This window comes from Saccharopolyspora sp. NPDC045941, assembly GCF_056431445.1.
Map to the genome: position 1 here is coordinate 41,100 of NZ_JBWKKU010000023.1, position 90,261 is coordinate 131,360.

Annotated in this window: 83 protein-coding genes, 2 pseudogenes and 1 riboswitch; of the genes and pseudogenes, 61 read left to right on the forward strand and 24 right to left on the reverse strand. The window is 71.2% G+C overall.

The window, feature by feature from the left end; genetic code table 11:
- Positions 1–137 precede the first annotated feature (137 nt).
- From murD to AC07FN_RS20090, 5 genes are all read left to right on the forward strand, one after another.
- Positions 138–1,535, forward strand: a complete 1,398-nt coding sequence (gene murD / locus AC07FN_RS20070; RefSeq protein WP_478396964.1) for a UDP-N-acetylmuramoyl-L-alanine--D-glutamate ligase — start codon at positions 138–140, stop codon at positions 1,533–1,535.
- A 15-nt stretch (positions 1,536–1,550) separates the two neighbouring features.
- Positions 1,551–2,957, forward strand: coding sequence for a putative lipid II flippase FtsW (gene ftsW / locus AC07FN_RS20075; protein WP_478397032.1), 1,407 nt, complete (start codon positions 1,551–1,553; stop codon positions 2,955–2,957).
- 59 nt (positions 2,958–3,016) lie between these two features.
- Positions 3,017–4,108 (forward strand): undecaprenyldiphospho-muramoylpentapeptide beta-N-acetylglucosaminyltransferase, encoded by a 1,092-nt coding sequence (gene murG, locus AC07FN_RS20080; RefSeq protein ID WP_478397033.1) that lies wholly within the window; start codon positions 3,017–3,019, stop codon positions 4,106–4,108.
- Positions 4,109–4,203: 95 nt separating this feature from the next.
- Positions 4,204–5,568, forward strand: a complete 1,365-nt coding sequence (gene murC / locus AC07FN_RS20085) for a UDP-N-acetylmuramate--L-alanine ligase (protein ID WP_478397034.1) — start codon at positions 4,204–4,206, stop codon at positions 5,566–5,568.
- A gap of 35 nt (positions 5,569–5,603) precedes the next feature.
- Positions 5,604–6,311 carry a cell division protein FtsQ/DivIB gene (locus AC07FN_RS20090; protein WP_478396965.1) on the forward strand — a complete coding sequence of 236 codons (708 nt, stop codon included), beginning with the start codon at positions 5,604–5,606 and terminating at the stop codon, positions 6,309–6,311.
- Positions 6,312–6,401: 90 nt separating this feature from the next.
- Here AC07FN_RS20090 and AC07FN_RS20095 read toward each other — a convergent pair whose 3' ends face one another.
- Entirely contained in the window at positions 6,402–6,845 is a 444-nt protein-coding gene (locus tag AC07FN_RS20095; RefSeq protein WP_478396966.1) for a MarR family winged helix-turn-helix transcriptional regulator, read from the reverse strand.
- Positions 6,846–6,898: 53 nt separating this feature from the next.
- Between AC07FN_RS20095 and AC07FN_RS20100 the strand changes: the two genes are divergently transcribed.
- The gene (locus AC07FN_RS20100) at positions 6,899–7,993 is read left to right on the forward strand and encodes an FAD-dependent oxidoreductase (RefSeq protein ID WP_478396967.1); all 1,095 of its coding nucleotides are present in this window, start codon (positions 6,899–6,901) and stop codon (positions 7,991–7,993) included.
- A 59-nt stretch (positions 7,994–8,052) separates the two neighbouring features.
- The gene (locus tag AC07FN_RS20105; protein ID WP_478396968.1) at positions 8,053–9,288 is read left to right on the forward strand and encodes a nitric oxide synthase oxygenase; all 1,236 of its coding nucleotides are present in this window, start codon (positions 8,053–8,055) and stop codon (positions 9,286–9,288) included.
- Between the two features lie 10 nt (positions 9,289–9,298).
- Here AC07FN_RS20105 and AC07FN_RS20110 read toward each other — a convergent pair whose 3' ends face one another.
- Complete coding sequence (locus tag AC07FN_RS20110; RefSeq protein ID WP_478396969.1) at positions 9,299–9,841, reverse strand: carboxymuconolactone decarboxylase family protein; 543 nt, start codon at positions 9,839–9,841, stop codon at positions 9,299–9,301.
- Between the two features lie 54 nt (positions 9,842–9,895).
- On the opposite strand from AC07FN_RS20110, the gene AC07FN_RS20115 reads away from it, so the two are divergent.
- The 5 genes from AC07FN_RS20115 to AC07FN_RS20135 all read left to right on the forward strand — a co-directional run bounded on the left by AC07FN_RS20115 (position 9,896) and on the right by AC07FN_RS20135 (position 14,681).
- The gene (locus AC07FN_RS20115; RefSeq protein WP_478396970.1) at positions 9,896–10,234 is read left to right on the forward strand and encodes a winged helix-turn-helix transcriptional regulator; all 339 of its coding nucleotides are present in this window, start codon (positions 9,896–9,898) and stop codon (positions 10,232–10,234) included.
- A 318-nt stretch (positions 10,235–10,552) separates the two neighbouring features.
- Positions 10,553–11,890 carry an ABC transporter substrate-binding protein gene (locus AC07FN_RS20120; RefSeq protein WP_478396971.1) on the forward strand — a complete coding sequence of 446 codons (1,338 nt, stop codon included), beginning with the start codon at positions 10,553–10,555 and terminating at the stop codon, positions 11,888–11,890.
- Positions 11,887–12,777 carry a carbohydrate ABC transporter permease gene (locus AC07FN_RS20125; protein WP_478396972.1) on the forward strand — a complete coding sequence of 297 codons (891 nt, stop codon included), beginning with the start codon at positions 11,887–11,889 and terminating at the stop codon, positions 12,775–12,777. The genes AC07FN_RS20120 and AC07FN_RS20125 overlap by 4 nt, the downstream gene beginning before the upstream one ends.
- Entirely contained in the window at positions 12,770–13,570 is an 801-nt protein-coding gene (locus AC07FN_RS20130; RefSeq protein WP_132485494.1) for a carbohydrate ABC transporter permease, read from the forward strand. The genes AC07FN_RS20125 and AC07FN_RS20130 overlap by 8 nt, the downstream gene beginning before the upstream one ends.
- Positions 13,571–13,709: 139 nt before the next feature.
- Entirely contained in the window at positions 13,710–14,681 is a 972-nt protein-coding gene (locus AC07FN_RS20135; RefSeq protein ID WP_478396973.1) for a helix-turn-helix transcriptional regulator, read from the forward strand.
- Positions 14,682–14,691: 10 nt separating this feature from the next.
- Here the strand turns inward: AC07FN_RS20135 and AC07FN_RS20140 are convergent, their stop codons facing one another.
- The gene (locus AC07FN_RS20140; RefSeq protein WP_478396974.1) at positions 14,692–15,609 is read right to left on the reverse strand and encodes an SDR family oxidoreductase; all 918 of its coding nucleotides are present in this window, start codon (positions 15,607–15,609) and stop codon (positions 14,692–14,694) included.
- Between the two features lie 513 nt (positions 15,610–16,122).
- On the opposite strand from AC07FN_RS20140, the gene ftsZ reads away from it, so the two are divergent.
- The 12 genes from ftsZ (at position 16,123) to AC07FN_RS20200 (ending at position 28,923) form a co-directional block, all read left to right on the forward strand.
- On the forward strand, positions 16,123–17,568 hold the full coding sequence (gene ftsZ, locus AC07FN_RS20145; RefSeq protein ID WP_478396975.1) for a cell division protein FtsZ: 1,446 nt from the start codon (positions 16,123–16,125) through the stop codon (positions 17,566–17,568).
- A 110-nt stretch (positions 17,569–17,678) separates the two neighbouring features.
- Positions 17,679–18,383, forward strand: a complete 705-nt coding sequence (gene pgeF / locus AC07FN_RS20150) for a peptidoglycan editing factor PgeF (RefSeq protein WP_478396976.1) — start codon at positions 17,679–17,681, stop codon at positions 18,381–18,383.
- Positions 18,380–19,114 (forward strand): YggS family pyridoxal phosphate-dependent enzyme, encoded by a 735-nt coding sequence (locus AC07FN_RS20155; RefSeq protein WP_478396977.1) that lies wholly within the window; start codon positions 18,380–18,382, stop codon positions 19,112–19,114. Before pgeF ends, AC07FN_RS20155 begins: the two co-directional genes overlap by 4 nt.
- 72 nt (positions 19,115–19,186) lie before the next feature.
- Positions 19,187–19,819: a cell division protein SepF gene (locus AC07FN_RS20160; RefSeq protein ID WP_478396978.1), complete on the forward strand. Its 633-nt coding sequence runs from the start codon at positions 19,187–19,189 to the stop codon at positions 19,817–19,819.
- 19 nt (positions 19,820–19,838) lie between these two features.
- A complete protein-coding gene (locus AC07FN_RS20165) occupies positions 19,839–20,123 on the forward strand; it encodes a YggT family protein (protein WP_093160639.1) in 285 nt (94 codons plus the stop codon).
- A gap of 47 nt (positions 20,124–20,170) precedes the next feature.
- A complete protein-coding gene (gene wag31, locus AC07FN_RS20170; RefSeq protein WP_478396979.1) occupies positions 20,171–21,004 on the forward strand; it encodes a DivIVA-like cell division protein Wag31 in 834 nt (277 codons plus the stop codon).
- Between the two features lie 89 nt (positions 21,005–21,093).
- Positions 21,094–21,516, forward strand: a complete 423-nt coding sequence (locus AC07FN_RS20175) for a hypothetical protein (RefSeq protein WP_478396980.1) — start codon at positions 21,094–21,096, stop codon at positions 21,514–21,516.
- A gap of 355 nt (positions 21,517–21,871) precedes the next feature.
- The gene (gene ileS / locus AC07FN_RS20180) at positions 21,872–25,021 is read left to right on the forward strand and encodes an isoleucine--tRNA ligase (protein ID WP_478396981.1); all 3,150 of its coding nucleotides are present in this window, start codon (positions 21,872–21,874) and stop codon (positions 25,019–25,021) included.
- A 147-nt stretch (positions 25,022–25,168) separates the two neighbouring features.
- A riboswitch (SAM riboswitch) is annotated at positions 25,169–25,284 on the forward strand.
- A 40-nt stretch (positions 25,285–25,324) separates the two neighbouring features.
- Entirely contained in the window at positions 25,325–26,662 is a 1,338-nt protein-coding gene (locus tag AC07FN_RS20185; RefSeq protein ID WP_478396982.1) for an aminotransferase class V-fold PLP-dependent enzyme, read from the forward strand.
- 341 nt (positions 26,663–27,003) lie between these two features.
- Positions 27,004–27,651, forward strand: a complete 648-nt coding sequence (gene lspA, locus AC07FN_RS20190; protein WP_478396983.1) for a signal peptidase II — start codon at positions 27,004–27,006, stop codon at positions 27,649–27,651.
- A 41-nt stretch (positions 27,652–27,692) separates the two neighbouring features.
- Positions 27,693–28,577, forward strand: coding sequence for an RluA family pseudouridine synthase (locus AC07FN_RS20195; RefSeq protein ID WP_478397035.1), 885 nt, complete (start codon positions 27,693–27,695; stop codon positions 28,575–28,577).
- Positions 28,578–28,623: 46 nt separating this feature from the next.
- A complete protein-coding gene (locus tag AC07FN_RS20200) occupies positions 28,624–28,923 on the forward strand; it encodes a hypothetical protein (RefSeq protein WP_452615543.1) in 300 nt (99 codons plus the stop codon).
- A gap of 286 nt (positions 28,924–29,209) precedes the next feature.
- On the opposite strand, the gene AC07FN_RS20205 is transcribed toward AC07FN_RS20200, so the two are convergent.
- The 4 genes from AC07FN_RS20205 to AC07FN_RS20220 all read right to left on the reverse strand — a co-directional run bounded on the left by AC07FN_RS20205 (position 29,210) and on the right by AC07FN_RS20220 (position 33,311).
- The gene (locus AC07FN_RS20205; RefSeq protein WP_478396984.1) at positions 29,210–30,589 is read right to left on the reverse strand and encodes an NAD(P)(+) transhydrogenase (Re/Si-specific) subunit beta; all 1,380 of its coding nucleotides are present in this window, start codon (positions 30,587–30,589) and stop codon (positions 29,210–29,212) included.
- The gene (locus tag AC07FN_RS20210; RefSeq protein WP_093261552.1) at positions 30,586–30,891 is read right to left on the reverse strand and encodes an NAD(P) transhydrogenase subunit alpha part 2; all 306 of its coding nucleotides are present in this window, start codon (positions 30,889–30,891) and stop codon (positions 30,586–30,588) included. Before AC07FN_RS20210 ends, AC07FN_RS20205 begins: the two co-directional genes overlap by 4 nt.
- A gap of 39 nt (positions 30,892–30,930) precedes the next feature.
- Positions 30,931–32,031 (reverse strand): Re/Si-specific NAD(P)(+) transhydrogenase subunit alpha, encoded by a 1,101-nt coding sequence (locus AC07FN_RS20215; RefSeq protein ID WP_452615546.1) that lies wholly within the window; start codon positions 32,029–32,031, stop codon positions 30,931–30,933.
- Between the two features lie 302 nt (positions 32,032–32,333).
- Positions 32,334–33,311 (reverse strand): AsnC family protein, encoded by a 978-nt coding sequence (locus tag AC07FN_RS20220; protein ID WP_478396985.1) that lies wholly within the window; start codon positions 33,309–33,311, stop codon positions 32,334–32,336.
- Between the two features lie 209 nt (positions 33,312–33,520).
- On the opposite strand from AC07FN_RS20220, the gene dnaE reads away from it, so the two are divergent.
- Positions 33,521–37,105, forward strand: coding sequence for a DNA polymerase III subunit alpha (gene dnaE, locus AC07FN_RS20225; protein WP_478396986.1), 3,585 nt, complete (start codon positions 33,521–33,523; stop codon positions 37,103–37,105).
- 263 nt (positions 37,106–37,368) lie between these two features.
- On the opposite strand, the gene AC07FN_RS20230 is transcribed toward dnaE, so the two are convergent.
- Together AC07FN_RS20230 and AC07FN_RS20235 are read right to left on the reverse strand one after the other, a co-directional pair.
- Entirely contained in the window at positions 37,369–38,520 is a 1,152-nt protein-coding gene (locus AC07FN_RS20230; protein ID WP_478396987.1) for a M20 family metallopeptidase, read from the reverse strand.
- Between the two features lie 32 nt (positions 38,521–38,552).
- Positions 38,553–40,064: an AbgT family transporter gene (locus tag AC07FN_RS20235; RefSeq protein ID WP_478397036.1), complete on the reverse strand. Its 1,512-nt coding sequence runs from the start codon at positions 40,062–40,064 to the stop codon at positions 38,553–38,555.
- Positions 40,065–40,248: 184 nt separating this feature from the next.
- On the opposite strand from AC07FN_RS20235, the gene AC07FN_RS20240 reads away from it, so the two are divergent.
- Positions 40,249–41,262, forward strand: coding sequence for an Lrp/AsnC family transcriptional regulator (locus AC07FN_RS20240; protein WP_478396988.1), 1,014 nt, complete (start codon positions 40,249–40,251; stop codon positions 41,260–41,262).
- Between the two features lie 46 nt (positions 41,263–41,308).
- Here AC07FN_RS20240 and AC07FN_RS20245 read toward each other — a convergent pair whose 3' ends face one another.
- The gene (locus AC07FN_RS20245; RefSeq protein WP_478396989.1) at positions 41,309–42,871 is read right to left on the reverse strand and encodes a multicopper oxidase family protein; all 1,563 of its coding nucleotides are present in this window, start codon (positions 42,869–42,871) and stop codon (positions 41,309–41,311) included.
- Positions 42,868–43,299, reverse strand: coding sequence for a hypothetical protein (locus AC07FN_RS20250; protein ID WP_478396990.1), 432 nt, complete (start codon positions 43,297–43,299; stop codon positions 42,868–42,870). Before AC07FN_RS20250 ends, AC07FN_RS20245 begins: the two co-directional genes overlap by 4 nt.
- Before the next feature lie 118 nt (positions 43,300–43,417).
- Here AC07FN_RS20250 and AC07FN_RS20255 point away from each other — a divergent pair, with 118 nt between their 5' ends.
- The 5 genes from AC07FN_RS20255 (at position 43,418) to AC07FN_RS20275 (ending at position 49,124) form a co-directional block, all read left to right on the forward strand.
- Positions 43,418–44,302: a LysR family transcriptional regulator gene (locus AC07FN_RS20255; protein ID WP_478396991.1), complete on the forward strand. Its 885-nt coding sequence runs from the start codon at positions 43,418–43,420 to the stop codon at positions 44,300–44,302.
- Between the two features lie 169 nt (positions 44,303–44,471).
- Entirely contained in the window at positions 44,472–45,698 is a 1,227-nt protein-coding gene (locus tag AC07FN_RS20260) for a cytochrome P450 family protein (protein ID WP_478396992.1), read from the forward strand.
- A gap of 586 nt (positions 45,699–46,284) precedes the next feature.
- The gene (locus AC07FN_RS20265; protein ID WP_478396993.1) at positions 46,285–47,466 is read left to right on the forward strand and encodes a sensor histidine kinase; all 1,182 of its coding nucleotides are present in this window, start codon (positions 46,285–46,287) and stop codon (positions 47,464–47,466) included.
- Positions 47,463–48,101: a response regulator transcription factor gene (locus AC07FN_RS20270; protein ID WP_478396994.1), complete on the forward strand. Its 639-nt coding sequence runs from the start codon at positions 47,463–47,465 to the stop codon at positions 48,099–48,101. The genes AC07FN_RS20265 and AC07FN_RS20270 overlap by 4 nt, the downstream gene beginning before the upstream one ends.
- Positions 48,102–48,182: 81 nt before the next feature.
- Positions 48,183–49,124: a hypothetical protein gene (locus AC07FN_RS20275; protein ID WP_478396995.1), complete on the forward strand. Its 942-nt coding sequence runs from the start codon at positions 48,183–48,185 to the stop codon at positions 49,122–49,124.
- On the opposite strand, the gene AC07FN_RS20280 is transcribed toward AC07FN_RS20275, so the two are convergent.
- Positions 49,100–51,091 carry an arabinofuranosyltransferase gene (locus AC07FN_RS20280; protein WP_478396996.1) on the reverse strand — a complete coding sequence of 664 codons (1,992 nt, stop codon included), beginning with the start codon at positions 51,089–51,091 and terminating at the stop codon, positions 49,100–49,102. The genes AC07FN_RS20275 and AC07FN_RS20280 overlap by 25 nt on opposite strands.
- A 155-nt stretch (positions 51,092–51,246) precedes the next feature.
- Here AC07FN_RS20280 and AC07FN_RS20285 point away from each other — a divergent pair, with 155 nt between their 5' ends.
- The gene (locus tag AC07FN_RS20285) at positions 51,247–51,867 is read left to right on the forward strand and encodes a DUF2567 domain-containing protein (RefSeq protein WP_478396997.1); all 621 of its coding nucleotides are present in this window, start codon (positions 51,247–51,249) and stop codon (positions 51,865–51,867) included.
- A gap of 4 nt (positions 51,868–51,871) precedes the next feature.
- Here the strand turns inward: AC07FN_RS20285 and AC07FN_RS20290 are convergent, their stop codons facing one another.
- The 3 genes from AC07FN_RS20290 to AC07FN_RS20300 all read right to left on the reverse strand — a co-directional run bounded on the left by AC07FN_RS20290 (position 51,872) and on the right by AC07FN_RS20300 (position 54,573).
- Positions 51,872–52,876 (reverse strand): DUF8017 domain-containing protein, encoded by a 1,005-nt coding sequence (locus AC07FN_RS20290; RefSeq protein ID WP_478396998.1) that lies wholly within the window; start codon positions 52,874–52,876, stop codon positions 51,872–51,874.
- A 30-nt stretch (positions 52,877–52,906) separates the two neighbouring features.
- The gene (locus tag AC07FN_RS20295) at positions 52,907–53,584 is read right to left on the reverse strand and encodes an LON peptidase substrate-binding domain-containing protein (protein ID WP_478397037.1); all 678 of its coding nucleotides are present in this window, start codon (positions 53,582–53,584) and stop codon (positions 52,907–52,909) included.
- A gap of 338 nt (positions 53,585–53,922) precedes the next feature.
- Positions 53,923–54,573 (reverse strand): NUDIX hydrolase, encoded by a 651-nt coding sequence (locus tag AC07FN_RS20300; protein ID WP_452615598.1) that lies wholly within the window; start codon positions 54,571–54,573, stop codon positions 53,923–53,925.
- 152 nt (positions 54,574–54,725) lie between these two features.
- Here AC07FN_RS20300 and nadA point away from each other — a divergent pair, with 152 nt between their 5' ends.
- Genes nadA through nadC form a run of 3 tightly spaced genes read left to right on the forward strand, consistent with a single transcriptional unit; the run spans position 54,726 to position 58,185 of the window.
- Positions 54,726–55,742 (forward strand): quinolinate synthase NadA, encoded by a 1,017-nt coding sequence (nadA, locus tag AC07FN_RS20305; protein ID WP_478396999.1) that lies wholly within the window; start codon positions 54,726–54,728, stop codon positions 55,740–55,742.
- Complete coding sequence (locus AC07FN_RS20310; protein WP_478397000.1) at positions 55,739–57,340, forward strand: L-aspartate oxidase; 1,602 nt, start codon at positions 55,739–55,741, stop codon at positions 57,338–57,340. Before nadA ends, AC07FN_RS20310 begins: the two co-directional genes overlap by 4 nt.
- A complete protein-coding gene (gene nadC / locus AC07FN_RS20315) occupies positions 57,337–58,185 on the forward strand; it encodes a carboxylating nicotinate-nucleotide diphosphorylase (protein ID WP_478397001.1) in 849 nt (282 codons plus the stop codon). Before AC07FN_RS20310 ends, nadC begins: the two co-directional genes overlap by 4 nt.
- Here nadC and AC07FN_RS20320 read toward each other — a convergent pair whose 3' ends face one another.
- Together AC07FN_RS20320 and AC07FN_RS20325 are read right to left on the reverse strand one after the other, a co-directional pair.
- The gene (locus AC07FN_RS20320) at positions 58,186–58,335 is read right to left on the reverse strand and encodes a hypothetical protein (RefSeq protein WP_478397002.1); all 150 of its coding nucleotides are present in this window, start codon (positions 58,333–58,335) and stop codon (positions 58,186–58,188) included.
- Complete coding sequence (locus tag AC07FN_RS20325) at positions 58,332–58,886, reverse strand: Uma2 family endonuclease (RefSeq protein WP_478397003.1); 555 nt, start codon at positions 58,884–58,886, stop codon at positions 58,332–58,334. The genes AC07FN_RS20320 and AC07FN_RS20325 overlap by 4 nt, the downstream gene beginning before the upstream one ends.
- A gap of 195 nt (positions 58,887–59,081) precedes the next feature.
- On the opposite strand from AC07FN_RS20325, the gene AC07FN_RS20330 reads away from it, so the two are divergent.
- Positions 59,082–60,008, forward strand: coding sequence for a lysostaphin resistance A-like protein (locus AC07FN_RS20330; RefSeq protein ID WP_478397004.1), 927 nt, complete (start codon positions 59,082–59,084; stop codon positions 60,006–60,008).
- Between the two features lie 42 nt (positions 60,009–60,050).
- On the opposite strand, the gene AC07FN_RS20335 is transcribed toward AC07FN_RS20330, so the two are convergent.
- The gene (locus AC07FN_RS20335; protein ID WP_452615566.1) at positions 60,051–60,842 is read right to left on the reverse strand and encodes a carbon-nitrogen hydrolase family protein; all 792 of its coding nucleotides are present in this window, start codon (positions 60,840–60,842) and stop codon (positions 60,051–60,053) included.
- A 304-nt stretch (positions 60,843–61,146) separates the two neighbouring features.
- Here AC07FN_RS20335 and AC07FN_RS20340 point away from each other — a divergent pair, with 304 nt between their 5' ends.
- A complete protein-coding gene (locus tag AC07FN_RS20340; protein WP_397529338.1) occupies positions 61,147–61,773 on the forward strand; it encodes a GntR family transcriptional regulator in 627 nt (208 codons plus the stop codon).
- Between the two features lie 155 nt (positions 61,774–61,928).
- On the opposite strand, the gene AC07FN_RS20345 is transcribed toward AC07FN_RS20340, so the two are convergent.
- Entirely contained in the window at positions 61,929–63,218 is a 1,290-nt protein-coding gene (locus AC07FN_RS20345) for an MFS transporter (protein WP_478397005.1), read from the reverse strand.
- Positions 63,219–63,334: 116 nt separating this feature from the next.
- Between AC07FN_RS20345 and AC07FN_RS20350 the strand changes: the two genes are divergently transcribed.
- The 7 genes from AC07FN_RS20350 to AC07FN_RS20380 all read left to right on the forward strand — a co-directional run bounded on the left by AC07FN_RS20350 (position 63,335) and on the right by AC07FN_RS20380 (position 69,438).
- Positions 63,335–64,012, forward strand: coding sequence for a DUF2848 domain-containing protein (locus AC07FN_RS20350; RefSeq protein ID WP_478397006.1), 678 nt, complete (start codon positions 63,335–63,337; stop codon positions 64,010–64,012).
- A gap of 154 nt (positions 64,013–64,166) precedes the next feature.
- Positions 64,167–65,756 (forward strand): ABC transporter substrate-binding protein, encoded by a 1,590-nt coding sequence (locus AC07FN_RS20355; protein WP_478397007.1) that lies wholly within the window; start codon positions 64,167–64,169, stop codon positions 65,754–65,756.
- Positions 65,753–66,727 carry an ABC transporter permease gene (locus tag AC07FN_RS20360; protein ID WP_478397008.1) on the forward strand — a complete coding sequence of 325 codons (975 nt, stop codon included), beginning with the start codon at positions 65,753–65,755 and terminating at the stop codon, positions 66,725–66,727. Before AC07FN_RS20355 ends, AC07FN_RS20360 begins: the two co-directional genes overlap by 4 nt.
- Complete coding sequence (locus AC07FN_RS20365; protein WP_478397009.1) at positions 66,720–67,634, forward strand: ABC transporter permease; 915 nt, start codon at positions 66,720–66,722, stop codon at positions 67,632–67,634. The genes AC07FN_RS20360 and AC07FN_RS20365 overlap by 8 nt, the downstream gene beginning before the upstream one ends.
- Positions 67,631–68,575, forward strand: a complete 945-nt coding sequence (locus tag AC07FN_RS20370) for an ABC transporter ATP-binding protein (RefSeq protein WP_478397010.1) — start codon at positions 67,631–67,633, stop codon at positions 68,573–68,575. The genes AC07FN_RS20365 and AC07FN_RS20370 overlap by 4 nt, the downstream gene beginning before the upstream one ends.
- Positions 68,548–69,213 (forward strand): ABC transporter ATP-binding protein, encoded by a 666-nt coding sequence (locus tag AC07FN_RS20375; protein WP_478397011.1) that lies wholly within the window; start codon positions 68,548–68,550, stop codon positions 69,211–69,213. Before AC07FN_RS20370 ends, AC07FN_RS20375 begins: the two co-directional genes overlap by 28 nt.
- Before the next feature lie 66 nt (positions 69,214–69,279).
- Positions 69,280–69,438 (forward strand): hypothetical protein, encoded by a 159-nt coding sequence (locus AC07FN_RS20380; RefSeq protein WP_165968129.1) that lies wholly within the window; start codon positions 69,280–69,282, stop codon positions 69,436–69,438.
- 141 nt (positions 69,439–69,579) lie between these two features.
- Here AC07FN_RS20380 and AC07FN_RS20385 read toward each other — a convergent pair whose 3' ends face one another.
- Entirely contained in the window at positions 69,580–70,869 is a 1,290-nt protein-coding gene (locus AC07FN_RS20385) for a hemolysin family protein (protein WP_478397012.1), read from the reverse strand.
- Between the two features lie 122 nt (positions 70,870–70,991).
- On the opposite strand from AC07FN_RS20385, the gene AC07FN_RS20390 reads away from it, so the two are divergent.
- Entirely contained in the window at positions 70,992–71,384 is a 393-nt protein-coding gene (locus tag AC07FN_RS20390) for a glyoxalase superfamily protein (RefSeq protein WP_478397013.1), read from the forward strand.
- Between the two features lie 36 nt (positions 71,385–71,420).
- On the opposite strand, the gene AC07FN_RS20395 is transcribed toward AC07FN_RS20390, so the two are convergent.
- Both AC07FN_RS20395 and AC07FN_RS20400 read right to left on the reverse strand, forming a co-directional pair.
- Positions 71,421–72,101, reverse strand: coding sequence for a YqeB family protein (locus tag AC07FN_RS20395; protein WP_478397014.1), 681 nt, complete (start codon positions 72,099–72,101; stop codon positions 71,421–71,423).
- 322 nt (positions 72,102–72,423) lie between these two features.
- Positions 72,424–73,695, reverse strand: a complete 1,272-nt coding sequence (locus tag AC07FN_RS20400; RefSeq protein ID WP_478397015.1) for a M14 family metallopeptidase — start codon at positions 73,693–73,695, stop codon at positions 72,424–72,426.
- Between the two features lie 205 nt (positions 73,696–73,900).
- Here AC07FN_RS20400 and hisD point away from each other — a divergent pair, with 205 nt between their 5' ends.
- The 5 genes from hisD (at position 73,901) to AC07FN_RS20425 (ending at position 79,577) form a co-directional block, all read left to right on the forward strand.
- Positions 73,901–75,217, forward strand: a complete 1,317-nt coding sequence (gene hisD / locus AC07FN_RS20405; RefSeq protein WP_478397016.1) for a histidinol dehydrogenase — start codon at positions 73,901–73,903, stop codon at positions 75,215–75,217.
- A gap of 28 nt (positions 75,218–75,245) precedes the next feature.
- Positions 75,246–76,364, forward strand: coding sequence for a histidinol-phosphate transaminase (locus AC07FN_RS20410; RefSeq protein WP_478397017.1), 1,119 nt, complete (start codon positions 75,246–75,248; stop codon positions 76,362–76,364).
- Positions 76,361–76,978, forward strand: coding sequence for an imidazoleglycerol-phosphate dehydratase HisB (gene hisB, locus AC07FN_RS20415; protein WP_132485576.1), 618 nt, complete (start codon positions 76,361–76,363; stop codon positions 76,976–76,978). Before AC07FN_RS20410 ends, hisB begins: the two co-directional genes overlap by 4 nt.
- 306 nt (positions 76,979–77,284) lie before the next feature.
- Positions 77,285–79,375, forward strand: coding sequence for a phosphocholine-specific phospholipase C (locus AC07FN_RS20420; RefSeq protein WP_478397018.1), 2,091 nt, complete (start codon positions 77,285–77,287; stop codon positions 79,373–79,375).
- 28 nt (positions 79,376–79,403) lie between these two features.
- On the forward strand, positions 79,404–79,577 hold the full coding sequence (locus tag AC07FN_RS20425; protein WP_452637016.1) for a hypothetical protein: 174 nt from the start codon (positions 79,404–79,406) through the stop codon (positions 79,575–79,577).
- A gap of 59 nt (positions 79,578–79,636) precedes the next feature.
- Here the strand turns inward: AC07FN_RS20425 and AC07FN_RS20430 are convergent, their stop codons facing one another.
- Entirely contained in the window at positions 79,637–81,007 is a 1,371-nt protein-coding gene (locus AC07FN_RS20430; RefSeq protein WP_478397019.1) for a cation:dicarboxylate symporter family transporter, read from the reverse strand.
- Positions 81,008–81,151: 144 nt separating this feature from the next.
- Here AC07FN_RS20430 and AC07FN_RS20435 point away from each other — a divergent pair, with 144 nt between their 5' ends.
- Together AC07FN_RS20435 and AC07FN_RS20440 are read left to right on the forward strand one after the other, a co-directional pair.
- Positions 81,152–82,777 (forward strand): sensor histidine kinase, encoded by a 1,626-nt coding sequence (locus AC07FN_RS20435; RefSeq protein WP_478397020.1) that lies wholly within the window; start codon positions 81,152–81,154, stop codon positions 82,775–82,777.
- Positions 82,774–83,454 carry a response regulator gene (locus AC07FN_RS20440; protein WP_478397021.1) on the forward strand — a complete coding sequence of 227 codons (681 nt, stop codon included), beginning with the start codon at positions 82,774–82,776 and terminating at the stop codon, positions 83,452–83,454. The genes AC07FN_RS20435 and AC07FN_RS20440 overlap by 4 nt, the downstream gene beginning before the upstream one ends.
- A gap of 254 nt (positions 83,455–83,708) precedes the next feature.
- Here the strand turns inward: AC07FN_RS20440 and soxR are convergent, their stop codons facing one another.
- Positions 83,709–84,167, reverse strand: a complete 459-nt coding sequence (gene soxR, locus AC07FN_RS20445) for a redox-sensitive transcriptional activator SoxR (RefSeq protein WP_478397022.1) — start codon at positions 84,165–84,167, stop codon at positions 83,709–83,711.
- An 84-nt stretch (positions 84,168–84,251) separates the two neighbouring features.
- Between soxR and AC07FN_RS20450 the strand changes: the two genes are divergently transcribed.
- The 9 genes and pseudogenes from AC07FN_RS20450 to AC07FN_RS20490 all read left to right on the forward strand — a co-directional run.
- On the forward strand, positions 84,252–84,956 hold the full coding sequence (locus tag AC07FN_RS20450) for a thiamine pyrophosphate-dependent enzyme (protein ID WP_478397023.1): 705 nt from the start codon (positions 84,252–84,254) through the stop codon (positions 84,954–84,956).
- Positions 84,956–85,879 (forward strand): transketolase family protein, encoded by a 924-nt coding sequence (locus AC07FN_RS20455; RefSeq protein WP_478397024.1) that lies wholly within the window; start codon positions 84,956–84,958, stop codon positions 85,877–85,879. The genes AC07FN_RS20450 and AC07FN_RS20455 overlap by 1 nt, the downstream gene beginning before the upstream one ends.
- 57 nt (positions 85,880–85,936) lie before the next feature.
- Positions 85,937–86,566 carry an imidazole glycerol phosphate synthase subunit HisH gene (gene hisH / locus AC07FN_RS20460; RefSeq protein ID WP_358576508.1) on the forward strand — a complete coding sequence of 210 codons (630 nt, stop codon included), beginning with the start codon at positions 85,937–85,939 and terminating at the stop codon, positions 86,564–86,566.
- On the forward strand, positions 86,563–86,763 hold the full coding sequence (locus AC07FN_RS20465; RefSeq protein ID WP_452618529.1) for a hypothetical protein: 201 nt from the start codon (positions 86,563–86,565) through the stop codon (positions 86,761–86,763). The genes hisH and AC07FN_RS20465 overlap by 4 nt, the downstream gene beginning before the upstream one ends.
- A gap of 32 nt (positions 86,764–86,795) precedes the next feature.
- Entirely contained in the window at positions 86,796–87,527 is a 732-nt protein-coding gene (gene priA / locus AC07FN_RS20470) for a bifunctional 1-(5-phosphoribosyl)-5-((5-phosphoribosylamino)methylideneamino)imidazole-4-carboxamide isomerase/phosphoribosylanthranilate isomerase PriA (RefSeq protein WP_478397025.1), read from the forward strand.
- A gap of 79 nt (positions 87,528–87,606) precedes the next feature.
- Positions 87,607–88,380, forward strand: coding sequence for an imidazole glycerol phosphate synthase subunit HisF (gene hisF, locus AC07FN_RS20475; protein ID WP_478397026.1), 774 nt, complete (start codon positions 87,607–87,609; stop codon positions 88,378–88,380).
- Positions 88,377–88,718: a phosphoribosyl-AMP cyclohydrolase gene (gene hisI / locus AC07FN_RS20480; RefSeq protein WP_452618532.1), complete on the forward strand. Its 342-nt coding sequence runs from the start codon at positions 88,377–88,379 to the stop codon at positions 88,716–88,718. The genes hisF and hisI overlap by 4 nt, the downstream gene beginning before the upstream one ends.
- A gap of 343 nt (positions 88,719–89,061) precedes the next feature.
- Positions 89,062–89,361 (forward strand): annotated as a pseudogene (locus tag AC07FN_RS20485) (helix-turn-helix domain-containing protein); the annotation flags it as partial.
- An 83-nt stretch (positions 89,362–89,444) separates the two neighbouring features.
- Positions 89,445–90,261 (forward strand): annotated as a pseudogene (locus tag AC07FN_RS20490) (IS30 family transposase); the annotation flags it as partial.

Below are 90,261 nucleotides of genomic sequence, written 5' to 3' on the forward strand. Positions count from 1 at the left end.
TACCCCCCCCCCCCCCCACCCCCCCCCCCCCCCCCCCCCCCCCCCCCCCCCCCCCCCACCCCCCCCCCCCCTCCCCCCCCCCCCCCCCCCCCCCCCCCCCACGACCACGCTGCGAGAGGCGTTAGGGAGGCGAACCGGTGGCAGGGCGGTTCGAGGGGCGGAACGTGCTGGTGGCCGGTGCCGGGGTGTCCGGCCGCTCGGCCGCCGAGGCGCTGCTGGCGGCGGGGGCGGCGGTCACCGTCACCGACGCCTCCGCCGACCGGCTGGTCGCGCTGGCGTCGCTGCAGGCGCTGGGCGCGGAGCTGGTCGCCGGGCTGGTCGAGCCGCCCGCGGGCACCGACCTGGTCGTGACCAGTCCCGGCTGGCGGCCGGACGCGCCGCTGCTGGCCGCGGCCGTGGCGGCCGGCGTCGAGGTGATCGGCGAGGTCGAGCTGGCCTGGCGGCTGGACCAGGAGAAGGACGTGCCGGCCAGGTGGCTGGCGGTCACCGGCACCAACGGCAAGACGACGACGGTCAGCATGCTGGAGTCGATCCTGCGGGCGGCCGGTGTCGACGTGGTGGCCTGCGGGAACGTCGGGCTGCCGGTGGTCGACGCGGTCCGCGCCGGGCACGAGGTGCTCGCCGTGGAGCTGTCCAGCTTCCAGCTGCACTGGTCGGACTCCGTCGCGGCGTTCGCCGCCGTCGTCCTCAACCTCGCCGCCGACCACCTGGACTGGCACGGTTCCCTCGCCGCCTACGGCGACGCCAAGGCGAAGGTGTACGCAGGCAACTCCGTCGCCGTCGCCAACGCCGACGACGAGTGGTCGACCCGGCTGTCCGCCGCTGCCGCGGAGGATGCCCGGCGGGTCTCCTTCACCCTGGGCGCCCCGGCGGAGGGGCAGCTGGGTGTCGAGGGCGGTTCGCTGGTGGACCGGGCCTTCGGCGATGGCGTGGTGCTCGCGGAGCTCGCGGACGTGCATCCGGCGGGCCCGCACAACGTGGCGAACGCGCTGGCCGCGGCGGCGCTGGCGCGGGCCTGCGGCGTCGACCCGGCGGCGGTGGCCGACGGGCTGCGGGCGTTCCAGCCGGGCGCGCACCGGTCGGTGGTCGTCGCGACGGCCGCCGGTGTGTCCTATGTGGATGATTCCAAGGCGACGAACCCGCACGCGGCGGACGCGGCGCTGCGCGCGCACCCCCAGGTGGTGTGGATCGCGGGCGGGCTGCTGAAGGGCGCCGAGGTCGACGAACTGGTCGCGGCCAACGCCGACCGGCTGACCGCCGCGGTGCTCATCGGCCGCGATCGGGGCCGGTTCGCCGCCGCGCTGGCCCGACACGCGCCGGATGTGCCGGTCCGCGAGGTCGCCGCAGGGGACGATGCGGGCATGCTGGAAGCTGTTCGCGCGGCCGACGAGTTCGCGCGTCCGGGCTCGGTGGTCCTGCTCGCCCCGGCCGCCGCGTCGATGGACATGTTCACCGACTACGCCCACCGGGGCCGGGCTTTCGCCGACGCGGTGCGCGCGGTGCTGGCCGACGCCCCGGCGGCGCACGGCGGGTGATCCGCCGTGACCACGATGACCAAGCCCGCGGCCGCGCGCAGCCCGAAGAAGCGCGCCACCCGGAGCGTGCTGTCCCCGCTGACCGCTTGGCTGACCCGGCCGCTGGCGTCGTTCCACCTGCTGCTGGCCGTCTTCGGCCTGCTGACGATCTTCGGCCTGGTGATGGTGCTCTCGGCCTCCAGCGTCGACTCGTTCGACAAGGACGGCTCGTCCTACAGCGTGTTCAGCAAGCAGGTGTTGTACTGCCTCGCCGGGCTGCTGGTGTTCTACGCCGCGCTGCGGGTGCCGGTGCGTCTGATGCGCCGGTACAGCCTGATCCTGCTGACGGTCTGCCTCGGGCTGCTGGTGGCCGTGCTGACGCCGCTGGGCTCCAAGCTGAACGGGGCGCAGAGCTGGTTCGTGATCGCCGGCGTGTCCTTCCAGCCGGTCGAGTTCGCCAAGATCGCCTTCGCGCTGTGGGGCGCGCACGTGCTCGTCACCAAGCGCGGCCTGATGACGCAGTACCGGCACCTGCTGGTGCCGGTGGTGCCGGCGGCGCTGCTGATGTTCGCGCTGGTCATGATGCAGCCCGACCTCGGTTCCACGATCACGCTGTTCGTCGTGCTGCTGGCCCTGCTGTGGTTCGCCGGTGCGCCGCTGCGGCTGTTCCTGGTGATGCTGCTGGGCGCGGTGACGGCGGGCGTGGTGCTGGCGATGGTCGCCGACTACCGGATGGCGCGGCTGACCAGCTTCCTGGATCCGCTCGCCGACCCGGCCGGCAACGGCTACCAGGCCTCGCAGGCGCTTTTCGCGCTGGCCGACGGCGGGCTGTTCGGCCGCGGGCTGGGGCAGGGCTGGTCGAAGTGGCAGTACCTGCCCAACGTGCACAACGACTTCATCTTCGCGGTGATCGGTGAGGAGCTCGGGTTCGTCGGCTGCGCGATGGTGCTGGTGCTCTTCGGCACCACCGCTTACGTGGGCATGCGCATCGCGTTCCGCAACACCGACCCGTTCATCCGGCTGGTTTCGGCGACGTTGACGATGTGGCTGGTGGGGCAGGCGATCATCAACGTCGGTTATGTGGTGGGCCTGCTGCCCACCACCGGGCTGCCGCTGCCGCTGATCTCCTCGGGCGGATCGTCTGTGGTCACGACGATGCTGGTGTTCGGCCTGCTGGCGAACTTCGCCCGGCACGAACCCGAGGCCATCGCCGCGCTACGGTCTTTGGGACCGGGTCGGGTAGGCAAGCTGCTGCGGCTGCCCACCCCGGCGCCGTACCGGCCCCCGGCGAAGCGGCGGCAGGCACGACCGACCCCACGAAGCCGGCCCGGCGCGAAGAGCTCCGGGGCGGCGGCAACTCGCCGGGGAAGCGGGGACACGCGCGCGCGTGGTGCGCGCAGCGGACCCGGATCCCGGGCGCAGACACGAGGAGGACACCGTTGAGCGGGGAGCAGACGGTCCGCATCGACCAGGGTGCTGTGGCCGACCCGCGGGGCGCCGCCATGGGCAGGCGGCCGCTGTCGGTGGTGGTCGCCGGCGGCGGCACCGCCGGGCACATCGAGCCCGCGCTGGCGCTGGCCGACGCGGTGCGCCGGCTGCGGCCGGACGCCCGGGTGACCGCGCTGGGCACCGAGCGGGGCCTGGAGAACCGGCTGGTGCCGGCCCGCGGCTACCCGCTGGAGCTCATCCCGCCGGTGCCGATGCCGCGCAAGCCCAACGCCGACCTGCTGAAGCTGCCGCTGAAGGTGCGGGAATCGGTGAAGCAGACCCGCGAGGTGCTGGAGCGCGTCGGCGCGGACGTGGTGATCGGCTTCGGCGGCTACGTGTCGCTGCCCGCTTACCTGGCCGCGCGCGGCCGGGTGCCGATCGTGGTGCACGAGGCGAACGCGCGCGCGGGACTGGCGAACAAGGTCGGCGCGAAGTTCGCGGCACGCGTGCTGTCGGCGACCCCGGACAGCGGCCTGGCCGGGGCGCAGACCATCGGCATCCCGCTGCGCGAGTCGATCACGCAGCTGGACCGGTGGGCGTTGCGGATGCAGGCCCGCCAGCACTTCGGGCTGCACCCGCACGCCCCGACGATCCTGGTGTTCGGCGGCTCGCAGGGCGCCCGCACCCTGAACACCGCGTTCTCCGGTGCGGCGGAAGCGCTGGGGCGCGCCGGGATCGGCGTGCTGCACGCGCACGGCCCGAAGAACACCATTGCGGTGCAGCAGGTTCCGGGCGCGCCCGCGTACGCGGCGGTGCCCTACCTGGAGCGGATGGACCTGGCGTACGCGGCGGCGGACCTGGTGGTGTGCCGGTCCGGGGCGATGACCGTCGCCGAGGTCTCGGCCGTCGGGCTGCCCGCGGTGTTCGTACCGCTGCCGCACGGCAACGGTGAGCAGGCGCTCAACGCGCAGCCGGTGGTCGCCGCGGGCGGCGCGCGGCTGGTGGCGGACGCGGACCTGACCACGCAGCGCGTCATCGACGAGGTGCTGCCGCTGGCGCTCGACGCCCAGCGGCTGCAGGAGATGAGCCGGGCGACGCTGAGCAGCGGCCACAGAGAGGCGGATCGGGTGCTCGCGCAGATCGTGCTGGAGGTGGCCGGACAGTGACCGGACCATCCCCCTCGAACTTCAACACCGTGGACCTGTCGGATCTGGATGCGGTGCTGGCCCGGGTGCACCTGGTCGGCATCGGCGGCGCCGGGATGAGCGGCATCGCCCGCATCCTGCTGGCCCGCGGGCAGGAGGTGTCCGGCTCGGACGCCCGCGACTCGCGCACGGTGCTGGCGCTGCGCGCCCAGGGCGCGCACATCGGCATCGGCCACCGGGCCGAGAACCTGGACCAGTTCGACGCGGACCCGACGGCGGTCGTGGTGTCCACGGCGATCAAGCCGGACAACGCGGAGCTGGTCGAGGCGCAGCGCCGGGGAGTCACGGTGCTGCGCCGCGCCGAGGCGCTGGCCGCGCTGATGGCCGGGGACCGGGTGGCGTGCGTGGCGGGCACCCACGGCAAGACTTCGACGACGTCGATGCTGACCGTGGCCCTGCAGCACTGCCGCTTCGACCCGTCCTTCGCCATCGGCGGTGACCTCAACGAGTCGGGCGCGAACGCGCATCACGGCGACGGCAGCATCTTCGTCGCCGAGGCGGACGAGAGCGACGGCTCGTTCCTGGTGTTCGCGCCGTCGGTCGCGGTGGTGACCAACGTCGAACCGGACCACCTGGACCACCACGGCACTGCCGAGGCCTACATCTCGGTCTTCGACGAGTTCGTGCGGCGGATCGAGCCGGGCGGCGTGCTGATCGCCTGCGCCGACGACGCGGGCTCGGCCGCGCTGGCCGACAAGGCTGCGGCGCTCGGGATCCGCGTGCGGCGCTACGGGAAGTCGGCGACCGGCGAGGGCGACGCCCGGCTGGTCGAGTACCGGGCCGAACACGGCTCCGGGGTGGCGACCGTGGAGCTCGGCGGCGAGCGCGTGGACGTGCAGGTGGCGGTGCCGGGTGAGCACATGGCGGGCAACGCGGTCGCCGCGCTGCTGGCCGGGCTGGAGCTCGGCGCGCCGCTCGGCGGCCTGCTCGACGGGCTCGCCGCGTTCGGCGGCGTCCGGCGGCGCTTCGAGTTCAAGGGCCGCGCCGACGGCGTCCGCGTCTACGACGACTACGCACACCACCCCACCGAGGTCGACGCGCAGCTGCGCGCGGCGCGGCCGGTGGTCGGCGACGGCCGGCTGATCGTGGTGTTCCAGCCGCACCTGTTCTCCCGCACGGCGGCGTTCGCCGGCGAGTTCGCGACGGCTCTGGGCCTGGCCGACGAGGTCGTCGTGCTGGACGTCTACGGCGCGCGGGAAGACCCGCAGCCCGGCGTCACCGGCAAGCTGATCGCCGACGAAGTGCCGCTGCCGCAGGGGAACGTGCACTACGAGCCGTCGTTCACGGCGGCGGCGCCGCTGGTCGCGGGCCGGGCCCGGCCGGGCGATCTGGTGCTGACGATGGGGGCCGGCGATGTGACGATGCTCGGCCCGGAGATCCTCCGCGAGATCGACCGCGGCACCGCGGAGGACCAGGGGTGACCCCGACGCGCCGCCGTGCAACGGAACGTCCCGGGATGCGCAGCACCCGGGGTCGTCCGGTGCGGGGCGGCGCGACGGCGCCGCCGAAGTGGCGGCGCTGGGCGCTCCCCGCAGTGCTGGCCGCGGTGACCGCGATAGCGCTCGTGCTGTACTTCACGCCGCTGCTGGGCGTCCGGTCGGTGCAGGTCGCCGGGAACGCGACGCTGGGCCAGGACCAGGTGGTGCAGGCGGCGGGCATCGAGCTGGGCACGCCGATGCTGCAGGTCGACGTCGACCAGATCCACGAGCGGCTGCAGGTGGTGCCGAAGATCGCCGCGGTCCAGGTGTCGCTGAGCTGGCCGTCGACGGTGCAGGTCCAGGTGACGGAGCGGGTGCCGGTGGCGTTCCTGGTGGCCCGCAACGGGATTCAGCTCGTCGACGCCGGCGGTGTGCCCTTCGAGGCGGTCCCGGACCGCCCGGCCGGCCTGCCGGAGCTCCGGGTGCGCGAGGCGTCCCAGAACGACGCGGCGACCCGCGCGGCGATGACGGTGCTGATGGCCCTCTCGCAGCCGGTGCGCGCGGACGTGACGGCGGTGATCGCGGAGAACCCGAACGACATCCGCCTGACGCTCAAGGGCGACCGCGAGGTCCACTGGGGAACGCTGGAGGAAACCCCGAGGAAGGCGGCGATCCTCCCGCCGCTGCTGACCCGCCCGGGCAACGTCTACGACGTGACGACCCCGGCCCTGCCGACGGTGGCCTGACGCGCTGCTGAGGCGGAGATCCTCCTGCCGCTGCTGGCCCGCCCGGGCTGCGTCTGCGGCGTGACGACCCGACGGTGGCCTGAGCGGAGTTCAGGTTTCGTTGGCTGCGTGGTCGATGAAGCGGGTCAGCAGGGTGTGCAGGCGGTGCTGGTCGGATTCGGACAGGGGCGCCAGCAGTTCGCTCATCGTCTGCGCCGCTATCCGGGTGACTTCGGCGAGGCGGGCGCGGCCTTCGACGGTGAGGTGGACGGCGTACCGGCGGCGGTCGTGCTCGTCCTTGCGGCGGTTGACCAGGTCCTGCCGCTCCAGCTCGTCGAGCACGTAGACCATCGAGGACTTGTCCATCTGCAGGTGGCCCACCAGTGCGCTCTGCGGGGTCGGGCCCGCCTCGGCGAGGTGGCCGAGCACGGCGAAGTGGCGCAGGTCGAGCCGGTGCGCGCGCAGCGCGCGGTTGGTCGCGGCGCGGGCGTAGCGGTGGGCCAGGTACAGGTCGCCGCCGATCAGCAGCTCGAGATGTTCGCCGGGCTTGTCCACGTGCACGATTATGCCCGATGACAGATCATCTGAATTCAGATAATCTCTGTTCGGTGGACATCACCGTTGTAGGAGCGGGCCTCGCGGGGCCCCTGCTCGCCCAGGGTCTGGTCCGAGCCGGCTTGCGCGTCGCGGTCTACGAGCGGGAAGCCGCCGTCGACCAGCGCAGTCAGGGCTACCGCATCCACGTCGGGCAGGAGGGCGATCTCGCCTTGCGCGCCTGCCTGCCGCCCGAGCTCTACGAGCGGGCGGTGGCGACTTCGGGCGTGCTCGGGTCGGGGGTGTCCTTCCTCGATCCGCAGCTGCAGGTCGTCCACCACCTGGAGGTTCCGCCGGACTCCGACGACTCCGCGGGGCAGCACCTGGTGGTCGACCGGGTCACCCTCCGCCGGATCCTCCTGACCGGCCTGGACGTGCGCCACGGCTCGCCGTTCGAGCGCTACGAGCTGCTCGACGACGGGCGGGTGCGGGTGTTCTTCGCCGGCGGCGAGGTCGCCGACGCGGACCTGCTGGTGGCCGCGGACGGAACGCACTCGCGGATCCGGGCCCAGCTGCTGCCCGATGCCGAGGTCGTCGAGACCGGCCAGTTCCTGATCTACGGGAAGACGCCGTTGACCCCGCGGGTGCGGGAGCTGGCGCCTGCCGCCGCGCTGGACGGGTTCTCCATCGTGAACGGGCCGGACGGCCGGTACATGCCGTTGGCCGCCTTCGAATCCCGCACCGGTACGGGCGTCGAGGACTACCTGATGTGGGTCGTCGGTGTCCCCGGCTCGCTCCGGTCGGTCGCGGAGTCCGCCGCGGGCGGGCGCGGGCTGCAGGAGGCGGCGGCCGAGCTGATCGCGGACTGGCCCGCCGCGCTCGGCGAGCTCGTCCGGCTCGGCGATCCGCAGAGCGTGCACTCGACGACGGTCCGGACCGCGGAACCGGTGCCACCCTGGCGGACCCTCCCGGTCACGGTGATGGGCGACGCCATCCACACCATGGTCCCGACCGGGAACAGCGCGGCCGTCGCGATGCGCGATGCGGCCCTGCTCTGCCGCCGCATCGTCGAGCGGCGCGGATCCCTGCTCGACGCGGTCCGCGAGTACGAGGCTGAGATGCTCGACTACGGATTCGCCGCCGTGGCGCAGTCGCTGCGCGGGGCCTGATCGCGCAGGGTGTGCGGGACGCTGCTCAAGATCGTCTTCGTCACGCTAACGTGTGATCCGTGTTCAGGGTTAGTGGCGACGCACCGGAGTCGGTCTTCTCGGGACAGGCTCAGCGGACCAGGCGGCTGCACTCGGTTCGTGCGGCACCGTCCCGCCCCGCGCCGCCGGTGGACATCGCCGAGGCCGAGGAGTTCCTGCGGCTCTTCCACGCCGAGAACCGGGATTGCGGGTCGCTGCAGCAGCGGCTGGACCGGATGCGGTACGAGGTCGAGACCGTCGGCAGCTACCGGCACACCCCGCAGGAGCTGACCTTCGGCGCGCAAGTGGCGTGGCGCAACAACGCCCGCTGCATCGGCCGGCTGTACTGGCGGAGCCTGAAGGTGCGGGACCTGCGCGACGTGCACGACGTGTCCGCCGTCGCGGCGCACTGCGTGCAACACCTGCGGATGGCCACCAACAACGGCAAGATCCGCCCGGTGATCAGCGTGTTCCCGCCGGAGATCCCGCAGCGCCCGGCGCCGCGGATCTGGAACGAGCAGCTGATCCGCTACGCCGGTTACCGGCGCCAGGACGGCTCGGTGCTGGGCGATCCTCGGTACGCGCGCTTCACCGATGCACTGATCGGCTTCGGCTGGCGCCCGCCGGCCCAGCGCTCCGCGTTCGACGTGCTGCCGCTGGTGGCGGAGACCGCCGAGGAGGGGCCGCACATGTTCGCCCTGCCCGCGGAGCTCGTCAAGGAGGTCCCGCTGAGCCACCCCGAGCTGCCCTGGTTCGCCGAGCTCGGGCTGCGCTGGCACGCCGTCCCGGTGATCAGCAACATGCGGCTGCGCATCGGCGGGGTGTCGTACCCGGCGGCGCCGTTCAACGGCTGGTACATGGGGACCGAGATCGGCGCCCGGAACTTCGGCGACACCGACCGCTACGACCTCGTCCCGGTGGTGGCCGAGAAGCTCGGGCTGGACACCTCGCGCGAGGACACGCTGTGGCGGGATCGCGCGCTGGTGGAGCTCAACCGCGCGGTGCTGCATTCCTACCAGCAGGCCGGGGTGACCATCACCGACCACCACACCGAGTCGAAGCGCTTCCTGACGCACCTGGCCAAGGAGGAGGCGGCGGGCCGCAAGTGCCCGGTGGACTGGTCCTGGATCGTGCCGCCGATGTCGGGCTCGCAGACCCCGGTCTTCCACCGCTACTACGACGAAGACCCGCAGCGCCCGGACTTCCTGCTCGACGACGACGCGACCCGCCGGGCCCTCGAAGGCGGCCCGCCCCGCTTCGTCCCGCGACCGCGGTAGGGCCTGCGGATCAGCCGGCGGGCCAAGGCGCCGCCCAGGATTCGGGTTCCAGGTCGAGGGCGTTGCACAGGTAGCCGATCGTCCGGTACCAGCCGGTCAGGACGATCAGCTCCACCAGCTGCGGGTCGCTGTACCGGTCGCGCAGCCGCGCCCACATCGCGTCGTCCAGGCTCGCGGTCGCGTCGAGTTGGTCGATGGCCGCGAGCAGCGCGAGATCCGCTTCGCTCCAGGCCTCGGCGCTCGGTCGCGGCTCGGTGGTGTCCGCGAGCTGCTCGGCGCTCAGCCCCACCTGCGGGCCGTAGTGCGCGGCGTGCACGCCCCATTCGTAGCGGGCGCCGTTCCGCGCGGTGATCCGGTCGATGACGATCTCCCGGTCGCGCTCCGGGAGCCGCCCGTGGGCGAGCAGCCCGCTTCCCAGGACCCGCATCCGGGAGGCGAGCTCCGGGTTGACCTGGAGCACCCGGAACAGCAGCAGGGGCTCGTGCGGGAAGTCCGGCGGGTGCCATTTGGCCAGTTCCGCAGGGTTTTCGGCGGGCGCGGGGATGCGGCTCACGGCGGCCTCCGGTGGTAGCCTCGTGCTTCGGAAAACGAAGCGTAGGTGGTTCGATTGTCGAAGCGCAAGGATTCGGGAGCGGACCCGCTGCCCGGCCGGCCGGTCCGAGGTTCGGAGTCGGGGCGCCCGGTCATGGCGGCGCTGGACCTGCTTGGCCGGCGGTGGACGCTGCGGATCCTGTGGGAACTCCACCAGCGGCCGGACGGTTTCCGCGGCCTGCAAGCCCGGTGCGACGGGATGTCCAGCAGCGTCCTCGCCACCAGGCTGAACGAGCTCACCCAGGCCAGGCTGGTCGAAGGCGGCTACCGCCTCACCGGGCTCGGCGAAGAACTGGTCGAAGCGATGGGACCGATGGTCGAGTGGTCCCGGAGATGGGCCGACGAACTGACCTGACCGCGACCGCTCCGGGCCGCCGCAGGGGCCGTCCGGTCGCTCCGCACGCCGTTTTCGCGAGAAAACGGCGTTCGCCACGCCTCCGTACGCCGTTTTCGCGCGAGAACGTCACCCGTCGTGCTGGGGTTCCCGCAATTTCAATGGAAATCAGAGGTTCGATTTCCATGGAAATTGCGGTCCACCGGAGCCTTGGTCGCTCGGGTGGTGGGGGAGCCGACCGGGGGCCCGCCACGAATGGCGCATTGACTCACCCGGTGAGTGATCAATAGCGTCAGCAATCGTTTTCCTGGACACCGATGCTTACCGGGGGTGATCGGCGTGGCGCGTCCGGAGGGGAACGTGAGCCGCCGCGGATTCCTGCGCGGCGTCGGCGCCGCCGCTCTCGCCGCTCCCGCGCTGGTCGGCTGCGCCCCGGCGCGGAATCCCCGCGAGATCACCTTCTGGAACTTCCTGGGGCCCGGCGGCGAACCGAAGGCGCGCAGCGACTGGGTCGTGCGGCTGGCCGCCGAGTGGAACGCCACCCACGACGTCAAGGTCCGGCTGCGCTACGTGCCGACCAAGGACTACACCTCCGGGCCGACGCTGCAGACCTCGTTCAGCGCGGGCGCCGGGCCGGACGTCTTCATGCTCAGCCCCGGCGATTTCCTGCGCTACTACAACGGCGGCGTGCTCGCCGACCTCACCCCGCACCTGGATCCCGCGGTGCGGGCCGACTTCCTGCCGCAGGTCCTGCAGACCCGGCTGGTCGACGACCGCGTCTACGGCCTGCCGATGGAGATCGAGCCGCTCGCGCTCTACTACGGCGAGGAGGCCTTCGAGCAGGCCGGGCTTTCCGAGGGCGACCTGCCGCGCACCTGGGACGACCTGATCGCGGTGGCGGAGCGGCTGACCACGCCCGACCGCTTCGGGATGCTGTTCGAGACGAATCCCGGCTACTACCAGAACTTCACCTGGTACCAGACGATGTGGATGGCCGGCGGCGAGGTGTTCGCGCCAGACCAGAGCCGTTCCGCCTTCGACGGGCCGGGCGTGCACGCCGCCCTGCGGTTCTGGCAGGACACCGTGCGGGCCGGGGTCGCGCCGCGCCGGGTGCGGGGCGCGGGCGCCAACGACACGATCTCCAACATCGCCGACGGGTACTGCGCGATGCAGCAGCTCGGGATCTGGGGCATCGCCGAAATCGCCGAGCAGGCACCAGATTTCCGCTACGGCGTCGCGCCCATGCCCGCCCCGCCCGGCGGCACCTACACCACGTCGCTGGGCAGCTGGGCGCTGGTCGCCAACGCCAAGGGCGCCAACCCGGAGGCCGCCGCCGAGTTCGTGGTGTGGGCGCTGGGTTCCGCCGATCCGGCGTGCATCGAGCGGATGCGGCTGTGGAACACCGTCGCCAAGACGAACCTGCCGCCCCGCTACTCGGTGCAGCGCGCCGCCGAGGAGCACGGCGCGTTCGAGCACGGCCCGATGAAGGTGTTCGCCGAGCAGGTGATGGCCGAGGCCCGTCCCGAGCCGAGGTATCCGCCGGAGGTCTACCGGGCGGCCTCCGACGCCTTGCAGGCCTGCCACCTCGACGGCGCCGATCCGGTCGAGGCCGCCGGCGCCGCCGCCGAGCAGATCGACACGTTCCTGTCCACCTACGACGGAGCGCCGATCCATTGAGCACCCGACGAAGCGGAGACCGCAGATCCGACGCCGCCGCGGCGTTCGCCTTCCTCGCCCCGGACGGGATCGGGCTGCTGCTGTTCGTCGCGATCCCCACGGTGCTGGCGCTGGTGGTGGGCCTGTTCGACGTCGACGGCTTCGGCAACGTCGCCTGGGCCGGGCTGGACAACTTCCGGCTGATGGCCGGTGACGGCCTGCTGTGGCGCAGCTTCGGCATCACCGCCACCTACGCGGTGCTGTTCGTGCCGCTGGCGTTCGCCGCCGCGCTCGGGCTCGCGCTGCTGGTCAAGGACCACTTCCCGGGCGTCGGGATGGTGCGCGCCGCGCTGTTCCTGCCGAACGCGGTGAGCCTCGTGGTCATCGGCCTGCTGTGGCAGTTCCTGCTCGCCGACAAGACCGGCGCGGTCAGCAGGCTGACCGGCCTGGACGGCGTTTCCTGGCTCGGCGACCCGGACCTGGCGCTGATCACCCTGGTGCTGATCAGCGTGTGGTTCCTGATGGGCTACCAGATGCTCATCTTCCTCGGCGGCCTGCAGGACATCCCGCGCGAGCTGTACGACGCGGCCGTCATCGACGGCAGCGGCCCGTGGCAGCGGTTCCGCCACGTGACCTGGCCGATGCTGCGCCCGACGAGCTTCTTCGTGCTGGTCACCTCGACGATCAACGCGGTCACCGGCATGCAGGTGTTCGACCTGGTCTTCGTCACCACCTCCGGCGGCCCGGCCAACGCCACCACGACCGTCGTCTACTACGCCTACCAGCAGGCCTTCCAGTTCGGCCGGTTCGGCTACGCGGCGGCGATCTGCGCGCTGCTCGTGCTCGCCCTCGGCGCGGTCACCGGCGCCATGTTCGCCCTGACGAGGGGAGGGCGTTTCGATGCGTAGGACATCCGGCAGGGCGGTGCTCGCCTACCTGGTCGCGCTGGTGACCGTCGCACCGCTGCTCTGGTTGCTGCTCAGCGCCTTCCGCCCGGAATCGCAGCTGTACGACCTCGGCTGGCCCCGCGAGCTGACACTGTCCAATGTGGCCTACGTGCTGACCGAGGTGCCGTTCCTGCGCTACCTCGCGAACAGCGCGCTCGTGGCCGTCTCGGTCACCGTGATCGCGCTGTTCCTGCACTCGATGGCGGCCTACGCACTGGCCCGGTTGTCCTTCCGGGGCAGGGGATTCGCGTTCGCCTCGGTGGTGGCGACGCTGCTGATCTCGTTGCCGGTGATCCTGGTGCCGCTGTTCATCGTGGTCCGCGGGCTGGGCATGGTCGACACCTACGCGGGCCTTATCGTGCCGGGACTGTTCAACGCGTTCGGCATCTTCCTGCTCCGCCAGTTCTACCTCGGGGTGCCGCGGGAGCTGGAGGAGGCGGCGCACCTCGACGGCTGCGGCCACTGGCGGATCTACTGGCACGTCGTCCTGCCGCTGAGCCGCCCGATGCTGGCGGCGCTGGCGGTGCTGTTCTTCCTGGCCAACTGGAACTCGTTCCTGTGGCCGCTGGCGGTGGCGCAGGACGAGTCGCTGCGGGTGGTCCAGGTCGGGATCGCGTCCCTGCAAGGCCAGTACGCCTCGAAGCAGCACTACGTGCTGGCGGCGGCGATGCTCGCGGCACTGCCGACGATCCTGGTCTTCCTCCTCGGCCAGCGGTGGCTGGTCGCCTCCCTCAAGACCTCCGGCCTCCGCTGACCGGACGCCGTTCTCGCGCGAAACCGCCATCCGGCACGCCTGGCGGCGCCGTTTTCGCGCGAAACCGGCGATCAGCCAATCTGGAGTCGCGCGGATCGCACCCGGCGGGCTGTCGGTGCGGTGGCGTAGTTTCCCCGGAGTGCGGGCGTCGCGGTTGGTTTCGTTGCTGTGCTTGTTGCAGGTGCGGGAGGTCATGACCGGGCCGGAGCTCGCCCGCGAGCTGGAGGTCTCCGAGCGGACGGTGGCCCGCGACGTGCTCGCGCTCGCGGCGGCCGGGGTGCCGGTGTACGCGGAGCGCGGTCGGGCCGGCGGATACCGGCTGCTCGGCGGCTACCGGGCGAAGCTCAACGGGCTCCACCAGGCCGAAGCGGAGGCGCTGTTCCTCGCCGGCGTGCCGGGCCCGGCGAGCGACATGGGTCTCGGCGAAGCCGTCGCCGCCGCGAGGCTGAAGGCGTCGGCCGCGCTGGCGCCGCCGTTCCGCGATGCGCCGCAGCGGGTGGGGCAGCGGTTCCACCTCGACGCGCCCCGCTGGTTCCGCGAGGCCGAAACCCCGGCGGTGCTGCCGGAACTGAGCCGGGCGGTGTGGCGCGACCGCAAGGTCGTCGCCCGCTACCGGCGCGGCGACGAGGAGGTGCGGCGCGAGCTGGAGCCGTACGGGCTCGTGCTCAAGGCGGGTGTCTGGTACCTGGCGGCCCGCAGCGGCCGGCGGTTCCTGACCTACCGGGTCGACCGCTTCCGCGAGGTGGAGGTCGGCGACGACGAGTTCGCCCGCGACGGGGCCTTCGACCTCCCGGCCTTCTGGGAGGAGAAGTCCGACGAGTTCTCCCGCTCCCTGCTGACCGAACGCGTCGAGATCCGGATCAGCCCGGCGGGCCTGCGGAAACTGCACGCGACGACCGACGGCGCCGCGGCCCGCGAAGCCGAGACGGCCGCGGGCGAACCCGACGCGCGGGGCTGGGTGACCACCACGTTCCCGGTGGAATCCCTGGAAGTGGCCTACGACCAGATCCTTGCGCTGGGCCCGGAGGCGGAGGTCCTGACCCCACCGGACCTCCGCACCCGTCTGGCCGAAGCGGCCACCCGCTTCGCCACCCTCTACGACCTCGGCTGACGCCCGGCGGTCAGCGGTAGTCGGCCGGGCTGCCCGGGTTGCCGGGCCATTCGACTTCGAGGACGTAGCGCCAGGCGTCCGGCTGGGAGCCGTCCGCGTCCGTGAAGCCGTAGACCTTCGCGAGATGCCCGCTGGACAGCGACTCCTTGTTCCAGCGGGCCACCTCCGGGTCCGTCGCCAGCGCGACCACCGCGCGGCCGACGAACTGCGGCGATTCGGAGATGCCGAAACCCTCCGGCGCCGTCGTGGACTCCCGCCAGTTCTCCTCGGTCACGCCGAAGAGTTCGAGCATCATCTCCGACCGCAGCCAGCCCGGCGTCAGCGAAACCGCCGTGCCGCCGTGCTTCTCCAGCTCCTCGCCCTGCGCCCGGGCGAGGCGGTGCGCGGCGACCTTGACGATGTCGAAGAACGCGCCGCCCTCGCTGCGGTAGTACTGCTCGTGGACCTCCGCGGTGCCGTCGGTGAGCTCCACGACCAGCCCGCCCGGGCGCTTGCTCAGCAGCGCCAGCGCGAAGTGGCTGGTGATCATGTGCGCCTCGATGCCGACCCGCAGCCGCTGCAGGCCCTTCGCCAGGTCCTGCTCCCAGATCGGCTTGTGCCAGTGCATCAGGTTCTCGCCGCCGAGGTCGTTGATCAGGATGTCCAGCCGGCCCTGCTCCGCCTCGATCCGCCCGACCAGCTCGCGGACCTGGTCCGGGTCGGTGTGGTCGACCTGGACCGCGATGCCGGTGCCGCCGGCCCGAGTCACCAGCTCGGCAGTGTCCTCAATGGTCTCCGGCCGGTCGTAGTCCGAGCGCTGCGCCCGGGTGCTGCGTCCGGTTCCGTAGACCGTCGCGCCGGCCGCCCCCAGCTCCACCGCGATGCCGCGGCCCGCACCGCGGGTCGCCCCGGCCACCAGCGCGACCTTGCCGTGCAGTTGTCCACTCATGTCTGCGATTCCTCCTCTTCCCGAACGGTTCGGAAGCGAACCTGCCAGCGAATCCGGACACCTGCGGTCAGGATTCCCCGGCGGGTTCCGGGCCACTCGTCGCAGCTCCGCACGCGAAAGGAGTTCATGCACCGGCTCTTCTGCCTGCCTCGACCGGGTGAGCGGTACTCGGGGTACGGTATTGGTGGTGATCACGTCCGCGACGTGATCGCCACCAAGGGGAGGAACAAGACTGGGCTCGCTGCGGCGGACGGACCCGCCGGGCGGCGGTGAAAGCGGTCGGGACGGAAGCGACGAGGTGCGCGGCACAACACACCTGCTGAAACTCCCGGCGTGGCTGCTGGACGCGGGGGCGGTTGCATGCCTACCGTCCGGACCGGGCACGGGAACGGCCGAAGCTCGCATCACGCACCGACAGCGACCGGGGGAACCCGCGTCGGCGACGACCGGTACCGCGGCCGCCCCGGCGGTCGACGCAAAGAGCACAGAGCCACGATCAGGAAGGCGGATCCGATGACGCCCCCGCACAACTATCTCGCGGTGATCAAGGTCGTCGGCATCGGCGGCGGCGGCGTCAACGCCGTGAACCGCATGATCGAGGTCGGGCTCAAAGGTGTCGAGTTCATCGCGGTGAACACCGACGCGCAGGCCCTGCTGATGTCGGATGCCGACGTGAAGCTCGACATCGGCCGCGAGCTGACCCGCGGCCTCGGAGCCGGTGCGGCTCCGGAGGTCGGCCACAAGGCCGCCGAAGATCACAAGGAAGAGATCGAAGAGGTCCTCAAGGGCGCCGACATGGTGTTCGTGACCGCCGGCGAGGGCGGCGGCACCGGCACCGGCGGCGCGCCCGTCGTGGCGTCGATCGCGCGCAAGCTCGGCGCGCTGACCATCGGCGTGGTCACCCGGCCGTTCTCCTTCGAGGGCAAGCGCCGCGCGGCCCAGGCCGAACAGGGCATCAAGGAGCTGCGCGACTGCTGCGACACGCTCATCGTCATCCCGAACGACCGGCTGCTGCAGCTCGGCGACATCGGGGTGAGCCTGATGGACGCCTTCCGGTCCGCGGACGAGGTGCTGCTCTCCGGTGTCCAGGGCATCACCGACCTGATCACCACCCCGGGTCTGATCAACCTCGACTTCGCCGACGTCAAGAGCGTCATGTCCGGCGCGGGCAGCGCGCTGATGGGCATCGGCTCGGCGCGCGGCGAGGGACGGGCGGTGCAGGCCGCGCAGAAGGCGATCAACTCGCCGCTGCTGGAGGCGTCCATGGAGGGCGCGCACGGAGTGCTGCTGGCGATAGCGGGCGGTTCCGACCTCGGGCTGTTCGAGATCAACGAGTCGGCGTCGTTGGTGCAGGAATCCGCGCACCCCGAGGCCAACATCATCTTCGGTACGGTCATCGACGACTCGCTCGGCGACGAGGTGCGGGTGACCGTGATCGCGGCCGGGTTCGACTCCGGCACGCCCACCCACAAGAAGCTCGAACCGACGAAGGTCGGCGCGCGCACCGAGGAGCCCGAGCCCGCTCCGGTCCCGGAGAAGCCCGCACCGCAGCCGGTGGCGAGCGAGCCCGCGCCGCCGCAGCAGCCTGCGCCGCAGCCGCCGCAGCCGCCGCAGCAGTCGACCCCGGCGCCGCAGCCCGCGCCGCCGGTGCAGCCCACCCCGCCGCAGCCCGCTCCACAGGCGGAACAGCCGGCGGCCCAGCCGGTTCCGGCGCAGCCGGAGCCCGCGCCGGAACCGCCGCAGCGGCCGAACCTCGGCCAGCGGTCCGGGCTGTTCGGCAGCGACGGCTCCTCGACCGGGCAGCAGAACGTCTCGGTGCCCCCCCGCGCCACCGGCGGCTACCCGACGCACAGCGGTACCTCCGCCACGGGCCGCCCCGGTGCGCTGTCCAACCGCGGCATCCCGGTTAACGACGACACCGACGACGACGTCGACATACCGCCCTTCATGCGTCGCTGAAGCGCGGTGCCCGCACCGCGCGGCGCATGAGCGAGAATCGACACCGGAAACACCGCGTTTCCGGTGTCGACTTGTGTTCGGGAGGCTGAGCAGCAGTGCGGATTCGGCGCGTGATCACCACGCGGGAGGGCGGGAGTTCCCGGCCGCCCTTCGACTCCTTCAACCTGGGCGGCCGGGTCGGTGACGATCCCGCGGCCCTGGCGGCGAACCAGCGCAAGCTGGCCGACGGCATCGGCCTGCCCGAAGAGCGTCTGGTGTGGATGGAGCAGATCCACGGGCGCACCGCGACCATCGTCGACGGGCCGCAGCCGGCGCCGGTGGAGGCGACCGATGCGCTGGTGACCGCCGAGCCGAAGCTGGCGCTGATCGCCCTCACCGCGGACTGCGTGCCGGTGCTGCTCGGCGACCCGGAGACCGGCGTGGTCTCGGCGGTGCACGCCGGCCGGGTCGGCGCGCGCGTGGGAGTGCTCGTCGCGGCTCTGAAGGCGATGCAGGAGGCGGGCGCGCGACTGGACCGGATCGAGGCGCTGCTCGGCCCGGCGGCCTGCGGTGAGTGCTACGAGGTGCCCTCCGAGATGCAGGCCGACGTCGAGAAGCACCTGCCGGGGAGCGCGTGCAAGACCCGCAAGGGCACCGCCGGGCTCGACCTGCGCGCGGGGCTCTGGGAGCAGCTGGCCGCGGCCGGGATCGCCAAGATCGGCGTCGATCCACGCTGCACCATGGAATCCCCGGAGCTCTACAGCCATCGCCGCGACAACGGCCGCACCGGCCGGTTCGCCGCGGTGATCTGGGCCGAGCCGGAGGAGACCGAGTGAGCGAGGAGCTGCGGCGGGCCGAGCTGGCGGAGTCGCTTCGGGAGGTCCGCGACCGGGTCGACCGCGCCTGCCGGGCCGCGGGGCGCGAGCCCGACGAGGTCGAGCTGCTCGCGGTGACGAAGACCTTCCCGGCATCGGACGTGGCACTGCTGGCCGATCTCGGGCTGACCGATTTCGCCGAGAACCGGGAGCAGGAGGCGCGCGGCAAGGTCGCCGAGTTCGCCGAGCTGCGGCCGGCGGCGGAGGCGCGCTGGCACATGGTCGGGCAGCTGCAGCGGAACAAGGCCCGGGCCGTGGTCCGCTGGGCCGACGTGGTCGAGTCGGTGGACAGCGAGCGGCTCGTCGAGGCGCTGGGCCGGGCCGCCGCGAACGCCCTGGACGCGGGGGAGCGGGAGCGTCCGCTGGACGTCCTCGTGCAGGTGGGTCTGGACGAGGCGACCGGGCGCGGCGGCTGCCGTCCGGATGACGTGTCGGCGCTGGCCGATATGATCACGCGTACGAGTGGTCTTAGGCTGCGCGGCGTGATGGCCGTCGCCCCGTTGGGTGGCCAACCCGATGTGGCTTTTGCCACACTTTCCAAGATCTCCGAGCGCTTGCGCCGTGATCACCCCGAAGCTGGCGAAGTGTCGGCGGGGATGTCCGGCGACCTGGAAAGTGCCGTTGCCCACGGCTCGACCCGGGTGCGTGTCGGAACCGCGCTGCTCGGTGGGCGGCGGTTAACCTCGCCATAGCCGTGAACAGGGGGGTCGAAGGCCGGCCGCCTCGTGCTCGGTGCTAAGGAGTCGCAGAGGAAGGGCATGCCGATGAGCGCTTTGCACAAGTTGAAGGCCTACTTCGGCATGGTCCCGGCCGACGAGGTGGACGACTACGACGACGAGCCCGGCTATCGCGATCGGTACTCCGACGCCGATCGCGATGCCTATGACGGCCCGTCGGACCGGGTCGGCGCGCGTCGCCGGGTCGGCACCCGCGGCGGCTACCAGGCAGAGGCCGAGGCGGAAGCGGACAGCTTCGTCGAGGAGTACCGCGAGCCTGCGGCGCGACCCCGGCGGCAGTGGACACCGGACGCGCCGGTGCGCAGCGTGACACCGGTCGACCCGCCGCGGGAGTCCGTCTCCCGGCTGCGGGCGGTCACCGACACGGGCACCCAGTTCAACTTGAGCAAGATCACAACGCTGCACCCGCGCAGCTACAGCGAGGCCCGCACGATCGGCGAGCAGTACCGCGACGGCACGCCGGTGATCATGAACCTGACCGAGATGGAGGAGGCCGACGCCAAGCGCCTGGTCGACTTCGCCGCAGGTCTGGCGTTCGCGCTGCGGGGCTCGATCGAGAAGGTCACGAACCGCGTGTTCTTGCTCTCACCGCCCAACGTGGACGTCGCGGCGGAGGACAAGCGGCGGCTGGCCGAGGGTGCCTTTTTCAACTACGGGTGAGTGGTGGCACAGTTGAAGCGTGAACCCGGTGCAGATCGTCCTGTTTTACGTTCTGTTCTTCTTCTGGCTGCTGCTCACGGCCCGTATCGTGATCGAACTCGTTCGAGTGTTCGCTCGCGATTGGCGGCCCGTCGGAGGGGTTGCAATCGCGTTGGAGAGCATCTACACAGTGACCGACCCACCCGTAAAGTTGGTGCGTCGGGTGATTCCGACGGTCCGGATCGGCGGCGTCGGACTGGACCTATCGATTATGGTGCTGCTGCTGGTCGTGTTCATACTGATGCGACTGGTGCAGCCCGGGTGACGGGGAACCCGGGCTACCCGCAGCCGAGGAGTGCGTGAGGTGATCTTGTGGGCTTGACCCCCGCCGACGTGCATAACGTCGCGTTCAGCAAACCTCCGATCGGTAAGCGGGGCTACAACGAGGACGAGGTAGACGCATTCCTCGACCTGGTTGAAGCCGAGCTTGCCCGGCTGGTGGAGGAGAACAACGACCTGCGCAGCCAGGTGGAGCAGCTGGAGTCCCAGCTGCAGACCGCGCAGGTCGACTTGGACGACGCGCGCAGCCAGGCCGCGTCGGTTCCCTCGACCCCGGCCGCCCCACCGGAGGAACCGCGCCGGCTTACCCCGGTCCCGGCGCCGACCGCCACCGAGCAGACGTCCCCGGGAGGTGACCACCACGTGCAGGCCGCCAAGGTGCTGGGCCTCGCACAGGAGATGGCCGACCGGCTGACCGGTGAGGCCAAGGCCGAGGCCGACGGCATGTTGTCCGAGGCGCGGACGAAGTCCGAGCAGCTGCTGTCCGAAGCGCGCTCGAAGTCCGACAGCATGGTCAACGAGTCCCGGACCCGTGCCGAGACGATGCTCAACGACGCCCGCACGCGGGCCGAGACGCTGGAGCGGCAAGCCCGCGACAAGGCGGCGAGCCTGGAGCGCGACGCGCAGCGCAAGCACGCCGAGGTGATGGGCAACATCACGTCGGAGAAGAACGCCCTCGAGAAGAAGATCGAGACCCTGCGCACGTTCGAGCGCGAGTACCGCACTCGACTGCAGACCTACCTGGAGTCGCAGCTGCGCGAACTGCAGGACCGGGGCTCGGCCGCGCCCGCCGACAGCAGCGGCAGCCGGTCGTCCGGTCAGCAGGCCAGCTACAGCTTCGGGGCGCGCGCAGCCGAAGCAGGCTGAGCGAGTTCGTCCGCATCGGCGGCGACGGGCTGAACCGCCCGTCGCCGCTGACGTGCATCGGGGGCGTTCGGCGAGGGGCGTGAGGTCGCGTGCTGTTGGTCGTGCTGCTGCTGGTCCTGGTGGCCGGCGGTGTTCTGGCCGGGGCGGTCGCCGCGGGCGAACCGGATCTGGCGTGGCTGTCGGTGCTGATCAGCGTCGTCGGCGTGGCGCTGCTGGTCGCCGATCGGCGGCGGCGCCGGGCCGGGCCGCGCGAGCGGCCGGCGGCGGAGCCCGAGCCGGTAGACGGCAAGGAGCCGGGCGAGGAGCGCAGCAACGCCGCGGAAGCGGCGGATCCGGGCGCCGAGGTGCTGGTGCTCGATGAACGGCCGCGCTACCACGTGCGCACCTGCGAGTGGATCGGTGATCGGAAGACGATCGCGCTGCCGCTGCGCGAGGCCAGGGAGCTCGGCTTCACGCCGTGCGGCCGCTGCGCGCCGAACGCGACGCTGGCCGCCGAGGTCCGCCGCGCGTAGCAGTTTCAATTGAAACCTCGGTCCTTCCCGAGCCCCCGGGGACGGTTTCGAGTGAAACCGCGCACCGGTGAAAACCGCTGGCGGGCGCCCGGTACCCTGGACTGACCAGGCAATGATCCGGCCATCACCGGGGAGCCTCCGGAAGAACGGGTGCCCGGCCTGGGCGCCTCAGTAGAACCGGACGGGTCCAGCCCGTCACAGCTGGCAACGAGTGGTCGTCGGCGTCGTCCGGCGGCAAGCGGGGTGGTACCGCGGATCTCGTGCGGGCATGCGCGCGAGGTGTCGTCCCCGCGTGGGCACCGGAGTTTCGGTGACCGTGCGGCGGAAACGACACACCGCGAGGAGCACAACCGCGATGGCTTATCCCAAGGTTCAGTTCGGCGACGCCGGTGAGCGCGGCGTGGCAGCCCAGCCCGTGTTCCCCGAGATCGAGCGCCAGGTGCTGGATTTCTGGGCCGACGACAAGACCTTCCAGGCCTCGGTGCAGGCCCGCGAGGCCGGCGCCAACGGCGCCAACGAGTTCGTCTTCTACGACGGGCCGCCGTTCGCCAACGGGCTGCCGCACTACGGGCACCTGCTGACCGGCTACGTCAAGGACGTGGTGCCGCGCTACCAGACCATGCGCGGCCGCCGGGTGGAGCGCCGGTTCGGCTGGGACTGCCACGGGCTGCCCGCCGAGGTGGAAGCGGAGAAGCAGCTCGGCATCACGTCGAAGTCCGAGATCGAGCAGATGGGCGTCGCCGCGTTCAACGACGCGTGCCGGGCCTCGGTGCTGCGCTACACCGCCGAGTGGGAGGACTACGTCACCCGGCAGGCCCGGTGGGTGGACTTCGACAACGACTACAAGACGCTCGACCTGGACTACATGGAAAGCGTCATGTGGGCCTTCAAGACCCTGTGGGACAAGGGTCTGGTCTACGAGGGCTTCCGGGTGCTCTGGTACTGCTGGCGGTGCGAGACGCCGCTGTCCAACACCGAGACCAAGATGGACGACGTCTACCGCCAGCGGCAGGACCCGGCGGTGACCGTGGGCCTGCGGCTCAACGCGCCGGGCAAGGCCTTCGACGGCGCGCTGGCCCTGGTCTGGACGACGACCCCGTGGACCATGCCGTCGAACTTCGCGGCGGCCGTGCACCCGGACGTGGACTACGTGCTGGTCGCGCCGCCCAACGCCACCGAGCGCTACGTGCTGGCCGAGGCGCGGCTCGGCGCGTACGCGCGGGAGCTCGGCGAGGACGTGGCCGAGCACGTGGTGGAGCGGGTCAAGGGGGCCGACCTGCTCGGTGTCCGCTACACACCGCCGTTCGACTTCTTCGTCGGCAACCGCAATGCCCACCAGGTGCTGCCCGGGGAGTTCGTCACCACCGAGGACGGCACCGGAATCGTGCACATCGCGCCGTTCGGTGAGGACGACAAGGCCGTCACCGATGCGGCGGATGTCGAGCTGGCGGTCCCGGTCGACGCCCACGGCAAGTTCACCGCCGAGGCTCCGCCGTACGAGGGCCAGCACATCTTCGACGCCAACAAGCAGATCATCCGCGATCTCAAGGACGCCGGGCTCCTGCTGCGGCACGAGACCTACGACCACCCGTACCCGCACTGCTGGCGCTGCGACAACCCGCTCATCCAGCGTCCGGTGTCGTCCTGGTTCGTGGCGGTCAGCCAGTTCAAGGACCGGATGGTCGAGCTGAACCGGCAGATCAACTGGGTGCCGGGGCACATCCGGGACGGCCAGTTCGGCAAGTGGCTGGAGAACGCCCGCGACTGGAACATCTCCCGGAACCGGTACTGGGGTTCGCCGATCCCGGTGTGGGTCTCCGACGACCCGGCCTACCCGCGCACCGACGTCTACGGCTCGCTGGACGAGCTGGAGCGCGACTTCGGGGTGCGGCCGGCGAACCTGCACCGCCCGGAGATCGACGACCTGACCCGGCCGAACCCGGACGACCCGACCGGGAAGTCGACGATGCGCCGGGTGCCGGAGGTGCTGGACTGCTGGTTCGAATCCGGCTCGATGCCGTTCGCCCAGGTGCACTACCCGTTCGAGAACTCGGAGTGGTTCGAGCACCACTACCCGGGCGACTTCATCGTCGAGTACAACGGCCAGACCCGCGGCTGGTTCTACCTGCTGCACGTGCTGGCGACGGCGCTGTTCGACCGGCCGGCGTTCACCAACGTGCTGGCGCACGGCATCGTGCTGGGCGACGACGGCCTGAAGATGTCGAAGTCCAAGCGCAACTACCCGGACGTCAACGAGGTCTTCGACCGCGACGGCTCCGACGCGATGCGCTGGTTCCTGATGGCCAGCCCGATCCTGCGCGGCGGCGACCTGGTGGTCACCGAGCGCGGCATCCGGGACGCGGTGCGCCAGGCGGTGCTGCCGCTGTGGAACTCCTGGTACTTCCTGGCGCTGTACGCCAACGCCGAGGGCGTCTCCGGTGAGTCCAAGGTGGACAGCGAGCACGTGCTGGACCGGTACATCCTGGCCAAGACGCACGAGCTGGTCGGCGACGTGCAGTCCGCAATGGACTCGTTCGACCTCGCGGGCGCCTGCTCGGACGTGCGGGACTTCCTGGAGGTGCTGACCAACTGGTACGTGCGCCGGTCCCGCGACCGCTTCTGGGCAGGTGACCTGGACGCGATCAACACGCTGCACACCGTGCTGGAGGTGACCAGCCGGGTGGTCGCGCCGATGCTGCCGCTGACCGCGGAGGCGGTCTGGCGCGGGCTGACCGGCGGCCGCTCGGTGCACCTGGCGGACTGGCCGCTGGTCGACGAGCTGCCCGCGGACGCCGCGCTGGTGACCGCGATGGACGAGGTGCGCCAGGTGTGCTCGTCGGTGTCGAGGCTGCGCAAGTCCAACAACCTCCGGGTGCGGTTGCCGCTGGCCAAGCTCGTGGTCGCCACCCCGGACGCGGAGGCGCTGCGGCCCTTCGCGGACCTGATCCGCGACGAGGTCAACGTCAAGGACCTGGAGCTGAGCACCGACGTCGCCGCGCACGGTCACTTCGAGATCGCGGTGAACGCGCGGGCCGCCGGTCCGCGGCTGGGCCGCGACGTGCAGAAGGTGATCAAGGCGGTGAAGTCGGGCGAGTGGCAGCGCACCGGCGGCACCGTGGTCGCGGCGGGCATCGAACTGCAGGAGAACGAGTTCGACGAGCGGCTGGTCTCCACCGACCCCGGCGCGGCCTCGGCGCTGCCCGGCGGCAAGGGCCTGGTGGTGCTGGACACCGAGGTGACCCCGGGGCTGGCGGCGGAGGGCCTGGCCCGCGACGTGGTCCGCGTCGTCCAGCAGGCCCGCAAGGAGGCGGACTTCCAGGTCTCCGACCGGATCGCGGTGGCGATCTCGGCCCCGGCCGAGGTCCTGTCGGCCGTCGCCGAGCACCGCGAGTTCATCGCCGCCGAAACGCTGGCGAACGCGGTCGAGTCCAGCGACGTGGCGGACGGCTTCACCGGCACCGTCGGTGACGGCACCGAGATCAAGATCGGCGTCGCCAAGGCCTGATCCCGCGAGGTCGAGGGCGCTTCCCGCCGGATTTCCCGACGGGAAGCGCCCTTCGCGCTTCCGGGGTCGGTGTGACCAAGGCCGCTCCCACGATCCGGGATTGCTGTTGTCCGGTGCCGCGGCGGTTTTCTAAGGTCCGTAGTCGAAGGTCATGAGTGCCAGCGTCAAGCCCCGGCTTGCTGGCCGGCAACCCTCCAACCGCGGTGGGGTGCCCCGGGTGAGGACCTGGCCGGTCGTGCAGGGCGATCCGGCAAGCGCGGACCCCTCCTGGGCGGGTCCGATGAGGCCCCCGAGGAGGCCGTCATGTCTTCTGCCGTCATCGACATCCCGAAGCAGTCCGATGTGGACTACCGGATCCCCGCTGTCGTCGGCCGCTCGCTGCAGGTCCCGCTGGTCACCGGCGAGCACATCGGATACGCGAACCTCGACCACGGGGCGAGCGCGCCTTGTCTGGAGCCGGTGCAGTCGGCGGTGGACGAGCTGCTGCCCTGGTACGCGAGCGTGCACCGCGGCGCCGGGTTCGCCTCCCAGGTGTGCACCCGGGTCTACGAGGGTGCCCGGGACAAGCTCCGGACCTTCGTCGGCGCCCGGCGAACCGACTCGGTGATCTTCACGCGCAACACCACCGACGCCCTCAACCTGCTGGGGCGGGCGCTGCCGCGCGGCACCTCCGTCGTCGTCTTCGACACCGAGCACCACGCCGCGCTGCTGCCCTGGTCGGGTCCGCGGGTGCGCCGCCTGCCCGCGCCGGAAACCCCGGCGGACGCGGTCGCCGCGCTCGACGCCGCGCTGGCCGAATGCCCGGAGGGGCCGCGGCTGGCGGTGATCACGGGCGCCTCCAACGTCACCGGCGAGGTGTGGCCGGTCGCCGAGCTGGCGAAGGCAGCGCGGCGGCGCGGGGCGCGCACCGTGCTGGACGCCGCGCAGCTCGCGCCGCACCGGCCGGTGCGGATCGGCGAGCTCGACGTCGACTACGTCGCGATCTCCGGGCACAAGCTCTACGCGCCGTTCGGCGCGGGCGCGCTGATCGGCCGCGCGGACTGGCTCAACGCCGCCGAGCCGTACCTGGCGGGCGGCGGCGCGACCCGGCTGGTGCAGGAACGGTCGGTCAGCTGGACGACCGGGCCGGAGCGGCACGAGGCCGGTTCGCCGAACACCGTCGGCGTGCACGCGCTGGCCAAGGCCTGCGAGACCCTCGCGGCCAACTGGCCGGACGTCGTCGAGCACGAGGAGACGCTGCTGCGCCGGCTGCGGGCCGGGCTGCGCGGCGTGCCCGGGCTGCGCGAGCTGCGGTTGTTCGACGCCGATCACGACCGTGTGGGCGTGGTGAGCTTCACCATCGACGGTCAGGACCCCGGCCTGCTGGCCGCGGCGCTTTCCGCGGAGCACGGGATCGGCGTCCGCGACGGCTTGTTCTGCGCGCACGTGGCCACGCGGCGGCTGCTCTCGCGGGCGGGCTCGGACGCCGACCGCGCGGTGCGCGTCAGCGTCGGGCTGGGCACGACGGCGGAGCACATCGACCGCCTGGTGAACGCGCTGCGGCGGCTGGTGGCAGTGGGTCCGGTCTGGCGCTACGAGCAGGTCGACGGCCGCTGGGCACCGGTCAACGACCCCCGCCCGCTGCCGGACTTCCTCGGCTGACACCAGGCTCCGTTTCTCCTGGTCAAGACCTGTGAGTACGTCGTGCTGCTATAGCAACACGATGTACTCACGGGTCTTGTTCTTGGTCTTTGAAGCGCCGAAGGCGCTTAGCCCACCTCCGCAACTTGCACCGCCGCGGGTTCTCAGACGTCGCCTGGCGAGGACAGCCCCAGCGCCGCGTATTGGACATACGTAAGTCGGGGATCCCGGAGTCCAGGCGGCGTCTGAGGTTCCGCTACCTGCACTGCTACGCAAAACGAGTCTGGAAACAGCCCAACGTGTTCAAGGGCGCATCGCGGGGAGTGGTCCTGCCGGACCGCGTGCGGGCGGGTTCAGGGACAATGGCTGGCGTGAGCACCGAGCAGTCCTCCCCGAGGGAGTCCTCAGCAGAGCAGGCGGGCACCGAGCCGACCCCCGCGGAACAGGCACCCGAGACGCAGGCCGAGGCGGCGGAGCCGCCCAAGCGCGCCTCCGGGAAGCTGCTCGGGTTGCTGGGCGGGGTCGCCGTGGTGGCCCTGGCCATCGACATCCTCACCAAGGTCGCCGTGGTCGCCAACCTGGAGGGCAAGCAGCCGGTCGAGTTGTTCGGCGGCCTGCTCTACCTCGACGTGCTGCGCAACCCCGGTGCCGCGTTCTCGCTGGCCACCGGCATGACCTGGCTGCTCGCGCTGCTCGCCATCGCGGTCGTCGGCGTGATCATCTGGCTGGCGCCGAAGCTGCGCTCGCCGGGCTGGGCGGTGGGGCTCGGCCTGGTGCTCGGCGGCGCCTGCGGCAACCTGGTCGACCGGATCTTCCGCGCCCCCGGACCGCTGCAGGGGCACGTGGTGGACTTCCTGTCGGTGTTCGCGCCGGGCGGCGCGGTGTGGCCGGTGTTCAACATCGCCGACTCCTGCATCGTCTGCGGCGGCATCCTGGTCGTGCTGATGTCGCTGCTGGGCCGCGACTACGACGGCACGGTGCACCGCCAGAAGAAGGCAGCGCAGTCGTGAGCGATCTTCGAACGCTGCCGGTTCCCGACGGGCTGGACGGCATGAGGGTCGACGCGGGCCTGTCGAAGCTGCTCGGCCTGTCCCGCAGTGCCGTCGCCTCGCTGGCCGAGTCCGGTGACGTGATGGTCGACGGCAACCCGGCGGGCAAGTCGGACCGGCTGGTCGCCGGGGCCTGGCTGGAGGTGACGCTGCCGCCGGCGCAGCAGCCGCTGCAGGTCGTCGCGGTGCCGGTGGACGGGCTCAGGATCCTGCACCAGGACGACGACATCGTCGTGGTCGACAAGCCGATCGGCGTCGCCGTGCACCCGAGCCCGGGCTGGGAGGGGCCGACCGTGGTCGGCGGGCTCGCCGCCGCGGGCGTGCGCATCGCGACCTCCGGAGCCTCGGAGCGGCAGGGCGTCGTGCACCGCCTGGACGCGGGCACCACGGGTGTGATGGTCGTCGCCAAGAGCGAGCACGCGTACTCGGTGCTCAAGCGCGCGTTCAAGGAACGCACCGTGGACAAGCGGTACCACGCGGTGGTGCAGGGGCATCCGGACCCGAGCCGCGGCACCATCGACGCGCCGATCGACCGGCACCCGCGCCACGACTACAAGTTCGCGGTCGTCACCGGCGGCAAGCCCAGCGTCACCCACTACGAGACGGTGGAGGCGTTCCGCGCGGCGTCGCTGGTGGACGTGAAGCTGGAAACCGGGCGCACGCACCAGATCCGGGTGCACTTCGCGGCGATCAAGCACCCCTGCGTCGGCGACCTGACCTACGGCGCGGACCCCGTGCTGGCCCGACGACTCGCTATTACCAGGCAGTGGCTGCACGCGCGCAGCCTCTCCTTCGAGCACCCGTCCGGCGGCTGGGTCACGTTCGAAAGCGACTACCCCGCCGACCTGCAGCACGCGCTGGACGAGCTCCGCGGTCAGGACGGCTGAGCCGGGTACGGTGGCGGACAAGCCTGTGAACGAGCAAGGGGGCTTGATGGCACAGTCGAGGTCGTTCGATGGGTCGGATGCACCGACGCCGCCCAGCGGCATGCCGGTATTCGACGCCGGAGCCGACGCGGACACGCCGCCGGCCGGTTTCACCAGCCTCGGCGACGTGATCAGCGCGGAGGACGTGGGGAAGGCGGCGCCGTCGGTGCTCGGCGCGCCGGAACCGAACCAGGCGGGGGGCGAAGCGGGGGACTGGCCGACGCTGGAGTACCGCAGCCGCACCAAGCCGGAACGCCCCAAGCGCAACAACCCGCTGAACATCTTCCGCCGCGGCAAGGAGTCGTGAGCCCTTCGGGCAGCCGTGGCAGGAAGAGACTCACGGCCCCTGGGTTGGCTCACGTCCTACAGCGGCTGTTTCGACTTGGGTGACGCGTGGGCTTTTGTTCTTGAAGCGGCGTAGCCGCTTAGCCCACCTACGCAACCGGCACCGCCGCGGGTTCTCAGACGTCGTCTGGCGAGGACAGCCTCGACGCGTCGTATTGGGCATACGTGTGTCGGGGATCCCGGAGTCCAGGCGGCGTCTGAGGTTCCGCCACCTGCACCGCCAGGCAAAAGGAGTTCGGAGAAAAGCTCTACAGCGCCTTGAGCTCTTCGACCACTTCTCGCACCGAGGTCTTGGCGTCGCCGAAGAGCATCGTCGTCTTCGGGTCCGTGTAGAGCGGGTTGTCCACGCCCGCGAAGCCCGCCCGCATCGAGCGCTTCAGGACGACGATCGCCTTCGCCTGGTCGACGTTGAGGATCGGCATGCCGTAGATCGGCGAGTTCGGGTCGGTGCGGGCCGCCGGGTTGGTGACGTCGTTGGCGCCGATCACCAGCGCGACGTCCGCGCGGGCGAACTCGTCGTTGATCTCGTCCATCTCCTTGAGCTGCTCGTAGGGCACGTCGGCCTCGGCGAGCAGCACGTTCATGTGGCCGGGCATCCGGCCCGCCACCGGGTGGATCGCGTAGTCGACGGCAACCCCCTTGTCCGCCAGCAACTTCGCCATGTCCTGCACCGCGTGCTGGGCCTGCGCGACCGCCATGCCGTAGCCGGGCACCACGATCACCTGCCCGGCGTAGGCCAGCTGGATCGCCACGTCGGCCGCGCTGACCGAGCGGACCGTGCCGTCGGTGGCCGCCGGGGCCACGGCCGCGCCGCCGCCGAAACCGCCGGCCACGATCGACGGGATCGACCGGTTCATGGCCTTGGCCATCTGGTCGGTGAGGATCGAGCCGGACGCGCCGACCAGCATGCCCGCCACGATCATCGCGGTGTTGCCCAGCGCCAGCCCGGCCGCGGCCGCCGACAGCCCGGTGAACGCGTTGAGCAGCGATACCACCACCGGCATGTCGGCCCCGCCGATCGGCAGCACCACCGCGATCCCGGCCAGCCCGGCCAGCACCAGCACCGCCACGATCAGCAGTTCCGCGGTGCCGCCGAGGCCGATCGCCACGGCGCAGCCGATCGCCCCGGCCAGCAGCAGCACGTTCAGCGGCATCTGCAGCCGGCCGACGGTGATCGGACGCCCCGGCACGATCTCCTGCAGCTTGCCGAAGGCGACGAGCGAACCCCAGAACGAGATCGAGCCGACGATCGCCGCGAACAGCGTCGAGATCGGCACGAACGCCGGTTCGCCCTGGAACCCGGTGGTCTCCCGGAACTCCACCCACGCGGTGAGCGCCACCGCGCCGCCGCCGACGCCGTTGAACAGCGCGACCATCTGCGGCATCGCGGTCATCTTCACCCGCCGCGCGGCGGGCACGCCGATGACCGTGCCGAGCGCCAGGCCCAGCACGATCAGCCACCAGTTGCCCAGGCCCGGGGTGAGCAGCGTGGCGACGACGGCGACCACCATGCCCGCCGCCGCGATCGCGTTGCCGCGGACCGCGGTGCGCGGGCCGGTCAGCCCCATCAGGCCGTAGATGAACAGCGCGAACGCCAGGATGTAGAGCACCGAGCGCAGGGTGATCACTTGTCGGCACCCTTCCGCGTCGCCTCCGGCTTCCGCTTGAACATGCCCAGCATCCGGTCGGTGACCAGGAATCCGCCGACGACGTTGATGGTGCCGAACACGATGGCCACCAGCGCCAGCAGCTGCGAGCCGAGGTCCTCCACCCCGGATCCGAGCACGAGCACGCCGCCGAGCAGCACGATGCCGTGGATGGCGTTGGTGCCGGACATCAGCGGTGTGTGCAGCGTGTTCGGCACCTTCGAGATCACCGCGAAGCCGACGAACCCCGCCAGCACCAGGACCGCGAGATCGGCCAGGAACATCGCCCCTCCTCCCGTTCGCCTATGGACGCTCGTTGACGCTCATGCCGGGTCCGGACAGGTGATGCAGGCGGCGGCGAGGACCTCGTCGGTGAGGTCGGGGGCGAGGCGGCCGTCGACGAGCATCAGCTCCAGGAGAGCCTGGACGTTGCGGGCGTAGAGCTCGCTGGCGTGCTCCGGCATGCTCGCCGGGAGGTTCAGCGGCGCCGCGATGGTGATCTCGTGGCCGACCACGGTTCGCCCCGGCTCGCTGAGCTCGCAGTTGCCGCCCGTCGCGCCCGCCAGGTCGACGATCACGCTGCCCGGCCGCATCCGGCGCACCGCCTCCGCCGGGACCAGCTTCGGGGCCGGCCGGCCCGGCACCAGGGCGGTGGTGATCACCACGTCGAAACCGGCGATGGCCGAGTTGAGCCGGTGGGTTTGCTCGGCGCGCTCGTCGTCGGTCAGCTCCCGGGCGTAGCCGCCCTCGCCGACCGCCGAAACGCCCAGGTCCAGCCACTTGGCGCCCACCGAGCGCACCTGGTCGGCGACCTCCGGTCGCACGTCGTAGCCGGTGGTGCGGGCGCCGAGCCGCTTCGCGGTCGCCAGCGCCTGCAGACCGGCCACCCCGACGCCGAGCACCAGCACCGACGCGGGCTTCACGGTGCCCGCCGCGGTGGTCAGCATGGGGAAGAACCGGGTGCATTCGCTCGCCGCCAGCAGCACCGCCCGGTAGCCCGCGACGTTGGCCTGCGAGGACAGCGCGTCCATCGACTGGGCCCGGGAGATGCGCGGCACCGACTCCAGCGCGAAGCCCCGCACCCCGGCGGCCCGCAGCCGGTCGGCGATGTCCGGATCGGTCAGCGGCGCCAGGAACCCGATCAGCGCCGACCCGGGCGACAGCCGGGCGATCTCCGCCTCGGTCGGCGCGTTCACCTTGACCACGACGTCGGCGGACCACGGGTCGCCGATGGTCGCGCCCGCCTTGGCGAACGCCTCGTCCGGGATCAGCGCGGCCTGCCCGGCGCCGGCCTCGACCACGACGCCGAGGCCTTGCGCGCACAACCGCTCCACCACGCCCGGGACGAGCGCGACCCGGCGTTCACCGGGCACCGTCTCGCGCGGCACACCGACGCTCGTGCGACCGCTGTCCGGAGAGGTCATGACTCCAGCTCGTCACACCGCGGCGCAAACCGCAAGACCACCCGCCCGTTCGCCCCGCGAGATCACCAGGACAGACGTACTGGAAGTGGGGAGTTCTGGCATTCCACCGGAGTTGCGGCCCCGCCGACCGGGAACAAGCGTGCAGCTGAATCAGGCCGAAGCAGCTTCTGCTGTGACAGTGAGCGCGAGACCCGACTGGTTCATACACAAGTCGGGGATCCCGGACCGAGGGGGCGACAGTAATTCCCGCAGGGGGACCGCTACCCGCACCGCCGAGCAGAACGAGCCTGGAACTCAAAAAATCAGAGGTCGGTGATGTCCCACGTGAGGGTGCGCTGTTCGTCGCCGGGGCGGGGCGTCCAGCGGACCTTGGTGAGCTCCGTGTTCTCCGGCAGCACGTACACCGTGTGGCCGCCCGCGGTTTCGCCCGGCTGCACGCCGATGCGGTGCGGTGGGCGGGAGGACAGCGACACCGGCGCCTTCGACACCGCCCCGCCGTCCTCGGTGATCAGCTCCAGGTACAGGTCGGGCAGCGAGGCGAACGGCGTCGCCCCGCGGTTGGTCAGCTCGGTGTGCACGACGACCGCGCGCTCGCCGTCCTGCAGCTCGTAGCCCGCCGCGGTGAACAGGAAGTCGGCCGGGTCCACGACCTCCACGAGCAGGATCGTGATCCGCTCGCCCTCCAGGCCCTCGACGTCGAGCTTGCTGCCGACCTTGCCGGTGCGCACCGGCTGCTGCTGCGGCGCGGCCTGGGCGCCCGGCCACTGCTGGTCGCCGCGGGCCCAGGCGGCCGATCCCGGCGGCCCCCACACGTTCATCGGGTTCGGCGGCGCGGGCTGCTGCTGGAAGGACGTCGCCGGCGGGCCGGCCGGGACGAACGGCTGCGGGCCGCTCGCGCCGCTGTACGGCGCCGGGTAGCCGCCGGTGGGCATCGGGTAGCCGCCGCTGGGCTGCGGATAGGAGCCGCTGGGCTGCGGGTAGGAGCCGGACGGCTGCACCTGGTGTCCGCCGCTGGCCTGCCCCTGCACCTGGTACGGCCCGCTGGCCATGTTCTGCTGCGCGGCCCAGTGCTGGGCGGCCGCGACCGCGTTGCGGATGGCCTGGGGGTCGCACTCGACGCCGACGATCAGCGGCAGGCCGGTGGTGGAGAGGGCAGCAAGGCGTGCGGCGACGTCGCGCACGTCCATGCCGAGCCGACCGGCGATCTCGGGAACCGCCGCACGGCCCATCTCGGCGACGACGCTCAGCAGACGCACGTCCACGGGATCAGGGCCAGCCACGTCGTGCCACGCTACCCGCTCGCCCCGACCCAAGCGTAAACGGCATGTGCTTTTGATCCGGACTTCGCGGCCGGGAGGCCGGGCAGCGGGGTGGCGCACACCCCGCCCGCGTGGAAACACCGCGCAACGCCGGGGGAATCTCCGGCCGAGTCGGGGCCGGGAGTTAGGCTGGCACCTCTCCCCGAAGCCCGCCGAAGGAGGACTTTCCCGTGCCTGTCGACCCCTTCGTTCACCTCCATGTGCACACCGAGTACTCGATGCTCGACGGTGCGGCGAAGGTGGGGGCGTTGTTCGCCGAAGCCGAGCGGTTGGGCATGCCCGCGGTGGGGATGACCGACCACGGCAACATGTTCGGCGCGGACGAGTTCTACCAGCAGGCGCGCAAGACCGGCATCAAGCCGATCATCGGGATCGAGGCCTACCTCGCGCCCGGCAGCCGGTTCCACAAGAAGCCGGTGTTCTGGGGCGAGGCCAAGCAGCGCGGCACCGACGAGTTCGGTGAGGGCGGTGACGTCTCGGGTGCGGGTGCCTACACGCACATGACGATGGTGGCGCGCAACGCGACCGGCCTGCGCAACCTGTTCACGCTGTCCAGCCGCGCGAGCTTCGAGGGCATGTACCGCAAGCCGCGGATGGACAAGGAGCTGATCTCGGAGTTCTCCGAGGGCATCATCGCCACGACGGGTTGCCCGTCCGGCGAGGTGCAGACGCGGCTGCGGCTGCGGCAGTTCGACGAGGCGCTGCGGGCGGCGGCGGAGTACCAGGAGATCTTCGGCAAGGACCACTTCTTCCTGGAGCTGATGGACCACGGGCTGCCGATCGAGCGGTCGGTGCGCCAGGGCCTGCTGGAGATCTCCAAGAAGCTGGGCATCCCGCCGCTGGCGACCAACGACAGCCACTACGTCACGGTCGACCAGGCCGAGTCGCACGGCGCGTTGCTGTGCGTGCAGTCGGGCAAGACGCTCAGTGATGAGTCGCGGTTCAAGTTCGACGGCGATGGTTATTACCTGAAGTCCGCGGCCGAGATGCGGGAGTACTGGGACAAGGAGGTCCCGGGCGCGGCGGACAGCACGCTGCTGATCGCGGAGATGGTCGAGTCCTACGAGGACGTCTGGTCCTTCCAGGACCGGATGCCGCGCGTCACCGACGGCACCGGCCGGAGCGAGCGCGAGCTGCTGGAGGCCGAGGTCGAGCAGTACCTGCCGACGCGGTACCCGGACGGGCCGACGCAGGAGTGCCTGGACCGGATCAAGGTCGAGCTGGACGTGCTCGACACCAAGGGCTACTGCGCGTACTTCCTGGTGGTCGGCGACCTGACCCGGTGGGCGAAGTCGCAGGGCATCCACGTGGGACCGGGCCGTGGTTCGGCCGCGGGTTCGCTGCTGGCCTACATCCTGCACATCACGAACCTGGACCCGCTGGAGCACGGGCTGATCTTCGAGCGGTTCCTGAACCCGGAGCGCGACTCCCCGCCGGACATCGACCTCGACTTCGACGACCGCCGCCGCGACGAGGTGCTGCAGTACGCGATCAACAAGTACGGCCGCGACAAGGTGGCGCAGGTCATCACCTTCGGCAAGATCAAGACGAAGGCGGCGATCAAGGACTCCGCGCGGGTGCACCACGGTCAGCCCGGGTTCGCCATCGCGGACAAGATCTCCAAGGCGCTGCCGCCGCCGATCGCGGCCAAGGACATCCCGCTGTCGGGCATCGTCGACCCGCAGCACGAGCGCTACGCCGAGGCCGCCGAGGTCCGCAGCCTGATCGAGACCGATCCGGCGGTGTCGCAGATCTTCGACACCGCGCGCGGCCTGGAGGGCCTGATCCGCAACGCCGGCGTGCACGCCTGCGCGGTGATCCTTTCCTCGCAGCCGCTGCTGGGCACGGTGCCGCTGTGGGCGCGCGACGACGGCTCGATCATCACCGGCTGGGACTACCCGTCGTGCGAGGCCATCGGCCTGCTGAAGATGGACTTCCTGGGCCTGTCGAACCTCACGATCCTCGGTGACTCGCTGCGGATGGTGAAGGAGAACCACGACCGCGACATCGACCTGTCCAACCTGGGGCTGGACGACAAGACCACCTACGAGATGCTCGCCCGCGGGGAAAGCCTGGGAGTGTTCCAGTTCGAAGGTGGCGGCATGCGGGAGCTGCTCAAACGCCTGCAGCCGACCGAGTTCGGCGACCTGGTGGCCGCCAACGCGCTGTACCGGCCAGGCCCGATGGACGTCAACGCGCACCTCGACTACGCAGACCGCAAGAACGGCCGCAAGGAGATCGAGCCGATCCACCCCGATCTCGAAGAGGATCTGCGCGACATCCTCGACGAGACCTACGGCCTGATCGTCTACCAAGAGCAGATCATGGCGATCGCGCAGAAGGTGGCGGGCTACAGCCTCGGCCGAGCGGACATCCTGCGCCGCGCGATGGGCAAGAAGAAGAAGTCGGTCCTGGACCAGGAATTCGAGGGTTTCCAGGCCGGCATGCAGGCGAACGGCTACCGCGACGAGGCCATCACCAAGCTCTGGGAGACGGTGCTCCCGTTCGCCGGCTACGCGTTCAACAAGTCGCACGCGGCCGGTTACGCCCTGGTGGCGTACTGGACGGCGTACCTGAAGGCCAACTACCCGGCCGAGTACATGGCCGGGCTGCTGACCTCCAACGGCGACAACAAGGACAAGATGGCGATCTACCTCGCCGAATGCCGCCGGATGGGCGTCAAGGTCCTGTCGCCGGACGTCAACGACTCGAAGGACACCTTCGCCGCCGTCGGCTCCGACATCCGGTTCGGGATGAGCGCGATCCGCAACGTCGGGTCCAACGTGGTCGCCTCGATCGTCAAGTCCCGCGAGGAGAAGGGCCGCTACACGTCGTTCACCGACTTCCTGGACAAGTCGGAGATCCTGGCCTGCAACAAGCGGGTCATCGAGTCGCTGATCAAGGCGGGCGCGTTCGACTCGCTGGGGCACAGCCGGATGTCGCTGGTGCAGCACCACGAGGCCGCGGTGGACGCGGTGATCGGGCTGAAGCGGCAGCAGGCGATGGGCCAGTTCGACCTGTTCGGCGCGGACTCCTCGGAGGACAGCGCGGACGCCTCGCCGCTGGCGCACCTGGTGTTCACCGCGGAGGAGTGGCCGCGCAAGCAGCTGCTGTCCTACGAGCGGGAGATGCTGGGCCTGTACGTCTCGGCGCACCCGCTGGACGGGGCGGAGCGGCTGCTCGCGCCCTACCAGGACACCGGGATCGCCGACCTGGTCGGCGGCGAGCGGGAGTTCGGCGGCGGCAAGGAGCAGCTGAAGATCGCCGGCATGATCTCGGGCATCCAGCGCCGCATCAACAAGAACGGGCACCCGTGGGCGATCGTCACGCTGGAGGACCTGGACGCCAGCGTGGAGGTGCTGTTCTTCCCGAAGTCCTACGAGATGTACTCCGACTGCCTGGTGGAGGACACCGCGCTGGCGGTCAAGGGCCGCATCAACGAGCGGGAGGGCACGATCAGCGTGTTCGCCTCGGATGCGGTGCCGGTGGACATCTCGGCGGCGGAGACCGACCCGGGCACCGACCCGGCGTTCGTGATCAAGGTGCCGGTGGGCCGGGTCGACCAGTCGCTGGTGGCGGAGCTGAAGCGGACGCTGCAGGCGCACTCGGGCACCACGCCGGTGCAGCTGAAGCTGCAGAGCCAGCGCGGCACGACCCGCCTGGCGTTGTCCAGCGACTACTTCGTGTCCACCGAGAACGGTCTGCAGGGCGAGCTGAAGGGCCTGCTCGGCGCGGGCTGCTTCGAGGCGTACTGATGCGTAGAACTTGTTTCCAGGCTCGTTTTGCGTGGCGGTGCGGGTAGCGGAACCTCAGGTGCCTTCTCGCTGTGGGATCCCCGACATCATGAATGCCAATTCACCACGTCGGGGCTGTCCTCGCGAGAAGACACCTGAGAACCCGCGGCGGTGCCGGTTGCGGGGGTGGGCTAAGCGGCTGCGCCGCTTCAATGACAACAACCCGCCCTACCGCACCCCGAATAGCCTGCTCTAGCAGCGCAAAGCGCTCACGGGCCTGGTGCTCAGCTGTCGCGGAGGCGGCCGATCAGGCCCGCGAGCATGGCGATCTGGCCGGGCGACTCGCCCGGGATCACGTGCTCGTCGCGGGAGTGCGGCCCGGCGCCGACCGCGCCGAGCCCGTCGAGGACCGGCTTTCCCAGCGCCGACACGAAGTTCGCGTCGCTCACCCCGCCCACGGCGGTGCCCTCCAGGTCCCGGCCGATGTCCTGCGCGGCGGCGCGGGCGGCGTCGAACAGCCGCTCCGACGGCGGGTTCGGGTTCATCGGCGGCCGGTTCCAGTCGCCGGTGATGTCGAACTTGATCCGGTCGTCGGTGACCGCCAGCGCGGCGAAACCCGCGTCGATCCGGGCCGTCTCGGCCGGGTCCTGGATGCGGATGTCGATCTCGCAGGTCGCCCGGCCGGCCACCACGTTGCGGCCGGTGCCGCCGGTGATCAGGCCGATGTTGATGGTGGTGCCGCGCTCCGGCGCCGCCAGGGCGGTGATCTGCGGGACGAGCTCGGTGATGGCGTGGATGGCGCTCGCGCCGGCCGTCGGATCGAGCCCTGCGTGCGCTTCGACGCCGGAGACCGTCAGGTCGAACATGCCCAGGCCCTTGCGGCGGACCTTGGCCATGCCCTCCCGGCTGGGCTCCAGCACCAGGGTCGCGGTGGCCTCGGTGCAGGCCCGCTCGATGTGCGGGCGGGACGCGATGCTGCCGATCTCCTCGTCGCCGGTGAGCAGGAACCGCACCGCCGGGTGCGGGATCTCCAGCTCGCGCAGCAGGCGCAGCGCCCACACGCCGTGGACGATGCCGAGCTTCATGTCCAGGCAGCCCGGCGCGGTGATCCGGTTGCCCTCGACGGTGAACGGCCATTCCGCCAGGGTCCCGATCGGCCACACTGTGTCGTAGTGGCACAGCAGCAGGACGGTTCCGGCCGCGGTGCCGGGGAAGGTGATGTCGAGGACGTCACCGCGGTCGCCGCAGTCGTGCCGGGTCCGCGCGGTCGGCTCGCCCAGCCGCTCGGCGAGCCAGTCCGCGATGTCGGCGAGCCCGGCGTCCAGCGCGGCCTTGTCGTTGCTGGGGGTCTCGTGCTCGACCAGCCGACGCAGGTCGGCGATCACCTCGGGAAGGTCGCGCTCCGCCGCACCGGTCAATGCCGTCGCACTGCTCACTCGTCGTCACCTCTCTGCTCGTGCTTGCGTGTTCATCGCACCGGGGCACCCGGGCCCAGCGGCACGCCGAGCGCCCACCACGCGATGAAGAACAGGGTCCAGCTGACCAGCACCGCGAAGGAGATCGGGATGGTCAGCGACATGAGCGTGCCGATCCCGGCCTCCTTGCGGTACCGCTGCAGGAGACCGAGCGCCATCGCGAAGTACGGGCTCATCGGGCTGATCAGGTTCGTCGCCGAGTCCGCGATCCGGAACACCGCCTGGGTCGTCTCCGGCGACACGTTGAGCAGCATGAACATCGGCACCAGGATCGGGCCGACCAGCGCCCACTGCGCCGAGCCGCTGGTGATCACGAGGTTGATGCAGGTGACGAGCGCGATCACGCCGAGGAACAGCACGAGCGGATGCACGTTGGCCGCCTGCAGCAGCGCCGCGCCGTGGATGGCGATGATCTCGCCGATGTGCGTCCACTTGAAGTAGGCCAGGAACTGGGAGGCGGCGAAGAACAGCACCACCACGGGCGCCAGGTCGACCACGCCCTTGGCCATCGCGCCGGGGATCTCCGCGGCGCGGCCGATCGATCCGGTGCTGCGGCCGTAGACCGCTCCGGTGATCAGGAAGGCGAAGCCCAGGACGTAGGCGACGCCGGTGATGATCGGCGAGCCGAGGACGTCGCCGTCCTCGCCGCGGAACGGTGAGCCGCTGGGCACCAGCACCGCCACCAGCACCGCGACGAGGGCCAGCAGGGTCAGCCCGGCGTTGCGCAGGCCCCGGCGCTCGGCGGCGGTCAGCCGCATCTCGCCGAGCTGCTGGTCCGGGGCGCCGTCGCCGTCGGTGGCCATCCCGGCGGTCCGCTTGGTGAGCACGAGCTCCGTGATCAGGGTGATCACGAACGCGAGGAAGATCGCCGAGCCGATCGAGAAGTAGTAGTTGGCCAGCGGCGTGACGGTGTAGTTCGGGTCGATGAGGTGGGCGGCGGTGGTGGTCAGCCCGGCCAGGATCGCGTCGGTGGGCGTCAGCAGCAGCGAGGCGTTGTAGCCGGCCGAGATCGAACCGAACGCCACCACCAGGCCGAGGACCGGGCTCCGGCCGACGGCCTTGAACACCATCGCGCCCAGCGGGATCAGCACCACGTAGGCGGCGTCGGAGGCCACGCTGCCGCTGATCCCGACCAGTGCGACGACGAAGGTCAGGTACTTGGCCGGGACGCGGGTGACGCTGCCGCGCAGCATCGCGCTGAGCAGGCCGCTGTGCTCGGCGACGGAAACGCCCAGCATCACCACGATGATCAGCGCCAGCGGCGGGAAGGCCGCGAAGTTGTCGATCGCGTCGCCGATGATCGCCTGCACGCCTTCGGCCGACAGCAGGCTCTTCACCTGGATCGTCTTGCCGTCCACGGGGGACACCGCGGAGACGCCGACGGCGCTGAGCACCGCGCTGAGCGCGATGACGAGGCCCGCCATCATGGTGAACAGCCAGAACGGGTGCGGCAGCTTGTTCCCCAGGCGTTCCACGCCCTGCAGGAAGCGCAGCAGCAAGGACATCGAGCGCGTGCTCCGCGCGTTCCCGGTGGTGGTCACCTTGCAGCTCCTAACCCGGTGCGGCCGATCACGTCGTTGCTCCGATAGGGCGACATTCAAATCGGACATGACGTGAACTGTCAATAGTCGCGATCTAGATGGTGCATCTATTCATCCAACGGGAACATGTGGGCTTAGTATCGAGGATGTGGGCGGAGATGCCGTGCTGGACGAGCTCGATCTGAACCTGGTCGCCGCGTTGCAGGAGGCGCCGCGGGCGCCCATCAACGCGCTGGCCGAGGCGCTGGGCAGTTCCGCCAGCACCGTCGGTCGGCGGTTGCAGCGCCTGCACGGCGACCGCTTGTTGCGCGTGATAGGGCAGCTCGACTGGCGGCTGTTCTCCGACACCCACCCCCGGCACGTCTGGATCACCACCGAGGCCGGGCAGCTGCAGAACGTCGCCCACCGCGTCGCCGAACTGCCCGAAGCGCAGTACGTCGCCATGACGACGGGGCGCGCGGACGTGTACTGCACGGTCCACCCGGCGCGCCGGGACGCGGTGAAGGACCTGCTGACGCGGCGCATCCCGGGCCTGGCCGGGGTGGTCGCCACGCAGTCGGACCTGGTGCTGCGGCCCTTCGGCCGGGCCGACGCGTGGCGGGTGCGCCAGCTCGACGACGACCAGCGAGCCGTGCTCGCCCCGCACCGCATCGAGCAGCCCGAAGTGCCTGCGGCCCAAGGGTTTTCCGAACACGAGCGCCGGGCGGCCCGGTTGCTGCACGCCGACGCGCGGCTGATGTCCAGCGAGCTGGCGCGCGACCTGGGCGTCAGCCAGTCCACCGCACACCGGCTGATCACCGGTTTGCTGGAGCGGCAGGTCGTCCGGCCGCGCGTCGAGGTGGAGCCCGCCCTGCTGGGCTTCCACCTGGAGGTAGCGCTCTCGCTGACCACCGAACCGGGCTCCACCGACGAGGTCGGGCGGGCCCTGGGCGGCCATCCCTCCGCCCGCTACGTGTCGATGGTCGCGGGCAACGCGACGGTGATCCACCAGGGCGTCTTCCGGGACGAGGAGCACCTGGCGGACTTCCTCTCCGGCGACCTGGCGCAACTGCGGGGCATCCGCTCCGTCGAGGTCTCGGTCGTCCTGGACGTCCTGCGCCGCTACTGGATCGGCCGGGACCGCAACCGCCTCGGCGAGGCCCGCCTGCCCACCGACGGCTGACCTCCCGGGCGGCTCCGCTCTGATCGCGTCGTGGCGGGGCCGTCGGTCACACGGTTTCAAAGGTCGCCATCATGCCCATGTCCTCGTGCTCCGCGTTGTGGCAGTGGAAGACGTAGCGGCCCCGGTAGCCGTCGAAGCGGGCGATGACCTCCACCGCCTCGCCCGGGCCCAGGTCGACGGTGTCCTTCCAGCCGCCGTCCAGCGGGCCGGGCGCGCGGCCGCCGCGGGAGAGGACCTGGAAGTTCACCAGGTGCAGGTGGATCGGGTGGTGCAGGTCGGTGACGAAGCGCCAGATCTCCACGTCGCCGAGCCGCGGCCGGGCCGCCACGTAGCCGGTGTCGAACGGGCGGCCGCCGATCAACCAGCCGTGCCGGTCGCCGTGCCGCCCGCTGCGGAAGGAGAAATCCCTCGTCACCACGGCCTGTTCGCGGCGCAGCGGCTCCACTTCGGACAGTCTCGCCGGGATGGCGGTATCGTCGCGTTCCCGCCGCGCCACGCGGAACCGCATCACCTGCGCCGTCGAGCCGGCGCCCAGCCGGTTGACGAGGGTGACCTCGGTGCCGACCGGGTAGCGCCCGAAGTCGACGATCGCGTCGACGCGTTCGGCGGACGCGAGCGTGATGCTGCCGTGCTCGCGCGGGGATTCGAGCAGGCCGCCGTCGGATCCGATCTGCACGAACGCCGGGCCGTCCGGGGGCGGCGGGTCCAGCGCGAGCTCGTAGCGGCGGGCGTTGGAGGCGTTGAGAAGGCGAAGCCGGTGCCGCGTCGCCGACACCTCGTGGACCGGCCACGGCACGCCGTTGACCAGGATGACGTCGCCGAGCACGCCGGCCAGGTAGGGGTCGGTCACGCCGGGCACCCGGGTCAGCGACGGGTCGAGCGACGGGTAGTCGAAGGAGCCGTCCGCGGCGAACGCCCGGTCGGTGATCAGCAGCGGGATCTCGCGCTCGCCGCGCGGCAGCGGGAGGGCGTCCTCCTCGTCGTCGCGCACGATGTGCAACCCGGCCAGCCCGCGGTACACCGCCGGGCCGGTGAAGTCCATCCGGTGGTCGTGGTACCAGAGCAGCGCCGCGCGCTGGTCGAGCGGGAAGGTGTAGTCGCGCGTGCCTTCGGTGATCACGGCCGCATGGTCGTGCATCGAGTGGTGGCCGCCGGACCAGCCCCGCGCGGGCAGGACCAGGTCGGTGGGGTAGCCGTCGGACTCCGGTGGGGTGTGCCCGCCGTGCAGGTGCACGACGGTCGGCACCGGAAGGTCGTTGCGGTGCCGGACGATCGCGGGGCGGCCGCGCCGGGATTCGATGGTCGGGCCGGGAAAGATGCCTTCGTAGCCCCAGATCGGCGTGCGCACGCCGGGCAGGATCTCCGCCGCCGACTCCCGGGCGGTGATCTCGTAGTGATCGGCTTTCCCGTCCCGCGCAACGGGTTCGAGCACCGGCGGCAGGCGCAGCGGCAGCTGGAACGGGGCGGGCGGCCGGATGGCGCTGCGCAGGATCGCGCCGGTCGAGGTGCGCTGCGCCAACAGCTGGGGACCGCCCAGCCCGGCGGCCAGCACCAGCCCGGCGCCGCCGGTGAGGCCGAGGAACCGGCGGCGTCCCAGCCGGCCGCTCATCGGGTCACCTCCGGGAGGCCCAGGGTGCTCGGCCGCAGGAGCGCGATCAGCGAGATGAAGGTCAGGACGATCAGCGCGACGCCCAGCGGGAAGTGCAGGTCGAGCGCGCCGTTCAGGCCGGCGAAGTACTGGGCCGTTTCGCCGAGGACGATCAGCAGGGTCACCGCGCTCGGCCAGCGCGCGCCGCGCAGCGCCCACAGCACGATCGCGGCGACGATCTGCACCAGGGCGAGGTAGAAGACGACGTCGGCGCCGACGGCGTGGTTGTGCAGCATGTCGTAGTCGCCGCTGAGGAAAACGCCCGCGAACACCGGTTGCCCGAAGATGGCCACCGCGTGGGCCGCCGCGACGAGGCGGAGCGCGAACAACGCCGGACGGGTCCGGTTTCGGGCAGGTGCGGCCGGTTCGGCCGAAGTGGACGGTCCCATCGCAGTTCTTCCTGAATGGTCGGGATTCTCGGATCGATTGCGACGTTAATGGCGTTCTTCGATGCCTTCCAAGGCCAATTTCGCTATGTACTCATGTCTCATGAGGCATGATGATCTGATGGATCTGCTGCCGCTGCGCTACTTCCAGGCCGTCGCGCGCCACGAACACATCAGCCGGGCCGCGGCGGGGCTGCGGGTCTCCCAGCCGTCGCTGAGCCGCACCATCGCGCGGCTGGAGACCGAGCTCGGCGTCCCGCTGTTCGACCGGCAGGGACGCCACATCCGGCTGAACCGCTTCGGCGCGGCGTTCCTGCGGAGGGTCGACCGGGCGCTGGGGGAGCTCGACGACGGCCGGCAGGAGCTCGCCGACGCGGCCGGGCTGGCGCACGGCAGCATCGTGGTCGCCTCCGAAACGATGTACACGGTCGTCTCCGCGCTGGTCGGCTTCCGCGCCGAGCACCCGGGCATCGACGTGCGGCTCTACCAGGCGCCGGCGGAGGTGATGCTGCAACGGCTGCGCCACGGCGAAGTGGACCTCTGCCTGTCGTCGCAGCCGGTGGACGACCCGGCGCTGGAGGTGGCCGAGGTGCTGCGCGAGGAGGTGCTGCTCGCGGTCCCGGCGGGACACCGCTTGGCGTCCCGGGAGAGCGTCGGCATCGAGGAACTCGTGGGCGAGCCGTTCATCACCACCGACCACGGCTACTGGCCGCGAGTGCTGGCGGAGCGGTTGTTCGCCGCCGCGGGGCAGCCGCTGTCGATCGCCTGCGAGGGCAACGAGCCGGGCGGGACGGCGTTCCTGATCAGCATGGGGCTCGGCGTCGGCTTCGTCCCGGAGATGGCCGGCCACCACGACGTGGCGCCGCTGGCGCTCCTGCGCGTCGATTCGCCCGATTGCCACCGCACCCTATCGTTCGTGTGGCGCCGGGACGCCTACCTCTCCGCGGCCGCGCGGCGGTTCCGCGAGCACGTCACCGATGCCATCCGCAGCGAAGCGGCGAGGTGACGAATCGGTCGAAGAACGCTTTCCGCCGCAAGCGTTGCGCCGTTCGGTGGCGGTGACGCACGGCCGAATGCGCATAGCTGAGCCGGCTCTCAGATCGGTGTGACAGCCGGACGTGAAAGGAGTTCACTGGATTTCAGGGTCAACGATTGCCTAATGCGAAGGAATCCCGATGTCCACCACCGAGGCGTACACCGATCTTCCCGTCTTCGGCCAAGAATTCGTGCAGCACCTGCACGCCCGGTTCGACGAGCTGCGGGCCGCCACCCCGGTGCAGCGGATGGTCACGCGGGACGGCCTGGAGGTCTGGGTGATCACCCGCTACACCGACGCGCGCGCCGCGTTGGCGGACCCCCGGCTCAGCAAGGACGTCACCCGGCTCAAGCTGGTGATCAACGAGAAGCTGCCGCCGGACGCGAGCCGCCGGGAGTTCGCCGGCGAGCTGGCCGGGCACATGCTGAACATGGACCCGCCGGACCACACCCGGCTGCGCAAGCTCGTGGTCAAGGCGTTCACCGCGCGCCGGGTGGAGGGCATGCGCCCGCGCGTCGAGGAGATCAGCGCGACGCTGCTGGACGCGATGGCCGATGAGTCCGAAGTGGACCTTCTGGACGCCTTCGCGTTCCCGCTGCCGATCCAGGTGATCTCCGAGCTGCTCGGCGTCGACGAGTCCCGCCGGGACGACTTCCGGGCCTGGACCAACACCCTCGTCGACGCCTCGGACCCCGAGTTGGCCAAGCAGGCCGCCGAGGCGATGGCCCAGTACCTGATCGAGCTCATCGAGATCAAGCGCCGCGAACCGGCCGACGACCTGCTCACCGGGCTCATCGAGGCCACCGAGGACGAGGACCGGCTCAGCGAGCAGGAACTGATCTCGATGGTGTTCCTGCTGCTGGTCGCCGGGCACGAGACGACGGTGAACCTGATCGGCAACGGGGTCCTGGAGCTGCTGCGCAACCCCGACCAGTGGGCGGCGCTGGTGGCGGATCCGGGGCTGGTGCCCGCCGCGGTCGAGGAGATGCTGCGCTTCGACGGCCCGGTGATCCACGGGACGTTCCGGTTCACCGCCGAGGCGATCGAGGTCGGCGGGGTGGAGATCCCGGCGGGCGAGATCGTCTGGGTGGGGCTGGCGTCGGCGAACAACGACCCGGACCGCTTCGCCGAGCCGGAGCGCTTCGACATCCAGCGCGACGCGCACGGCCACCTGGCCTTCGGCCACGGCATCCACTTCTGCCTGGGCGCGCAGCTGGCCCGCCTGGAGGCGCAGATCGCGATCCGGCACCTCGTCGAGCGCTTCCCGAACCTCCGGCCGGCCGGCTCGGTGGAGGACGCCCAGTGGCGCTTCAGCAGCCTGATCCACGGCCTCCGCAGCCTCCCGGTCCACCCCGGAACGCACTGACCCGAGGCGAGCGGTCCGCACTTTCCATTGAGGTTTTTCCAGCCTCGTTTTGCGTGGCGGTGCGGGTAGCGGAACCTCAGAGGCTTCCTGGTCTGTGGGTGCCCTGACTTATGTATGTCCGATACACGGCGTCAGGGCCGTCCTCGCCAGGAAGCCTCTGAGAACCCGCGGCGGTGCGAGTGTCGTAGGTGGGCTATGCGCCTGCGGCGCATGCGACACCTCATCGACGTGCACCTTTACTACCCGCGGCTGTGGGCCGACCAGGATAAAAAACGCTCATTGAAACTGCGGACCACTGGCTCAAATCGGACGTCCAGTTTCAATTGAAACTGCGACCACACGCGGTGGAGGTGCCGGTCCGAGGTTGAGGGTCCGCAATTTCAATGGAAATCGGACCTTCGATTTCCATTGAAATTGAAGAAGTTGTCCACACCCCCCGGTGTGTCGGGTCACGACATGCCGGAGGATGTGGACAATCCGCAATTTCCATTGAAATCGGACCTTCGATTTCAATGGAAATTGCGGCCGGAGGATCTCCTCCTCGGGGAGGAGGTTTCGGGTTGGGTGGCGCGGCTACCTTGGTCCGATGCGGATCTCGTGGCCGGGCCGACCGCTGGTGGCCGCCGGCGTGGTGGCGGTGCTCGTCCTCGCATTGGCCGGCGGCACGTCGCTGGCCGCCGTGCGGGGCGCCGATCCGCTGCTGTCGGCGGCGCTGCTCGCGGTTTCGGTCTGGCTCTCCGCGAGCCTGGCCTTCCGCCGGGTGCGGCCGACCGGGGCGTTCGTCGCGGGCTCGATCGCGATGCTGGTGCTGGTCGCGCTGCCGGACATCCCCGGCGACGTCTCGCCCGTGCTGCTGCCGTTCTCGCTGATCTACCCGGTGCTGCTGTACTCGGTCGTCGCGTACGCCAAGCGGTCCGCGCTGCCGGTGCTGTGCGGCTTGCTCGGCGCCGCGATCGTCGTGGCGCGGGTGCTTTTCGATTACCCGGAGCCTGTGATCGACTGGCCCGCCGTCGTCGGCCTGGGGGCCGGGGCGGTGGGCTCGGTGCTCGCGGCCTGGGCGCTCGGCCGCTACCGGCGGATCAGGGTCGCTTACGTGCGCTCGCTGGAGGACCGCGCGGCGCAGGCGGAGCAGCTGCGCGAGCAGCAGGTGCGTGACGCCATCGCCGCCGAGCGCCGGCTGATCGCCCGGGAGATCCACGACGTGGTCGCGCATTCGCTGGCCGTCGTGCTCGCCCAGGCCGACACCGCGCGGCTGGTCTTCGACCGCGATCCGGAGAAGGCGCGGGCGATGATCGGCACGGCGGTGGAGGTCGGCCGGGAGGCGATGGGGGAGATGCGCAGCATGCTCGGCGTTTTGCGCGCCGGCGACGAGAGCATCGAGACCGGCGGCGATCTCGCCGAGCTGGTCGAGAAGTTCCGCGGCACGGGCGCCGACGTCGAGCTGGTCGGCACCGGCACCCCGCGCGAGATCAGCACCGCGCAGCGCCACGCCGTCTACCGGATCGTCCAGGAATCGGTCACCAACGCCCTCAAGCACGTCGGCTCCGGGGTCTCCTGCCGGGTCGCCCTGGACTGGGGCGCGGACCGGCTCGTGGTGGCGGTGTCGGACGACGGGCCGGGCACCGCGGCCGATCTCACCGCGCGCGGCGGCTATGGCATCGTCGGCATGGCCGAGCGGATGCGGCAGATCGGAGGCGATTTCGTGGTGCGCAGCGAGCCTGGTGCCGGGACCGAGGTCCGGGCCGAGTTCGGGTATTCCGCGCGATGACGATCCGCGTCGTCGTCGCCGACGACCAGCAGCTCATCCGGTCCGCGCTGACCACCGTGATCGGCCTGCACGACGACCTGGAGTGCGTGGCCGAGGCGTCGACGGGCCGGGAGGCCGTCGAGGCGTGCCGGGCCCACCGGGTGGACGTGGTGCTGATGGACATCCGGATGCCCGGCCTGGACGGCATCGCCGCGACCGGGCTGATCACCGGTGAGGTGCCCGGCACCCGCGTGCTGGTCCTGACCACGTTCGACCTCGACGAGAACCTGTTCGCCGCGCTGCGAGCCGGCGCCAGCGGATTCCTCACCAAGGACACGCCGGGCGAGGACGTCGTCGAAGCGGTCCGGACGGTCCACAAGGGACATTCGATCGTCTCGCCCCGCGCGACCGGCAGCCTGCTGGAACTCGCCCGCCGCGCGGCGCCCCGGCAACGGCCGGAGTGGGAGGCGCTGACCGCCCGGGAACGCGACGTGCTCGTCTCGCTGGCGCGCGGCTCGTCCAACGCCGAGATCGGCGCCGAGCTGCACCTGGCGGAGACGACGGTGAAGACCCACGTCGGCGCGATCCTGCGCAAGCTCGCGGTCCGCGACCGCCTGCACGCGGTGATCTGGGCCTACGAGAACGGCGTGGTGTGACCGCGCCTCCTCCTCGAGGAGGAGGGAGCGGGTCCGTCGCGGAGGAAGTCCGCGAGGGGTGCTCCCGGCGAACATCGGGGCATGACAAGCGAAAGACACCGCTTCCCGGTCTACCTGGCCGGAATCACCGGACTGGCCCTGATCGCGATCTCGCTGCTGTGCTGGGCGACCGGAATCCCCAACCCGCTCGCCGTGGCGGACGACAGCTTCGGGCGATCGCTGCTGTTCCTGCCTCAACCCGCCGCGCACCTGGTGCTGGCCGCGGTCGGTGCGCTCACCTTCGTCGCGGCGGTGCGGGGGCGCAGCCGGATCGCCGGGGTGGCCGCGGTCGGCGCGCTGGCCCTGCTGCTGGACGCGGGCGTGCTGGCCGCCATCGGATACCTGCCGTTCATGGCGTTCTCGGCCCTGACCGGGCACGCCGACAGGCTCGGCATCTACCTCTCGCCGTCGCTGCTGGTGCAGGTCGGCATCGCCGCTGCCGCCGCGAGCCTGCTGTGGGTGCTGGTGAGCCGGGTGACGGAGAACGCCGCAGCTCAGGACCTGGTGCGGGCGGCCGCGCGGACCCGGCGGTGGACCAAGATCGCCATGGAGGCGCCGCTGGTCTACGCCGCCACGCGAGTGCTGATGGCACTGCAGGTGCCGGGCTTCGACCTGCCGATGGAGCGCGACGCGGTGCTGGCCGGGCTCGGCCTGGCCCTGGCGGCGACCGGCGGCGCGGCGCTCACCTGGGGGCTGATCCGGCCCTGGGGCGAGCGGTTCCCGCGCTGGATCCCCGGTGCGGCCGGGCGGCCGGTCCCGGTCGACCTGGCCGTCGTGCCCGCGCTGACCGTGTCCGTGCTCGTGCTCGCGGCGTCCAAGGTGATCCTGACGATGCTGTTCGCCGAAACCGGGTTCGGCCTCGAACACGCGCTGGTCTGGCTGCCGATGTTCCTCTGGCCGCTGTGGTCGATCGCCCTGGTGCTGGCGGCGGTGAACTACAAGATCCGCCACAGCACCGGTCAGCGCAGCGCGATGATGGTGTAAGGACCGACCTCGCGCTTGGCGAAGGCGGGCGAGTCGAACACCGCCGGGTCGAAGTAGACGTCGTAGTCCCGGACGTTCGGCAACTGCGGGAATGCGTCGTCCTTCAGCTGCAGCACCAGCTTGCCCGCCTCGTCATCCGGGAGCTCCACTGTGGAGTACGGGCTCGCCGGGTTGGTCAGGACGAAGACGTTGGGTGTCTTGAACCGGCTGTCGTGCAGCATGCCGAGGAACTCGTCGGCGGTCTTCGCGGTCGTCCACCGGCGGATCTCGGCGGCGCGCTCCTGGTAGTCCGCCAGCGGGTTGGCGTAGTGCGGCGTCTCCTGCTGGAAACCCCAGTAGGGCTTGAAGGACATCAGCTTGTAGTCGGTCGTGAGCAGCACGTTGTGCTCCGGCGCGCGGCCGGTCAGCTCGGCGATCGCGGCGACCTCGGCGGCGGTCCACGAGCCGAGCTCCTGCGGATCGCGCTGCCCCATCGCGTTGTCGCCGGTGGGGTAGTAGTCCGCGTAGGCGCGTTCGACGGACGGCTGCAGCGCCAGCCCGATCGCGCCCTGGTTGATGGTGATCGCGCCGAGCAGCCCGAGCGCGGTGGCGACCATGCTGATCCGCAGCGCGTACCGGGCGTCCAGCTTGTGCCGCAGGTAGCCGATGAGTTCCAGCAGGCCGAAGACGCCCGCGACGGCCAGCGTCACGTCCAGGATCACGTTGAGCCGGAACGCCAGCAGCGTGGTCTTGGCGATCAGCGCCACCGTCGACAGCACGAACCAGCCGTAGACGGCGAGGACGGTGGTCAGCATCGCGGCGGCGACCTCGCTGCGGCGGCACCGCAGCAGCAGCCACACCAGCCCGGCCAGGCACAGCACCCCGAACGCGGTGCCCTCCAGCATCGGCACCGGCAGGAACGCGCCGTCCTCGGGCAGGTAGTGCTGCGCCGCGCTGCGCGGGTTGGCCAGCAGGAAGTTCGTGGACAGCAGGTACGGCAACCAGACCAGCAGCGCGATGACGAGGCTGACGATGCCGATCGGCAGCAGCCGCAGGAACAGCTGCCGCACCGTCGGCCACAGCCGCTGCCCCTGGTGCACCCGGAACGCGCCGATGAGCACCGCCATCAGCACGACCATCAGCACCGCGAACGCGAAGTGCAGGGTGTAGGTGATCGCCGCGAAACCGACGTAGCCGCCGATGCAGACGAGCGCCCACCGCGGAGCGCGCTCCTGGCGGCGCAGCGCGTGCCAGGCCAGCACCGCGACCGGCGCCAGCCACGCCGCCGACGGCCACGCGTAGGGCTCCTCGATGCCGTGCAGCATGCCGGCGAGCGCCGTCACCACCGCCGCGAGCAGCGCGAGACGGCGGCGCACCACGACGCTCCACAGCGTGAAGGCGACGACGGTGGTCACCGCCACCCAGGCCAGCGCGTAGGGCTTGTACGCCGCCCAGCCCTCCCAGCCGATGAGGTTGGCGAACCGGCCGCCCAGCCAGAACCAGCCGCCCGGGTAGTAGGGGGAGGTGTCGGCGTAGTTGAGGTCGGCCAGGCCCCGGGTGGTGGCCATCCGGGTCATGTACTGCAGGCGGAATCCGTTGTCCACGGAGGACCCGCCGTAGTAGAACCTGGTGGCCTGCAACGGGATCGCGAGCGCGAACGTGCTGAACGCGCTCAGCGCCACCCAGGTGCCGGACACCCGCGCCCACCGCGGCGAACGGCGATGCCCGAACGCCAGCAGCAGGAACAGCACCGCCAGCACCAGCGCGCTGCTGACGGCCGCGAGGGCCTCCGGCGCGAAGCTGGGTTCGCTGATGCTCAACCTGGCGATGGCGAACTGCAGCACCAGGCTCACCACAGCCGCCACGAACGCGCCCAGCAGCAGCTCGACGACGGTGCTGCGCAGCGGCAGCCGGACGGCCGAATTTCGGCGAGGTTCGTCGATCGGGCTCGGTCCGGTCAACAGCGGACTCGGCAGGATTCCCGCCACTTCGCGCGTCCTTCGGCGTAGCTGACATGGGGGCTCGCGCAGAATAGTTGATGTGCGCCCTGCGCCCCGCCATCGGGTGATGCTGGCAGGGTGCGGCGGAACGCTAGGGTGACGCAGCAGAACGGTCGTGGTAGCCGCTAGGAGGAGGTCGTCGGGTGGCGGACAGCCCGGTGGAGTCCGGCGGCACGCGCGCCGCCCCGGAGCGGATCGAGCCCAGGACCGATGCCGCGGCGGAAGTGCCGGTGCCGCGCCTGGCCCCGCCGGTGCCGCCCGTGGTGGTCAAGGCCGACCTGCTTCCCGCGGTGAGCGCGGTGTCGCTGATCGCGCTGCTGGGCCTGCCGATCGGCTGGGTGTGGTCGCGGCTGGCGCCGCCGCAGGAGAGCGTGCTCGGCGAGCGGGGAAGGCTGACCCCGCTGCTGGTGGAGGGCTACCACGACTTCGACGCGATCGCGATCTTCGCCCTGCTCGCCTTCGCCGCCGGGCTGCTGACCGCCGCGGTGCTGTGGCTGCTGCGCGGGCGCCGCGGCCCGGTGCTGCTCATCGCCGGTGTGCTCGGCGCGCTGATCTCGTCGTGGCTGGGCGTGCAGATGGGCACCTCGTTCGCCGCGGGCCTCTACGCGATGCCGCCGAACGCGGAGCTGGGCGACCTGATCACGGTGGCCCCGCAGGTCGCCAGCGGCTGGGTGCTGCTGCTCCAGCCGCTGGGCGTCGCGCTCGGCTACGGCCTCGCCGCCTCCTGGAACGGCCTCGACGACCTCGGCCGCCGCCTGCGCTGATCGATCACTTGGGCATCGCGCGCAGGGACTGGGTCATCTTGTTCAGCGTGTCGATCGAGACCGCGTCCGGCACGTCCTGATCGGCGACGGCGAGGAACACCATCGAGCTCTGCCCGTCGCTGTTGGTGGCGAGCACGCTGACCGCGGCGTTCTTCGAATCGCACGGGCCGGGCGCCATCAGCGTGACGCGGGCGGTGGCCCGGACGGCCGGGATGCCGCCGGGGAGCTGCACCTGCTCCGGCGGGCCGAGGACGACCAGGGGCTTGTTGCCGTCGCGGACGTAAGCGAGTTCGGCCAGCTTCTGCGCCGTCTCGTTGGCCACCGAGGTGTCGTCCGGGCCCTTGCGCGCGCTCACGCCCGTGGTCGCCCGGAAGCTGCCGGCGTCGCCGGGGCAGAAGCCCTCCATGTAGTCGGCGACGCCGGTCATCGTCACCGGGTCGTCGGGCGGGCCGAAGGCGTGGACGTTCTCCGGGTTGGGGTCGAGCTTCCAGCCCTGGCCGGCCGGCAGGTCGTAGATCGCGCCGCGCTTCGGCACGGTCGCCACCTGCCAGCCGCCCACCACCGGCGTCAGGTTCGGGTTGGCCACCCCCGACGTGGGCGAGGGCGCGCTGGTGGTCGGCTTGGTGGGCGCGCTGGTGCGGGCCGGGGGCGGCGGCGACGCCACCGACGGGCCGCCGGAGGTGCTGAGCACGACGATCGTCGTGACGATGGCGATCACGGCCACCGAGGCGAGCGCGATCGCCGCGATCAGCGGCCCGCGGCTCTTGCCCGGCGGAGCCGGTTGCACCTGGTAGCCGCCGGCCATGCCCGGATGGACCGGCTGCTGCTGCGGCTGCGGCTGCGGCTGCGGCTGTTGCGGTGGCTGCTGGGGTTGCGAGAACGTGCCGAACCCCTGGTACTGCGCGCCGGGTTGCGGCGCCGATCCGCCGGGATTGCCCGCGATGGGCTGCCCGGTGATCGGGTCGTACTGCCCGTATTCGTTGGAGCCCCAGTTGCCAGGTGATGACATGCGGCGATCCTAGCGAGGCGCGCGAGTACCTCAGTTGACGCTGGCGTGTTGCGCGAATTCGGTCAGCGGCGCCGGAACCGCGCGGAGCTCGCGGAGGAACTCGGCCTCCCGCAGCAGCAACCGCCGGATGTTGCGCAGCCGCTCCAGCGGATCGGTCTCGGCCAGCAGCTCCTGCCGGTCCTCGACGGTCAGCACGCAATCGTCGGCCAGCAGGTAGGAGAGCGCCGCGGCATCGGCGTCCTCGCCGGGCACGTCGCGCCGCCCGCCGCGCAGCCCGGTGTCGTGGTAGCGCTGGTGGGCCGAGCGGGCGGCGGTGATCAGGTGTTCGCGGCGGGCCGGCGAGTCGTGCTCCGGTGCGGTGTCCGGCAGCCAGTCGACCTCGGCCATCAGGTACGGCGCCGCGGTCCGGTCGATCTGCAGCAGCCGGAACCGCCGCTCGCCGGCGGCGCTGATGTCGTAGCGCCCGCCGGGCAGCTGCCGCACCTGGTCCAGCAGCGCCGAGCAGCCGACGTCGTACATCGAGTCGACGTTGTCCTCGCCGACCTCCCAGCCCTGGCGGATGCCCACCACGCCGAACCGGCGGTCGGGCAGCTCCTCGCCGACCAGGTCGGTGACCAGCTGCCGGTAGCGCGGCTCGAAGATGTGCAACGGCAGGTGGCCGCCCGGCAGCAGCGCGGAGCCCAGCGGGAACAACGGCAGCACGTCAATCACGCCCCAAACCTACGTGCCGAATCACCCGATGGCACCACAGTGAAGTGTTTCCAGGCTCGTTTTGGGTGGCGGTGCGGGTGGCGGCCCCCTGCGGGAGTTGCTGAGGCCTTCTCGCTGTGGGATCCCCGACCTCATGAATGTCCAATTCACCACGTCGAGGCTGTCCTCGCCGGGAGAACCCAGGAGGGGTGGGCACCGTGAACCCGCAGCGGTGCCGGTTGCGTACGTGGGCTAAGCGGCTGTGCCGCTTGCGGCGGCTTTGATGGGCTTGATTCCGGCGGTCGCGGTGACGGTTGCGAAACGATCCTTTCCGCGTGGCGGGAGCGTCCGCCGGGCTACGCCGGCGGGCGGAACACCGCGAAGGGGTCCGTGACCTGCAGGTCCCGGCAGGTGAACTGGAACAGCGCGGGCGGGCGGCCGCCTGCCGGGCCCGCGGGCACCGTCCGGCCGGTGGGTTCCAGCACACCCCGCCGCGACAGCACGCGCTGCAAGTTCGTCGCCGCGACCTGGTAGCCGAGCGCGGCGGAGTAGATCCGGCGCAGCTCCGAGACGGTGAACTCGGCCGGGGCCAGCGCGAAGCCGATGTTGGTGTAGGACAGCTTCGCGCGCAGCCGGTCCTGCGCGGCGAGCACGATCAGCTCGTGGTCGAAGGCCGTCGGCGGCAGCGCGTCGACCGGGTGCCAGGCGGTGTCGGCGGGCACCTCGGGGTCGATGTCGGAGGGCACCAGGCCGAGGAACGCGGTGGCGACCACCCGGCGGCCGGGCACCCGGTCCGGGTTGCTGAACACCGAGAGCTGCTCGACGTGGGACAGCTTGTGCACGTCGACCTTCTCGGCCAGCTGGCGGCGGATGGAGGTCTCGACGTCCTCGGTCGACGCGAGCCGCCCGCCGGGCAGTGACCAGCGGTGCACGTCCGGTTCCTGGGCGCGTTGCCAGAGCAGCACCCGCAGCCCGTCGTCGCGGATCTGGAGGACTCCGGCGAGCACTTCGTGACCAGCGTCGCCCTTGTCCGCACAACTTGCGATGTTAGGATATGGCACGTTTTCGATTCTAAGGCGAAAACCTCGGGGCGCTTGATCCGGGGTGCTAGCGGAGCTTCCGGGCACGTCGTCCCGGAGGGTCCGGCGAGGAGGACGACATGGCCGCGACTGCAACCTGGGAGCGGACCGACACCGGTTACACCGGGGTGGAGCCCACCGCGGACTGGGCGCGCGAGGTGCGCCGGCTGGCCGACGAACGGGACGCGGTGCTGCTGGCGCACAACTACCAGCTGCCGGAGATCCAGGACGTCGCTCACCACACCGGCGATTCGCTGGCCCTCAGCCGCATCGCGGCGAACAGCTCCGCGAGCACGATCGTCTTCTGCGGCGTGCACTTCATGGCCGAGACCGCGAAGATCCTCGGCCCGGAGAAGACGGTGCTCATCCCGGACGCCCGGGCGGGCTGTTCGCTGGCCGACTCGATCACCGCGGACGAGCTGCGCGCCTGGAAGGCCGAACACCCCGGCGCGGTCGTCGTGTCCTATGTGAACACCACCGCCGAGGTGAAGGCGGAGACCGACATCTGCTGCACGTCGTCGAACGCGGTGGATGTGGTGCGCTCGATCCCGGCCGACCGCGAGGTGCTGTTCTGCCCGGACCAGTTCCTGGGCGCGCACGTCAAGCGCGAAACCGGCCGCGAGAACCTGCACATCTGGGCCGGGGAGTGCCACGTGCACGCCGGGATCAACGGGCCCGAGCTCGCCGACCGCGCGGCGGCGAACCCGGACGCGGACCTGTTCATCCACCCCGAGTGCGGCTGCGCCACCTCGGCGCTCTACCTGGCCGGCGAGGGGACCGTCGCCAAGGAGCGGGTGAAGATCCTGTCCACCGGCGACATGCTGGCCGCGGCGAAGGAGACCGGCGCGCGCTCGGTGCTGGTGGCCACCGAGATCGGCATGCTGCACCAGCTGCGCCGCGCCGCCCCCGAGATCGACTTCCGCGCGGTCAACGACCGGGCGTCCTGCCGCTACATGAAGATGATCACCGCCGCGGCGCTGCTGCGCTGCCTGCGGGAAGGCGCCGACGAGGTGCACGTGCCGGCGGACGTCGCCGACCGCGCGCGGGCCTCGGTCGAGCGGATGATCGCGATCGGCAAGCCGGGAGGCGGCGAATGAGCTGGGAAGCGGGCGCGGACTTACTCGTCGTCGGCACGGGTGTCGCGGGTCTGACGGCGGCGCTGCGGGCCCGCGAACTGGGCCTGCGGGTGCTGGTGGTCAGCAAGGACTCCGCGACGGCGGGCAACACGAGCTGGGCGCAGGGCGGCATCGCCGTGGTCCGGCCCGACGAGCTCGACCCGGGCGACAGCCTGCGCGAGCACGTCGAGGACACGCTGACCGCAGGGGTCGGGCTGTGCTGGCGCCCGGCGGTGCGGGACATCCTCGCCGACGGCGCGGCCGCGATCGCGCGGCTGCAGGCGACCGGCGCCCGGTTCGACGTGGGCCCGGACGGCGAGCTGGCGCGCACCAGCGAGGGCGGGCACAGCGCGTTCCGCGTGATCCACTCCGGCGGCGACGCGACCGGCGCCGAGGTGCAGCGCGCGCTGTCCGAAGCCGTGCGCGGCGGCGGGATTCCGGTGCTGGAGCAGCATTGCGTCGTCGAACTGCTGCGCGGCGACAGCGGCGCCGTGGCCGGCGCGGTCGCGATGGACGCCGAGAACAGGCCGGGTGTGCTGCGCGCCCCGGCGGTGCTGCTGGCGACCGGCGGGCTCGGCCAGCTCTACGCCGCGACCACCAACCCCGAAGTGTCCACTGCGGACGGAATCGCGCTCGCGCTGCGGGCCGGTGCCTCCGTCGCAGACCTGGAGTTCGTGCAGTTCCACCCGACGGTGCTCTACACGCCGGGCGGGCCGCGGGGGCGGCGGCCGCTGGTCACCGAGGCGGTGCGCGGCGAAGGCGCGGTGCTCGTCGACGTGCACGGGCGGCGCGTGATGGAGGGGGAGCACCCGCTCGCCGACCTCGCGCCGCGCGACGTCGTGGCGGCGGCGATCAACCGGCGGGCCGCCGAAACCGGCGCCGAGCACGTGTTCCTCGACGCCACGAGCATCGGGTCCGGGTTCGCCGAGCGGTTCCCGACGGTCCACGCGGCGTGCCGGGCGGCCGGGATCGACCCGGTCCGCGAGCCGATCCCGGTGGCCAGCGTCGCGCACTACTCCTGCGGGGGCGTGGTGTCCAGCGTGGATGGTCGCACCGCCGTGACCGGGCTCTACGCCGCCGGTGAGGTCGCGTGCACCGGGCTGCACGGCGCGAACCGGCTGGCGTCCAACAGCCTGCTGGAAGGCCTCGTGGTCGGTGGGCGCGCGGCCGAGGCGGTGGCCAAGGACCTGTGCTGCGGGCTGATCAACCGCGAGCCCGCCGGCGCGGCTCTGCAGTCCGCGATGGCGGTGGTCGACCGGGATCTGCTGCAGCGCACCATGAGCCGGTACGCCGGCATCGAGCGCGACGACGAGGGCCTGGCGACCGCGACGAAGGAGCTGGACCGGGCGGCCATCGTCCGTCCACTTCGGAATCGGCAGGCGGTCGAGGACTCTTCGCTGCTGCTGACCGCGCAGGCACTGCTGGCGGCGGCCAGGCAACGCGCGGAGTCGCGCGGCTGCCACCGCCGAACGGATTTCCCGGACACCGACGACCTGCGCTGGCGGCGCAGCACGGTGCTCCGGCTGGACGCCTCGGGGTGCCTCATCCACACCGCGGCCGGGATTGCGAGGGCGGCATGACCATCGATCTGGACGACGCGCGCGAAGTGGTGCGCATGGCACTGGCCGAAGACCTGCGCTACGGGCCGGACGCGACGACCGCGGCGACGGTCCCGGCCGGCGCGGTCGCCGAGGCGGGGTTCAACACCCGCAAGGCCGGCGTGGTCGCGGGCCTGCCGCTGGTGCGGCTGGTGCTCGACGAGGTGCTGGGCGCGGACGCCTACGCGGTGCTCTCCGAGCGAGCCGACGGCGACGTGCTGGAGCCCGGTGACTGCGTGCTGCGGGTGAAAGCACCGGTCCGCGGCCTGCTCACGGCGGAGCGCACGGCGCTGAACCTGCTGTGCCACCTCTCGGGCATCGCGACCGCGACGGCCGCGTGGGTCGAGGCGGTCGAGAGCACGGGCTGCCGGATCCGGGACAGCCGCAAGACGCTGCCGGGCCTGCGGGTCCTGCAGAAGTACGCGGTGCGCTGCGGCGGCGGTGTCAACCACCGGATGGGCCTCGGCGACGCGGTGTTGATCAAGGACAACCACGTGGTCGCGGCGGGCTCGGCGGTGGCGGCGGTGCGGGCCTGCCGGGAGCACGCGCCGGACCTGCCGATGGAGGTCGAGGTGTCCACGCTGGACGAACTCGACGAGGTGCTGGCGGAGGACGTGGCGCTGGTCCTGCTGGACAACTTCACCCCGCAGCAGTGCGCGGAAGCGGTGCGCCGGGTCCGAGCGGCGGCGCCGCGAACGGAGCTGGAGGCATCGGGCGGCCTGACGCTGGATGTGGCGAGGGCCTACGCGGAGACGGGAGTCCAGTACCTGTCGGTGGGAGGCCTGACGCACTCCTCCCCGGCCCTGGACCTCGGCCTGGACATGTGATCACTCGGTGGTCGCGGTCTCGCCGAACAGGTCCGCGTCCCACTGATCGACGAGATCCCAATGGGTGCGATGCCACTCGTTGTGCGTGAGGCAGCGCTGAAGCGTGTCGTCGGGACCAGGCTCGGAGCGGTTCGTGCCGTGCTCCGTCACAGCAGGGATTCGAAGTCGATCCGGAGGTCGACGGGGTCGGACACCGCCAGCTTGCCGGTGTCCACCCCGGCCGACGCGTAGAGCCGTGTGGTGGGGTCGAGGCGATAGCGGAACGCGGTCAGTCGCCGGTCGTCTTGAGGTTCGCGTTCGATACGCCAGAAGTGTTCGATACCCGCGGCGGCGTACTCGGCGGGCTTGCCGGTTTGGTCGGCGGTGACCGAGCCCGGTGACATCACCTCGACGACCAGCAGGCAGTGCTGCGGGCGAAGCACAGCCTCGTCCGGCAGCGCGGAGTCGTAGACGACGATGTCCGGCCGGCGGTTGAGCAGTGGTACGTCCCGTAGCCGAAGGTCGACATCGAAGTCGACAGTGAGCTCGGCGCCAGCGGCAAGATCCAGTTCCTCCGCAAGGCGGCGAACGATCCTCTGGTGCGAGCGACGGAGGGCAGGAGTCACGACGATGGCTCCATCGACAATCTCGATGCGGCGGCACACTTCCTCGGGCAGCGCCTCGTACTTCGCAGCGCTCAGCCCCTCCGGCGGCAGCGCCATCCAGTCAGGAAGTGCGGTCATCGTCGAGGCCCCCTCCCTGCGGGTACCGGACCAGCGCAGCTGTAGCGCTTCGTCTCCGTGGATCTCGCACGACGAATAATTCACGTGGAGTGATCGAATACTACCGACCGTGTTCGAGCTTGTGGATGTCGGGCATGATTTCGTCATGGCTCAGCTGATCGAGGTGGGGTACTGGTGAGCATTGTGCAGCCCGAGCGGGTTCTGCCTTCTCCGCTGTTGGGCGGGATCTACCGGGCCCAGCGGCCCACCGGGCCCGTGGTCGGGTTGCTCGTCGTGCTGTTCTGCCTGCTCGTCGGGCAGGCTGTCGCCGGGGTGGTGCTGGTCTCGGCGTTCGGGTTGCCGATGAGCGCTCTGGTCGGCGGCGAGCTGGGGTTGACCACCCAGCTGGCGCTGATGCTCAGCTTCGCCGGGGCCTCCGGCCTGCTGGCGCTGTGGATCCGGGTCAAGGAGCGGCGGCCCTTCGGCTCCGTCGGGTTCTTCCCCGCTTCGCGCATCGGCGCGCACCTGGCGCTCGGGGCCGCGGTGGCGGTGGTGCTGCTGTCCGTGCCGGTCGGCATCAACGTGCTCAGCGGGCAGTTCGAGATCGGCTCGGTGCGCGCCGCGCAGATCGGCGGCGCGCTCGTGGCGCTGATCGGGTTCGCGGTGCAGGCCAGCACCGAGGAGATCCTCACCCGCGGCTACCTGATGCAGGTCACCTACCGGAAGTGGGGCCTGGTCGCCGCGATCGCCTTCCAGGCGCTGGTGTTCGCCGCACTGCACGGCGTCAACGCAGGCGTCAGCGTGATCGCGCTGGTCAACATCCTGCTGATCGCCGTGGTGCTGGCGTTCTGGGCGCTGGCGGAGGGCGGCCTGTGGGGCGTGTGCGCGTTCCACGCGGTGTGGAACTGGTGGCAGGGCAACGTGTACGGCATCGAAGTGTCCGGAATGGACATCCAGACGACCGTGCTGGAGATCGGCGGCTCGCCGGGCAGCGCGCCCCTGCTCACCGGCGGCGGGTTCGGCATCGAAGGAAGCCTGCTCACCACCGCGGTCCTGGCCGTCGCCGCGGTGCTCGCCGCGCTCGCCTACCGCCGGAAGCTCGCCCGCTCGCAGGCCGGGTGAAGGGCGCCTTCCGAGCGGGAAGGCGCCCTCCGCGGCGGGACTTCAGAAGCGGCGGTTGGCGAGGACCGGGATGGCTCGGCGGGCCTGCTCGACCGCGGCCGGATCGATGTCCACGACCAGGATCTCGGGGGCGTCGGCGAGCTGCGCGTGCACCTGGCCCAACGGGGTCGCCGCGAGGCTGTAGCCGATGCCGGTCGGGGCCTTGCCGCTCGGCTCCCGGCCGACGCTGCGCGGGTCGGCCTGGTCGCAGGCCACCACCCACGACGTGGAGTCCAGCGCGCGGGCGCGCACCAGCAGCTCCCACTGCTCGCGCTTGCCCTCGCCGGAACCCCAGGACGCCGAGGTGACGATCACCGACGCGCCCTTGTCGGCCAGCGCCGTGAACAGGCCGGGGAAGCGCACGTCGTAGCAGGTCGTGAAGCCGACCTTGGTGCCGCCGAAGTCCACCACCACGGGCTGCTCGCCCGGCGCGACGGTGTCCGACTCGGCGAAGCCGAAGGCGTCGAACAGGTGGATCTTGTCGTAGGAGGTGTCCACGCCGCGGCCGGTGATCAGCAGCGTGTTCGTCACCCTGCCGTCCTCGGTGGGTGTGAACATGCCCGCCGCGACGGCGATGCCGGCTTCCTCGGCCAGCCGCCGCACCTCGGTGGCCCACGGCCCGTCGAGCGGCTCGGCCAGCGGCCCGAGCTTGATCCCGAAGCAGGCCATCGTCGCCTCCGGGAAGACCGCGAGGTCGGCGCCGGCGTCGGCGGCCCGCCGCACGTAGTCGGCCACCAGCTCCAGGTTCGCCTTGGGGTCCGGGCCGGAAACGATCTGGCAGAGAGCAATCCGCATAACCACAACCATCCTTCAGGGACTGTTTCCAAACTCGTTTTGCTTAGCGGTGCGGGTGGCGGCCCCCCTGCGGGAGTTACAGACGCCGTCTGGACTGTGGGATCCCCGACTTACGTATGACCAATACGCGGCATCGGGGCTGTCCTCGCCAGACGACGTCTGAGAACCCGCGGCGGTGCAAGTTGCGAGGGTGGGCTAAGCGCCTTCGGCGCTTCAATGATGAAGAACGACATTGAAAGCACCCTCTAGCGCTCACCCGTTACGATGTTTGTATACCAGCGATATGCACACCAGGGGGTCTTCGTTGCCGTCGGGACGCGAACTGGCTTACGACCATCTCAAGGACACGGTCCTCAGCGACCCGTCGATGCAGGGGCAGTTCGTCAACGAACAGGCGCTCGCCGACGAGATCGGGGTGTCCCGCACGCCGATCCGCGAGGCCCTGCTGCTGCTCGCCGCCGAGGAGCTGGTGCAGCTCGTGCCCAAGCGCGGCGCCTACATCGCGCCGGTCGGCGGCCGGGAGATCCGCGAGCTGTTCGAGATCCGCACGATGATCGAGTGCTACGCGGCCCGCCGCGCCGTCGAGCTGGACGCGGTGCCGCTGGAGCAGATGCGCGCCGAGCTGGACGCCCAGCGCGAGCTCGGCGGCGACGACCAGGCCCGCGCGTTCATCGACCGAGACCACGGGTTCCACGCCGCGCTGGTGTGCGCGGTCGGCAACGACATGCTCAGCAAGACCTACGACGCGCTGCGGGCCCGCCAGATCCGCGCGGGCATCGTGGCGCTGTTCAGCGTCAGCGGACGGCGCAAGGCGGTGCTCGCGGAGCACGAGGCGATCCTCGCGGCGCTCGCCGCCGGTGACGCGGAGGCCGCGACGAAGGCGATCACCGAGCACCTGACGGCGACGCAGCAGGTCGTCCTGGCGGGCTGAGGAGGGGTTCCCGATCTTAGGCGAAATCGGGAACCCTGCTCCCGCATCACCCGGGCTTCCCGGCTGGGAAGCGCCCGGCTTCAGGCAAAATCGGAAGCCCCACCCGCGGGCCTCCCGGCGGGTGGGGCTCCCGATTTCAGGCAAGATCGGGCAGGTCACTGCGCGTTCCGGCGGCCCAGGGACAGGCCGATCAGGGTCACCACGCAGGTCGCCGTGAGGTAGCACGCCGGGGCGAACCAGGTGCCGAACGAGGCGAACAGGTAGGTGAACAGCAGCGGGGCCAGTGCGCCGCCGATGACGCCAGCCAGGGTGTACGCCAGGGATGATCCGGTGGCGCGCAGCGCCGGGCTGAACTGCTCGGACACGAACGCCGCCTGCGGCCCGTACATGAGCGCGTGCCAGACCAGGCCGATGACCACGCCGAAGATCAGCAGCCCCGCCGAGCCGTCGCCGACCATCGGGAAGAACACGAACGGCCACACGCCGGCGCCGATCGCGCCCACCGCGTAGACCTTCCGCCGTCCCCAGCGGTCCGACAGCGCGCCCGCCAGCGGCATCAGCACGAGCTGCAGCGTCGAGCCGAGCATGACCCCGGTGACCGCCCAGCTCTTCGGCATGTTCAGCTGCTGGGTGGCGTAGGTGAGCACGAACACGGTGAACAGCGCGTAGAGCACGTCCGGGCCGACGCGGGAGAGGATCGCCGACACCAGCGCGCGGGGTTCGCGGGTGAAGACGTCCCGCACCGGCGCCCCGGCCTGCTCGCCCTTCTCCTGCAGCTCCTTGAAGACCGGGGTCTCCTCCAGCTTCACCCGGATCCACAGGCCGAACAGCACCAGCACGGCGGAGAGCAGGAACGCGACCCGCCAGCCCCAGGACATGAACTGCTCCTGGGTGAGCAGCGCCGCGAGCGCCGCCAGGACGCCGTTGGCCAGCAGGTTGCCCGCGGGCGGGCCGATCTGGGCGGCCGATGCCCAGAAGCCGCGGTGCTTCTCGCTGCCGAACTCGCTGGACAGCAGGACCGCGCCGCCCCATTCGCCGCCAATGCCCACGCCCTGCGCGAAGCGCAGCACCACCAGCAGCACGGCGCCGAGCGCGCCGACCTGGCTGTGCGTCGGCAGCAGTCCGATGAAGACGGTGGAGATGCCGGTGATGAGCAGGGTGATGACCAGCACCTGCTTGCGCCCCAGCACGTCGCCGAGCCGGCCGAACACGAAGCCGCCCAGCGGCCGGGAGACGTAGCCGACGGCGTAGGTGGAGAACGCCAGCAGCGTGCCGGACAGCGGGTCGTGGCTGGGGAAGAACAGCTGGCCGAACACCAGCGCCGACGCCACCGAGTACGCGGCGAAGTCGTACCACTCCAGGGAGGTGCCGCTGAGGCTCGCGACGAAGGCCTTGATCAGGTCCTTGCGGGCCGGCCGGGCCGGCGTGGATAGCGCTTGGGTCATCGGGGTCCATTTCCTGTGCCGGGCTCCCGGGGGTCGTTCGGCTCGTGGATGCCGACCACCGGGGTACTGTGATACACCAAATGTATACAACCAGTATGCGGACGTTGGAGGACATCTTGTTTCCACTGAGTTTCGATGTCAACGGCGAGCTCGTCGAGGTGCCGGTGACGGCCCTGCTCAACGGCGGCTACGCCGGGCGCAGCCAGGAGGACGTCGCGGCGCACGTCGCCGAGCTGGCCGAACTCGGTGTGCCCGCGCCGACGAAGACCCCGTGCCTCTACCCGGTCGCGCCCTACCTGGCGATGCAGGCCGACGAGGTGCCCGCGCAGCACGAGCGCACCTCGGGCGAGGCGGAGTGGGCGCTGGTCGTCGCCGGCCCCGAGGAGCGGGACGTGCTGCTGACCGTGGCCTGCGACCACACCGACCGGGCGCTGGAGGTGCACGGCGTCGCGTGGAGCAAGCAGGCCGGCCCGGACGTGCTGGGCCGCAAGGCCTGGCGGCTGGTCGACGTCGCCGACCGACTCGACGAGCTGACGCTGACCGCGTGGGCCGACGGCGAGGTGATCCAGCGGGGCACCCTGGCGGAGCTGCTCACGCCCCAGTTCTGGCTCGACGACCTGCGCGAACGCGGCCTGCTGAAGCCGGGCACCGTGCTGCTGTCGGGCACCATCCCGATGGACGCCGCCGTCGACCAGTTCGCCGGTTCCTGGCGGGTCGAGCTCGGCGACCCGAAGACCGGCGACGTCATCGCCTGCGAGTACCGGGTCAGCCGGATGCCCGAGCCGGTGGCGTGAGCCCCCGCTTTCGCGCGAAATCGTCGCCCCGCGTGCGGGAAGCCGGCGATTTCGCGCGAAACCGCCACCGGCGCGGCGGGTCCGGTTGCGCCGACCTGGCGAGCAAGATCTCAGGTTATTGAGAAGTACTTGCAATAGCACTTATTGTTCGGGAGTGCTGAATCGTCGTGCCTTCTTCGTCGCCGTTCCGGTCGCCCTGGGCCTGCTCGGGGCCGGTTGCGCCGCGCCCTCCGCGCCGGGCACCGGCGATCCCGGGTCGATGCTGCTCGCCGACGGCTTCGAGCCGGAGAGCCTGAACCCGCTACTGGGCTACGGCGTGGAAGGCGCCGCGAAGTTCTACGACGGGCTGCTGGCCTTCGACGGCCAGGCCGCGCTGCGCCCGGCGCTGGCCAGCGAGGTGCCGCAGTCCACGCCGGATGCCAAGACCTGGACGGTCAAGCTCCGCGACGGCGTCCGCTTCCACGACGGCACGGCCTTCGACGCCGACGACGTCGTCGCCACCTACCGGGCCGCGATCGACCCGGCCTACGCCTCGACGGTCTCGTCGGACTTCGACATGCTCGCCGGCGTCCGCGCACTCGACCCGCACACCGTGCAGTTCGACCTGAAGATCCCCTACGCGGCCTGGCCGTCGAAGCTGGTGCTCGGCATCGTGCCGAACGAGCAGCTCGCCGAGCCCAAGCCGCAGGAGAGCTCGCCGCTGAACACGAAGCCGGTCGGCACCGGCCCCTACAAGCTCGTCGAGTGGCGCCAGGGCGACCAGATGACCTGGGAGGCCAACGCCGACTACTGGGGCGGCGCGCCCGCGATCGGCAAGGTCACCGTCGTCTTCGCCAAGGACGACAACACTCGCGCCCAGCGCCTGTCCGCCGGCGAGTTCGACGGCACCGTGCTGCCGCCGGTGCTGGCCGAGAGCGTCGGCCGCGACGGGTACCGGACGGTGCACCACAGCACCGCCGACTACCGCAGCATCGCGCTGCCCAACGAGCACCCGGTCGCCGGTGATCGCGCCGTCCGGCAGGCGCTGAACCTCGCGGTCAACCGCGAAGGCATGATCCGGGCACTGCTGGGCGGGCACGGGAAGCCCGCCTACGCCCCGATCCCGGAGTCGATGGGCGCGAACTACGAGCCCGCCGCCCGGTTCGACTTCGACCCGCAGCGCGCCGCGAAGGTGCTCGACGACGCCGGCTGGCGCGTCGGCGGCGACGGCATCCGGGAGCGGGGCGGGGTCCGCGCCGAGTTCACGGTGATGTACTTCGCCGACGACAGCCTGCGCAAGGACTTGGCCCGCGCGTTCGCCTCGGACGCCAAGGCGATCGGCATCCAGGTCGAGCTCGCCGGGGTGGACCGCTCGGCGGTGGCCGGGCGGCTGGCCACCGACGGGATCGTGCTCGGCGGCGGGAACCCGATGGACCCCGACCCGCAGGCCTACGCCAGCCTGCACTCCTCGGTCATCGGCACCGGCACGTACAACAACCCCGGCAAGTACCGCAACGCCGAGGTGGACGCCGCGCTCGACGGCGGCCGCCAGGAGCTCGACCCGGCCAAGCGGGCGGAGTTCTACAAGCAGGCGCAGCGCGCCTACGTCGCCGACCCGGGCCTGGTGTACCTGGCGTTCATCGACCACAGCTACGTGATGCGCGACGGCAAGTGGTCCGGCTACCAGCCGCCCGTCGAGCCGCACGTGCACGGGACCACCTGGGGCCCGTGGTGGAACATCGAGACCTGGAAACCGCAGGCATGAGCCGCGCGATCGGCCGCCTGGTGCTGCGGCGGATCGGGTTCGCGGTACCGGTGCTGGTGATCGTCGCGTTCGGGATCTTCCTGCTCGCCGCGGCATCCCCGTTCGACCCGATCCACCAGTACTACGGCGTGGAGATCTTCGGCGCGTCGGCCGCCGACGTCGCCGCGGTGCGGGCCCGGCTGGGGCTCGACGAGCCCGTGCTGGTGCAGTTCTGGCAGTGGGCCACCGGCGTGTTCGGCGGCGATCTCGGCGTGTCGCGCTCGTTCCGGCAGCCGGTCGCGCAGGTCGTCGCGGAACGGCTGCCGTGGACGATCCTGCTGGCCGTGACCGGGCTCGCGCTGGCCGTGGTGATCGCGCTGGTGCTGGGCACCGTCGCGGCGTGGCGGCAGGGCGGCTGGATCGACCGGTTCGTCACCGCCATCGGCCACGCGCTGGAGGGCGTGCCGCCGTTCGTGCTGGCGCTGCTGTCGATCGCGGTGTTCTCGCTGGGCCTGGGCTGGCTGCCGGTGGCGGGCCTGACCGACGCGGGCACCGCGGTGTCGTTCGGGCAGGTCGCGAAGCACCTGGCGCTGCCCGCGCTGGTGCTGGGCATCTCGCAGTCGCCGTGGCTGGTGCTGCACGTCCGGCAGTCGATGCTGACGTCGCTGTCCGAGGACCACGTGACCGGGGCGCGGGCGCGCGGCCTCGCGGAACGCGTCGTCGTGCTGCGGCACGCGCTGCCGACCGCGCTGCTGCCGTTCGTCACGCTGATCGGCGCGCGGGTTCCGGAGCTGGTCACCGGGGCGGTGCTGGTCGAGGAGGTCTTCTCCTGGCCGGGCCTGGCCGCGGCCGTCGTCACCGCCGCGACTGCCGTCGACTACCCGCTGCTGGCGATCCTGACGCTGGTGGCCACGGCGGCAGTGCTGCTGGGCTCGCTGCTCGCCGACATCGCCGCGATCGTGCTCGACCCGAGGGTGGCCGCCGATGGCTGACGAATCCGTGCGCGGCACCGCCGCCCGTCCGTCCACATCGGCCGGTCCGTGGCGCGCCGCGGGGCGCGGGCGCGCCGGGACGCCCCGCGCCCGGCCCAAGGCCCGGCTGTGGGTGTCGCTGGGCGGCCTCGCGCTGCTGGTGCTGGCCGCGATCGCGGTGCCCGCGGTGTTCGGCAGCGAATCGGTGCGCTACGACTCGATCAGGCTCGCGCCGGGCCCCGCGCACCCGTTCGGCACCGACTCCGGCGGCCGGGACCTGTTCGTGCAGTCGCTGGCCGGGCTGCGGATCTCCTTGCTGGTGGCCGGGATCAGCGCCGTCGTGTCCACAGTGCTCGGTTCGCTGGTGGGCGCGATCGCGGGCAGCACCGGCGGCTGGCCGGACCGGCTGCTGATGCGCCTGGTCGACACCGTCAACTCGGTGCCGCACCTGCTGCTGGGCATCGTGATCGTCGCGCTGTACCGGGGCAGCCTGGTGGCGGTGATCCTGTCCATCGCCCTCACGCACTGGACGACGGTGGCGCGCATCGTGCGCTCGGAGGTGCTGTCGCTGCGGCAGCGGCCGCACATCGACGCGGCGATCGCGGGCGGCTCGTCGCGGTGGCGGATCCTGCGGCGGCACCTGCTGCCCGCGATCGTGCCGCAGGCCGCGCTGTCGGCGGTGCTGCTCGTGCCGCACGCGGTGTGGCACGAAACCGCGCTGAGCTTCCTCGGCCTCGGCCTGCCGCCGCACCTGGCCAGCATCGGCAACATCCTCGGCGACGGCCGGGAAGCGGTGCTGCTCGGCGCGTGGTGGATCGTGCTGTTCCCGTCGGTGCTGCTGGTGCTTACGACGCTGGCGGTGTCCGGGCTGGCGGCCACCTGGCGCGACCGGGTCGTGCCGCGACGGCGATCGGAGTTGGCGCTGTGAGCGAACCGCTGCTCGAACTGGACCGGCTCTCGGTGCGGTTCCTGCTGGGGCGCGGGACCGAGGTGCGGGCCGTGACCGACGCGACGCTGCGGCTGCGCCCGGGCCGGGTGCTCGCGCTGGTCGGGGAGTCCGGCTGCGGCAAGTCGGTGCTGGCCTCCGCGCTGCTCGGCCTGCTTCCCGGCAACGCGCAGGTGCGCGGCGAGGCCGTGCTCGCCGGCGGCATCGAGCTGCTGGCCGCGCCGGAAGCGGTGCTGGCCGGGCAGGTCCGCGGCCGGCATGTCGGCCTGGTGCCGCAGTCCGCGGGCACCCACCTGACCCCGGTGCGGACCGCGCGCAGCCAGCTCGTCGAGGCGATCCGGGCGCTGGACGGCGCGGCCGGGCCGGACGAGCTCGCCGAGCGCGTCGGGCTGGACCCCGCCGACCTGGACCGGTACCCGCACGAGCTCTCCGGCGGGATGGCGCAGCGGGTCGCGGTGGCGCTGGCGCTGGCCGGTGACCCGCGGATCATCCTCGCCGACGAGCCGACCGCCGGTCTGGACCGGCCGCTGGTGCACCGCACCGTGGACCTGCTCGCCGAGGCCGCCGCCGAGGACCGCGCGGTGCTGCTGATCACCCACGACCTCGCGGCCGCCCGCCGGGTCGCCACCGACGTCGCGGTGATGTACGCCAGCCGGATCGTCGAGGCGGGCCCCGCGGAGCAGGTGCTCGCCGAGCCCTGGCACCCGTACACCGCGGGGCTGCTCGGCGCGCTGCCCGACGGCGGCTTCCAGCCGATCCCGGGCCATCCGCCGGCCCTCACCGAGTTGGCCCGCCTCGAACAGGAATGGGGTTGCGTGTTCTGCCAACGCTGTCCGGACGTGCCCGGATTCGGGCCCTGCACGGGAGATCCGGAACTGCTCGAACTCGGCGACCGGTGGGTCGCCGCGCACCCGCCGTGCTGAGCGCGACCGGCCTGGTCGCCGGCTACCGGCGCGGCGAACCGGTGCTCGACGGCGTCGACCTGGACCTCCCGGCCGGTGCGGTGGTCGGGCTGGCCGGGCCGAGCGGGTGCGGGAAGTCCACGCTGGCCAGGGTCCTCGGGCTGCTGCACGAGCCGTGGTCCGGGCGGGTGGTGCTCGACGGCGAACCGGTCACCGGCTTCCGGCACGCGACGCCGCGGGCGCAGCGGACCGCGATCGGCATCGTGTTTCAGCATCCGCGGCCCGCCGTGGATCCGCGCTTCACGCTGCGCGAGATCATCGCCGAACCGCTGCGCGCCAACGGCGCCGACGGCGACGTCGGCGAGCTGGCCGACGAGGTGGGGCTGACCGCGGAGCTGCTGTCGCGGCGACCGCACGAGGTGAGCGACGGCCAACTGCAGCGGGCCTGCCTGGCGCGGGCGCTGGCGCTGCGGCCCGAGTATCTGATCTGCGACGAGATGACCGCGATGCTGGACGCGTCGACCACGGCGGCGCTGGTGCGGGTGGTGAACCGGCGCGTCGAGGAGCACGGCGCCGGGGTGCTCGCGATCAGCCACGACGAGGACCTGCTGGGGCATTGGGCGGTGCACGTGGTTCGCCTCGGCGGCGGGGCGATATGACATGGTGGGGCGAACGCGGTCGCGGGGGACCGCCCGGCAAGTGACGACGGACCCTAGGAGTCGACGTTGAGCGAGGGCGAAGGCACGACCTTCATGCAGTGGCGGGAACGGGCCCAGACCGAGGTCCGCGACGACCGCCCCAAGATGCGGGCGCTCATGATCACCGCGGCGGTCGTGGTGGTCATCGGGATCGTCGTGGGATCCCTCTTCCTGCTGCTGTCCTGACCCGGATGTCCGCAATTTCAATGGAAATTGGACCTCTGATTTCCATTGAAATTGCGGGAGTTGTCCACAGCCTCCGGCGTGTCGTGGTCCGACTCGCCGGAGGTTCGCAGTTTCAACTGAAACTGCGAACCCCGGCACGGGTCACTGCTCGTCGGGGAGCTTCGTGACCAGCAGCCGGGAGACGCGGTGGCCGTCCATCGTGCGGACCGTGAATCGGTGCCCCAGGGCCTCCAGGGAGTCGCCCTCGGCCGGGACGCGGCCCAGGCGGCTGACCACGAAACCCGCCACCGTGTCGTAGGGGCCGTCGGGCAGCGCGATCCCGGTCTGCTGCTCGAAATCGGCGCGGTGCAGCAGGCCGTCGGCCTCGAAGCTCCCGTCGCCCTTGGGACGCACCGGCGCGGCGCTGGGGTCGTACTCGTCCCAGATCTCCCCGACGACCTCCTCCACGAGGTCCTCGACGGTGACGATGCCCGCGGTCCCGCCGTACTCGTCGATCACCACGGCCAGGTGCCCGCCGCGCCGCCGCATCTGCGACAGCGCGGCCAGCACCGGCTTGCTGGCCGGCAGCGCTGTCACCGGCCGGGTCAGGTCGCCGACCGTGCGCGCCTCGTGGCCGCCGTGGGTCGTGGCGAGCAGGTCCCGGACGTGGATGAACCCGACGATGTCGTCGGCGGTGTCCCGGATGACCGGGTACCGCGAGTGCGGCTTGCCCGCCACCTCGGCGATCGCCTCCGGCAGCGGCGTGGTGCGGTCCAGGAAGTCGACCTCGGTGCGCGGCACCATCACCTCGGCGAGCACCCGGTCGGTGGCCTTGAACGCGTCGCTGAGCAGCCGCCGCTCCTCGATGGTCAGCTGCTCGTTGGTGCGCACCATGTCGCGCAGTTCTTCCTCGCTGACCTTGTCCGCGTCGGCGCGCGGATCGATGCCCATCAGCCGCACCACCGCGTTGGTGGACTTCGACAGGAACCAGATCAGCGGCCGGAACAGCGTCGCGAGCCGGTCCAGCACACCGGCGGTGACCAGCGCGACGCCCTCGGACTTCTGCAACGCCAGCCGCTTGGGCGCGAGCTCGCCGAGCACCAGCGACAGGTACGAGACGAACAGCGTCACCAGCACCAGGGCCACCGACGCGGCGAGGCCGATCGGCAGGCCCCACCCGGCCAGCATCGGTTCCAGGCGCACCGCGATCGTCGCGCCGCCGTAGCTGGAGGCGAAGAACCCGGCGAAGGTGACGCCGATCTGCACCGCGGAGAGGAACCGGTTGGAATCGGCGCGCAGCTTGGCCACCCGGGCGCCGCGCCGGTCGCGTTCGGCGAGCTTGCGGACCTGGCTCTCGCGCAGCGACACCAGCGCGATCTCGGCGGCCGCGAAGTAGCCGCCGAACAGCACGAACAGCAGCACCAGCGCGAGGTTCCAGACGACACCGTCCATCTTCCGATTGTTCCACCAGCGGCGGACGCGAGCCTCCGGCGATCGCTGCCGAAAACGCGCGATCGGCTGCGGCCCGCGACGCCGACGGCCATGATGTGATCAGCCGAACGGGAGGAGCATTCATGGTCGTCCAGGGCATCAGCAAGGTCGTCGTTCCGGTGCGCGACCAGCAGCGCGCGAAGCGGTTCTGGTCCGAGGCAGTGGGCTTCACCGTCACCACCGACGCCCCGTACGACGACGAGGGCAACCGCTGGGTCGAGGTCACCGCGCCCGACGGCGTTTCGACGCTGATCTTGAGCGCCAGCGAGACCGACCAGGCGATCTTCCCGGTCTACGACGGAGTTCCGTCGGCCACGTTCTTCCTGTACGCCGACGACATCGAGCAGACCTACCGCGAGCTGTCGGCGAAGGGCGTCGAGTTCTCGGAGCCGCCGGTCCGGCAGCCGTGGGGCTGGTGGTCGACGTTCCTGGACAGCGAGGGCAACCGCGTCACCCTCCAGCAGGCTCGTGAGTGAGAATTCGGGCTCCTAGCGGATGAATCGCTCACGAGCTCAGCTGGTGGCGCGCCAGTACTGGTGCTTCTTCTCGTCGCGCACCAGGATTCCGTGCTGGGCGATCTCGGTGCGCAGCAGTGCCGCTTCCTTTCGGTCGCGCTTGCGGAGCGCGCGGTCGCGGGCCGCCATCAGCGCGTTGATCCGCAGCGGCAGTTCCGGGGTGTCCTCGACCCACCGGGCGTAGTGGCCGGCGAACGGGTCCTTCTCCCGCCACGGGTAGCCGTGCTCGACGAACGCCCGGCGCAGCTTCGTCCAGTCCAAATCGGACGGTTGCCGGGCCTGCTCGGCGCCGGATTCGTCCAGCACCACCAGGTGTTTGCGGTCGAGGAACACGGAGCCGATCTCGTCGCGCGCGATGTGCTGAGCCGAGCTGCCGACGGCCAGCGTCACCCGCTCGGGCTCGACGGTGACGGTCAACCGCTCCTGCGCCATAAGCCCGGCGAAGCCGAGCCCGATGATCAAGCCGATGGCGACGGCGCCGACGGTGCCCCACGGATCGGGCACCGACGCGGCGAGCTCGAAAACGCCCTGGAACGGAGCCCACGGCAGCCCGGCGACCCAGCCCGCCGCCATCCGCAGCAGCCAGATCAGCAGCGCGCCCAGCAACGGGCAGATGAGCCAGGTGCCGTGCCGGATGAATCGGTGCTCGGCCACGGTGGTGGCAGGTTCGGCGGCCATACCGCCATTATCCAAATGGCTGTTTCCAGGCTCGGTTTGCGTGGCGGTGCGGGTGGCGGCCCCCTGCGGGAGTTGCTGCGGTCTTCTCGCTGTGGGATCCCCGACATCATGAATGCCAATTCGCCACGTCGGGGCTGTCCTCGCTGGGAGAACCCCGGAGGGGTGGGCACCGTGAACCCGCGGCGGTGCAAGGTGCGTAGGTGGGCTAAGCGGCTGCGCCGCTTCAGGACGAAGACCAAATCGGCCTCGGCCGGGAGCCGCCCGGTAGGAGGAAGGGCCCGGGGTGCCGTGGCACCCCGGGCCCTTTTCCCCTCTCACCGGATCAGGCGCCTGCCTCGCGGATCAGGATGTCCACCGCCGCGTCGTTGCGGGCGGTCTCCTTCTCGATCACGTCGTCGGGCGGGTAGAACCCGTCGATGCCGCCGCCGTTGGCCGGGTACATCTCGAAGGTGTAGGCCAGGATCTTGTGCTGGCTCCACATCCAGTCCAGGCTGTCGCCGTCGGTGACGTAGAGGTCGCTGGACTGCTGCGGGGTGTAGCCGTTGCTCTGGGCCATCTCGCCGCCGACCCGCGCGAACCGGTCGTACTCCTCCTGCGTCATGTCCTCGGTGACGTCGTCGCTGGTGTGCCCGAAGGGCCACAGCACGAGCTCGGAGTAGGTGTGGAAGTCGATCGCGGCCTTGATCTGCTGGGCGCCACCGACCACCCGCGAGTCGATGAAGTCGCGCATCGCCGCGGTCTCCGGCGCCGACCACTCGGCCGTGCCCCGGTAGGTCTCGCCGTTCGGGTCGTCATCGGAGCCGCCGCAGCAGCCCCACTTGTAACCCCAGTTGCGGTTGAGGTCGGTGCCGGCGTCCTGCCGGTTCTTGCGCCAGCCCTGGAACTGGCCGGACTCCACGTCGTAGGACGAGCCGTCCGGGTTGACCACCGGGATGATCCAGATCTCCCGGTTGTCGACGGCGTCCTTCACGGCCTGGTCGCCCGCGTAGTCGTCGGTGAACCGGTTGGCGATGCGCAGGCACATCTCGGTGGTGAGGTGCTCGCGGGCGTGCTGGTTGCAGTTGAACAGCACCTCCGGCTCGTCCTCGTCCTGGCCGACGTTGTCGCTGATCTTCAGCACCGGGATGTCGCGGCCCTCGAAGGACTTGCCGATGCTGGACTTCGACGCGATGTCCGGGTGGTCCTTGACCACGGTGTCGAGCTCGGCGTTCATCTCGTCGAGGTTGTGGTAGCCCTCGTACCCGGGCGGGAAGTCACCGGGCACCTGCTGCGCCTGCGCCGGGTTGATCCGCTTGAGCGCGTCGGCGACCTTGGTCTCGTCGTTGAGCACGAAACCGGCCGCCCGCAGCTGCTCGGCCTGCGCCGGTGTGGCCTCCACGGTGGCCACCGCGCCGGACACCGCGATGACCTGGGCGCCGGTGCGGTTGATCTCGGTTCGCGTCTTGCTGTCGGTGTTGGGAACGGTGTAGGTGGCCAAGTCCTGGGCGGCGGTCGCCCCGGTCGGCTCCGCGGACACGCTGGCCTGGATCGGGGCCAGCAGGACCAGGCACGCGGCTGCCGCCACGGTCACTGCCTTGCGCCGTGAGCTGAACATCGGGTCTCCGATCGATCACTGGTGGTGATGTTGGCAGGTTCTAGGAGACGCCCGATGTTGGCAACCCACTGGCGAACAATGGTCTGCCGTTGACGTTTTCCCATTCCGCGCGCGTCCCGGGTGACCTGCGACCGGGTTCGGGGACGGCGGGGCCCGGCGGCGATTACCCTGGTCGGTGTAGCCCCCGGGTATTGGAAGGACGCACATGCTCACCCGTACCGACCTGCGCGGTCGCGTTCCGTCCACCGTCGAGCTGCGCGCGACGCTGCCGCGCGCCGAGATGGACGTCGAGCACGTGCTGCATCGGGTCCGGCCGGTGATCGAGGCGGTCCGCGACCGCGGGGTGGCGGCCGTCCTGGAGTTCACCGAGAAGTTCGACGCGGTTCGACCGGAACGGGTGAAGGTGGCGGCCGACGAGCTGCGGCGCGCCCTCGACGAGCTCGACCCGGCGGTGCGCGCGGCGCTGGAGGAGTCGATCGCCCGCGCCCGCAAGGTCCACGACGACCAGCGGCGCACCGACACGACCACGCAGGTCGTGCCCGGCGGCACGGTCACCGAGCGCTGGGTGCCGGTCGCGCGCGTCGGCCTGTACGCGCCGGGCGGCCTGGCGGTCTACCCGTCCAGCGTGGTGATGAACGTCGTCCCGGCGCAGGCCGCCGGGGTGGAGTCGCTGGTGGTGTGCAGCCCGCCGCAGGCGGAATTCGGCGGCCTGCCGCACCCGACGATCCTGGCCGCCGCGCAGCTGCTCGGCGTCGAAGAGGTCTGGGCGGTCGGCGGCGCGCAGGCGGTGGCGCTGCTGGCCTACGGCGGGCACGACACCGACGGCGCCGAGCTGGTGCCGGTGGACATGGTGACCGGGCCGGGCAACGTGTACGTGACCGCCGCGAAGCGGCACCTGCGCAGCCTGATCGGCATCGACTCGGAGGCCGGGCCGACCGAGATCGCGGTCCTCGCCGACGCCACCGCCGACCCGGTGCACGTGGCCGCCGACCTGATCAGCCAGGCCGAGCACGACACGCTCGCGGCGAGCGTGCTGGTGACCACCTCCGAAGAGCTGGCCGACGCGGTCGACGCCGAGCTGGAGCGCCAGGTGGCGCAGACCAAGCACGTCGAGCGGATCGGCACCGCGCTGGCCGGCGTGCAGTCCGGCTGCATCTTGGTGTCCACTGTGGAGGACGGGATCCGGGTGGTGGACGCGTACGCCGCCGAGCACCTGGAGATCCAGACCGCGGACGCCGAAGCGGTGGCCGCGCGGGTGCGCAACGCGGGCGCGATCTTCGTCGGCCCGTACGCGCCGGTGTCGCTGGGCGACTACTGCGCGGGCTCCAACCACGTGCTGCCCACCGGCGGCTGCGCGCGGCACTCGTCCGGCCTGAGCGTGCAGAGCTTCCTGCGCGGCATCCACGTGATCGCCTACAGCGAGCAGGCGCTCCGCGACGTCGCGGACCAGGTGGTGGCGCTGGCCAACGCCGAGGACCTGCCCGCCCACGGCCAGGCGGTCACCGCCCGCTTCCCCCGCTGAGCGCCCGGAACAACCGAAGGTAGAACCCATGAGTGACGTGCCCGGCGCCGACACGACGCTGGCCGACCTGCCGTTGCGGGACGATCTGCGCGGCCGCAGCCCCTACGGCGCGCCGCAGCTGGACGTCTCGGTTCGGCTCAACACCAACGAGAACCCCTACCCGCCGCCGCAGGAACTCGTCGACGACGTGACCGCCGCGGTGCAGGAGGCCGCGACGGCGCTGCACCGCTACCCGGACCGTGACGCCAAGGCGCTGCGCGCCGATCTCGCCGCCTACCTGACCAAGGCCACCGGTGTCGCGCTGGCGACCGAGAACGTGTGGGCGGCCAACGGTTCCAACGAGGTCCTGCAGCAGATCCTGCAGGCATTCGGTGGGCCGGGGCGCACGGCGCTCGGCTTCGAACCGTCGTACTCGATGCACCCGATCCTGTCCGCGGGCACCCGCACAGACTGGGTGCCGGCGCCGCGCCGCGACGACTTCAGCCTGGACGGCGCGCAGGCCGCCCGCATCGTCGCCGAGAAGCAGCCCGGCGTGGTGTTCGTGACCAGCCCGAACAACCCAACCGGGCAGTCGGTGTCGCAGGACGACCTGCGCGCCGTCCTCGACGCCGCGCCCGGCGTGGTCGTGGTGGACGAGGCCTACGCCGAGTTCTCCGCCCGGCCCAGCGCGATCGAGCTGATCCGCGAGTACCCGGCGAAGGTGATCGTCAGCCGCACCATGAGCAAGGCGTTCGCGTTCGCCGGCGGCCGGCTCGGCTACCTGGCGGCCGCCCCGGCGATGATCGACGCCCTGCTGCTGGTGCGCCTGCCGTACCACCTGTCGGTCGTCACCCAGGCCGCCGCGCGGGCCGCCCTGCGGCACGCCAAGGCCACCCTCGGCTCGGTGCAGGCGCTCATCGACGAGCGCGAGCGGGTCGTGGAAGCGTTGCGGGAGCAGGGTTTCTCGCCGGTGCCCAGCGACGCCAACTTCGTCCTCTTCGGACGGTTCGCGGACGCGCACCGCGCCTGGCAGCGCTACCTGGACGCCGACGTGCTGATCCGCGACGTCGGCATCCCCGGCCACCTGCGGGTCACCATCGGCACGCCGGAGGAGAACGACGTCTTCCTGGCGGCGAGCAAGGTCGTGAGCGAGGAGATCAGCAAGTGACATTCCAGCCCGGGACCCGCATCGGGCGGGTCGAGCGCACCACCAGGGAATCCTCGGTGCTGGTCGAACTCGACCTCGACGGCACGGGGCAGGTCGACATCGACACCACGGTGCCGTTCTACGACCACATGCTCACGGCGCTGGGCACCCACGCGGCCTTCGACCTCAAGGTGAAGTCGACCGGCGACACCCACATCGACGCGCACCACACGGTGGAGGACACCGCGATCGTGCTCGGCCAGGCGCTGCGCCAGGCGCTCGGCGACAAGAAGGGCATCCGCCGCTTCGGCGACGCCTGGATCCCGATGGACGAAACCCTCGCGCACGCGGCGGTGGACGTCTCGGGCCGCTCGTACTGCGTGATGACGGGCGAACCCGAGCAGTACAACAGCTTCACGATCGGCGGGAACTACCCGTTCGTCCTGAACCGCCACGTGTTCGAGTCCCTGGCGTTCCACGCCCAGATCAACCTGCACACCAGGGTCATCCACGGCCGCGACCCGCACCACATCGCGGAAGCCGAGTACAAGGCGATCGCCCGAGCCCTCCGCGCGGCGGTCGAACCCGACCCCCGCTTCACGGGCGTGGTCCCGTCCACGAAGGGCGCCCTGTAGGCGCGAGTCTTTTCTAGAGGGGCGCCGTCGACCGGCTGAATCGGTCGAGGGCGCCTCTTCTTGTTGGTACGACAGTGCGGAGAGTACATTGATCAGCACTCTCCGCGCGGGGGCGGCTGCTCCGCGAGGCGGATGAGCGCGGCGTCTCACCGATCAGGAGCGCGCCCGCTTCGGCCTCGCCTGATCACCACGGTCCGTGGTGTTAGGAATGCCTACCGTTGCGCCGTTTGGCTGACGTCGGTGGTTCACCGTTGCGTCACTGCGGGTCTTACGCCGCTTGGCTTTCTTCGGTGACGATGTCCGCTCGTGACTGAGGTTTCTCGACGTCGGGTGTTGGCCGGGGCCGCTGGTGTGGCCGGTGGCGTTGCCGCCGCCTCGCTGCTGCCGCCCTCGCTGCACCAGGCCATGGCGAAGCAGGTTCCCCAGGGCGGTTTGGACGCTGTCGAGCACGTCATCGTGCTCATGCAGGAGAACCGCTCCTTCGACCACTACTACGGCACGCTGCGCGGGGTTCGCGGCTACGGCGACCGGTTGCCGTTGCAGCAGCCCGATGGGCGGTCCGTCTTCCAGCAGCCCGCCATCGGCGGTGAGGTGCTGCCGTTCTCGCTGCGGCAGGGCGCCGAGCGCGAGGGGCGGCCGGTTTCCGACATCCAGTACCTCGGCGACCTCGACCACAGCTGGGGCGGCAGCGGCAAGGCCTGGGCCGGCGGCTGGAACAACGACTGGGTCGCCGCGAAGACCTCCGCCACCATGACCTACTACGAGCGGCAGGACATCCCGCTGCAGTACGAGCTGGCCGACACCTTCACCATCTGCGACGCCTACCACTGCTCGGTCTTCGGCTCCACCAACCCGAACCGGAACTACCTGTTCTCCGGCACCACCGGCTACGAGCCGGGCACCACCAAGCGGGCCGTCACCAACGCCGCCTACAGCTACGACCACGCCGGCTACGAGTGGACGACGTACCCGGAGCGGCTGGAGAAGGCCGGGGTGCCCTGGCAGATCTACCAGGAGTGGGACAACTTCACCGACAACTCCGTCGAGTACTTCAAGACCTTCAAGGCGATCGGTCGCAAGATGCTCGCCGCGGTGGACGGCGAGTTCCGCACCACCGAGGAGTTCTACACCGCGCTGTTCGACAAGCCCGCCCAGGAGCAGCAGCGGCTGCTCAAACAGCTGGAGGCGGGCCGCGATGCGCTGACCGACGCCGAGCGCAGCCTGTTCGACCGCGCGATGTACCGCAGCAGGCCGGGCACCCTGGTCGAGCGGCTCCGCGCCGACATCGAGGCGGACCGGCTGCCGAAGGTGGTGTGGCTGGTTCCGTCCGCTGTGGACTCCGAGCACCCGGGCAGCTCCACGCCGGTCGGCAGCGCCAACCTGATCTACGAGGTGCTGGACGCGATCGCCGACCCGAAGATCTGGTCGAAGACCGCGCTGCTGCTCAACTTCGACGAGAACGACGGCTTCTTCGACCACGTGCCGCCGCCGGTGCCGCCGAAGCCCGGATCCGGCGAGGGCGACGACTACTTCGAGGGCCGGCCGATCGGCCTCGGCCCGCGGGTGCCGATGACCGTGGTATCGCCGTGGACGGTCGGCGGCTTCGTCAACTCCGAGGTCTTCGACCACACGTCGGTGCTGCGCCTGCTGGAGCGCTGGACGGGCGTGCAGGAGCCGAACATCAGCTCCTGGCGGCGCACCGCGTGCGGCGACCTGACCTCGGTGTTCGACTTCGAGAACGCGGCGAAGCCGCCGAAGCCCGCCGAGCCGGGCCCGGTGCCGGAGCCGATCGAGCGCTGGCACCCCAAGCCGCCGGCGGAGCAGGCGCTCCCGCTGCAGGAGCCGGGCCGCAGCCCGGCGCGGGCCCTGCCGTACCAGCCGCAGGTCTCCGCCGCGCTGAACGGGGAAGCGGTGGCGCTGCGGCTGGGCAACGCCGGCGCCGGATCGGCGCACTTCGCGATCTACGCGTACGCGGGCGAGCTGCCCGGACCGTCCCATGTGGACGTTCGCGGCGAGCAGGTGGTCAACGTGCCGGCGAAGGAGGAGTACCGGCTCGCGGTGCAGGGGCCGAACCGGTTCTGGTTCGAGCTGAGCGGCTCCCGCGAAGGCAAGGCCGCGGGCCTCGACGTGCGGACGAATCCCGACGCCCGCACCGGCGGCCTGTCCCTGGAACTGCGCAACAGCGGCGCCGAGCCGATCACGGTGCGCCTGCGAGCCCTGGGCTACGCGCCCGGTGAGCAGCGCGAGGTCCGGCTCGCCGCGGGCGGCGCGGAGTCGGTGGCGTGGCCGACGGACCAGGGCTGGTACGACGTCGAGGTGACGGCCGCGCAGGACCGGTCGTTCCGGCGCCGGGCCACCGGCCGCGTCGAGAACGGAGCCCCGGGCGTCACCGGCTGAGCCCGCGCCCCTCGGTACGCTGGCCGGGTTGAGGGGAGTGGTGATGCAGAGCTACCTGCCGATCATCCTGCTGGCCGTCGCGGGTTTCCTGATCGGCGGCGTCTACGCGACGTGGAAGACCGCCCGGTTCTTCGCCGTGGTGCTCGCGGTCGCCGCGCTGATGGCCACCGCCGGCGGCATCGGCTGGATGATCTACGGCTGAGCCTGAACGCGCGAAGGGCGCCCCCGACCGAGCCGGGGGCGCCCTTCGTCTGTGGAGCGTCAGATCTTCGCCGTGACGGGTTCCTTCTCGGGCTCGTCGCCCTCGCTGGTCGCGCCGCCGTGGCCCTCGTCCACGAAGGACTGCTCGTTGAACGGGCTTCCTCCCGAGAACACCTGCTGCATCTGGCCGCGGTCGATCTCCTTCGTCCACGCGCCGATGAGGACCGTCGCCACCGCGTTGCCCGCGAAGTTCGTCAGCGCCCGCGCCTCCGACATGAACCGGTCGATGCCCACGATCAGGCCCACGCCGTCCAGCAGCTCTGGCCGGTGCGACTGCAGGCCGCCCGCCAGCGTCGCCAGCCCGGCGCCGCTGACACCAGCCGCGCCCTTCGAGGCGATCATCATGAACAGCAGCAGCCCGACCTGCTCGCCCAGCGACAGCGGGTCGCCCATCGCGCTCGCGATGAACAGGGACGCCATGGTCAGGTAGATCATGGTGCCGTCCAGGTTGAACGAGTAGCCGGTCGGCACCGTGATGCCCACGACCGGCTTGCTCACCCCGAGGTGCTCCATCTTCGCGATCAGCCGCGGCAGCGCGGCCTCCGACGACGAGGTGGACACGATCAGCAGGAACTCGCGGCCCAGGTAGCGCAGCAGCGAGAAGATGTTGACCCGCGCGAACAGCCACAGCACCGGGCCCAGCACCAGGAACACGAACAGCACGCACGTGATGTAGAAGCCGAGCATGATCACGGCCAGGCCCTTGAGGGCCTGCACGCCGGTCGCGCCGACGACCGCGGCGATCGCGCCGAACGCGCCCACCGGCGCCGCCCACATGACCATCGCCAGCATCTTGAACACCAGCCGCTGGATGTGCTCGATGCCGCGCAGGATCGGGGTGCCCTTGTCGCCCATCGCCTGCAGCGCGAAACCGGCCAGCAGCGCCACCAGCAGCGTCTGCAGCACCTGTCCCTCGGTCAACGAGGACACCAGGGTGTGCGGGATGATCCCGAGCAGGAAGTCCGTGGTGCTCTCGGCGCCCTCACCGGCCTGCTGCACGCCCTGACCGCGCAGCGATTCGGTGATGTGCAGGCCCTCGCCGGGGTGCAGCACGTTGCCCACCAGCAGCCCGATGATCAGCGCCACCACGGACATGATCATGAAGTACGCCAGCGCGAGACCGCCGACCTTGCCGACCTTGGCGGCCTTCCGGACACCTCCCACGCCGAGCACGATGGTGCAGAAGATGACCGGCGAGATCATCATCTTGATCAGGTTGACGAACCCGGTGCCCAGCGGCTTCAGAGCCTTGCCGAGGTCGGGCGCGAGGAAGCCGACCGCGATGCCGGCCAGCACGGCGACGATCACCGCGATGTACAGGTAATGCGTTCGATCCCGACGGCGTGTCTGCGCAGCGTCTTTGCTTGCCACTGTTGCACTCCTACTGGGCTACCGGGTCACACTCGTACCAGCCGTGTCCCAGGTCACGGTCCGGCCGGGAGAGACTATCTGCGCCGGGTATCGTCGGCGTCACGCTTCTGTTCATTGTGTTCACATCTCCGACACGGATCCGTGATGCCCACCGCCGATGACCGGAACTGGTTCGGCCGCGTCCGGCCCAGCTGGAGCCTGGCCCGCCAGCTCTTCGTGCTGCAGGTGGTCGTGGTCGCCGTCGTCGTCCTCGCCGGTGCCGTGCTGGCCTGGTACGACGCGGGCCGGCGCAACGACGACGCGGCCACCGAGAAGGTCGTCGCGGTGGCCCGCACGCTCGCCGCGCAGCCCGCCGTCCGGGACGGCCTGACCGCGCCGAACCCGACCGCCACGTTGCAGCCGCTGGCCGAACGCGTCCGGTCGGAGACCGGGGTCGACTTCATCACGATCATGTCCCCGGCGGGCATCCGCTACACGCACCCCGACCCGGCGCAGATCGGGCAGCGGTTCCTCGGGCACATCGAGCAGGCCCTCGCCGGGGAGGTGTTCACCGAGACCTACACCGGCACCCTCGGCCCGTCGGTGCGCGCCGTGGTGCCGGTCTACGACGACGCGCACCGGCTGGTGGGCCTGGTGTCGGACGGCATCACGGTGCGGATGCTCACCGCCGAGCTCAGCGAGCGGGTCACGGCGCTGGTCGTGGTCGCGGCGGCCGCGCTGCTGGTCGGCGGGCTGCTGACCTACCTGGTCAGCGCCCGGATGCGGCGCCACACCCACGGGCTGCGCCCCGCCGAGCTCAGCCGCATGTACGAGTACCACGACGCGATCCTGCACGCGGTGCGCGAAGGGCTGCTGCTGGTGGCGCCCTCCGGGCGGATCACCCTGTGCAACGATGGGGCCGCTGTGTTGCTCTCGCTGGATCCCGTCGAAACCGAAGGCAGGCACGTGTCCGAGCTCGGCCTGCCGGTGTCCCTTGTGGACACCCTCGCGGCGGGGCGGGCGGTGCGCGACGAGGTCCACCTGACCGACGACCGCGTGCTGCTGGTCAACGTTTCGCAGATCCGCAGCGGCGATCGCGACCTGGGCACCGTCGTCACGCTGCGGGACCACACGGAGCTGCAGGCCCTCAGCGGCGAACTCGACTCGATGCGGGGCTTCGCCGAATCGCTGCGCTCCCAGGCCCACGAGTCGGCGAACCGGCTGCACACCGTGGTCTCGCTGATCGAGCTGGGCCGCGCAGAGGAGGCCGTCGCGTTCGCCACCGACGAGCTCCGGCTCGCCCAGCAGCTCACCGATCGCGTCGTCGGCGCGGTCGGCGAGCCGGTGCTGGCGGCGGTGCTGCTGGGCAAGAGCGCCGAGGCGGGGGAGCGCGGCGTGGAGGTCGTGCTCGGCGCGGGCACCGAGATCGACGACGTCGACCTGGAGCACATCGACTCCCGCGACCTGGTGACCATCCTCGGCAACCTGATCGACAACGCCGTCGAGGCGACGCTGGAGGGCTCGCGCCCGAGCGTCGAGGTGACCATCCGGTCCACATCGGACGGTGTGCTGATCCGGGTCGCCGACAACGGGCCGGGCGTCGACCCGGACAGCGCCCAGCGGGTCTTCCAGCGCGGCTGGTCGACGAAGGAGGACGGCCGCGGGCTCGGGCTCGCGTTGGTCGGGCAGAGTGTGCGCCGCCACCGGGGCGCCATCGAGGTGCACAACGACGGCGGCGCGGTGTTCACCGTCCGGTTGCCCGGCCGAGCGGGGACGGACGTGGCGCGGTGATCTCGGTCCTGGTAGTCGAGGACGATCTGCTGGTCGGCGAGGCGCACGAGGCCTACGTGAACAGGCTCGACGGGTTCGCGGTCGCGGGCCGGGTCCGCACCGGGCAGGCGGCCCTGCGGTTCGTCGAGCGCACCGCGGTCGACCTGGTGCTGCTGGACCTGCGGCTGCCCGACATGGACGGCCTGCAGGTCGCGCGGGCGCTGCGCACCGCGGGCAGCAACGCCGACGTGATCGCGGTGACATCGGCCCGTGACCTCAAGGTCGTCCGCGCGGCGGTGTCCAGCGGAGTGGTGCAGTACCTGCTGAAGCCGTTCACCTTCGCGGCGATGCGGGAGAAGCTGGAGCACTACGCGCGGTTCCGGGCCAGCCTCGACGACGACCGGGAAGTCAGCAGCCAGGCCGAGATCGACCGGGCGTTCTCCGCGCTGCGCGGCGTCGACCGCGCGGAGCTGCCGAAAGGCATGAGCGAGGAGACGCTCGCGGCGGTCGTCTCTGCGCTGCGCGCCGACCCCGACGGCGCCCCGGCGGGAACCGTGGGCGAAGCCGCGGGGGTGTCCAGGGTGACGGCCCGCAGGTACCTCGAATACCTGGTCAACAACGGCATGGCCGACCGCCGCCCGCTCTACGGCGCGGTCGGCCGGCCGGAGATGGCGTACCGCTGGATCGGCGAAGCCTGACCGGAGGCCCGGGCCCGGCCCGGCCAGGTGTGCGGGTACGGGCGACGGAACCAGGAGACCGTCCCGAACGCCGCAATTTCCATTGAAATCGAACCTTCGATTTCAATGGAAATTGCGGACCACCGGTGTACCGCACCCCCGACACGCCGAAGGATGTGGACAACCCCGGGTGCCTGTGGACAACTTCCGCAATTTCAATGGAAATTGGACCTTCGATTTCCATTGAAATTGCGGCAACACGTGGCGCGGGGTGGTCAGGTGCGGTCAGCCGCCGGGCGCAGGAGCGGCGCGCCGGGGCCGAATTCGGCGAGCTTGTCGTCGGCGTTGTGCAGCGTGCAGAGGCGCAGCGACAGGCAGCCGCAGCCGATGCAGCCGGTGAGGCGGTCGCGCAGCCGTTGCAGGCCGTCGATGCGCGCGTCCAGCTCGTCGCGCCACCGGCGCGACAGCCGCGCCCAGTCCGCCTTGGTCGGAGCGTGGTCGTCCGGCAGCGTCGCCAGCGCCTCGGAGATCTGCTCCAGGCTCAGGCCGACGCGCTGCGCGGAGCGGACGAACGCCAGCCGGCGCAGCACCGAACGGTCGTAGCGGCGCTGGTTCCCGGAGGTTCGGGTGGTGGCGATCAGCCCTTTCTGCTCGTAGAAGCGCAATGCGGTCTGGGCGACACCGCTGCGGTGGGCCACCTCTCCGATGGTCAGTAGTTTCGGTAGCTTCGACACGTCCGCCAGGTTACCGAAAACTTAGACCAAAGTGCAGGTATTTCCGCTTGACTTCGAGTGCGCTTGAAGTTCCACCCTGGTCGCATGACGATCACCGCACCGAGGGCCGGGTTCGGATACGCCGATCTTCGCCCGCTGATGAGCGAAATGACCGGCGACGAGAAGCATTCCGCCGCCGCCACCTCGACGCTGGACGTGCTGTGGGTGCTCTACGACCAGATCCTGTCGGTCGACCCGCGACGTCCCGACGACCCGGACCGCGACCGCTTCCTGCTCTCCAAGGGCCACGGCCCGATGGCCTTCTACGCCGTGCTGACGGCCAAGGGCTTCCTCGACCCGGCGGAACTCGCCCGCTTCGGCGAGTTCGACTCCCGGCTCGGCTTCCACCCGGACCGCGTCCTGGCACCCGGCGTCGAGATCGGCAGCGGCTCGCTCGGTCACGGCCTGCCGCTCGGGCTCGGCGTTGCGCTCGGCCTGCGCGCCCAGGGTCGCACCGGGCCGCGCGTCGTGGTCCTCGTCGGCGACGCCGAACTCGACGAGGGCAGCAACCACGAGGCGATCCAGGTCGCCGGCCGCTGGGGGCTCGGGCAGCTGACCACCGTCGTGGTGGACAACAGCTCCTCCAGCACCGGGTGGCCGGGCGGCATCGCCGACCGCTTCGCTCGCGAGGGCTGGGCCGCGCACACCGTCAACGGCCGCGACCACGCCGAACTCCGCGCGGCGCTGGCCGACACCCACCCGGACCGCCCGCTCGCGGTGGTCGCCCAGGTCGAACCCAAGGAGCTGTGATGACCGCACCGACCACCGAAACGGCCGCCCCGACGATGCGGGAAGCGTTCGTCGACACCGTCACCGAAGCGCTCGACACCGATCCGCGGGTCGCCCTGGTGCTGGCCGAGATCTCCGCCGACCGCTTCGTGGACGCCGCCGCCCGCCACCCGCGGCGGGTGCTCAACGTCGGCATCCGGGAGCAGGCGCTGGTGAGCGTGGCCGGCGGGCTGGCGCTGACCGGGCTGCGGCCGGTGCTGCACTCGATCACGCCGTTCCTGGTGGAGCGGCCGTTCGAGCAGCTCAAGCTCGACCTCAATCACCAGGGCGTCGGTGCCGTCGTGGTCAGCACCGGCGCCTCCTACGACTACCCGACCGCGGGCCGCACGCACATGGCCCCCGGCGACGTCGCGCTGATCGACACGCTGCCCGGCTGGACCGTGCAGGTGCCCGGCCACCCGGCCGAGGTCTCGGCGCTGCTGCGGTCGGCGATGGACACCGACGACCTCGTCTACCTGCGGCTCTCCGAGCAGGTCAACGCCGAGCCGCTGGTGACGGGGCCGGGCTGGCACACCGTCCGGCGCGGCAGCCGGGGCGTCGTGCTCGCCGTCGGCCCGATGCTCGGGCCGGTCCTCGCGGCGACGGCGACGCTCGACGTGACCGTGCTCTACACCGCCACCATCCGGCCGTTCGACGCCGGCGGACTGCGGGAGGCAGTGCGGGCGGCGACCGCCGACGTGGTGCTAGTGGAGCCCTACCTGCGCGGCACGTCGACGCACGAGGTCAACGACGCGCTGGCCTACACCCCGCACCGGGTGCTCGCGCTGGGCGTTCGCCGCGACCTGGAACTGCGGGCCTACGGCACCGCCGAGGAGCACGATGCGGCGCACGGCCTCGGCCCGACCGGTATCGGCGCGGCAGTGCGGTCGTTCCTGGCGGGGTGACCTGCGCGGCTGCCGCCCGCGACGTGGGCCGATGCGTCCGGGCGGTAGCCTGGGCGCGTGGCACGAGTCGTCATCTTGGACTACGGATCAGGCAACCTCCGCTCCGCCGAACGCGCGCTCGAGCGCGCCGGGGCCGACGTCGAGGTCACCGCCGACCATCGTGCCGCGACCGAGGCCGACGGCCTGGTCGTGCCCGGCGTCGGGGCCTTCGCCGCGTGCATGGAGGGCCTGCTCCACGTCGGCGGCGACAAGATCATCGACCACCGGCTGGCCGGCGACCGCCCGGTCCTCGGGATCTGCGTGGGCATGCAGGTGCTCTTCGATGAGGGCGTCGAGCACGGCATGCAGGCCAACGGCTGCGGCCAGTGGCCGGGCACCGTCGAGCGGCTGCACGCCGACGTCCTCCCGCACATGGGCTGGAACGACGTGCAGTCGCCGGAGGGCAGCACCCTGTTCGCCGGTATCGAGCCGGGCACCCGGTTCTACTTCGTGCACTCCTACGGCGTCCGCAAGTGGCAGCTGCCGGCGTCGGAGACGATCGCGCCGCCGCTGGTGACCTGGGCCGAACACGGCGAACCGTTCGTCGCCGCGGTGGAGAACGGGCCGCTGACGGCCACGCAGTTCCACCCGGAGAAGTCCGGGGAGGCGGGCGCACGGCTGCTGCGGAACTGGCTGGGCAGCCTGTGACCCGCCGGGGCGGCCTGCTGGGGCCGACGGCGGTGCGGGTGATCGCGCTGGTGCTCGCACTCGGGATGATCACCGGGATCGGCGCGCCCTACCTGCTGCAGGCCGGGGTGCCGCTGTGGGCGGTCCTGATGCTCGTGCTGATCGTCCTCGCGGTGCCCGTCGTCGCGGTCGTCCGCTCCGAGCGCAGCCGCCGGTGAAGGGGCCGAAGCCCTGGCAGTAGGGTTGGGGCGTGACTTTCACGCTGCTTCCCGCTGTTGATGTCGCCGACGGTCAGGCGGTCCGCCTGGTGCAGGGCGCTGCCGGTACCGAGACCTCCTACGGTGACCCGTTGGAGGCCGCGCTGGCCTGGCAGCGCGCGGGAGCCGAGTGGATCCACCTGGTCGACCTGGACGCCGCGTTCGGCCGCGGCTCGAACCGGGCGCTGCTTGCCGAGGTGACCGGCAAGCTCGACGTGCAGGTGGAGCTCTCCGGCGGCATCCGCGACGACGCCTCGCTGGAGGCCGCGCTGGCCACCGGCTGCGCGCGGGTCAACCTGGGCACCGCCGCGCTGGAGAACCCGGAGTGGGCGGACCGGGTGGTCGCCGAGTACGGCGAGCGGGTCGCGGTCGGCCTGGACGTGCGGATCACCGAGCAGGGCCACCGGCTGGCCGCGCGCGGCTGGACCAAGGACGGCGGCGACCTGTGGGAGGTGCTGGCCCGGCTCGACGCCGCCGGCTGCCGCCGCTACGTGGTCACCGACGTCAGCAAGGACGGCACCCTGCAGGGGCCGAACATCGCGCTGCTGCGCGAGGTCTGCGCCCGCACCGAGGCGCCGGTGATCGCCTCCGGCGGTGTGTCCAGTGTGGACGATCTGGTGGAGCTGTCGAAGCTCGCGCCGGTCGGACTGGAGGGCTCGATCGTCGGGAAGGCCCTCTACGCCCAGAACTTCACCCTCGAAGAGGCCCTCGCCGCGGTGCGCTGACGCCCGCTGGAGTGCGGGTGCGCTCAGGATTGAACGCCCCATCCACCGCGCCGCGCGGCCGTGTCTCTACCCTGGGGACATGGCCGTTGCGGTGCGTGTGATCCCCTGCCTGGACGTCGATCAGGGGCGGGTCGTCAAGGGTGTCAACTTCACCAACCTCCGGGATGCCGGCGACCCCGTGGAGCTCGCCCACGCCTACGACGCGGAGGGCGCCGACGAGCTGACCTTCCTCGACGTCACGGCGTCCTCGTCGGACCGCGAGACCACCTTCGACGTGGTGCGGCGCACCGCCGAGCAGGTCTTCATCCCGCTGACCGTCGGTGGCGGCGTGCGCAGCACCGACGACATCAACCGGCTCCTGCGCGCCGGGGCGGACAAGGTCAGCCTGAACACCGCCGCCATCGCCCGGCCCGAGCTGCTCAGCGAGGCGTCGCAGCGCTTCGGCGCGCAGTGCGTGGTGCTGTCCGTGGACGCTCGGCGCGTGCCGGAAGGCGGTCAGCCGACGGCGTCCGGCTTCGAGGTCACCACGCACGGCGGCCGGCGCGGCACCGGCATCTGCGCCGTGGAGTGGGCCGCGAAGGGCCAGCAGCTCGGCGTCGGCGAGATCCTGCTGAACTCGATGGACGCCGACGGCACCAAGGCCGGCTTCGACCTGGAGATGATCCGCGCGGTCCGCGAGGTCGTCGACGTGCCGCTGATCGCCAGCGGCGGCGCCGGCGCGGTCGAGCACTTCGCGCCCGCGGTGCGCGCCGGGGCAGACGCGGTGCTGGCCGCCAGCGTGTTCCACTTCGGACAGTTGAAGATCGGCGAGGTCAAGGACGCCATGCGGGCGGAAGGGATCACTGTTCGATGAGCGGTCTGGACCCGGCGATCGCGGCCCGGCTCAAGCGCAACGCGGAGGGCCTCGTCGCGGCGATCGCGCAGCAGCGCGGCACCGGCGAGGTGCTGATGATGGCGTGGATGGACGACGAGGCGCTGCACCGCACCCTCACCACCCGCCGCGGCACCTACTACTCCCGCAGCCGCCGGCAGTACTGGGTCAAGGGCGAAACCTCCGGCCACACCCAGCAGGTGCACGAGGTCCGCCTGGACTGCGACGGCGACACGATCCTGCTGGTGGTCGACCAGGAAGGCGCGGCCTGCCACACCGGCGACCGCACCTGCTTCGACGCCGACGTCCTGCTCAAGTAACCGCAGTTTCAATGAGGTTTTTCCAACCGCGTTTTGCGTGGCGGTGCGGGTGGCGGAACCTCAGAGGCTCCCTGGACTGTGGGTGCCCCTCCTGATGTATGTCCAATAAACGGCGTCAGGGCCGTCCTCGCCAGGAAGCCTCTGAGAACCCGCGGCGGTGCGGGTGTCGTAGGTGGGTTATGCGCCTGCGGCGCATGCGACAGCTCATCGACGTGTGGCTTTGCGACCCGCGGCTGCGGGCCGACCAGGATGAAAAACGCTCAATTGAAACTGTTCACCGGGACCGATTCGGTGGGTGCCAGTTTCAATCTTGGTCTCAAGGGGTCGGTGCAACACCTCTGGAATGATCTTGGTGGAGGTGTTGCGGGTGTCGGTCGCGCGGCGGTGTGCCGATGAGGTGTGGCGGCTGTGGCAGGAGGGATACGGTCAGCGGGAGATCAGTCGTGAGCTGGGGATTTCACGCAAGTCCGTGAGCAGGATCGTGGCGCCGGCGGGCGGGATCCCGCCCGCACCACGCCGACGGGCGGTGAGGGCGTTGAGTTTCGCCGAACGGGAGGAGATCTCCCGGGGGCTTTCAGCAGGGAAGTTCCTGCGGGAGATCGCCCGCGAGCTGGGCCGGGACGTGTCGGTGATCTCGCGGGAGATCAACCGCAACGGCGGGCGCCGGCGTACCGGGCAGCCGAAGCCGACCAGGCTACGTGGCAGCGGGCAAAGCGGCCGAAGACACCGAAACTGGCCGGGAACCCGCAGCTGGCCGCAGTGGTGGCCGACGGACTGGAGCAGCGGTGGGCGCCGCAGCAGATCGCTGCCACACTCCGCCGGGACTACCCGAATGACCCGGAGATGCAGGTGTCCCACGAAACGATCTACCAAAGCCTGTTCGTCCAGGCCAAAGGCACCCTGAAAGCGGAACTGACCCAATACCTGCGGCGCAAGCAGCGCCAGCGGCGGCCCCGCGCGGCCACGGCCCGGGCCGCGAACAACACAAACGGGCGTGGGCAGATCCCCGACCGGGTGCCGCTGTCGGCGCGCCCACCGGAGGCCGCCGACCGGGCCGTGCCCGGTCACTGGGAAGGCGACCTCATCCTCGGCTCCCACGGCGGTGCCGTGGTCACCCTCGCCGAACGCCACTCCCGCTACCTGCTGCTGCTCGCCCTACCGAACGGCAAGACCGCCGAGGCCGTCCGCGACGCCCTCGCCCACGGCATCACCCGGCTACCCGCCCTCCTCGACCACGACCTGCGTCACCATTTCCGGCTCAATCCCGCCGCGCCCCGGAAATCCGCGGTCGAGTTCCCGCCACATTTGTCCATACAGGACATGTGGAAATCGGTGGCGTGGGATCAGGGCAAGGAAATGTCCCAACACGCCCGCTTCACCGCCGACACCGGCGTGCCGGTCTACTTCTGCCCGCCCGGCCAGCCCTGGCTACGCGGCACCAACGAGAACACCTATTGGTTCATGATGATCAACGCCGGGCTTCTTCGACGGGAGAGGCTTCGGTCGGGCCGTTGGGTGACTCGGAGAACACGTGCCGCAAGGC

Excerpts from the sequence above, each read along its gene's own strand:
- ftsW (WP_478397032.1), top strand. The coding sequence starts at position 1,551 with ATGACCAAGCCCGCGGCCGCGCGCAGCCCGAAGAAGCGCGCCACCCGG.
- murG (WP_478397033.1), top strand. The coding sequence starts at position 3,017 with ATGGGCAGGCGGCCGCTGTCGGTGGTGGTCGCCGGCGGCGGCACCGCC.
- murC (WP_478397034.1), top strand. The coding sequence starts at position 4,204 with ATGAGCGGCATCGCCCGCATCCTGCTGGCCCGCGGGCAGGAGGTGTCC.
- AC07FN_RS20090 (WP_478396965.1), top strand. The coding sequence starts at position 5,604 with ATGCGCAGCACCCGGGGTCGTCCGGTGCGGGGCGGCGCGACGGCGCCG.
- AC07FN_RS20130 (WP_132485494.1), top strand. The coding sequence starts at position 12,770 with ATGCGTAGGACATCCGGCAGGGCGGTGCTCGCCTACCTGGTCGCGCTG.
- AC07FN_RS20140 (WP_478396974.1), bottom strand. The coding sequence starts at position 15,609 with ATGAGTGGACAACTGCACGGCAAGGTCGCGCTGGTGGCCGGGGCGACC.
- ftsZ (WP_478396975.1), top strand. The coding sequence starts at position 16,123 with ATGACGCCCCCGCACAACTATCTCGCGGTGATCAAGGTCGTCGGCATC.
- AC07FN_RS20160 (WP_478396978.1), top strand. The coding sequence starts at position 19,187 with ATGAGCGCTTTGCACAAGTTGAAGGCCTACTTCGGCATGGTCCCGGCC.
- ileS (WP_478396981.1), top strand. The coding sequence starts at position 21,872 with ATGGCTTATCCCAAGGTTCAGTTCGGCGACGCCGGTGAGCGCGGCGTG.
- AC07FN_RS20185 (WP_478396982.1), top strand. The coding sequence starts at position 25,325 with ATGTCTTCTGCCGTCATCGACATCCCGAAGCAGTCCGATGTGGACTAC.
- lspA (WP_478396983.1), top strand. The coding sequence starts at position 27,004 with ATGGCTGGCGTGAGCACCGAGCAGTCCTCCCCGAGGGAGTCCTCAGCA.
- AC07FN_RS20195 (WP_478397035.1), top strand. The coding sequence starts at position 27,693 with ATGAGGGTCGACGCGGGCCTGTCGAAGCTGCTCGGCCTGTCCCGCAGT.
- AC07FN_RS20200 (WP_452615543.1), top strand. The coding sequence starts at position 28,624 with ATGGCACAGTCGAGGTCGTTCGATGGGTCGGATGCACCGACGCCGCCC.
- AC07FN_RS20210 (WP_093261552.1), bottom strand. The coding sequence starts at position 30,891 with ATGTTCCTGGCCGATCTCGCGGTCCTGGTGCTGGCGGGGTTCGTCGGC.
- AC07FN_RS20215 (WP_452615546.1), bottom strand. The coding sequence starts at position 32,031 with ATGACCTCTCCGGACAGCGGTCGCACGAGCGTCGGTGTGCCGCGCGAG.
- AC07FN_RS20235 (WP_478397036.1), bottom strand. The coding sequence starts at position 40,064 with ATGTCCTTGCTGCTGCGCTTCCTGCAGGGCGTGGAACGCCTGGGGAAC.
- AC07FN_RS20245 (WP_478396989.1), bottom strand. The coding sequence starts at position 42,871 with ATGAGCGGCCGGCTGGGACGCCGCCGGTTCCTCGGCCTCACCGGCGGC.
- AC07FN_RS20250 (WP_478396990.1), bottom strand. The coding sequence starts at position 43,299 with ATGGGACCGTCCACTTCGGCCGAACCGGCCGCACCTGCCCGAAACCGG.
- AC07FN_RS20255 (WP_478396991.1), top strand. The coding sequence starts at position 43,418 with ATGGATCTGCTGCCGCTGCGCTACTTCCAGGCCGTCGCGCGCCACGAA.
- AC07FN_RS20260 (WP_478396992.1), top strand. The coding sequence starts at position 44,472 with ATGTCCACCACCGAGGCGTACACCGATCTTCCCGTCTTCGGCCAAGAA.
- AC07FN_RS20265 (WP_478396993.1), top strand. The coding sequence starts at position 46,285 with ATGCGGATCTCGTGGCCGGGCCGACCGCTGGTGGCCGCCGGCGTGGTG.
- AC07FN_RS20270 (WP_478396994.1), top strand. The coding sequence starts at position 47,463 with ATGACGATCCGCGTCGTCGTCGCCGACGACCAGCAGCTCATCCGGTCC.
- AC07FN_RS20275 (WP_478396995.1), top strand. The coding sequence starts at position 48,183 with ATGACAAGCGAAAGACACCGCTTCCCGGTCTACCTGGCCGGAATCACC.
- AC07FN_RS20290 (WP_478396998.1), bottom strand. The coding sequence starts at position 52,876 with ATGTCATCACCTGGCAACTGGGGCTCCAACGAATACGGGCAGTACGAC.
- nadA (WP_478396999.1), top strand. The coding sequence starts at position 54,726 with ATGGCCGCGACTGCAACCTGGGAGCGGACCGACACCGGTTACACCGGG.
- AC07FN_RS20310 (WP_478397000.1), top strand. The coding sequence starts at position 55,739 with ATGAGCTGGGAAGCGGGCGCGGACTTACTCGTCGTCGGCACGGGTGTC.
- nadC (WP_478397001.1), top strand. The coding sequence starts at position 57,337 with ATGACCATCGATCTGGACGACGCGCGCGAAGTGGTGCGCATGGCACTG.
- AC07FN_RS20325 (WP_478397003.1), bottom strand. The coding sequence starts at position 58,886 with ATGGCGCTGCCGCCGGAGGGGCTGAGCGCTGCGAAGTACGAGGCGCTG.
- AC07FN_RS20335 (WP_452615566.1), bottom strand. The coding sequence starts at position 60,842 with ATGCGGATTGCTCTCTGCCAGATCGTTTCCGGCCCGGACCCCAAGGCG.
- AC07FN_RS20345 (WP_478397005.1), bottom strand. The coding sequence starts at position 63,218 with ATGACCCAAGCGCTATCCACGCCGGCCCGGCCGGCCCGCAAGGACCTG.
- AC07FN_RS20360 (WP_478397008.1), top strand. The coding sequence starts at position 65,753 with ATGAGCCGCGCGATCGGCCGCCTGGTGCTGCGGCGGATCGGGTTCGCG.
- AC07FN_RS20365 (WP_478397009.1), top strand. The coding sequence starts at position 66,720 with ATGGCTGACGAATCCGTGCGCGGCACCGCCGCCCGTCCGTCCACATCG.
- AC07FN_RS20385 (WP_478397012.1), bottom strand. The coding sequence starts at position 70,869 with ATGGACGGTGTCGTCTGGAACCTCGCGCTGGTGCTGCTGTTCGTGCTG.
- AC07FN_RS20390 (WP_478397013.1), top strand. The coding sequence starts at position 70,992 with ATGGTCGTCCAGGGCATCAGCAAGGTCGTCGTTCCGGTGCGCGACCAG.
- AC07FN_RS20395 (WP_478397014.1), bottom strand. The coding sequence starts at position 72,101 with ATGGCCGCCGAACCTGCCACCACCGTGGCCGAGCACCGATTCATCCGG.
- AC07FN_RS20400 (WP_478397015.1), bottom strand. The coding sequence starts at position 73,695 with ATGTTCAGCTCACGGCGCAAGGCAGTGACCGTGGCGGCAGCCGCGTGC.
- hisD (WP_478397016.1), top strand. The coding sequence starts at position 73,901 with ATGCTCACCCGTACCGACCTGCGCGGTCGCGTTCCGTCCACCGTCGAG.
- AC07FN_RS20410 (WP_478397017.1), top strand. The coding sequence starts at position 75,246 with ATGAGTGACGTGCCCGGCGCCGACACGACGCTGGCCGACCTGCCGTTG.
- AC07FN_RS20435 (WP_478397020.1), top strand. The coding sequence starts at position 81,152 with ATGCCCACCGCCGATGACCGGAACTGGTTCGGCCGCGTCCGGCCCAGC.
- AC07FN_RS20450 (WP_478397023.1), top strand. The coding sequence starts at position 84,252 with ATGACGATCACCGCACCGAGGGCCGGGTTCGGATACGCCGATCTTCGC.
- AC07FN_RS20455 (WP_478397024.1), top strand. The coding sequence starts at position 84,956 with ATGACCGCACCGACCACCGAAACGGCCGCCCCGACGATGCGGGAAGCG.
- hisF (WP_478397026.1), top strand. The coding sequence starts at position 87,607 with ATGGCCGTTGCGGTGCGTGTGATCCCCTGCCTGGACGTCGATCAGGGG.
- hisI (WP_452618532.1), top strand. The coding sequence starts at position 88,377 with ATGAGCGGTCTGGACCCGGCGATCGCGGCCCGGCTCAAGCGCAACGCG.